This window comes from uncultured Treponema sp. (assembly GCF_945873775.1).
Classification (GTDB): domain Bacteria; phylum Spirochaetota; class Spirochaetia; order Treponematales; family Treponemataceae; genus Treponema_D.
Genome location: NZ_CAMCEC010000009.1, coordinates 1 through 109,974, shown reverse-complemented (window position 1 = coordinate 109,974; position 109,974 = coordinate 1). Strand labels below are relative to the sequence as shown.

The 109,974-nt window shown below is 38.2% G+C and carries 90 protein-coding genes, 2 tRNA genes and 1 pseudogene; 44 read left to right on the top strand and 49 right to left on the bottom strand.

Features of this window, described 5'->3' with window-relative positions; genetic code table 11:
• From Q0N70_RS06530 to Q0N70_RS06520, 3 genes are all read left to right on the top strand, one after another.
• Positions 1-776 (top strand): hypothetical protein (locus Q0N70_RS06530; protein WP_294015120.1); only part of this gene is annotated, 776 nt, incomplete at its 5' end.
• A 16-nt stretch (positions 777-792) separates the two neighbouring features.
• Entirely contained in the window at positions 793-1,317 is a 525-nt protein-coding gene (locus Q0N70_RS06525; RefSeq protein WP_294015118.1) for a hypothetical protein, read from the top strand.
• On the top strand, positions 1,302-1,559 hold the full coding sequence (locus Q0N70_RS06520; protein WP_294015116.1) for a hypothetical protein: 258 nt from the start codon (positions 1,302-1,304) through the stop codon (positions 1,557-1,559). The genes Q0N70_RS06525 and Q0N70_RS06520 overlap by 16 nt, the downstream gene beginning before the upstream one ends.
• A 113-nt stretch (positions 1,560-1,672) precedes the next feature.
• On the opposite strand, the gene flgG is transcribed toward Q0N70_RS06520, so the two are convergent.
• Both flgG and flgF read right to left on the bottom strand, forming a co-directional pair.
• On the bottom strand, positions 1,673-2,467 hold the full coding sequence (gene flgG / locus Q0N70_RS06515; protein ID WP_273353661.1) for a flagellar basal-body rod protein FlgG: 795 nt from the start codon (positions 2,465-2,467) through the stop codon (positions 1,673-1,675).
• 16 nt (positions 2,468-2,483) lie between these two features.
• A complete protein-coding gene (flgF, locus tag Q0N70_RS06510) occupies positions 2,484-3,284 on the bottom strand; it encodes a flagellar basal-body rod protein FlgF (protein ID WP_294015114.1) in 801 nt (266 codons plus the stop codon).
• Between the two features lie 160 nt (positions 3,285-3,444).
• Here flgF and Q0N70_RS06505 point away from each other — a divergent pair, with 160 nt between their 5' ends.
• Both Q0N70_RS06505 and Q0N70_RS06500 read left to right on the top strand, forming a co-directional pair.
• Positions 3,445-4,857 carry a bifunctional diguanylate cyclase/phosphodiesterase gene (locus Q0N70_RS06505; protein WP_294015112.1) on the top strand — a complete coding sequence of 471 codons (1,413 nt, stop codon included), beginning with the start codon at positions 3,445-3,447 and terminating at the stop codon, positions 4,855-4,857.
• A 165-nt stretch (positions 4,858-5,022) separates the two neighbouring features.
• Positions 5,023-6,315, top strand: coding sequence for a glucose-1-phosphate adenylyltransferase (locus Q0N70_RS06500; RefSeq protein WP_294015111.1), 1,293 nt, complete (start codon positions 5,023-5,025; stop codon positions 6,313-6,315).
• A 227-nt stretch (positions 6,316-6,542) separates the two neighbouring features.
• On the opposite strand, the gene rho is transcribed toward Q0N70_RS06500, so the two are convergent.
• The 9 genes from rho to Q0N70_RS06455 form a co-directional block, all read right to left on the bottom strand.
• Positions 6,543-8,318 carry a transcription termination factor Rho gene (rho, locus tag Q0N70_RS06495; RefSeq protein WP_294015109.1) on the bottom strand — a complete coding sequence of 592 codons (1,776 nt, stop codon included), beginning with the start codon at positions 8,316-8,318 and terminating at the stop codon, positions 6,543-6,545.
• 253 nt (positions 8,319-8,571) lie between these two features.
• On the bottom strand, positions 8,572-8,988 hold the full coding sequence (locus tag Q0N70_RS06490) for a polymer-forming cytoskeletal protein (RefSeq protein ID WP_294015106.1): 417 nt from the start codon (positions 8,986-8,988) through the stop codon (positions 8,572-8,574).
• Positions 8,989-9,024: 36 nt separating this feature from the next.
• Positions 9,025-9,351: an HU family DNA-binding protein gene (locus Q0N70_RS06485; protein WP_013701596.1), complete on the bottom strand. Its 327-nt coding sequence runs from the start codon at positions 9,349-9,351 to the stop codon at positions 9,025-9,027.
• Between the two features lie 50 nt (positions 9,352-9,401).
• Positions 9,402-9,680: a 30S ribosomal protein S20 gene (gene rpsT, locus Q0N70_RS06480; protein ID WP_294015103.1), complete on the bottom strand. Its 279-nt coding sequence runs from the start codon at positions 9,678-9,680 to the stop codon at positions 9,402-9,404.
• Between the two features lie 51 nt (positions 9,681-9,731).
• Entirely contained in the window at positions 9,732-9,905 is a 174-nt protein-coding gene (locus Q0N70_RS06475) for a hypothetical protein (protein ID WP_013701598.1), read from the bottom strand.
• Positions 9,906-10,143: 238 nt separating this feature from the next.
• Positions 10,144-10,908 (bottom strand): lysophospholipid acyltransferase family protein, encoded by a 765-nt coding sequence (locus Q0N70_RS06470; protein WP_294015100.1) that lies wholly within the window; start codon positions 10,906-10,908, stop codon positions 10,144-10,146.
• Between the two features lie 27 nt (positions 10,909-10,935).
• A complete protein-coding gene (locus Q0N70_RS06465) occupies positions 10,936-12,948 on the bottom strand; it encodes a glycosyl hydrolase 53 family protein (protein ID WP_294015098.1) in 2,013 nt (670 codons plus the stop codon).
• Positions 12,949-13,098: 150 nt separating this feature from the next.
• Positions 13,099-14,763, bottom strand: a complete 1,665-nt coding sequence (locus Q0N70_RS06460; protein ID WP_294015096.1) for an SPOR domain-containing protein — start codon at positions 14,761-14,763, stop codon at positions 13,099-13,101.
• A gap of 7 nt (positions 14,764-14,770) precedes the next feature.
• Positions 14,771-15,274: a hypothetical protein gene (locus tag Q0N70_RS06455; RefSeq protein WP_294015094.1), complete on the bottom strand. Its 504-nt coding sequence runs from the start codon at positions 15,272-15,274 to the stop codon at positions 14,771-14,773.
• A 233-nt stretch (positions 15,275-15,507) separates the two neighbouring features.
• On the opposite strand from Q0N70_RS06455, the gene Q0N70_RS06450 reads away from it, so the two are divergent.
• Entirely contained in the window at positions 15,508-15,738 is a 231-nt protein-coding gene (locus Q0N70_RS06450) for a hypothetical protein (RefSeq protein ID WP_294015092.1), read from the top strand.
• Positions 15,739-15,831: 93 nt separating this feature from the next.
• On the opposite strand, the gene Q0N70_RS06445 is transcribed toward Q0N70_RS06450, so the two are convergent.
• Positions 15,832-17,160, bottom strand: coding sequence for an MATE family efflux transporter (locus tag Q0N70_RS06445; RefSeq protein ID WP_294015090.1), 1,329 nt, complete (start codon positions 17,158-17,160; stop codon positions 15,832-15,834).
• 215 nt (positions 17,161-17,375) lie between these two features.
• Here Q0N70_RS06445 and Q0N70_RS06440 point away from each other — a divergent pair.
• The 10 genes from Q0N70_RS06440 to Q0N70_RS06395 all read left to right on the top strand — a co-directional run bounded on the left by Q0N70_RS06440 (position 17,376) and on the right by Q0N70_RS06395 (position 29,036).
• Positions 17,376-17,448: transfer RNA gene (locus tag Q0N70_RS06440), tRNA-Met, on the top strand.
• A gap of 201 nt (positions 17,449-17,649) precedes the next feature.
• Positions 17,650-18,600: an ornithine carbamoyltransferase gene (gene argF, locus Q0N70_RS06435; RefSeq protein ID WP_294015088.1), complete on the top strand. Its 951-nt coding sequence runs from the start codon at positions 17,650-17,652 to the stop codon at positions 18,598-18,600.
• A 25-nt stretch (positions 18,601-18,625) separates the two neighbouring features.
• On the top strand, positions 18,626-19,069 hold the full coding sequence (locus Q0N70_RS06430; RefSeq protein WP_294015086.1) for a hypothetical protein: 444 nt from the start codon (positions 18,626-18,628) through the stop codon (positions 19,067-19,069).
• Between the two features lie 94 nt (positions 19,070-19,163).
• Entirely contained in the window at positions 19,164-20,147 is a 984-nt protein-coding gene (locus Q0N70_RS06425; RefSeq protein WP_294015084.1) for a bifunctional oligoribonuclease/PAP phosphatase NrnA, read from the top strand.
• 420 nt (positions 20,148-20,567) lie between these two features.
• Positions 20,568-21,482, top strand: coding sequence for a hypothetical protein (locus Q0N70_RS06420; RefSeq protein WP_294015082.1), 915 nt, complete (start codon positions 20,568-20,570; stop codon positions 21,480-21,482).
• Positions 21,483-21,532: 50 nt separating this feature from the next.
• A complete protein-coding gene (gene rdgB, locus Q0N70_RS06415; protein WP_294015080.1) occupies positions 21,533-22,189 on the top strand; it encodes an RdgB/HAM1 family non-canonical purine NTP pyrophosphatase in 657 nt (218 codons plus the stop codon).
• Positions 22,182-24,866 (top strand): membrane protein insertase YidC, encoded by a 2,685-nt coding sequence (yidC, locus tag Q0N70_RS06410; RefSeq protein WP_294015078.1) that lies wholly within the window; start codon positions 22,182-22,184, stop codon positions 24,864-24,866. Before rdgB ends, yidC begins: the two co-directional genes overlap by 8 nt.
• A gap of 16 nt (positions 24,867-24,882) precedes the next feature.
• Complete coding sequence (locus tag Q0N70_RS06405; protein WP_294015077.1) at positions 24,883-25,914, top strand: glycosyltransferase family 1 protein; 1,032 nt, start codon at positions 24,883-24,885, stop codon at positions 25,912-25,914.
• Between the two features lie 59 nt (positions 25,915-25,973).
• A complete protein-coding gene (gene wbaP / locus Q0N70_RS06400) occupies positions 25,974-27,413 on the top strand; it encodes an undecaprenyl-phosphate galactose phosphotransferase WbaP (protein WP_294015075.1) in 1,440 nt (479 codons plus the stop codon).
• A gap of 3 nt (positions 27,414-27,416) precedes the next feature.
• Positions 27,417-29,036 carry a hypothetical protein gene (locus tag Q0N70_RS06395; RefSeq protein WP_294015072.1) on the top strand — a complete coding sequence of 540 codons (1,620 nt, stop codon included), beginning with the start codon at positions 27,417-27,419 and terminating at the stop codon, positions 29,034-29,036.
• 1 nt (position 29,037) lies between these two features.
• Here Q0N70_RS06395 and Q0N70_RS06390 read toward each other — a convergent pair whose 3' ends face one another.
• The 18 genes and pseudogenes from Q0N70_RS06390 to Q0N70_RS06305 all read right to left on the bottom strand — a co-directional run bounded on the left by Q0N70_RS06390 (position 29,038) and on the right by Q0N70_RS06305 (position 50,470).
• Positions 29,038-30,153, bottom strand: a complete 1,116-nt coding sequence (locus Q0N70_RS06390) for a hypothetical protein (RefSeq protein WP_294015070.1) — start codon at positions 30,151-30,153, stop codon at positions 29,038-29,040.
• Between the two features lie 4 nt (positions 30,154-30,157).
• Positions 30,158-31,255, bottom strand: coding sequence for a flavodoxin-dependent (E)-4-hydroxy-3-methylbut-2-enyl-diphosphate synthase (gene ispG, locus Q0N70_RS06385; protein WP_294015068.1), 1,098 nt, complete (start codon positions 31,253-31,255; stop codon positions 30,158-30,160).
• Positions 31,256-31,365: 110 nt separating this feature from the next.
• A complete protein-coding gene (locus tag Q0N70_RS06380) occupies positions 31,366-31,788 on the bottom strand; it encodes a V-type ATP synthase subunit K (RefSeq protein ID WP_294015066.1) in 423 nt (140 codons plus the stop codon).
• A 72-nt stretch (positions 31,789-31,860) separates the two neighbouring features.
• Positions 31,861-33,792, bottom strand: coding sequence for an ATPase (locus Q0N70_RS06375; RefSeq protein WP_294015064.1), 1,932 nt, complete (start codon positions 33,790-33,792; stop codon positions 31,861-31,863).
• Positions 33,792-34,403: a V-type ATP synthase subunit D gene (locus Q0N70_RS06370; protein WP_273466703.1), complete on the bottom strand. Its 612-nt coding sequence runs from the start codon at positions 34,401-34,403 to the stop codon at positions 33,792-33,794. The genes Q0N70_RS06375 and Q0N70_RS06370 overlap by 1 nt, the downstream gene beginning before the upstream one ends.
• A 24-nt stretch (positions 34,404-34,427) precedes the next feature.
• Positions 34,428-35,723, bottom strand: a complete 1,296-nt coding sequence (locus Q0N70_RS06365; protein WP_294015060.1) for a V-type ATP synthase subunit B — start codon at positions 35,721-35,723, stop codon at positions 34,428-34,430.
• Positions 35,723-37,492, bottom strand: coding sequence for a V-type ATP synthase subunit A (locus Q0N70_RS06360; RefSeq protein WP_294015057.1), 1,770 nt, complete (start codon positions 37,490-37,492; stop codon positions 35,723-35,725). The genes Q0N70_RS06365 and Q0N70_RS06360 overlap by 1 nt, the downstream gene beginning before the upstream one ends.
• The gene (locus tag Q0N70_RS06355; RefSeq protein WP_294015055.1) at positions 37,489-38,037 is read right to left on the bottom strand and encodes a DUF2764 family protein; all 549 of its coding nucleotides are present in this window, start codon (positions 38,035-38,037) and stop codon (positions 37,489-37,491) included. The genes Q0N70_RS06360 and Q0N70_RS06355 overlap by 4 nt, the downstream gene beginning before the upstream one ends.
• A gap of 122 nt (positions 38,038-38,159) precedes the next feature.
• Positions 38,160-38,774, bottom strand: a pseudogene (locus Q0N70_RS06350) (V-type ATP synthase subunit E); the annotation flags it as partial.
• A gap of 35 nt (positions 38,775-38,809) precedes the next feature.
• Positions 38,810-39,850 carry an aldose epimerase family protein gene (locus tag Q0N70_RS06345; RefSeq protein WP_294015053.1) on the bottom strand — a complete coding sequence of 347 codons (1,041 nt, stop codon included), beginning with the start codon at positions 39,848-39,850 and terminating at the stop codon, positions 38,810-38,812.
• 96 nt (positions 39,851-39,946) lie between these two features.
• Positions 39,947-40,474: a hypothetical protein gene (locus tag Q0N70_RS06340; RefSeq protein WP_294015051.1), complete on the bottom strand. Its 528-nt coding sequence runs from the start codon at positions 40,472-40,474 to the stop codon at positions 39,947-39,949.
• A 57-nt stretch (positions 40,475-40,531) separates the two neighbouring features.
• A complete protein-coding gene (locus tag Q0N70_RS06335) occupies positions 40,532-40,870 on the bottom strand; it encodes a hypothetical protein (protein ID WP_294015049.1) in 339 nt (112 codons plus the stop codon).
• A 119-nt stretch (positions 40,871-40,989) separates the two neighbouring features.
• Complete coding sequence (locus Q0N70_RS06330) at positions 40,990-42,285, bottom strand: hypothetical protein (RefSeq protein ID WP_294015047.1); 1,296 nt, start codon at positions 42,283-42,285, stop codon at positions 40,990-40,992.
• A 1-nt stretch (position 42,286) separates the two neighbouring features.
• Positions 42,287-43,075 (bottom strand): outer membrane lipoprotein-sorting protein, encoded by a 789-nt coding sequence (locus Q0N70_RS06325; RefSeq protein WP_294015045.1) that lies wholly within the window; start codon positions 43,073-43,075, stop codon positions 42,287-42,289.
• A gap of 49 nt (positions 43,076-43,124) precedes the next feature.
• Complete coding sequence (locus tag Q0N70_RS06320) at positions 43,125-44,411, bottom strand: FtsX-like permease family protein (RefSeq protein WP_294015043.1); 1,287 nt, start codon at positions 44,409-44,411, stop codon at positions 43,125-43,127.
• Positions 44,411-45,832 (bottom strand): FtsX-like permease family protein, encoded by a 1,422-nt coding sequence (locus Q0N70_RS06315; protein WP_294015041.1) that lies wholly within the window; start codon positions 45,830-45,832, stop codon positions 44,411-44,413. The genes Q0N70_RS06320 and Q0N70_RS06315 overlap by 1 nt, the downstream gene beginning before the upstream one ends.
• Before the next feature lie 333 nt (positions 45,833-46,165).
• Positions 46,166-47,848, bottom strand: a complete 1,683-nt coding sequence (locus tag Q0N70_RS06310; protein ID WP_294015039.1) for a 2-isopropylmalate synthase — start codon at positions 47,846-47,848, stop codon at positions 46,166-46,168.
• 393 nt (positions 47,849-48,241) lie between these two features.
• Positions 48,242-50,470, bottom strand: a complete 2,229-nt coding sequence (locus Q0N70_RS06305; RefSeq protein ID WP_294015037.1) for a DUF4954 family protein — start codon at positions 50,468-50,470, stop codon at positions 48,242-48,244.
• A gap of 83 nt (positions 50,471-50,553) precedes the next feature.
• Here Q0N70_RS06305 and Q0N70_RS06300 point away from each other — a divergent pair, with 83 nt between their 5' ends.
• Entirely contained in the window at positions 50,554-53,319 is a 2,766-nt protein-coding gene (locus tag Q0N70_RS06300) for an insulinase family protein (RefSeq protein ID WP_294015034.1), read from the top strand.
• Here the strand turns inward: Q0N70_RS06300 and Q0N70_RS06295 are convergent.
• Complete coding sequence (locus Q0N70_RS06295; RefSeq protein ID WP_294015032.1) at positions 53,295-53,918, bottom strand: 5-formyltetrahydrofolate cyclo-ligase; 624 nt, start codon at positions 53,916-53,918, stop codon at positions 53,295-53,297. The genes Q0N70_RS06300 and Q0N70_RS06295 overlap by 25 nt on opposite strands.
• Positions 53,919-53,995: 77 nt before the next feature.
• Between Q0N70_RS06295 and Q0N70_RS06290 the strand changes: the two genes are divergently transcribed.
• From Q0N70_RS06290 to Q0N70_RS06270, 5 genes are all read left to right on the top strand, one after another.
• Positions 53,996-55,279 (top strand): HD domain-containing protein, encoded by a 1,284-nt coding sequence (locus Q0N70_RS06290; RefSeq protein WP_294015030.1) that lies wholly within the window; start codon positions 53,996-53,998, stop codon positions 55,277-55,279.
• 14 nt (positions 55,280-55,293) lie between these two features.
• A complete protein-coding gene (locus Q0N70_RS06285) occupies positions 55,294-55,734 on the top strand; it encodes a YkgJ family cysteine cluster protein (protein WP_294015029.1) in 441 nt (146 codons plus the stop codon).
• 216 nt (positions 55,735-55,950) lie between these two features.
• Positions 55,951-56,451 (top strand): carbohydrate binding domain-containing protein, encoded by a 501-nt coding sequence (locus Q0N70_RS06280; protein ID WP_294015027.1) that lies wholly within the window; start codon positions 55,951-55,953, stop codon positions 56,449-56,451.
• A gap of 74 nt (positions 56,452-56,525) precedes the next feature.
• Positions 56,526-57,296 carry a hypothetical protein gene (locus Q0N70_RS06275; protein WP_294015025.1) on the top strand — a complete coding sequence of 257 codons (771 nt, stop codon included), beginning with the start codon at positions 56,526-56,528 and terminating at the stop codon, positions 57,294-57,296.
• A gap of 127 nt (positions 57,297-57,423) precedes the next feature.
• Positions 57,424-58,659, top strand: coding sequence for a glycosyl hydrolase 53 family protein (locus tag Q0N70_RS06270; protein WP_294015023.1), 1,236 nt, complete (start codon positions 57,424-57,426; stop codon positions 58,657-58,659).
• A 46-nt stretch (positions 58,660-58,705) separates the two neighbouring features.
• Here the strand turns inward: Q0N70_RS06270 and Q0N70_RS06265 are convergent, their stop codons facing one another.
• The 6 genes from Q0N70_RS06265 to Q0N70_RS06240 all read right to left on the bottom strand — a co-directional run bounded on the left by Q0N70_RS06265 (position 58,706) and on the right by Q0N70_RS06240 (position 67,804).
• Positions 58,706-59,572 (bottom strand): caspase family protein, encoded by an 867-nt coding sequence (locus tag Q0N70_RS06265; RefSeq protein ID WP_294015021.1) that lies wholly within the window; start codon positions 59,570-59,572, stop codon positions 58,706-58,708.
• Positions 59,573-59,596: 24 nt separating this feature from the next.
• Complete coding sequence (locus Q0N70_RS06260) at positions 59,597-61,741, bottom strand: hypothetical protein (protein ID WP_294015019.1); 2,145 nt, start codon at positions 61,739-61,741, stop codon at positions 59,597-59,599.
• Positions 61,742-61,825: 84 nt separating this feature from the next.
• Positions 61,826-63,808: a caspase family protein gene (locus Q0N70_RS06255; protein ID WP_294015017.1), complete on the bottom strand. Its 1,983-nt coding sequence runs from the start codon at positions 63,806-63,808 to the stop codon at positions 61,826-61,828.
• 4 nt (positions 63,809-63,812) lie between these two features.
• Positions 63,813-64,853: a DUF4384 domain-containing protein gene (locus Q0N70_RS06250; protein ID WP_294015015.1), complete on the bottom strand. Its 1,041-nt coding sequence runs from the start codon at positions 64,851-64,853 to the stop codon at positions 63,813-63,815.
• Positions 64,854-64,865: 12 nt separating this feature from the next.
• The gene (locus Q0N70_RS06245; protein WP_294015013.1) at positions 64,866-66,659 is read right to left on the bottom strand and encodes a hypothetical protein; all 1,794 of its coding nucleotides are present in this window, start codon (positions 66,657-66,659) and stop codon (positions 64,866-64,868) included.
• A gap of 62 nt (positions 66,660-66,721) precedes the next feature.
• Positions 66,722-67,804: a hypothetical protein gene (locus Q0N70_RS06240; protein WP_294015011.1), complete on the bottom strand. Its 1,083-nt coding sequence runs from the start codon at positions 67,802-67,804 to the stop codon at positions 66,722-66,724.
• Between the two features lie 115 nt (positions 67,805-67,919).
• Between Q0N70_RS06240 and Q0N70_RS06235 the strand changes: the two genes are divergently transcribed.
• Positions 67,920-68,237, top strand: coding sequence for a helix-turn-helix transcriptional regulator (locus Q0N70_RS06235; protein WP_294015009.1), 318 nt, complete (start codon positions 67,920-67,922; stop codon positions 68,235-68,237).
• A 716-nt stretch (positions 68,238-68,953) separates the two neighbouring features.
• Positions 68,954-69,712 (top strand): DUF4469 domain-containing protein, encoded by a 759-nt coding sequence (locus Q0N70_RS06230; protein ID WP_294015006.1) that lies wholly within the window; start codon positions 68,954-68,956, stop codon positions 69,710-69,712.
• Positions 69,713-69,793: 81 nt separating this feature from the next.
• Here the strand turns inward: Q0N70_RS06230 and tkt are convergent, their stop codons facing one another.
• The 3 genes from tkt to Q0N70_RS06215 form a co-directional block, all read right to left on the bottom strand.
• Positions 69,794-71,764 carry a transketolase gene (gene tkt, locus Q0N70_RS06225; protein ID WP_294015003.1) on the bottom strand — a complete coding sequence of 657 codons (1,971 nt, stop codon included), beginning with the start codon at positions 71,762-71,764 and terminating at the stop codon, positions 69,794-69,796.
• A gap of 101 nt (positions 71,765-71,865) precedes the next feature.
• Positions 71,866-72,342 (bottom strand): PTS sugar transporter subunit IIA, encoded by a 477-nt coding sequence (locus Q0N70_RS06220; protein WP_294015002.1) that lies wholly within the window; start codon positions 72,340-72,342, stop codon positions 71,866-71,868.
• A gap of 26 nt (positions 72,343-72,368) precedes the next feature.
• Positions 72,369-73,889: a hypothetical protein gene (locus Q0N70_RS06215; protein WP_294015000.1), complete on the bottom strand. Its 1,521-nt coding sequence runs from the start codon at positions 73,887-73,889 to the stop codon at positions 72,369-72,371.
• Between the two features lie 115 nt (positions 73,890-74,004).
• Here Q0N70_RS06215 and Q0N70_RS06210 point away from each other — a divergent pair, with 115 nt between their 5' ends.
• Complete coding sequence (locus Q0N70_RS06210; RefSeq protein WP_294014998.1) at positions 74,005-74,520, top strand: nitroreductase family protein; 516 nt, start codon at positions 74,005-74,007, stop codon at positions 74,518-74,520.
• Positions 74,521-74,613: 93 nt separating this feature from the next.
• Here the strand turns inward: Q0N70_RS06210 and ilvB are convergent, their stop codons facing one another.
• Positions 74,614-76,350 carry a biosynthetic-type acetolactate synthase large subunit gene (gene ilvB, locus Q0N70_RS06205; RefSeq protein ID WP_294014996.1) on the bottom strand — a complete coding sequence of 579 codons (1,737 nt, stop codon included), beginning with the start codon at positions 76,348-76,350 and terminating at the stop codon, positions 74,614-74,616.
• Between the two features lie 155 nt (positions 76,351-76,505).
• Here ilvB and Q0N70_RS06200 point away from each other — a divergent pair, with 155 nt between their 5' ends.
• From Q0N70_RS06200 to Q0N70_RS06180, 5 genes are all read left to right on the top strand, one after another.
• On the top strand, positions 76,506-77,138 hold the full coding sequence (locus Q0N70_RS06200; protein ID WP_294014994.1) for a DUF4912 domain-containing protein: 633 nt from the start codon (positions 76,506-76,508) through the stop codon (positions 77,136-77,138).
• Positions 77,139-77,149: 11 nt separating this feature from the next.
• Positions 77,150-78,742: a 1,4-alpha-glucan branching protein domain-containing protein gene (locus Q0N70_RS06195; RefSeq protein WP_294014992.1), complete on the top strand. Its 1,593-nt coding sequence runs from the start codon at positions 77,150-77,152 to the stop codon at positions 78,740-78,742.
• A gap of 87 nt (positions 78,743-78,829) precedes the next feature.
• Complete coding sequence (locus tag Q0N70_RS06190; RefSeq protein WP_294014990.1) at positions 78,830-81,547, top strand: YidC/Oxa1 family membrane protein insertase; 2,718 nt, start codon at positions 78,830-78,832, stop codon at positions 81,545-81,547.
• Positions 81,544-82,785 (top strand): CDP-glycerol glycerophosphotransferase family protein, encoded by a 1,242-nt coding sequence (locus Q0N70_RS06185; RefSeq protein WP_294014988.1) that lies wholly within the window; start codon positions 81,544-81,546, stop codon positions 82,783-82,785. Before Q0N70_RS06190 ends, Q0N70_RS06185 begins: the two co-directional genes overlap by 4 nt.
• 30 nt (positions 82,786-82,815) lie before the next feature.
• Positions 82,816-84,786, top strand: a complete 1,971-nt coding sequence (locus tag Q0N70_RS06180) for an aminotransferase class I/II-fold pyridoxal phosphate-dependent enzyme (protein ID WP_294014986.1) — start codon at positions 82,816-82,818, stop codon at positions 84,784-84,786.
• A 58-nt stretch (positions 84,787-84,844) separates the two neighbouring features.
• Here Q0N70_RS06180 and Q0N70_RS06175 read toward each other — a convergent pair whose 3' ends face one another.
• The 3 genes from Q0N70_RS06175 to Q0N70_RS06165 are packed head-to-tail and all read right to left on the bottom strand — an operon-like array spanning position 84,845 to position 87,688.
• Complete coding sequence (locus Q0N70_RS06175) at positions 84,845-86,200, bottom strand: CotH kinase family protein (RefSeq protein WP_294014983.1); 1,356 nt, start codon at positions 86,198-86,200, stop codon at positions 84,845-84,847.
• A 48-nt stretch (positions 86,201-86,248) separates the two neighbouring features.
• Positions 86,249-86,923: a DUF4956 domain-containing protein gene (locus Q0N70_RS06170; protein WP_273467023.1), complete on the bottom strand. Its 675-nt coding sequence runs from the start codon at positions 86,921-86,923 to the stop codon at positions 86,249-86,251.
• Between the two features lie 51 nt (positions 86,924-86,974).
• Positions 86,975-87,688: a polyphosphate polymerase domain-containing protein gene (locus Q0N70_RS06165; RefSeq protein ID WP_294014979.1), complete on the bottom strand. Its 714-nt coding sequence runs from the start codon at positions 87,686-87,688 to the stop codon at positions 86,975-86,977.
• A gap of 209 nt (positions 87,689-87,897) precedes the next feature.
• On the opposite strand from Q0N70_RS06165, the gene Q0N70_RS06160 reads away from it, so the two are divergent.
• From Q0N70_RS06160 to Q0N70_RS06150, 3 genes are all read left to right on the top strand, one after another.
• The gene (locus tag Q0N70_RS06160) at positions 87,898-89,067 is read left to right on the top strand and encodes a CotH kinase family protein (protein WP_294014977.1); all 1,170 of its coding nucleotides are present in this window, start codon (positions 87,898-87,900) and stop codon (positions 89,065-89,067) included.
• Positions 89,068-89,163: 96 nt separating this feature from the next.
• Entirely contained in the window at positions 89,164-89,865 is a 702-nt protein-coding gene (locus Q0N70_RS06155; RefSeq protein ID WP_013701663.1) for an iron-sulfur cluster assembly scaffold protein, read from the top strand.
• Between the two features lie 11 nt (positions 89,866-89,876).
• A complete protein-coding gene (locus tag Q0N70_RS06150; RefSeq protein WP_294014971.1) occupies positions 89,877-90,923 on the top strand; it encodes a GGGtGRT protein in 1,047 nt (348 codons plus the stop codon).
• Positions 90,924-91,190: 267 nt separating this feature from the next.
• On the opposite strand, the gene Q0N70_RS06145 is transcribed toward Q0N70_RS06150, so the two are convergent.
• Genes Q0N70_RS06145 through ade form a run of 3 tightly spaced genes read right to left on the bottom strand, consistent with a single transcriptional unit; the run spans position 91,191 to position 96,104 of the window.
• Entirely contained in the window at positions 91,191-91,913 is a 723-nt protein-coding gene (locus tag Q0N70_RS06145; protein WP_294014969.1) for a DUF6675 family protein, read from the bottom strand.
• A 3-nt stretch (positions 91,914-91,916) separates the two neighbouring features.
• On the bottom strand, positions 91,917-94,322 hold the full coding sequence (gene lon / locus Q0N70_RS06140) for an endopeptidase La (RefSeq protein ID WP_294014967.1): 2,406 nt from the start codon (positions 94,320-94,322) through the stop codon (positions 91,917-91,919).
• A 51-nt stretch (positions 94,323-94,373) separates the two neighbouring features.
• Positions 94,374-96,104, bottom strand: a complete 1,731-nt coding sequence (ade, locus tag Q0N70_RS06135; RefSeq protein ID WP_294014965.1) for an adenine deaminase — start codon at positions 96,102-96,104, stop codon at positions 94,374-94,376.
• A 116-nt stretch (positions 96,105-96,220) separates the two neighbouring features.
• On the opposite strand from ade, the gene Q0N70_RS06130 reads away from it, so the two are divergent.
• Positions 96,221-96,829: a hypothetical protein gene (locus Q0N70_RS06130; protein ID WP_294014963.1), complete on the top strand. Its 609-nt coding sequence runs from the start codon at positions 96,221-96,223 to the stop codon at positions 96,827-96,829.
• 240 nt (positions 96,830-97,069) lie between these two features.
• Here Q0N70_RS06130 and Q0N70_RS06125 read toward each other — a convergent pair.
• Positions 97,070-97,151, bottom strand: a tRNA-Leu gene (locus Q0N70_RS06125).
• 133 nt (positions 97,152-97,284) lie between these two features.
• Here Q0N70_RS06125 and Q0N70_RS06120 point away from each other — a divergent pair.
• The 3 genes from Q0N70_RS06120 to Q0N70_RS06110 are packed head-to-tail and all read left to right on the top strand — an operon-like array spanning position 97,285 to position 101,762.
• On the top strand, positions 97,285-98,982 hold the full coding sequence (locus tag Q0N70_RS06120) for a capsule assembly Wzi family protein (RefSeq protein ID WP_294014961.1): 1,698 nt from the start codon (positions 97,285-97,287) through the stop codon (positions 98,980-98,982).
• 11 nt (positions 98,983-98,993) lie between these two features.
• The gene (locus Q0N70_RS06115; RefSeq protein WP_294014959.1) at positions 98,994-100,556 is read left to right on the top strand and encodes a polysaccharide biosynthesis protein; all 1,563 of its coding nucleotides are present in this window, start codon (positions 98,994-98,996) and stop codon (positions 100,554-100,556) included.
• Between the two features lie 3 nt (positions 100,557-100,559).
• Positions 100,560-101,762, top strand: a complete 1,203-nt coding sequence (locus tag Q0N70_RS06110) for a glycosyltransferase (protein WP_294014957.1) — start codon at positions 100,560-100,562, stop codon at positions 101,760-101,762.
• 10 nt (positions 101,763-101,772) lie between these two features.
• Here the strand turns inward: Q0N70_RS06110 and Q0N70_RS06105 are convergent, their stop codons facing one another.
• Positions 101,773-102,786, bottom strand: a complete 1,014-nt coding sequence (locus Q0N70_RS06105; protein WP_273464524.1) for a hypothetical protein — start codon at positions 102,784-102,786, stop codon at positions 101,773-101,775.
• Between the two features lie 78 nt (positions 102,787-102,864).
• Here Q0N70_RS06105 and Q0N70_RS06100 point away from each other — a divergent pair, with 78 nt between their 5' ends.
• From Q0N70_RS06100 to Q0N70_RS06070, 7 genes are all read left to right on the top strand, one after another.
• A complete protein-coding gene (locus tag Q0N70_RS06100; protein WP_294014954.1) occupies positions 102,865-103,923 on the top strand; it encodes an acyltransferase family protein in 1,059 nt (352 codons plus the stop codon).
• Positions 103,924-104,071: 148 nt separating this feature from the next.
• Positions 104,072-104,497, top strand: a complete 426-nt coding sequence (locus Q0N70_RS06095; RefSeq protein ID WP_294014952.1) for a hypothetical protein — start codon at positions 104,072-104,074, stop codon at positions 104,495-104,497.
• 146 nt (positions 104,498-104,643) lie between these two features.
• Positions 104,644-105,606, top strand: a complete 963-nt coding sequence (locus Q0N70_RS06090) for a hypothetical protein (protein WP_294014950.1) — start codon at positions 104,644-104,646, stop codon at positions 105,604-105,606.
• A gap of 169 nt (positions 105,607-105,775) precedes the next feature.
• Entirely contained in the window at positions 105,776-106,726 is a 951-nt protein-coding gene (locus Q0N70_RS06085; protein WP_294014948.1) for a TAXI family TRAP transporter solute-binding subunit, read from the top strand.
• Positions 106,727-106,740: 14 nt separating this feature from the next.
• The gene (locus Q0N70_RS06080; protein ID WP_294014946.1) at positions 106,741-107,256 is read left to right on the top strand and encodes a DUF1850 domain-containing protein; all 516 of its coding nucleotides are present in this window, start codon (positions 106,741-106,743) and stop codon (positions 107,254-107,256) included.
• Between the two features lie 16 nt (positions 107,257-107,272).
• Positions 107,273-109,327 (top strand): TRAP transporter permease, encoded by a 2,055-nt coding sequence (locus Q0N70_RS06075; RefSeq protein WP_294014944.1) that lies wholly within the window; start codon positions 107,273-107,275, stop codon positions 109,325-109,327.
• Positions 109,328-109,503: 176 nt separating this feature from the next.
• Positions 109,504-109,926: a DUF6078 family protein gene (locus Q0N70_RS06070; RefSeq protein ID WP_294014942.1), complete on the top strand. Its 423-nt coding sequence runs from the start codon at positions 109,504-109,506 to the stop codon at positions 109,924-109,926.
• The last annotated feature ends 48 nt before the right edge of the window (positions 109,927-109,974 follow it).

The window sequence follows — 109,974 nt, the reverse complement described above, 5'->3', positions numbered from 1 at the left end:
TTGTGAAAATATTCCGCTTCGCTTCATATTTTCACGGGCTCACGAGCCCGATAAATGAATTCGACGCCCTGCTCCTCAGGAGCGCGGAAGACCCGTTCTGCGACACGCCGGACGCGGACTCCCTAAGCCTTGAGCGCACAGTATATCTTTCCTGGAATGAAGACTGCGCGGCGGACACATTCCGCCTGATGAGAAGCCCGGACCAGGAGCAGCTGTACTTCTCCTGCATATACGAGGGAAAGGAAACAAGCTACACGGACACAGACCTCGCGGAAGGCGGAAAGTACATCTACAGGCTGGACAAGACAAGGGGGCGGAAGCTGTTCGAGGGAAAGGAGGCAGCCTTCGGATGGTCGTCCGGATGCAGGAGCGACGGGTGCGAGCCGAACAACACGGAGGAGACCGCAACATTCCTTGAATACGACAGGATATGCAGCCTGCCGTGCGTAGGATTCATAACAGGCGGCGCAGAAATAATCGACGAGGACTGGTTCTATGCGGTCATTCCTCCAATGCGCCAGGCGGACATCGTGATAGGACAGCGCAACCTTGAGAATTCCGCCGCGGGAGCAGAGACAAACCTGAGGATACAGCTTCCGGGACTTGAAAGCCAGCCTGTAAAGCATCTAAATGCGTACTCCATAAAGAACCCGGGCTACAGGACAAGAAGGTTCTATTTCAAGATATTTCCGGAAAGGACATCGCTGGCAAAAGGGGGCAGCTTCCTCGCCACGATAGAATACACGGTCTCTTTAAACCAGATTATAAAGTACTAGCTATAAGGAGAGGAACATGATAACTGTAAAACTGCTGGCCTGCATTCCGGCTTTCGCCCTGCTCGCATCCTGCGGACTTGCGCCGCTTGAGGAGGCATCCGCCCCTGAAACCATGGAGCAGACAAGCGTGAAGGAAGAAAGCACGCTTTTCACGGCGGACGCGCAGAGCAGGATTTTCACATTCGAGACGAACGACAAAAAATACCTTGGAGAAAGAGGATTCACGCTCTGGACAGCCCAGGGCACAAACGAGAGCGGCAGCTTTGAGCCTATTGAAGCGCGACTCTGCAAGGAAAGCGGAAAGGCCGAGGCGGGGTTCGGACTTGTCTTCTGCGCCCAGGAAGCCGGCGGCAGGCCATTCATGCTCGCAGTCCTAATAAACGCCAACGGATACTACACAGCGGGCAAGGTGGCAGGCTACGAGAACGACTGTCTTGGCAGCGCAAGCGGAAACCACACAACAAAGCAGGCATACACTTATGACAGCCTGTACCAGCTGTTTGGGATCAAAATTTCACCGAAGATATGCAGTATTTTGTAATCAAGATTCCAGAAGAACCTGGACTTTATTGCTTTGGAATGTACACTGGCCGAGAAATTATGTACAACGCTCAAAATGGAAAAACAACCCAGATATTCGACCAAAACAATCTTACTGAAAAATGGGGAAAGAACTATAATCAGCTTATTGTTTCAGGATTACAGCAAGTCAGCAAGGCTTATAAAGGCACTGAATGGGAAGAAGCTTGTCTAAAAGATATTGAAAAATTTTCTAAAAAGTAACGAAAATTATTATTTCAGACTGATTGTTTCTAAACAGTAGAAAATTTTAAAAAGCCCCTGTCATGAAATTTGTATAAATGACAAGGGCTTTCTATTATCTAGCTATTCAATTTTTAGCGTTTAAGTCCGGCGGCAGTCTGAAGCATATTGTCGCTAGTCTGAATTGCCTTTGAGTTGAACTCATAAGCGCGCTGGGCAACAATCATCTGAACCATTTCATTTACAACAGAAACGTTGCTCATTTCAAGGAACTTATGCTTTGTAATTCCCATTCCGTCAATTCCAGGACGCCCTGCGATTGGCTCTCCAGAAGCGTTTGTAACTTTATAAAGATTGTCGCCTGTATTTTCAAGTCCGACTGCATTTGGAAATCTGTAAAGCTCAAGCTGGCCGACTTCAACAGGCTCAAGCTCGCCGTTTACTTTTACGTTTACCCTTCCGCCGTCAGAAATAGAAAGAGTTTCAAGCTGAAATCCTTCCGGCATGATTATTTCTGGCATTACGCGAAGTCCGTTTGCCGTTACAAGCTGACCGGTTGAATCAACTTTGAATGAACCGTCTCTTGTGTATGCCCAGCTTCCATCGTACTGCTGAACTCTAAAAAATCCGTCGCCTACAACTGCAACATCTGTATCAACTCCAGTAGCCTGCAAAGAGCCTTGTGTCATAATGCGCTGAGTTGCTCCAACTTTTACACCGCTTCCCATCTGATGTCCAACAGGAGTTACAGTATCTTCTGTAGCCGGAGTTCCTGCAAGCTTTACATTCTGATAAAGAAGGTCTTCAAATTCAGCACGGTGCTGTTTGAATCCGGTTGTATTTACGTTAGAAAGGTTGTTTGAGATTGTGTCTATATTCATCTGCTGGCCGTTCATTCCTGTAGCGGCGTTCCATAAACTTCTTACCATTTTCTATTCCCTCTTATTAGCGGTTTACAGTAACAACTTTAGACCAAAGCGTGTCCATCATGCTGTCTTCTGTCTGAACTGATTTCTGGTTCGCCTCGTAAGCCCGGTTTACTTCTATCATCTGAACCATTTCGTTTACAACATTCACATTGCTTGCTTCTGTATATCCTTGCAAAAGCCGCGGACGCTCATCTCCTTCCGCAATGTACGCATCTCCTGAAATTTCATTTGAATTCCAAAGCGAAGAGCCTTGTTTTTTTAAGAAACGCTCATTTTCAAAGCGTACAACTTTTATTCTGTCAACAAGTTCGTTGTCTTCATTTGTATAAATCATTCCGTCCTGATTCACAAAAAATTTGTCATTAGGAACATGAATCGCTCCGTTTTCTCCAAGAACAGGATAACCTTCCTTTGTCAAAAGAATTCCTTCTTTTCCAAGGTGAAAATTTCCGTTGCGTGTATAACGTTCGCCTGCCGGAGTCTGGACTGCAAAAAACCCTTCTCCGCCCAAAGCCATGTCTGTTTTAGTATCTGTTGATTTAAAAGAGCCTTGAGTAAAATCTGTGTAAAGCTCGTTTGTTTCAACGCCAAGCCCGATTGACCCGATTACAGGAGCCGCATCCGCAGAACCGAACGGAGTTTTGTACACGCCGTCTGCCGCAGTTCTTCTAAGCAAAAGCTCGCTGAATTCTTTGTTTACAGGAATTTCTTTTTTAAAGCCTGTCGTGTCTACATTCGCAAGATTGTTCGAAATTGTGTCCAGCCTGTTCTGCTGAGCGTTCATTCCGCTTGCTCCGATATACCAGCCTCTAATCATAACATAACCTCAATTAGTTTATCGGAATCCGAATAAAAAAGTTAAGGAAAATCAACTTGTCAAAAACATCATTCATTTTAAACAAAATTTTTCTTGTTTTTTGAAGAATTGCAGTTTATACTTTATTCATTCTACTTAAACTTTTTACGAGATTATAAAAATGTACAGTCCACGTTTTGCCGCAATGATTTTAATTTTTTTTGCTACGCTGATTTGCTTCGTAATAGCTCTTCTTCTGCTGATTCTGCATAAAAAAAGCTACATGATTGAACACGACAACATAACAGGGCTTCCCGCATACAGCCAGTTTGAATTCGATGCAAAAAAACTTCTTAAAAACGCGCTTCCAAATGAATATATGATTCTTTCGCTAAATGCAGACAACTTTAGAATCATAAACGACACTTACGGAATTCTCTGCGGAAATGAAATTTTAAAGCTTCTTGGAAAGCACTTTGCCTCACAATGCGGAAAAAACGAATTTGTGTGCAGATTTTATGCAGACAATTTTGTTTTCCTTATAAAAAACATGGAATTTTTCTGGGATATAGAAGAGCGTGTCTACAATATGACAAACGTAGACAATATCGTAAAAAAATATCTTCCTCCAAAATACCAGTTTACATTCAGCGCAAGCATTTACCGCATAGAAAATCCGCTGGACGACATAGAATCCATGATAGACAAGGCGAACCTGGCGCAAAAGCTCTACAAAAATCATTTTGCAACGCACAGAGTTATTGAATACACAAGCGAGCTTAAAGATTCCCACAACTGGAACAGAGAAATTACGCTTTCTATGGAAGAAGCTTTTGAAAACAAGGAATTTGAAGTCTTTTACCAGCCAAAGTTCAAGTTTGAGGATGAAACTGTAATCGGCGCTGAAGCTCTTATAAGATGGAACAATCCGCGCAAAGGTTTTCTTTCGCCTGCAAAATTCATCCCGCTTTTTGAAGACAATGGTTTTATAGAAAAAATCGACAAATTTGTGCTGAACAAAGTCTGCCTTTTCCTTGAAGAATGGAACAAAACTCCAGAAAGCAAAATGCAGCCGCTTACGATTTCATTCAATTTAAGCCGCTACAATCTTTACAACCCGAATTTAATAAGCGAGCTAAAGCAAATTTCCCGCGGCTACGACATTGGCGACAACAAAATAGAAGTCGAGCTCACAGAAAGGATTATGATAGACAATCCGAACCGCCTTATAAAAGTTATGAACGAAATAAAAAAAGCGGGCTTTTCTGTTTCCGTAGACGATTTTGGCGCAGGATATTCTTCGCTGAACCTTTTAAAGAATATGCCGGCTGACGTGATAAAGCTGGACAAGGAATTTCTTTCGTCCCAAGAAGAAAGCAAAAATCAAAAGGAAAGAATTATCATAACTTCTGTAATTGAAATGGCAAAAAAACTCAACATAACAACGGTTGCCGAAGGAGTTGAAACTAAAGACCAGTGCGAAATGCTAAAGACAAGCGGCTGCGACATTGCCCAGGGATTCTACTACGCCAAGCCAATGCAGGAAAAACTTTTCAAGGAATTTCTAGGGATGAAAGAAAAGCAAACTGTTTAGATTTTTTCAGAAAACAGCTAAAAAAATGATTTTTTTGGAAGTTTCGTATAATAAAACTAAGATATTTTGTTGCAAAATTCAGAAAGTGTTTTATAATATTGAAAGAATATTTCAAAAAATTTGGGTGCAAATCTCAAGTTTTACCAAGCGGAGGAATTTAATAATATGGCATCGAAAAACACAGAAGAACCAAGAGTTCTTGCAATCATCTTGGGCGGAGGAAAAGGAACAAGACTCTACCCTCTTACAAAAGAAAGATCAAAACCAGCAGTTCCTTTCGGCGGAAAATATAGAATTGTTGACATTCCTATTTCAAACTGCATCAACTCTGGCTACAAAAAGATTTACCTTTTGACACAGTTCAACTCTGCGTCTCTTCACCTTCACATAAACAATTCCTATAATTTCGACCGCTTTTCAGACGGATTTGTAGAAATTCTTGCTGCGGAACAGACTCTTGAGCATTCAGGCTGGTATGAAGGAACAGCAGATGCAGTACGCAAAAACTTCGGACACTTTAGAGTTCAGCGTCCAACACATTACATAATTCTTTCCGGCGACCAGCTTTACAAGATGAATCTCAAGGATTTTATGAACAAGCACATTGAAAGCGGCGCAGAAATTACAATCGCAGCAAAAGCCGTAAACCGCCGCGATGCTTCTGGATTCGGAATCATGCAGGTTGATGACACAAACCGCATTACAGCTTTCATGGAAAAACCTGCCGCGGACATGAACATTGACACTTGGAAAATTCCAGAAAAATCAAGAGGAGATCTTCCTGCAAGCCTTGAATATCTTGCTTCAATGGGAATTTATATTTTCAACGCTTCAACAATGGAAGAACTTTTAAGCAATGACAAGACAGACTTTGGAAAAGAAATTATTCCAATGGCAATAAAGTCAAAGCAGGTCAACAGCTACATTTTCAATGACTACTGGGAAGACATCGGAACAATCCGCTCATTCTATGAAGCCACATTGGATCTTACAAATCCTGTTCCAAACTTCAACCTTTACGAAGAAGACAAGCCTATTTACACACAGATGCGCAATCTTCCGCCAAGCAAAATCAACAACGCAAACATGACTGCGACACTTGCAAGCGAAGGATGTGTAATTGAATATTCACGCGTGCAAAAATCTGTAATAGGTATCCGCTCAATAATCAACGAAGGCTGCGACTTGAACGGCGTTGTAATGATGGGTGCTGACTTCTACGAAAGCGAAGAAGACAAAGCAGAAAATAAAAAGAAGAAAATTCCAGATCTTGGAATCGGAAAGAACTGCAAAATAAACAAAGCAATCATTGATAAGAACGCCCACATTGGAAACAACTGCTGCATAAACATCAATGGAAAAACTTATGAAGACGGAGATCACGGCTTGTTCTATAGTTCAGACGGAATCATCGTTATCAGAAAAGGCGCGGTTATTCCAGATGGAACAGTGATTTAAAAAAAGAGACTGTTCAACAAGCTAAAACTGTCATTATCGTACTTGATACTGCGATGTTTCTGAAATAAACTCGGTTAACAGTCTCTAAATACAGATATTTAGATTTTCGGGTCAAGCCCGAAAATGACAGAAAAAAACTTTTGGAACAGCCCAATTTTATATTGCACGGGATTTTATAAAGGAAGTGCCAAAATGCACATAAATATCTTTATAAAACCGTGCTTTTTTTATTCTTCAGACAAACCGCCAGGATTCATCGATGCAAGGAAAGCTTCGTTGTCCTTTGTCTTCCGCATTTTATCACGGATAAGCTCAAGCATATCGGCATCATCCATAGGATTAAGAACTTTGCGAAGAATCCACATACGCTGAAGTTCAGCTTCAGAAAGCAAAAGCTCCTCTTTTCTTGTGCCGGATTTTTTAATATTGATTGCCGGGAACAACCTGCGCTCTGCAAGTTTTCTGTCAAGATCAATTTCGCTGTTGCCCGTTCCCTTGAATTCTTCAAAAATAACTTCATCCATGCGGCTTCCTGTTTCAATAAGAGAAGTTGAAATTATTGTAAGAGAACCGCCCTCTTCTACATTTCTAGCCGCGCCAAAAAATCTCTTTGGCTTATGAAGGGCATTTGAATCAACACCGCCGGAAAGAACTTTTCCAGAAGTCGGAACTGTCTGGTTGTATGCGCGCGCAAGACGAGTTATAGAATCAAGGAAAATAACGACATCACGCTTATGCTCAACAAGACGCTTTGCTTTTTCCAAAACCATTTCCGCAACCTGAACATGGCGAGTCGCCTGCTCATCAAAAGTTGAAGAAATAACTTCCGCATGAATAGAACGCTCCATTTCTGTAACTTCTTCCGGACGCTCATCAATAAGAAGCACAATCAAGTAAACTTCCGGATTATTTACAGTTATAGCATTTGCAATTTTTTGCATCAATGTTGTTTTTCCTGCCTTTGGAGGAGCAACAATCAAAAGACGCTGGCCTTTTCCAATCGGAACAAAAAGATCTACAATGCGGGTGCTAAGTTCTGTTGAAACTGTTTCAAGCCGAAGTTTTTCATTAGGATAAAGCGGCGTAAGGTTTTCAAACGGAACACGAGTCTGCGCAACGTAAGGATCTTCAAAATTCACAGTTTCAATGCGCAAAAGTGCAAAGAATTTTTCGCCTTCCTTTGGACTTCTTGTCTGACCGTAAATCGTGTCGCCAGTTTTTAAGTTGAACAAGCGGATTTGACTTGGAGAAATATAAATATCATCAGGTCCAGGAAGATAAGAGTTCTGCGGACTTCTAAGAAAGCCATAGCCGTCAGGAAGAATTTCCAAAGCGCCGGAAGCAAAAATAATTCCGCCATGTTCCGTATGCGCGCGTAAAATTGAAAAAATCAAATCCTGTTTTTTCATAGGAGCCATTTCATCAGCAGAAATTCCGTACTGAACACCAAGCTCTCTAAGTTCCGGCATACTTTTTTTTGTAAGGTCATTAATTAAAAGCCGCGGTTTTGACTCGTATTCTTCTGGATTTTCAATTTTCTGGGCAGCCTGAACAGCCTCTAGCCTAGCCTGAAGATTTTTTTCATAGTTGGTGTTGTTGTAACGGTTATTGTTGTAGCGGCGGTTTCCATAACGGTTGTTGTTATTCCACCTTCTATTATTATCATAACGCTGACGAGGCACATAATGCTCTTCATGTGCTGAATCAGAATTTGCCTCTGAAGATTCATGGTGAGATTGCATTTGCTGAGGCTCAGAAGAAGATTCACAAGCCACAGAATCATTTTCCTGCGGTTCGGAAGAAGCCTGCTCTGTATTTTCAGTTTCTTCTTTTTCTGATTCAGCTGATTTTTTTACAATTCGCCGTCGTCTTACTTTAGGAGGATTTTTTGCCTCGTCTGATTCTGTAGATTCAGGATTTTCATTTCCTTCCAACTGGATTGCGGTTTCTTCTGTCTGAGTTTCCGCTGCATCATCTGAATTACGGCGTTTTATAATTGCCATAGATTACTCCAAAATAGGCATCCCAAAAGGCGGGGTATGCCGTTTTTATATGCAAGAACTGCAATAATTTTTATGATTTTTAATTTCAAAAAAGCCAGAAAAAAAACTCCAGCATATTCTATAAAAAACCCGGAACAAGGGCATTTTTGATAATTTTTCGGAAAAATAAAAGAAATAAAATTACTAATAAAACAGTTTTATTTTAATCTTACTACTGCATTTTTGTCAATAAAAATTAACTTTGACTTTGAAATTATCTAGCTTCATTTGACTGCATAATAAGAGAATTTTTATATTCTTCCGAAGCAACAGAAAAAATATCAGAAGCAGGAATTTCATCAATCATGGAAATTTTTCCTTCAAATTCCACTTCGTCAGAAATACGAAGCCTTGCCGCTTTTAAATCTCCATGGACTTTGCTTCCATCGCAAAGCTCTATACGGTCTTTTGCCTCTATATCTCCTGTTATTTTTCCTGAAACAACAATTGAATTCGCGCTCATTTTGTCAACATCGCAAACCGCAGTTTTTTCAATTTCAAGATTGCCAGAAGCGTTTATTGTTCCATGAAATTTGCCAGTAATAACAAGATTGTCAGAAAATTCCAGCACACCGTCAAATTCAGTTTCCTGTCCGAATACTGTTAAATTTCCAGCGGAAAATCCTGACATCAGCACACCTCTTGAATCTTAAAAATGGAAAAGATTTTAATTCTGCTCATTGGAAACTTCGCTAACGGGCAAATCCCATAAAGCCTTTTTTAATTCCTGACCAGAACGGAAAGCGACAACATAATGAGGAGCAACAGAAAGCTGCTGTCCTGTTTTTGGATTGCGGGCATTTTGCCTTCCTTTGCGAAGCCGCGCCTCAAATGTTCCAAAGCCACGCAATTCAATTGTGTTACCATCTTTTAGAACTTCTTTCATTTGATCAAAAAGATTTTCCATGATGGTCTGAACTGCAAGCTTTTCGTATTTTGTATTTTGATAAACAGCTTCCAGCAAATCGTTTTTTGTAACTTTTTTTGAAGACATTCCAATACCACAAACAAAAGGATGCTGTTTTTAACAACATCCTTTAAAGTTTATTTTGCAGCTGCAAAAGTTACATTGTAAAGAACAGCCATGCGGCTCTTTTTGCGTGCGCAAGCATTGAGCTTTATAACACCCTTGCGGTATGCATTGTCAAGCTCTGAATGAACAACCTTGAGTTTTTCCTGAGCAAGAGGCTGATCCTTTTTAAGGATAGCTTCCATGTATTTCTTCAAGCTTGTATGTACTCTAGACTTAACTGCCTTGTTGCGCATTCTGCGAACTTCGCTCTGTGCGTGTCTTTTTTCTGCAGATGTTTTCTTTACTGACACAGGATACCTCCGAATAAATTCCTATGAAAATACCGTTTACGGCTTTGATTTTTATTTAAAATCTTTAGGTCTGCGCTCAATGCGTTTGCATTTCTGGCATTCTGCAAGATTCTTGAGTTTTCCGTTCTCAAAAAAAGTCTTCATTACAATTTCACCGCCGCAATCTGGGCAAATAAATTTCTGTGTTGCAACAGTTGTACGAGAGTTCTTACTGGCTCCGGCCATCGTCTTCCTCCATAGTAGATTTGCAGCTTTCCATAAAAATCGAAAGCTTATTTTTATTTGAAAGAAACAGCGGCGATTCAGAATGGACGAACCTCAGAAGCAACCACAGATTTCTTTATATGTTCTAGAAATATACACAATTTAGCATTTGTATGTCAAGAACAGAACAGCAATTCTAAGCAAAATAAAACTACAAATATCCAAATTTTCAGCATAAAATCACTGAAAAAACTCAAAATTACACAACTGAAGATGCAACTGGAAGCTTTCTCCACTCTTCAAGCTGATTTTTTATAAGTTCCCGGGATTCTTCAAGAATCAGCTTTTCTTCTTCCTTTGTTTCAGGGAAAGGATAAACTTTTAAAACTTTTACGCGGTACGAGCCTTTATGAAGATTCCTAAAAAGAGAATTAAGCCTTGAAATCTGCCAGCCGCCGTCAAGAGCGCAAACAGCAACAGGAAGCTTTGTGCTTTCAACAAGCCGCCTGAATCCAGCCGCATAAAACTGCCCTACATTTCCGTCGCGGGTTCTTGTTCCTTCCGGGAAAATTACAGGAATTTGTTTTTTTTGCAGCACACGGGAAGCAAAGCTATCTATAGAAGACATTGCAACAGAAGGACTTCCGTGGCGCGGAATCATGCAGTGTCCCTGAGTTTTCAGCATTTTTCCAACCATAGGAACAGAACCAAGAGTGTCTTTTGCGACAAAGCGCGCTTTTTTTCCGCCGAAGTATTTTAAATAAACAACAATGTCAAAAAGGCTTTGGTGGTTGGAAATCACGACAAACTGCTCTGGAAGCAGCTTTAAATTTTCCTTGTCGCCAAGAAACTGAAATTTTCTATACAATTTTAAAATTGCAAAAACAACTCTTGCGCACCGGCAAGTTATGTAATCAGACCAAAAGAGGGCTGCTTTCCTGCTGAAAGGATAAACAAGGCAGAGCATGAATGTAGGAAAAACAACCTCTCCAAGGCAAATCAAAAGTGTAATAAATCCAAGCATGGTCTGATTATAGCAAGGCTTTTTTTATTATTCAACAAGGAGCAAGTTAACGTCGTCCATTACAAGCCAAGCTCCGTTTGCACCTGACGCAGCGTCAAATTCTGCTTTTATAAGCGCGCCGACAGTTATAGATTCGGTTGAATCGTCAAGTTCAATTACAGGAAGCTCTGCTTTGTAGAATTTTTTCCAAGTGTTTGGAATTGTAACATCGCAAGTGAATTCAGTTTTGCTTCCGTCTTTTTTCTGAACAACAGCCTTGAAAACTGTTCCGCTAGGATTTTTTATTCCAGTTCCTTCAAAATGCGCAAAGCACTTGTATTTTCCGGCAGAAAATTCTTTTACAGTCTGAGAAACTGTGAATTCAAAATTGTCTTTTTCCCATGCGGTAAAGTAGCAGACGCCTTCTTTTGCATTCTGGTTGTTCTTGTCAATTTTTGGAGTTCCTTTTCCAAGAGGATTTTCAACAGTCCAGCCAGTAAGATCGCCACTTTCAAAGCTTCCGTTTACAAGGAAATTGCTTGCCGTAACATTTACAGTGCATTCAGCCTTTCCACCTTTTTTGAGTTTTCCAGGAATTTTATATTCGCCAAAGTCAGGCTTTTCTGTTACAGCTTTTGAGGCAGCCGCGTCCCATTCGACAGGCTCGTCTTTTACAGAACCGTCATTGTAAACGACTTTTACAGTTTTTGGCAACGATTCCTGTTTTCCGTAGGCAAATTCAACACGAGGATTTTCCACGCGGATTACATTCAGCTTGCCTTTTGAGCCTGTACGCGCATATTTAAATACATTGATTGAATCAAGGCATTTTCCGTCAAAGTCAAAGAAAGCCTGATTGTCCCAAGTGCCGCCGTTTCTTGCAGAACGAACTTCCTTGTCATATTCAGCAGCATAAGAAGAAGCCCAGCCGCAGCCGTATTTTTCCCATGCCTGGAAATTTCCTTCAAGAACAGACTGAGCATCAGGAGCTTCAGGCTTATAGTGGCGGACAGGAATCCAAGCCGGCTCCCAATAGAACACGCCAACGCCCTTTTTTACAGAAGCGACAGCCGCAATTACGTCCCGAACCGCAACAGCCTGACCTTCAACAGAGAACGGATAGTCAAATTCCTGCTCCGAAGACATTCCAGACACAACGTTTCCGAATCCATCGCCGTCATCATTTGTAAACGGATATGAAGTTTCTGCGACCATGACTTTTTTATTGTAAATATTTGAAAGTTTTTTCAGTGTAACAGCAAGTTTTCCAGCTTCGCCGTGCCAGAAAGGATAATATGAAGTTGCAAAAATATCGTAGTCAACATTGAATTTTTCAAGCAGCCCTGCCCTTTTTTCCAAATATCCTTCAGAAAGCGGATCTGTGTAATGAACAACAATCTGAATGTTTTTGTCGAAATTTCTTACAGCCTTGCAGCCTTCTCCTACCAAAGCCAAAACTTTGTCATCGTACATTTCGCCGCACATTCCATTGTTTATTTCGTTTCCAACCTGAACCATTGTAACTTTTACGCCGGCAGATTTAAGTTTTTCAAGGCTTTCAGTTGTATATTTTGACAATGCAGCTTCTTTTTCATCGAATGTCATGTTTTTCCAGGCTTTTGGAACTGACTGCTTGTTCGGGTCGGCCCAGAAATCCGAGTAATGGAAATCAATTAAAACGCCAAGCCCTGCATCTGTGGCTCTTTTTCCGATTTTTGCAGCAGTTTCAATGTCATTGTTTCCGCCGCCGTAGCCGTTTCCGTTTGCGTCAAAAGGATTGTTCCACACACGGATTCTAACACAGTTTGCGCCGCCAATTTTTAGAAGCTCAAGCAAATCCGCTTTTTTTCCGTTCGCATCATAAAAAACGCCGCCAGCATCTTCCACGGAAATCATGGATGAAACATCAACTCCCATTACAAAATCATCAGCAAGATTTTCAACAGGAAGAACTGTTATATTCGCTGAACCACGGGCTTTTGTAGAAAGTCCGCACGCCGCAAACGAAAGAACTGAAACGCAAGCAACAGCCGTTCCAATGCATTTTCTAAAAAGTTTCATAAAACCTCCAATTTTTATACAAGTTATCAACACGAGTTGACTTTATTATATATCACCTTTTTATATAAAGCAAATTTTTTTTCATTTAAAACAAAAAAAAGCGGAAAATCCGCGAACGGGACTTCCGCCTTTATTTATTTGCAAAATAAATTATCTTTTTCTGACAAACGCGTCTTTGAATCCTGCATCCTTGAACTTTGCAAGAACCGCGCCGTATTCGTCCACAGAAAGAGGTCCGACAAGAACACGGTAATTTTTTCCAGCAGGAATAAGCAAAACTGGATATTTTGAATATTTAACAAGAAGATTCTCAATATTCTTAATGTTTCCCATCGTTGCAATCTGAATATAGTAGCAGTTGCTTGCAAGAGCGCTTTCAGAAGAAACCACGTGATCCTGAATATTTACAGGATATTCGGAGCGCAAAGGCTCTGACTCTGCTGTTTTTTCCTCTGGAACAGACTCAACTAGAACAATTTCAATCGGCTCATCTTCCGAAGAAGCAGGCTCAGAAGGCTCTGGAGATTCAGGCTCGGAAGGAACAAGAATAATCGGAGCATAATCGCTGCTTTCGCTTTCTTCGCTAGACTGAACTTCTGGTTCCGCTTGGGCTTCCGGCTCTACAGCAGGTTCTGCAACAACTTCCTCTGGCTCTGAAACTTCTTCCATCTGGTTTTCTTCAACAGCGGAATCTTCTTCAATCGGAGCAGGCTCTTCAACTGTTACAGCCTCTTCTTCTATTTCATCTTCAGCAGGACTTTCTGGCTCTTCTTCTGCTTGCGGTTCTTCCACAACAACTAGCTCAGCATTTTCTTCTGGCGCATCTTCTGTTTCCTCTTCGATTGGAGCAGGCTCTTCAACAGCTACAGCTTCCTCTTCGCTTTCTTCTGCAGGAGACGGCTGCTCAACTGCTTCTTTTGACTCAAGGAATCCGTCTTCCACGCTTTCGTAGTCTTCATAAGGCTCTTCTGGAATTTCATCAGCAGCAGCTTCATCCGTTTCTGGAACTTCGCATTCTTCAATTGGAGCCGGAGCTTCAACAACTACAGGCTCTGTTTCTTCTTCAACTGACTCAACAGAAGGCTCTTCATCCGCAGTAGCCTCTTCTTCAACTGGCTCAGCAGAAAGTTTTTCCTCATCTGAAAAATCAGCTTCATCTTCGGAAATATTTTCTTCTGCCGGAGTTTCAGATTCATCCGCAGGATTGTCTTCATCCGCTGGAACTTCATCTTCATTTTCTACAGCCGAAACTTGCGCATTTTCTTCTTCGCCGCTGTCATCCGTGTCCGCAATCAAAGGAACACCCGCAACCGCAACTGGAGCAGCAGTTTCCGCGGCAACAACAGCCACATTTTCGGCAGACTGAGGGGCGGATTCTGGCTCGGCTTGAACAGCAGGCTCGGACGGAGCTTCAACAGCAGGCTCTGCTTTTTCAGCTGGCAAAGTTTTTTCATCAAGAACCGCGCTTCCTGAAACTGTCTCGTCAAAATATCCTGAGCGAGGGGCAAGCTTTACCTTTACGCCTGAATTCCGCTCAATTCCAAGGCTTTTTGCAGACTCTTCCGAAATAAGAATGGCAATTCCGCCTGAAGCGTCCAAAGTGCCAAGGTTCAGAATCTGCAAAGTGATTCCAGTGTTCGGATTTGTAATTGAAACGCTGTCCCCAGGAAGATAGCCTGCAGCCTTTCCAAAATATCCGGCCGGAAGCTCATCCTTGCCAGCAACTTCAATCACGCCTTCAACCGAAGCGCTTGAGTCGGCAAAAATAAAAACGGAAATCAACAAAAATAAAATTCCAGATAAAAACTTTTTCATACGTCCCCTACCTACGGATGATTTTATATATATCGTCTGCTATTCCAAAAGCAAAATCGGAAAGTCCCTTGCGCTTGTCCTTGAACTGGCTTGAAGCAGGAGGAACTTTTTTTCCGCTCCCAAGAACCGCTCCAGAACCAACACTCAAAACTTTATACGAAAGGCTTGAAAGATTCGCAAGAAGGTCAGCGTCTGGATTTGTTGAAGATGAAGAGCTGAAATCTGCTGTAAGCTCCACAAAATAATCAACGCCGCCTTCCCAAGCCTCCTGTCTGGACTTTTCAAAAAAAGAAGCGTCATTTTCCACGCTGTCAGAAGCAATGGCGGGTGAATTTGAAATTATGATTCCCTTTCCAAAGAAAAAGTCGAACAAGCCTTCCTCAATAACGTAGGAAGAACTTCTAATTTCCGAATCCCCGTGCTGGACAATCTGAAAAGCAACAGAAACTGCATTGGCGCAGAAAACCGAGCAAGCCACGATGAACAGCAGAGCCAGCCTCTTAAATCTCATAGGAAAAACCTCTTTTTTCTAACTGAAAAGCCGCAAACGGCACTCTCAATTATTCATCGGCTTTTTTAGGCTTGAGTTTAGGTATTTTTAAGAAAGCAGCATCGCAGTTTTTTGCTAGTTGTCATTGACATGCTTTACTACCTATCATTGCCCGACTCGATTGGGCAATCTGTTGTATTTTTTTCACGGATTATTGGGTCAAGCCCGATAATGACACACTAAAATACCCAAGAATGAAAGGAAAAACGAAATTAAAAGGTGATTTTATGCAGAAAAAAAGAATTTTATGCAAGAAAATGAATAAAAACTCTGGAATATTGCATATTCGTCAAGAATATCTTTTATTCTTCAATTTTTATGCAAAAACTTCAAGAATATTGTATATTCCACAGAAAAATTCAATATTCCAGAAGAATATACAGTATTCCTCAATATTTATACATATTCCAGAAGAAAATGCATAAAATTGCAAGAATATCAAATATTCCTCAGGAATTTGCCGCATTTTTAGGGAAAATTGTCATTGCCGGGCGTATTCCGGCAATCCCATAGAAAAACTAACGCTCAAGCCGCTTTTTGCAGATAAAGTAGGCAGGAATAAGAAAACTGTCCGCAAGAATCCAGGCAGCAGGAGAAGCAAAGCAGGCGGCAGTGTATCCGAACACAGGCACAAAGACAAGCCCAAAAAGTCCGCGCCCTGCAAGCTCAAAAATCCCCGCGAAAACCGCAAGCTGGCTGAACCCCATTCCCTGAATCATAAAGCGCACAATATTCACAAGCGCAAGCGGAAAGTAAAATGCGCTGTTAATCACAAGGAATTTGTAGATGTTGCCAAGGATTTCCTCCTGCCCTGAATCAATAAACAGAAGTCCAAGAGTCCGTCCGAAAACAAGCATAATGCCCAAGGCAAAAAGCGCATAGACAAGCCCTAGGAACGAGCAGCTGAATATTCCGGGGTTAAGACGAGAAAATTTGTGCGCGCCGGTGTTCTGTCCGCCATAAGTCGCCATAGTTGTTCCCATGGCATCAAACGGACAGCAGAAGAACATTGCAATCTTGCTTGCCGCAGCAACAGAAGCGACCGCAACAGAGCCAAGGCTGTTTACGGCAGTCTGAAGAACAACGCTTCCAATCGCGGTGATAGAATACTGCAATCCCATAGGAAGCCCCATGGAAAGAAGAACATACACATGATGGCCGCTTATCTTCCAGTCTTCCTTGGAAAGATGAAGAATCGGGTAGTTTTTAAGAATATAAAACAAGCAGGCAACACTTGAAACCGCCTGGGAAATTACAGTCGCAAGCGCAGCTCCTTCCACTCCAGAATTCAGCGCAAGGATAAAAAACAAGTCCAAGGCGATATTCAGCACGGAAGAAACAACAAGGAAAATAAGAGGAGTCTTGCTGTCTCCAAGGGAACGGATTACAGCCGCAAGCAGATTGTAAGCGAGGGAAGCTGGAATTCCCGCAAGGATTATAACAAGATAGCCGTAAGAGCCGTCAAAGATGTCAGCAGGAGTTTTCATAAGAACAAGAAGAGGCTTGCAGAAAACAACTGTAACAGTCGTAACAAGAACGGCAATTGCAGCGGTCAGCTTGACTCCGCCTGCGATAAACTTGCGCATGGAATCATAGTCCTTTGCCCCGAATTTCTGCGAAACAGGAATAGCAAAGCCGTTGCAGATTCCCATGCAGCCCCCGATAATCAGAAAGCAGACCGCCCCCGTAGAGCCAACCGAAGCCAGCGCGGAAACTCCAAGGAATTTTCCTACAATCACTGTGTCCGCCAGATTGTAGAACTGCTGGAACAAATATCCAAAGAAAACTGGAACCGAAAATCCTAAAATCAGCCGCATAGGGCTTCCTGTTGTCAAATCCTTTGTCATTTGAAATAGATATATGAATTTTCAAAACTTTTGTCAAATGAAAAATGCATCATTCTGTGCAACTTGTTGAGCAAAAAAAAAGCTACCCAAATGCTTTTTCTTCTATAAATATTATAGTTTTTCTTTGCTGAAATAAAATTTTTCTTCAATTCTACAGAAATTTGAAAACTTCTATTGACACATTTTTTGTAGCGTGCTATAGTCTGCTTATTCGTGGTGGCATAGCCCAGTCGGTAGAGCAATGGACTCATATTCCATGTGTCATAGGTTCGATCCCTATTGCCACTATAGAATTAAGCACTTCAGTTTTCTGAGGTGCTTTTTTTATTTATGTTAAATATGTTGCACAAGGATAACTTGATTCAATGTATTTCAGCATAAAATAAAAAAAGATGTATAAATATACATAAAAACTGCACAATTTTGCATAAACAGTTGATTTTATACACAATTAATCTTATAATCGTAATCCACAACGGAGGAAGCAAGATGAAGGCAGAAGAATTCAAAAGCCCTTTCAAAGGAAGAAGCCTTTTAAACTGGATTGACTGGAAGCCTGAGGAAATCAGCCAGATTTTAGACTGGGCATTTCAAGTAAAAAAAGAGTCCCATGCAGGCGAACTTCACCAGAGATTTTTAGGAAAAACAATCGCGCTCATTTTTGAAAAGCGTTCCACACGCACAAGATCTTCTTTTGAAACTTCATTCGGCGAAGAAGGCGGGCATCCTGTCTTTATGTCAACTGACGATATTCAGCTCGGCGGAAAAGAAAGCGTTCAGGACACAGCAAGAGTTCTTGGAAGAATGTTCAGCGCAATAGAATTCCGCGGATTCAAGCAGTCCCATGTTGAAGACCTTGCAAAATATTCAGGAATTCCTGTTATAAACGGACTTACGGACGACTTCCACCCTACACAGGTTCTTGCGGACATTATGACACTCAAGGAAAATTTCGGGCATTTAAAAGGACTTTCGCTTTGCTTCTGCGGAGACGGAAGAAACAACATGGCACGTTCCCTTATGCTCATCTGTTCCAAGTTCGGAATCAATTTCAGCGTGTTTGCGCCAAAAGAGCTTTCGCCTGACAACGAAATAATGGAAATATGCGCGCCATTCGCAAAGGAATCCGGGGCAACCATAACTGTTTCCGATAAAATTTCAGTTGTCAAAAATGCAGATTGCCTTTATACTGATGTTTGGGTTTCCATGGGTGAAGAATCGCTTAAAGAAGAACGCGTAAAATTGCTTCAGCCATACCAAGTGAACAAGGCGCTTATGGAAGCAACTGGCAAGCCTGAAACTATATTCCTGCACTGCCTTCCTGCTGTAAAAGAACAGGAAGTTACAGAAGAAGTCTTCGAAAGCAGCGCAAGCAAAGTCTGGGATCAGGCGGAAAACAGAAAGCACACCATAAAAGCCATTATGCTCGCGCTTATATAATAATAGAATAAATTCGGAGGAATTCATGAAGAAATTTTTTGCCGTATCAGTTCTTGCACTTGCAATGATTTTGCCAGCAGTTTCACAGGAAAACAACGAGCAAGCAAAACAGCCTGTATGGAATCACGGAGACAATGTATCTACAATTTCTTACCAGAATGTAAGAATCTTCAAAATTTATGACCAGAAAGACGCTTATGTTGTGCTTTACGAAAAACAGGGCATAGACATCGGAACTGCGGTTCTTCCAAAAAAATGGTTCAAAAATGAGGACGGAGCTAGAAAACTTAACTTCAGAACTATGCCAAAAGGTCTTTCTCCATACATGACAGTAATAAGCCAGAACGGTGAATTCCTAAAAGTTTGGATTACAGCTCCTACAAACCGGTTCAATTCACTTTGGGCAATTGCTCCTAGCGGAATGCAGATTGACGGAACTGACGCAGACTCGCTTACTCTTGACTACTAGAAAAATTAATAAGTAGCAAAACACAATTTTTATTAAGGAGACTTGGTTCTGAAATTTTCAGGGTCAGGTCTTTTTTAATTTCAGGCAGGAAAATATGATTCTTATTTCAAAAGAGCAAATTTCAAAATTCAAAAGCTTTTTAGATTCACATGACAGTTTTATTATTGCAGGACACAAAGAGCCTGACGGAGACTGCATTTCAAGCTGCATAGGGCTTTCATTTATTCTGGATAAAATCAACAAACCTTACATAATGCTCAATGCAGGTCCTTTCAAAAGAAACGAAATAAAAAAATTCGCGCCAAAATTCAAAAATGCCCTGCCCTTCATGACTCAGGACGAAAGAAATTCATGCGGACTTATAATCGCGGACTGCTCGGAACTTTCAAGACTTGGCGATATTGACGGGGATTTAAAAGGATTCAGCACATTCATAATTGACCACCACAAAACAGCGGATGTAAAAAATTCAGATAATATAATAGATCCAACTTCCCCGGCGGCATCTTGTCTTGTCCAGCAGCTTTTTGAATCGCTTGTCGGAAAACCTTCAAAAGAACAGGCGGATATTTTCTTCTTTGGAATGGCAACCGACACAGGATTTTTCAAGTATCTTACAGAAGACAGTTCGGAAGTCTTCAAGGGAACTGCAAGGCTTGTGGAATCCGGCGCAAATCCAAGGAAAATTTATCAGGAAATGACAGGCGGAAAGCAGTGGAACACAAGAAAGCTTCTGGGAATTATGCTAGACCACGCGGAACGTCATTTCAACGGAAAACTTGTTGTAACTTTCGAAACAATGGACGACACAAGAAAATTCGGACAGGACGGACGAGACAGCGACGCTTTTTATGCTCTAATGCTTGAAGTTGAAAACGTTGAAGCTGTTTTATTCATTCGACAAGAAACAGAATTTTCATGCACACTTGGCTTGCGTTCAAAGGAAAAATGCGATGTTAGCGCAATCGCTTCTAAATTCGGCGGCGGCGGACACAAAAATGCTGCCGGAGCAAGCACAGAAGGCAAAATTGAAACATTGCTTCCTTTAATCTTAAAAGAATTCGCAAAAGTCCTTTAATCAATCTTCCACAAAATTATAAAGCACAAGAAAAAGCTTCCAGAAATGGAGGCTTTTTTGTTAGTTTTTCTGCAATCTTTTTTTATCAAATAACAGAAAATAACAAAAATCCTGTTATATTTTGAAAAAGCTTACAGCCGCCAGTTATTTTTTCAGCTATAAAATATCAAAAAAATCAAAGAAAACACACAAATTCCATGCAATTTCACTTGGCATAAGTCTTGCTGTTTTTATTTCACACAATCATTTTTTACAGGAGAGTGCAATAAAAACCTTGACTAAGATAGCGTCAAAGTTTTTATTCACAAGTTTGCGTCGCAAACTTCCTTATCTACTGCATATTCTCATTTCATTGCGGATATGCTTAAAAAGCCAAATCGGAAATTGAAATTTCCTCATTGACTTTTTACAGGAGAAATTATGAGTGAAAAAACTACGGCAGAAGCAAGAAAAATTTGGAAGGATTTCAGCGAGAAAAAGACAAGCGAAGAGGAAACAAAAAATTTGCTTTTGGAATTCATGTTCAGGCGAAAATTTGAGCTGGGACTTGCAAGCATGAGCGAAGATGATTTTTCGGATTTTCTTGTTTACATGGCGGAACATTTTGTCCACATATTAAAAAAGTATAATCCTGAAATAAGCGATTTTTCAACTTACATTTACGGAGTTTTGCAGGCGTCAGCTTTATGGCGGAAAAAGAAGCAGTTTTTGGCAAACGAAAGAAAATCCTGCTGCGAAACCTTAGTTGTTGAAGAATCAAGTTTAGTTCTTGAAAATGAAGAAATTTACTTTGAAAACGAAATGACAACAGAAGAACTTTTTAAAGTTGCAAAGAAAAATCTTGAATATTCGGCAGGCTCAAGACATTCCGAAAGAAAAGCAAAAATCAGCGAGAGTTTTACAAAAGAGCTTTGCCTTGTCCTCGCATTAAAATCTTGCTTCAGCATTACGGATCCGCTTGTTGAAAAAGTTTCCGCAGCAACAGGATGCAGCAAGGAAAAACTTAGAAAAATGATCATGAGCGCAAAGGAATCAATTGAAAAAAAGGAAATGCGGTTTCAGAATTTATTTAAAAAACGAAATTTTGCATACTTTTATAGAAAGAAATTTTCAATGCAAAAACAACGGGAAGCGCAAAAAGAGTCAGGCTGCACTGAACAGGAGCTGCAAAAATTCAATTCGCATGACCAAAGATGGCGCAAATCGATTGAAGAGCTTTCAAGGCAAATTCCTGTTCCCACAAACATAACGGTTGGCAAACTTCTTTCAATGAGCCCGCGCCACGTTGCTTCACTTGTTTCAAAGGCAAAGGAGATTTTTAGCGGCGATGAATAGAAATCCGTCATTCTCTCGACAACAAGCATTTAAAATGCTATTCTTTTGGAATGAAAATTTATCTTGCAACCGGAAATTTAAATAAAAAACGTGAAGTATCGGAGCTTTTTCCAGAGCATACAATTGTAATTCCAAAGGACGAGGGAATTGACTTTGATCCAGAAGAAACCGGCTCGACATTTTACGAGAACAGCCTTATAAAAGCAAAAGCATTGTGGGAAATTGTTCACTCCCCTGTTCTTGCCGATGATTCTGGAATTTGCGCAGATGCCCTGAACGGAGCTCCAGGAATTTATTCTTCGCGTTATGCAGGTCCGGATTTTATGTGCGGAAAACCTGACGGAAAAAAAATTCCGCAGGAAGAACAAAATAAATTTTTAATTCAGCAGATAACGGATTCAATTTCCTCTGGAAAATTTCAAAAGCGGACTGCGCATTACACTTGCTCAATGGTTCTTTACATGAGAAACGACAGGCTTTTTGTTGTGCAGGAAACAATGGAAGGCGAAATTGTCGGAAAAATTGAAGATGCAAGAGGAACAGGCGGATTCGGATATGACCCGATTTTCTATCTTCCTGAGCTCGGAAAAACTGCCGCGGAACTTACAGCTGAACAAAAAAATGCAATAAGCCACCGCGGAAAAGCTTCACGCCTAATAAAAAAAATAGCAGAAGAAATTCTTTGCGACGAGGGAAAAAATGCTTAACGCTCTTTTTAATATAATAATTGCTCCGATTATACAGATTCTTGAATTTTTTTTCACACTTTTCTTTGAAATAACAAATAATCACGGACTTGCAGTAATAGGACTTAGCATTGTTGTTACACTTTGCACGCTTCCGCTTTATATGGTTGCAGAGCAATGGCAGGAAAAAGAACGCGAAATTCAGGAAAAACTAAAGCCCGGCACAAAAAGAATCAAGAAATTTTTCAAAGGCGATGAGCAGTACATGATTCTTACAACTTTTTACAAGCAGAATCACTACCATCCGCTTATGGCGCTGCGCTCTTCATTCAGCCTTTTGATTCAGATTCCTTTTTTTATATCTGCTTACACATTTCTTTCTCATCTTGAAGCACTGAAAGGCGTTTCATTTTTATTTATAAAAGATTTTGGAAATCCAGACGCGACTTTTAAGATTGGTTCTTTCTATATAAATGTCCTGCCAATCGCAATGACATTAATAAATTGCATTTCCGGCGCGCTTTATTCAAAAGGCCATGGAATCAATGAAAAAATACAGATTTTTGGATGCGCGGCGGTTTTTCTTTTGCTGCTTTACAATTCTCCGGCGGGACTTGTTGTCTACTGGACAATGAATAATATTTTTTCACTCGTAAAAAATATTTTCTATAAACTTAAAAATCCTAAAAAAGTTCTTTATACAATATTGTGCATCACGGCATTTTTGCTTTTTATTTCAACTGCGACAATCTTAAGAAAAATCAAAGTTGAGTTCAGAATTCTTGTTGCTGTTTTTGCTCTTTGTCTTCCAGTTATTCCTTTTGTAGTAAAAAAAGCTTCTGACATTCTTGAAAGAAAATTTTCTATTCTTGACAAAAACAAAAAGCTAAGATTTTCACTTTTTATTTTATCAGCAATTTTGCTGGCGTTTCTTGCAGGACTTCAAATTCCTTCCACACTTATGGAAAGCGAGCCGGAACAATATTGCTATGTTGACAACTACAAATCGCCCTTTGTATTTTTGTTCAATACTTTTTTTCAGGCGGCGGGACTTTTCTTGTTTTGGCCGGCTTGTTTTTACGCGCTTTTTTCAGCAAAAATAAAAAAATCATTTGCTCTGATTTTTCCAATCATGGCATTCGTTGCACTTTTAAATACTTTTGCATTTTCAGGAAGCTACGGACCTATTCTGCCTGAATGTATTTTTATGCAGCCGCAGCTTTTTAAGCCGACTTTACTTTCGTTCCTGCTGAACATTGCGGCAATTGCAGGAATCATTGCGGCAATTTTTATAATTGTAAATAAGCAGGCTAAAATAATCAGCTATTGCGCCGCCATTGTAGTTGCTGCTCTTTTTATGAATTCATTTTCGAACTGCATAAAAATAAATAAAGAATTCAAAAAAATGCAGCCGCCGTCAATAAAAACTGAAATTGAGCCAGTCTATCATCTTTCGAAAACAGGAAAAAATGTCATTGTAATCATGCAGGACAGACTTTTCATGCCTTTCGTTGAGCCTTGTTTTGAAGAAAAGCCTATTTTCAGAGAAAAATTTGACGGATTCACTTTTTATAAAAATGCAGTTTCGTTTGGAAGATACACAATGATTGGAACTCCTGGAATTTTTGGAGGCTACAGTTTTACGCCTTACGAAATGAACCAGAGAACAAATGAATCTTTGCAGGAAAAGCACAACCAGGCGCTTTTGACGCTTCCTGTTGTTTTTCATGAAGCAGGCTTTAGCACAACAGTTTCTGGACTTCCGTACGAAAATTACCTTGAGTATCCGATTGAAAATATGTACAAGGGCTATGAATATGTAAAGCGCGCGGAAACAAGAGGCGCATACTCCGACCTTTGGTATCAGCAGCACGGAATTCAAAAAGTTCAGTTTCTTGCAAAAGACATAAAGCGGAATTTTATTTGGTTCAGCATTTTCAAAATGGTTTCGCCAGTTTTTAGACGGACTGTTTATCATAACAAATACTGGACATCTTTTGACTCTTACAACGACGGACTGCCTCGCTTTGTAGACAATTATTCAGAACTTGACTATCTTCCACAGCTTACAGACGCAACTTCAGATAAAAACAGCTTTATAATGATTGACAATGAAACTGTGCACGAATCAATTTTGCTAGACTATCCAGATTATGTTCCAACAGGAAATGAAGCCACAAAATTCGGTCCTGGAAAATATGCAAAACACGATCACTTTACAACAATGATGGCTGTTTTCAATACGTATGAAAAATTCTTTGACTATTTAAAATCCATTGGAGTTTATGACAACACAAGAATTATAATTGTTTCTGACCATGGAACAACAGCGCAAGTTCCAGAACTGCAAAATGAAAGCGGCTCAAAACTGAAGAAGCAGAACGTTGTTGCGACTTTGCTCGTAAAAGATTTTTATGCGCATGGTCCGGTAAAAGAAGACATGACTTTTATGACAAATGCCGACACGCCATATCTTGCAACAAAAGACATTGTGGGGGGGGCAAAAAATCCATTTACAGGCTTTCCGTTCCTTGTAGAAGACAAAGCTCCATTTGTAAAAATTCAAATTGCAAAGGCACAAAGCACACGCATAAGAAAACAGACTTCTTTCCCAGTTCCAAAAGACGAATGGTTCACAGTTCACGACAACATTTTTGTAAAAGAAAACTGGGCGCCATTGTTCAGCAGCGAACAGTAATTTTTGGGTGAAGCAAATGAAAATTGCAGTTGACTGCCGCATGAGCGGAAAAAGCGGAATAGGAACTTTTTTAGACGAAATTCTTCCATATTTAAAAAGCAGCGGAAATGAATTGTTTCTGTTCGGAAATCAAGAAGGAGAGCCTTGCAATGTAAAAACTTTTTCGCTGAAGGAAATGTTCTTTTTTCCGAAAGAGCTTTTAAAAAAAATAAATTCGTGCGATGTTTATTTTTCTCCATACTGCAATATTCCAGGCGGAATAAAAATTCCAGTTTTTTCAACAATCCATGACATTGTTTTTCTCGATGTAAAAGGACTCTGCGGAAAAGCCGGAATCATTGCAAGAAAATTTTTCTACAAACGCGCAATAAAAAAATCCAAAGAAATTTTTACAGTTTCAAATTTCAGCAAGGAAAGAATTGAAAAAGTTCTAAAATGCAAGAAAAAAATTGCGGTTGTCTATAACGGGCTTCCAAGTTATATGGAAAAAAAATGTCCGAACGTTCAAAAAGATAATTCTATAATTTTTATCGGAAACATAAAAAAGCACAAAGGACTTTCCGTTTTGCTTGAAGCTTTTGAAAAATTCTATCAGCTTGAAAACAATTCACAAAAGCCAAAACTTTTAATTGTAGGCTCGCAGGATAATTTCAGAACAAAAGACAATAGCATTTCAGAAAAAATAAGCGAGATAAACGCCAAATTTCCAAATTCAATTGAATTCACTGGATTTGTTGAAAATGAAAAACTGCTGCTGCTTTTAAGCCGGACAAAATTTTTGGTGCAGCCATCGCTTTATGAAGGATTTGGAATTCCGCCGTTGCAAGCCCTTTATTGCGGAACAAAAGCCGTTATTTCAGACATTCCAGTTTTCAAAGAAATTTACGAAGGATTTCCAGTTGTGTTTTTTCAAAGCGGAAACAGCAGCGATTTATGTGAAAAAATGCTAAAAACTTTTTGCGATGACAGTCCGCTTGGAGAAATACCTGAAAAATATTCCTATAAAAAAACAGCGTCTTTGATTTTAAGTGAAATAACTAGAAAATAATGCGTTTTTATGTGTAACAATAGACAATTTCGCTTTTTTCCTTTATATTGGATAGACTTATGATTTCTAGTATCAACGCAGAAGAATTAGAAAAATACTTAAAATCTCAATACAAGCATACAAGTTCATTTGTTTCCGGCATTTCACTTGCTTTTATAGATGAATTGCTATTTATGCTTTCAATTTGCATCGGATTTTTTATTGTAAATGCGGTTGATCCTGCCTGCATAAATTTCAGATCTTTTTTGAAATATTCAGTTTTTTTGCCAGCTGTTTTTATTGTTTTTTATTTGAATGGACTTTACCCTGGAATTCTTTTAGCTCCTGAAGATGAAGTAAGAAGATTTTCACTTTCATCGTTTTTCATTCTTATTGGAGAAGCGTTTGCGCTCACAACTATAAAATCCACCAAAGACCTTATTCCGATTGCAGTGGCGCTTGTGCTTTCATGGCCATTTGCGACAATTTTGCTTCCGCTTGGAAGAGAACTAAGCCGAAGATTTTTTGCAAAATTCTCATGGTGGGGAGTTCCTGCGGTTGTCTATAACAAAGATGACAGGGCAAACCTAATCGTAGATCGGCTTTTGAAAAAAAAATATCTTGGCTACAGACCGATTCTTATTGTAACGGATTCTGTCATTCATAAAGATGAATTCCTTGGAATAAAAATTGTCGAGCAGTCCGCTGAAATTTCAGCAATTTTAAAGAAAATCAACATAAAAGTTGGAATTCTATGCGGATTCAATAAAAATCTTGAAGAGCTTCAGACAAACTACAGATATTTAATCCGCGTGCCAAGAGAACAGCTGAACACGACAATGTCTTTGCACATGAAAGATTTCGGCGGAATTCTTGCGTTCTCTTCAACAAACTATCTTACAAAAAAGAGCTCGTTGTTTTTAAAAAGGGCAATCGATATTCTTGCCTGCATCTGCGTTGCGCCCATTTTGATTCCACTCACATTAATTATAGCAATTGCAATAAAAATAAGTTCGCCGGGACCAGTTTTCTATGGACACAAAAGAGTTGGAAAAAATCATTCTGTTTTAAAATGCTGGAAATTCCGATCAATGTGCATCGATGCAGACAAAAAGCTAAAAGAAATTCTTGAAAATGATCCGGTAAGAGCCGCTGAATGGGAAAAAGACAGAAAATTCACAGACGATCCGCGTGTAACAAAACTTGGAAAATTTCTTAGAAAAACCAGCCTTGATGAAATTCCGCAGCTTTGGAACATTTTCGTTGGTGAAATGTCCTTGGTCGGTCCGCGTCCAGTTACAGAGCCTGAGCTAGTAAAGTATGGAAAATATTCAGACTATGTGCTTTCTGTAAAGCCAGGATTAAGCGGAATGTGGCAGATTTCCGGACGAAGCGACACAGGCTATGAAGAAAGAATAAATTTAGACACTTATTATATTCAAAACTGGTCTGTGTGGCTTGATATTTGGATTTTGATAAAAACAGTTGGAGTTGTTATAAAAGGCAAAGGAGCCTATTGATCTATGCTGAAAAATTTAAAAAAAACACTTGTCTTAGTTGTGCTTTCTTGCGCAGCAGCAGTTTTTGCACAGGAAGAATTTTTTCAAGTTAAAAAAGTTGACTTTATTTCAAAAGGAAAAACAAAAGAGTCAGCATTAAAAAGAAACATTACAGATATAAACTATAAAAAAATTTTCACTTCGCAGGAAGAGCTTGAAAAATATCTTCATGACATATATCAGGATATAGAAAACACAAGGCTTCTTACAGACATCGAATATTCATACGAAATAACGGAAACTACAGAAGACGGAATAAATCTTGTTGAAGCGCAATACACTTTTAAAGATTCACATTCAATGCTGATTTTTCCAAAGCCATCTTTAGACACGAACTCAGGAATAGAAATCAAACTCAAGCTCAAAGACAACAATTTTCTAGGACTTATGAATGATTTAAATGTTGATTTGAATTTGAACTTTGGAGATGACGATGAGCCTGATAATTATTCAAAAGTAACAACAGGATTCGGTTTTAGCTACGACTACCCTTTTGACATCGGAATTACAGAAAATACTTGGAGCAATTCTTTTGATTTCAACTGGGTAATAGGCGAAGAAGCTCCAGAATACGACTTCACAACAGGAATTGCAGTTGTTGTTCCAATTGGCATGCATAAAATCAAATTTGAGTTTTCACAATCAATAATAAAAAATCTTGACTATGAAAAATACGATGATGACCTTTACTTTGTAGAAGACGCGACAATTTCTGTTCCTTTTTCAATTGGCTATATAGGGAACACAACAGAAGTTACTTACACGCCTTCTATAAACTTTACACACAACTGGGACAGAAACGGAATCAGCAAAAGCAACGATGATTTGTACCAAACTCCAATGATAAAGCCGGGACAGACAATAAGTTTCAGCAATATAAACTGGGTAGGCGTAAACAACTTTAGAACTGGATATTCATTTTCTGCGTCTCAATACATGGGCTGGGACATAACGGCAGATACAATCGATGAAAAGGTAGTTCCATCAGTTGAAGCAAATTTACAATTGTTTAAAAGCTTCAAATATATTGGTTTTGCAATCAACGCAAACGGATTTGCAGGATACAACACAAAATTTTCAATCGGCGAATATTTAAGAGGCGCACCAGATAAACAGGAATTCGATGACTACGAAGTTGATGCGGACAACTACGCGCTAAAAACTCCAGCTGCGATAGTTTTCAACTTTGATATGCCAATACACATTGTTACCGTCCGCTGGCTTGACTGGAGCTATGCATTGTTCGGAAGCTATGACACAAAGCCAAAAGTCGTAAAAGCAATTGCATTTTTGCCACATAAAATTTTCAAGTACCTGAACTTTGAGTTTCAGCTAAGTCCGTTCTTTGATGCGGCATTGATAAAAAACAGAGGCACTGGCTCGAACTTGAACTACAAAGAAGGAATTTACACAGGCGGGCTTGAAGCTCTTGTTTACCCTGAAAAATGGAAAAGCTTTGTCGTTCGCGCAAGCCTTGGTGTAGACCTTTCTAAAAAGATTCTCAACGGCCACATGGACTTTGACAGCTCATGGAGAAAGGGAAAAGCTTGGGAAGCATACTTTGGCTTAGGACTTCAATTCTAATTCAATTTTCAGTTTTTACAATTTTTTCTGAAGCATAAGACTTCCAGTATTCAACTGGCGTTGCTTCTGAAAGAGACACAAAAAGGGAACGTGAAAAAATTATTCTTCCAGAATTAGCGGCGGATTCAGCAAGGTCGCAGAACAGTTCCCACACGCCGTTTTTTATACCCCACTCCACAATGTCGCTGTAGCTGGAAGATTCCGCAAGAAGCGTCTTAAAGTTTGAATATTTAAAACCGTTTATTCTCTGCATTAAAACAGATTCAATTTTTGTTACAGCCAGAATTCCGGCAAACGCATTAAATTTCAACGCTTTATCATTTTCAGCTTCTGACATATAAAGTTTTCCAAGATTAACAAATGCTTTTAACCCACTTGCATCTTCCGCACGGTACAAAAGAAAAAATTTTTCAAGGCTGTCAGAAGAATCAGAATTAATAATATGAAGAAGCGCATCCATATAGCCGGAATTTGTAAAAACAGAATCATCGCTTGCAATTGCAAGAAGATATTTTTCATAGTCGTCTTTGTTTTCCAAGTCATAAGAAAGCTCGGCAAGTTCATAAAGCAAATCGTACTTTTCCATTGGAATGTCAAGATTCACAGAATAATCATAAGCTTCTTTCATATAATTCAAGGCAACAGAATACTCACCTTCAAGCTTATAAATTTTTCCAATAAGAAAATCAGCCTCTGGATAATGCGAATAGACTGAAAGAAACTCGATTAGCTTTGAATAGCTTCCGTTGAAAAAATCCGCGCCATGCTTTTCAATATGCATTGAAACAATTTTTAAAGCTTCTGTAAATTTCAACTCATTTAAAACCTGAGAAACACGTTCAAGAGAATCTCCTGCTCGACGAACTCTTGAGTTTTTCAGAGTTTCATCAAGAATATAAGTTTGCCATTGAGCATTTTGAGAACGGACAACTTTTGCCTGATCTGCAAATTTTACAGCAGTACCAAAATCATTTTTTTCAAAAGAATCTTTTGCCTTTTGCAAAGCCCTCCATTCTTCCTGCCCTTTTTGAGGTTTTCTAGGCGCGGCAAAAACATCAAAGCAAAAAAACAATATAAACGAAAAAACGGCAAAAAATTTTATAGCAAACTTTCTCATTGAATTAAAGATTCTCCAAGACCTTTTTAAATTCTATATCGGCATCTTTTTCATCAATTGTTTGCACTATTTTTCCTTTTTTGAAAATTATGCATTTTCCGCCGCCGCCAGCAATTCCCAAATCTGCGTGCTTGCCTTCACCGGGACCATTCACAATGCAGCCCATTACAGCAACTGTAATATTTTTATCAAGAGAAAGCAACTTGTTCTGCCAGCGTTCCATAAAGCCATGAACATCAAAACCCAGACGACCGCATCTAGGACAACTTATAAGGGTAACGCCGCCAGTTCTAAGTCCGCATTCATGCAGAATTTCCCTTCCTGCAATAACTTCATTTTCTGGGGAAGAAGAAAGGCTTACGCGGATTGTAGAGCCAATGCCTTCATTCAAAAGGCGGGAAAAAGCCAGCGTAGATTTTACAACGCCAGTAATTAAAGGCCCCGCTTCTGTTACGCCGATGTGCAAAGGAATATCTGACTGACGCGCAAAAGCCTCATTCGCCTCGATTGTTTCCTGAACGCTCGAAGCCTTCATGCTGACTGCAAAATTTTCAAATTTAAGCGAGTCAAAAACTTCAGTTTCTCTTAATGCAGTTTCAGCCAAAGCCTGCGCCCTTGTAATTTCGGAATTCTCAACTTTTTTTTCCAAATCTTTTGGCAAAGAACCAGTGTTTACGCCAATTCTTATAGCCGCGCCTTTTTCTTTGCAAGCCTCTACAACAGCTTTTGTTCTTTCAAAATTTCCTATATTTCCAGGATTGATTCTAATTACAGAAACATTGCCTTTCAAGCACTCCAATGCAAGCCTATAGTCAAAGTGAATATCAGCAACAAGCGGAACATCTGTGTTCTCGGCAATTTTGCACAAAGAATGCGCGCTTTCTATATCGGGAACAGCAAAACGAACAATGTCGCACCCAAGAGATTTCAAACTGTTAATACGCTCTATAATTGAATTAAGACGTGTGTTGTCAATTTCAGTTATCGACTCTTTCCACATTGTCTGGACTGTAACAGGATTTTTTCCGCCGATATATATTTTTTTGATTCCATTATTTCCACCGATTTGAATTACACGCGGAGTTTTAAATTTTTCTTTCATGGAATATATTATATCATATTGAAGAATTGTATAAAAGCATTTTATTTTTACAAAAAAAAACCCGGAAGCAAAAAAGCCCCGGGCATTTTAATTTTACAGAATGAAAAATTCTAGCAAACAATCATTCCGAATACCATAGAGAACAAAGCGATTGTTTCGCAAAGACCTACAACCATAATGTACTGCGCAAATCCTTTTCCAGTTTCCGCCAAAGCATCAGAACCAGCAGCACCGGCTTTTCCCTGAGCAACAGCAGACATACACATTGAAAGACCGCAAGCAATTCCAAGTCCAAGAAGAAACAACGGATCTGCAGCAGAAGTTCTCATTGTGTTCATAAGAAGGAAGCCGTAAATTGTCTGTGTAAGCGGAGCACCTGCAAAAACAACCAAAAGGAAAGGAGCAGGCTTGTTATTCAAGTAGCATCTTTTCCAAGCACCAATTGCTCCCTGACCTGCAATTCCAATACCGATTGCGCTTCCAATAGCAGCAATTCCCATTACAACACCAGCACCAATCATTCCCCAGTTCATAAATACTCCTTTACGCAAATTTGCGTTGTTAATCTAATTTTTTAGGCAGAAATTTCCGCCGTAATTCAAATTTTATTTTTCCTCACGGAACGGAGAATATTTTGTTCCGCTCCATGACATTCCAAGATGCTGACTGAATTCAAGTGTATTCAGACGCACACCATGAACAATAACAGACAAAAGGTTCAGCACAATATTCAGTCCATGTCCAAAGCACAAAAGAATAACGCCAAAACCAACCATAATCAGTTTGCCAAGCATAGGTCCAGCCATTGTATTTATTGTACTGCTTATAGCCGCGCCAGCAAGTGCAACAGCCCACAAGCGTATATAAGAAACAATGTCGCTGAAAACATTTACAATTCCTAAAAGCACGCTGATAATATTCTTTAGACTTTCAAAAATCGAATCTTTAATACTTCCGTCATAATTTGAAAATATAAAATTCAATGCAAATCCAAAGAAAAGCACACCAAGCGCAACATAAGGAATAGGAAGCCAGCCGATTCCAAAGAAGTACAAAGTCTCTTCTGTAATTCCAAGCGGATATTTTACAGCATCAACAACCATATCCATAACAACATAGTACATTCCCCAAAGCTCAAGTAAAGAGCCAAACTCGCCAAGACACTTCAAGGATTTCCTATAACGAAGAATTCCTTTTATATGGGCAATGCTAAGCTGAACAATAGCAAGGATAAAACAGAAAATCTGCTGGTTAGTGTTAGAAACATCAGCTCCAACTTTTGCAGGTGAAATCGGCGCAAAAGACAAATCCACCATCCATTTTGGAAGCCTTGCTGAATCTATTCCGAACCAAGTGCAAGTCAAAACTCCCCAGCACATTGTACTGAATCCGAGCAAAAAGACAAGCACATTTACGGAAGAAAACGCCTTTCCATTTTTTGCGCCTTTAGCCATAAGTCCAAGAGCCAGCACGCAGATTAATGCTCCATATCCTGCATCCCCAAAAATCATTGCAAAGAAAATGCATAAGAAAAGCAAGAACCAGCCTGAAATATCATACTCATGGTAGCCCGGCGTAACGTCAAGAAAGTTAGTAAGCGGATAAATAAGTTCCACAAGCTTATTGTTCTTTAACTTTGTCGGAACCGGATCATCATCCGCAGGATCTGAAGCCACAAATGCCCAGCCGTTTTCTGCGCATACAGCTTTGAAGCCTTTCATTGAGTCAACTGGAACATATCCTGTAAGCCAAGCAAGTTTCGTTTCCTCGCCATCAGAATTTTCATTTGAAGATTCTGATTCCATGCCGCTGTATAAATTTTCAAATTCAATATCAGAGGCAAGCTGCTTTTTATAATCAATCAAAGCAGTGCGGAATTTTTTCTCTGCAAAAATCTTCTTATCGATGGATTCAATTTCATGCTCGTCATCAACAATGTTTTTCTTCATCTGGCGAGTAGAATATTCAGGCAGAGGAACAGCATAAGCTTCAGCCGGAAGACCTGCAGGACGCCCTTCAAGTTCTGTTTCAGATTTTAGCAAAAACCTAGAAACTTTGTTCAATGAATTAACAAGAACAGTTTCGCAATCTTCGCCAATCAACTGGTACTTTTCAGAAGGAATTTCATACATATATAGGAAAATTCCTTTTTCTGCAAAAGCCTTAAATTCCTCAGGATCTATGTCGCCCCATTTTTCAAGCCGGGCAAGTTCATTTTTATTCTGGGAAATCAAATCAAAAAGCGTTTTTTTTCTGTCGCTTAAAGATATTATTTCCTTTGCTTTTTCCCGCGCTGAATCTTTGCCAAGTTTTTCCTGAATTAAAGCAGGAGCTTTTTTTGACTCTTTTATTTCATCAAGAATAGAAATAGCCTTGTCAGTTTCCGCGGCAGATTCCCTGTAAGCAGAAAGCGCCGGACTAGAGCCTTCCACAGCTTCCAAATGCAAAACTCCAGCTTTTCTGAGCTGCTTTAAAGAAGCCTTTCTTGTTGAATCAAGAATAACCAAAGAGACTTTTTTCATCTGCACAATAGCCATTATTCAGCCTCCTTAGCATCAGCCTGAAGTTTTTTCTTGGAAATTTTTGAGCGTACAACCGCATTAACCTGCTCGTCCCCAAGAAAAATTCCTATGCGTTTGATATTAGCTTTTGTTTCAGGAATTTTTACTTTTTCAAACAGATTTACGCGTTGAGTTGTTGTGCGAAGTTCTTTTGCAAGAAGTCTTACCTGCTCATCCAAAACTTCCGCTTCCAAATCAAGTTCAAGTGCTTTTTCCATTCTGTCCGCAGCCATATCAATCCAAAGAGGAGTCGAATAAAGGTTATAGTCGCCACGTCCGAAATCTGCGCCTTCATAAACAGGAATCTTTACACCGGCAATGTTGCCCCAGCCTTTTTTGATATTTTTTACAGTAACCATATCAGGCTTAAAGGCATCTTTTTCACCGAAAACCGAAATCCATTTTTCAAAATCCTCTTCCAAAGCCTTTTTTTCAGCCCGGACAGATTTTGCTTTTTCGTCTATGGCGCGGATTTCTGACTGCAGCTGCTGCTTTTTGAGCGTAAGAGTCGGAAGATAACGCTGATACATTTTAAGCGCATCTTTTTGAGTCTTTTGCTCGTTTTTAGTCAGTTTTAATTTTGCCATAAAATAAATCCTTAATATTCAGGCTTAGTTTTTTGGCCAGAACTGCTCTATCAATTCAGACTTTAAGCCAGTTTCAGCCTTGTCAAAACATTCCGCAAGAATTTTCCATCCATTGTCCAAGGCTTCTTCAAGAGGAATATTTACTGTAAGATCCATCATCTCTGATTCAAAAAGCTCTCCGTACTTTAAAAGCTTTTCGTCCCAAGAACTCATAATAAATCCCATTGATTTTTTTTCAAGAGTATCTTTGTACTGGGAATAAAGACGAATCATCGCATCCATAAGAGAACGGTGATCCTTACGTGTTTTGCTGTTAACCTGCTGCTTTAAGCGGGAAAGAGAACCAAAAGGCTCAATGTGTCCGCCCTTAAGATAATACTGACCTTCTGTAATATATCCAGTGTTATCAGGAACTGGATGAGTAACGTCATCGCCAGGCATCGTTGTAACAGCAAGAACTGTGATAGAGCCGGAATCAGCAAAGTCAACAGCTTTTTCATAGCGGCTGGCAAGCTGAGAATACAAATCTCCCGGATAACCGCGGTTAGAAGGAACTTGCTCCTGAGTAATTGCGATTTCCTTCATTGAATCAGCGAAGTTTGTCATGTCTGTAAGAAGAACAAGAACATCTTTTCCCTGAAGCGCAAACTGCTCGGCAACAGCAAGCGAAAGATCTGGAATTTTAATACATTCTACAGTCGGGTCAGCAGCGGTGTGAACAAACATTACAGTTTTGCTCAATGCGCCGCCTTCTTCCAATGTCTTTTTGAAGTAAAGATAGTCATCATACTTCAAGCCCATTCCGCCAAGAACAATAACATCTGCCTGAGCCTGCATAGCAATACGAGCCAAAAGCTGGTTGTAAGGCTCGCCGGAAATTGAGAAAATCGGAATCTTCTGGCTGACAACCAAAGTATTGAAAACATCAATCATCGGAATGTTCGTGCGCATCATTCTGTTTGGATTAATGCGTTTTGCAGGGTTTACAGAAGGACCGCCGATTGCAACAAGATTTTCAGTCAACGCAGGACCGTGGTCTCTTGGCTCTGCTGAACCGTTGAAAATACGTCCAAGCAAATTTTCGCTGAAGGAAACACGCATTTCGTGTCCCAAAAAGCGAATCTGATCATTTGTAGCAACACCGCGTCCGCCAGCAAAAACCTGCAACGAAACAGTTTCGCCGTCAATTTTGTTTACTTCAGCAAGGGACTTTCCAAATCTTGTGTTTATTTCAGCAAGCTCATTAAGTTTTACGCCTTTTGCTTTTACAGTAATAACGCTTCCGTTTATGCTTTCAATTTTGCTATATACTTTATTCATTATTCACCGTCCTTGAGAAGCTTCTTTGCCTCGTCAGATACCTGCGCATTTTTTGAAGCCAAAGTGCTTTCTATGACTTTTTCAGCCTTTGTAAAATCAGAGCTCTTGAATTCTTTATAGTTCATATCAATGAAATTTTGGCGCAAAGTGTTGAAGAAATTACGGGCATCATCTTTTTCTTCAAAGTCAAAATCCGAGCCAAGAATTTCAACAATCTTATTGAAAACATATTTCTGGCGTTCTACAGAAGACGCGCCTTCAATTTCATCAAAGCTATCCTGCTGCATATAAACGGCATCAAGGAATTCGCTCTTCAAGTAAATAACAAAGTCTGAAAGGCTTGTTCCTTCTTCACCGACAACTTTCATCATCTGATTGACTTCTGCGCCTCTTTTATAAACATTGCGCGCAAACTCAACAAGATTGTGTCCAATTGTAGACTTGTACTTTGACCAAGAATCAAGCGGATCAATAGAAGGATAACGGCGCGCATCAGAACGTTCGCGGCTAAGACCATGGAATGCGCCAACAACTTTCAAAGTTGCCTGAGTTACAGGCTCTTCAAAGTTTCCGCCGGCAGGAGAAACCGTTCCGCCGATTGTAACAGAACCAATGTTTCCATCGCGGAGCTTTACAATTCCTGCGCGTTCATAGAAAGAAGCAATTGTTGATTCCAAATATGCAGGGAACGCTTCTTCACCAGGAATTTCCTCCAAGCGGCCGGACATTTCACGCATAGCCTGCGCCCATCTTGAAGTAGAATCAGCAAGAAGAAGAACATTAAGTCCCATCTGACGGTAATATTCTGCAAGAGTAACGCCTGTGTAGCACGAAGCTTCGCGCGAAGCAACCGGCATAGAAGATGTATTGCAGATTATGATTGTGCGCTCCATAAGAGAACGGCCTGTGCGAGGGTCTTTAAGTTCTGGGAATTCTGTAAGAGTTTCTACAACTTCACCAGCGCGTTCTCCACAAGCTGCGATAATTACAATGTCAACATCGGCATTGCGGCTTGTTGTATGCTGAAGAACAGTTTTTCCAGCTCCAAACGGACCAGGAATACAATATGTTCCGCCTTTTGCAACAGGGAAAAATGTATCAATCAGGCGGACTTTAGTAACCATCGGCTCATCAGGGCTAAGACGCTCTGCATAGCAATTTACAGCGCGTTTTACAGGCCATTTAAAGCTCATGCTGATATTTACAGATTTTCCTTTTTCATCAGCGAGAGTTGCAATAGTATCGTGAATTTTATATTCGCCTGCTTTTGCAATTTTTTTGATTGTGTAAGTTCCAAGGAATCCAAAAGGAACAAGGATTTTGTGGGTAAAAGGTCCTTCTGGAACAGTTCCAATGCTGTCTCCTGAAAAAACCTTGTCGCCTTCTTTTGCAGTAGGAGTGAATTCCCACTTTTTATTTTCATCAAGAGCAGGAAGATAAACGCCGCGCTCAAGAAAGTATCCAGATTTTTCAGCAAGAAGAGGAAGCGGATTCTGCAATCCATCATAAACCTGACCTAAAAGACCAGGACCAACTTCAACGCTAAGCAAATCTCCAGTAAATTCTACAGAACAATCTGTTGAAATACCATTTGTCATTTCATAAATCTGCATCTGCGCTGTATTTCCGCGGATACGGATTACCTCTCCCTTCAGGCTCTTTCCGCCAACTTTAACGTAGCCTACTTCGTTGAGAGATACCTTTCCATCGAATTCAACAGAAACCATGTTTCCGTTGACAGCAACAACTTTGCCTTTTGTATCAGTCATTTCTTTTCTCCAAGAATTTCATCATAAATTTTGTGGTAAGAAGCCAAGCCTTCATCCTTGTTAAACTTCTTCATCCGCTCGGCAAGCATCAGCTTCAGTCCATAGCTATAAACCGCATCAGCTGAAAAATTGTCCATGGGCGCAATCCGATCCAAAATTCCAAGACGGTACTGATTAAGATACTGTTCCGCCGCCAAAGGGCTGTCCATTCCAGTAGCAGTCCGCGCAGCCTGAATAGATTCGCCATCAATTGCAGAAGGAAGATCCTTTACATCTTTCTTCATTTTTAAGGCTCTGATTTGAGCCAATGCAAGGCGAAGGCATCTCTCTTTTTCATACCATTCATCAAGGAAAACTGAACCAGTCGAAACAGGCTCAACAGGAGGTTCCAGCGTAAGTTTTTCAGCAAGCTTCGCAGATTTTTCAGACATAAAACGGCTGCACAAATCCTTGAAATATCCAACTGTAAGCGGAAGTTTTTGAGAACTGTCATCATTTACAGAAATTGCCGGAAGCTGGGCAACCAAATAATAGAGATGTTCCACTATTTTGTTTCCTTTGTAGTTTTTGCACGTGATTTTGCCGCTGGCTTTGCAGCAGTTTTCTTAGCTTTTGAAGCCGCCGATTTCTTTTCTTCTACAACAGCAGGCTTTGGCTCTTCCTCTGCAATTCCTGCAGCCGCCTTTTTCATAATTTCTGTTGTTTTTGGATTCAAATATGCGCTGAACAAAGCCGCAACTTCTTCCGCGCTGAAATCATAAAATGCAGAGCCATTTTTTGAGCCAATTCTAAAACCTGCAGAAAGGGAAGCATCGCTTTTTATCACAAGCCCTTTTGAAATTTTTGCTTTTAATGCGGTTTTCAAGCTTGTTTCAAGAGCTTTTAAATCCTTTGCAGGCAAAAGAACTGAAACATCATCAGCATCTGGATTGGCAGACCAAGCTTTTACAGTTTCAGGAATCAATTTCTTGAGCAAATCCTTGTCCATTGCTTTTTCTGTTTCGGAATTTACAATAGCAAAAAGCTCTTTATTTATTCCATCGCGGAATGAAATTATAAGATTTCGTCCAGCCTGTGCAATAGCATCTTCGCTGGCTTTTTCCATGCGCTCAGTTTCAGCTTTTGCAGTTTTTATTATGCTGTCAGCCTTAACTTCAGCATCGCTTACAATTGAAGCGGCTTTTTTTTCCGCATCGGCAATAATCTTGCGGGCGGCAGTTTCAGCACTGGAAACACCGTCTTTTTTGATTTTTTCGATTAATTCCTGTAATTGAATGTCCATCACAACCTCTTTATATTTTTCTTAATTGCTGAAAACTAAAAACCAAATTTATAAACCGTAGTTTCGTGGTACGGTTTTTCTGGAGTTACTATGCAGCTTGGGAAATTTTCATGGTTTGGAGAATCAGGATATGACTCTGTTTCCATGCAGACAGCATCATGGGCTTTTAGAGGATAGCCATTTTTTCCAAATCCATCAATGAAATTTGCTGTATAAATCTGGCATGCAGGCAATGTCGTTGAAACTGTCATTGTGCGTCCGCTAGCAGGATCCTTTAATACTGCAAATTCAACTAAGCTTCCATTATATGAATCTATGCAATAAGCGTGATCGTATCCAGAGCCAGTTTCTTTCATGTCTTTTCCGATGAGCTTTGGAACTCTAAAATCAAATGCTTTTTTTTCATCAACAGAGCAAAGGTTTCCAGATGGAATAAGATGCTCGTCAACTTCAACAAATTTAGAGCAATCCATCTTGAGTTCCAGATCTTCAATAGAACCGCCATCATAGCCTTTTAAATTGAAATAAGCATGATTTGTAAGATTTACTGGAGTCAGAGCATCAGTCTTGGCCGAATAATCCAAAGTAAGCTCGTTGTCTTCATTCAATGTGTAGGTGACTTTTATCTTCAGATTGCCTGGCATATTTTGCTCGCCAGCAGGACTTGTTCTTGAAAATTCAATTCCAAGACCTTTGTCAGTGCGGATTTTTTTTGCAGACCACAGTTTTTTTTCGTAGCGGTCGAATCCGCCATGAAGACAGTTTTCGCCATCGTTTTTATCAAGCTGGTAAGTTTTTCCATTAAGGGAAAAAGATGCGCCTCCAATTCTATTTGCAAAGCGCCCAACTACGGTTCCAAAACAACTTCCGCTAGAAGCATAGCCTTCCAAAGTTGAGCAGCCCAAAAGGACATCAACTTTTTTTCCGTCTTTTGCAGGTAAAAGGATGCTTGTAATTGTGCATCCATAATCTATTGCAGAAAAGCTCATAGAGCCATTTGAAACCGTGTACAAATGAACTTTTCTTCCATCATACAAAGTTCCAAATTTGACCTTTTTAAATTTCAAATTACTCATAAATAAAAATATACTCTGATTTTTTTCAAAGTTCAAGAAAAAAAAGCTGTTTTGGGAAAATATTTATTAAAACAAGTCCATAAAAAGTATAAAAAACTAAGAAAATTCAATTACAAGTTTTACTTCTTGAATGCTTCTGCCTGTTTTTCTCGCAATTTCTTCAGCGGGAATTCCAAGGGCGCGGAGTTCCAAAACTTGTGTTTTAAAGTCTTTTTTGGGAACAATAGGATTTTCCGCCATAAAGAGTTCTGGCTCAACTACAGGAATTTTTCTGACTTCAACTTCCGGCTTAGGCAGATTTTTTATTCCAAGCTCATTTTTCGCTTTTTCTGTAAAAAACAAGTCGCCTTGCATAAAGGAATTTTTAGAAGCAGAGTCCAGTTTTTTCTGAAATGACTTTGATTTTTCAGCAAGAGAAAGCTCTTTTTTTAGCATTCCGATTTTGCGTTCAGCTTCTGCGGAAATAGCTTTTAACTGCTTGATTTTGTCTTCTATTAAATCAATGTTTCTTCCAGCATTGAAATTTATGCTCTTGATAATTTCTTTTGCTTTTTCATTTGTTTCTTCAATAATTTTATCTGTGGAAAAAAAAGCATTGAACTTCTTAAAAAAGAAAACCCACATGAGTATATTGAAAAATATTATAAAAACAGCAATGGTCAACGCAAACGGCATTTTTTTTCAGCTTGTAACATCAATATGCTGTCCAAGATTCGGATCTTTTATTTCGTAGACAGTAGGCTTTTTTAGTTCCGGCTCTTGCTTTGCGGATTTTCCTTCTCCCTGCAAAAGTCCTTGTCCAGCTCCCCCGCCCTGGCTCACATCCGCCTTGATTTTTGAAGAATCCTCGCTTTGGGAAGTTTCTGTAACAGTCTGGGCTTTTTGAGTCTGCTGCTGGGCTGTTTTTTCCAGATGCTGCCTGTTTGCCATGCTTGCAGTCTGGACTTGCGAAGCATTGAACTGCCCAATCTTATCCATCTGAGAATAAATGGTAGAAAGATCTATAGGCTGAACAGCCATAAACACCTCGCTTTTTTATTGTAAGAAATTTCTAAAAAGCCAGCAAAAGCAATTTTTAGAAATACTCTATAGAAATAATATTATATATATTTCCGCAGAAAATCAACATAAACAGCTGCTTAATAGTCCATTTTTACCTGAATTGAACTTCCAAGCCGAACCATATAAATTTTATTTTCATAATTCGCATCAACTTGATGATAGCGCACTTCAATTCCTGTGTTCCATTCCGCATTCGGAAAAAGCCCGGATTTTATAAAGCCAAATTTTACAAGACCGCTTTTGTCGTCTTCGGTTTCGCTTTTTATAATATGCTGCCACTGCAAGCCAAGTTTCATATCTTTGTTTTTTCCAAGACGCTTCAAGCCCATATCAAGATAAATACGACAGCTATTTTTTTCAAGTTCTTTGTTGTAAGAATCCTGAAATTCAAAATTCAAGCCGAAATTCGGATCATGACCGTCCCACAAATGATAAAATCCGCCTGTAAAAACATACTTTGAAATATCATGGTGGTCGTCCGCAAGTTTTCCAATTCCCTGAACATAAATATCTGTTCCTAAAACAGTCCGTTTTGCTTCCGCGCCGACAGTTACTGGAGTTGAACCGGTTTCTGGCTTTGGATTTTTTCTTCCAAAAATATTAAAAGTTGTATGAAAAAACGTCATTTCAAGAGAACCTGCCACAGAAATATCCTCAAATTCAGGCTCTGTTGAAGTTCCATTGTACAAAACTATTCCAGACAAAGTTCCTGTCCAAAAAGGAATGCGCAAAAGTCCAGAAACTGTATCGGAACTGTCACTTAAAATATTCGTATAAAGATAACCTTGTTTTTCGATTGTCTGGCGGATTTGCTCTTTTTCTTCTTCAGTGAGTTTGTCGTAGTCGGTATCTGTATAAAGGCTGTATGCATTTTCACCGCTGAAAAGCCTTGTGTATCCCCAGGTAGTCGCCTTTTTTCCTGCCGTAATGTAAATTCTGTCCCAAATCAGATAGTCAAAATAAAGCTCGTCAAGTTTTATTGAATCTTTTTTAGGCGGAAACTTTACGCTTGTTGTTCCGCGCACGGAAAGCGTTTTGTCAAGGCGCGCCATAAAATAAATATAATTCGACAAGTCAAAATAAAGAGAATTTTTAAATTCATCATTTTCAGAATTCTGATTGTGCTTTGTTCCGTAATATCCAAAGTCAGATTCAAAATGGCCTGTAAATTTCAGCGGAATAAAATACTCGGAAGTTCCAATCTTCACTGACTGCTTGGAGGAAACATATTCTGACGCATCGGACTGCTCAACAACAATGTCTTCTGATTCTGAGAAAAGCAAGTCTTCATCAAACGAAATATCGTCTTCCACCTGAGAAAAAACAAGCGAAATGCAAAAGAAAAACGCCGCTATAAAAAAAATCCGCTTCATTTTACTTTTCGCTCATCATTTCGAGATAAGGCTTTGTATAAACTGAATTTTCCACACGGTCAAAAGTTATATTTGTAATTGTAATCTGAGTACGCTCAAACTGAGTTTTTTCACCAATTTTCTTTCCGCGAAAATTATCCGTAATAAGCATTTTTACAGGAATATAATAATTTTGACTTGAAGCTTGAACTATCTGATATGAAGGAATTGCTGTTGTTCTAAGTTTCTGCCCGGAAAGGCTGTAATCTTCCTTTTTACGCACAAGCCCGTCATTTTTTGTAACCCAAAGATGCAATTCAGGATAATCCACATTTTGAACTTTTGCCTTTAGCACAAACATTACACATTCAAGTTTTCCAAGCATTACTTCCGAAGAACTTTCTATTGAATAATCCCTGTAATAAAACTGCGGCGCAAAGTCTGAATTGTTCGCATTCGTATTTTGAAATTTGTCCCGCGCGCTTGTAAATGTGAATCTGTGGTCGGCAGGATCATAGAACCAGATATTGCTGTCATACTGAAGATAGCCTTTTCCCTTGTCTTTTGCAGGTCCTGTAACAAGAATTGTCCATTTTGCCTCGCTGTCTCTGCGGTACATAATGGCTTCTGTAACATTTTTTCCTTCGCCCGGCTTTTCTTGAACAACTGAATAAAATCCTTTAAAGTCCGTTCCGTAAAAAGCTGTGTTTTCCTGCGCCTGCTTTAAAAGCTCGTCATGGGAAGCCGCAAAAGCAGAAATTCCTGCGGAAACAAAAAAAACAAAGCTGACAATTTTCTTAAAATTTTTCATAGTCCATCCATTATATATCTTAACTTTTAAATTATTAACAAGCATAAATTCATTCTGTTACAGTCAATGCCTGAACTGGCGTAATTCTTATAGCGGCTCTAAGCGAAAATAAAACCGCAGTAATTGTAGTAAAAATTATAACTGCAAAAATCAGCATTGCGCCGCCAAAAGAGTTCATGGGAACAATATATCCGTTTGTCAAAAACATATCAAACGCCGGAATAAAAGAAAAATTGAACTGCTTTATAATGAATTCCAAAAGCAAGCAAAATCCCCAGCCGCACACACAGCCAGAAATTAAAAGCACAAATGCTTCGCTCAACAAAAGCAAAATCACAGAGCCGCGTTCCATTCCAATCGCCTTGTAAATTCCAATTTCATTTATGCGCTTCATTACAATAACTTTATAAGTGCTGCTGATTCCAACAACAATTATTATTACAAGAGCCGCAATTACAAGCGAAGTTATTATTTTCATTGCATCGATTATAACGCCCAAATCTTCCATGTTTGCATCCAAAGCTATAAACGCATAAATCGGCTCGCTGAATTGCCCAGCCAAAAGCGGATCATAAAAATCATACTTATCATTAACCAGCCTGAACATATTAAATTCTTTTTCAAGAAGAGCCTGATATTTCAAAGTGTCTTTTGCAGAAGGAACTGAATCAGGGAAAAATATTCCGATTCTGTTTGCATAAAATTCCGGCGAGCAATAAGCTTTCCGCAGAAAATCAATGTCAACATAAGAAGTGTAAGTTCCAAATACGCTTGAATCCTTGAAAATGCCTTTTACAACAAGCTGAACCGTATTTATGTATCCAGGTCCGGTTCTAAGCATAAAGGTTATAGAATCTCCAGTTGAAACTTCCAGCATGGATGCGATTTTTTCTGAAATCAAAACACCGTTTGTTCCTGCAATTCTGTCTGCGCTTCCCTGCACGTAATTGAATTTTGAAAACAGAATTTTTTCTTTTTCAAAGTCAACGCCTTTTATTACACGCTGACAGACTTCAACTCCTTCATAATAAAAAGAAGCGGAATCCGCATCAAAATCAAACCTTGGGGAAATAACAGTTCCAGCCGGAAAAACACCAGAAAGTTTTTCAACAAATTCCCGGCAATCGTAAAATTCCAAATTATTTCTTCCGCCTAAGAACTGATAGTTTCCGCCGTAATAAATTTCAGCCTTCGTAGAAAGAGAATACAACATTCCATTTATAAGAAAAAAAGAAAAAAGTGAAACTCCGGCACCAATAGCGCAAACAAAAAAAAGAGAAATGTACTGCCGCCACCTTAAAAGCAACGAGCGGACGGAAAGCTTAGCGTAGTTCATCAGACTGCCCCCTGCATAGCCTGAACAGGATTGACTTTTAAAGCGGTTCTAACAGGATAAATCCAGCCCAAAAGCCCAAGCAAGACAGAAAGAAGCATTGACTTGCACATAATTGAAAACGATGTTGCAACTTCAAGATGGTCAGTTCCAAAAAGCTGAATCAGAAAAACATTTTTAAATTCAATGTTCATGGCAGACAATGCAGACATGCATATAGCGCCAAAAATACAGCCTAAAACTCCAGCCGTTATTGTAAGCATAAAAGTTTCTGCCATGCACTGAAGCGAAACAAAATTTCTTGAAGCTCCCTGCGCCCTTAAAGTTCCAATTTCCTGAGTTCGGTTAAGAACATTTACAACAAGCGTATTGTTTATGATTATAAATCCCGCCACAAGGATAACAATTACACCCGCATTGAAAATAACTCGCATCCAGTAAAGATACAAAGCAGTGCTTCCAGCCGCAGTTCTCCAAGCAACAGCGCGCACAGGCCAGGAATTCTTTTTAAAAATCCGATTCAAATTTCTTATTGATTTCTTTGGATTTTCACCTTGAGCAAGAGAGCAGACAATATAATTCCAGGAAGAACTGTCAAAAATTTTTGGCTCTTCCAATTCAGGCTGAATTTCTTCAAATGGATTTTCAACAATAACTGCATCCACATCTTCTGCATCGTCAAAAAGAGACTCAATATCTAAATCGCTTTCAAGCAAATCTGTTTTTTCTTCTCCAATAAAGGAAGTGTCCGCAACAGATTCAGACATATCCATAAGCGAACGGACAGTAAAAGCGTCGGCAAGAACAATTCTGTCCAGCGTGGAATTTTCAACAGGATATTCATAAATGCAGGAAAGCTTTGCTGCGCGGATTCTAAAAGTTGGACCGTCAACAACAAGAAACTGAACTGTGTCTCCAATTGAAACATTCATTTCCTGCGCATATTTTTTTGAAAGCATCACGCCTCTTTCGGAATCTGCAAAAGGCAAGCCTTCAAGAATTTTTATAGAAGACATACAGTCAAAATATTTTTCAGCAGGAACTCCAAAAATCCAGACAGGCGTTCTTTTTCCATTAAATTCCAAAGCGACAGTTCCCGTTACTTGCGGAACACTTTTTTCTATTTCAGGAATCGAATTCAGGCAGTTTGAAATTTCATTGAAAGGAACAAGCGTATTTATTTTTGTAAGAGTTCCAGTTACAGGAGTTTCGTCCCCAAAAAGGCTCAGAGGAATATCACTTTTAGGAAAAACTGCAAGGTCGCCTGTAAAACTTTTGGAAAAAACTTTTTCAATTCCATTTTCCGTGCTGTCAAAAACTGAATTTATAACAGCCATGAGCATAACGGCAAACGCAATAAAAAGAACAATAACAAACGAGCTTTTTCTTGATACGATATTCTTAAAAGCCAAATAAAAAAGCATTTTCAGTCCCGGAAAAAAAATTACAGCCGCCCCAAAATAAGAGCGGCTGCATTATAACAGATTTTTCTATGCAATTCAATGAAGAAAAATTTTTGAGTCATGGCAAACGCATTATAAATGTATTCAGCATAAAACTGGCTCCCAGACACGGTTTTCTGGTTCAAAATCGCGCAATAATGCGCTACACGCTGATTGTTGCAAAGTAACTATAGAATTGCCCGCTCACGCGGTCGCAACAATCAGAGTGTTTTTGCCCCAGGAACCGTTCCTTCGCGCAAACTTTACTTAAATTATTTATAATGCGTTTGCCCTGCTTTTTGAGTTCTATAAAATCTATTTTATCTGGTTCAATGCGCTTACAACAGCGTCAACACCGGCGCGGCCAACGTTAGTCGATTTTCCAGCTCCCCAGTACTGGTTTCCGTCTTCGCACGTAATCTGTACATAGGCAACTGCGGAAGTATCGTTTCCTGTTCCAATACTATGCTCATGGAATGCCGTTATGCTGAACTTAGGCGCAGGAATTTCAGAAAGCGCGCCTGCAAATGCGTCAAGAGGTCCGTTTCCAGTTTTTCCAATTGAATAGCGTTTTCCTTTCCATTCAACAACAGCGCGGCAAGAAGTAGACTCTGAGTTTTCCTTACCTTCAAGATGAGTTTCCGCCAAATCAACAATTGAAAGATTTCCTTTTGCTTCAAGCCAGTGCTTAACAAAAAGATTGTATATTTCAGACTTGTCAAGCTCACGCTGGGATTCATCGGCAGCTTTCTTTATCAGCTCGCCAAGAGCAGGATGCATTGCCTTTGGAAGACAAATTCCGTATTCCTGCTCAAGAATATAAGCCGCTCCGCCTTTTCCAGACTGGCTGTTGATTCTGATGATTCCTTCGTACTGTCTTCCAATGTCGTGCGGATCAATGAGAATGTAAGGAACATCCCAAAGCGCGTTTTTAGGCATTTTTGTGCGCGCAGCCATTCCTTTTCTGATTGCGTCCTGATGGCTTCCGCTGAACGCAGTAAACACAAGCTCGCCAACATAAGGAGTGCGCGGATTTATTTCCATTTCCGTAAACTTTGTATAAAGCTCGCCCACATTCTGAATGTCATGGAAATCAAGCTGAGGATCTATTCCTTGGCTGTACATATTCAATGCGACATTTACAATGTCAAGATTTCCAGTCCGCTCTCCATTTCCAAAAAGGCAGCCTTCAACTCTGTCTGCTCCGGCAAGCAAAGCAAGCTCGCAAGAAGCAACACCACTTCCACGGTCGTTGTGGCAATGCGTGCTTATAATTATATTCTCGCGGTCTGAAATATGTTCTGAAAAATATTCAATCGCATCTGCATAAACATTCGGCGTATAGCATTCAACAGTTGTCGGAAGATTCATAATAATTTTGTTGTCCGCAGAACAGCCCCATTCATTTTTTACAGCCTCGCAGACTTCAACAGCATAGTCAATTTCAGTGTGCGAAAAACTTTCAGGAGAATATTCAAGGCGGATTCTTTTTCTGTCTTCATCTGAAAGGCAGGACTTTATGCACTTTACGCCGTCAACTGCAATCTGCTTGATTTCCTCTTTGGATTTATTAAAAGTATATTTTCTTTGCGCCGGGGAAGTCGAATTGTAAATGTGGAAAATCGCCTGCTTGCAGCCTTTGAGAGATTCCATTGTTTTCTTTACAAGAGCCTCGCGCGCCTGGCACAAAACCTGAATCGTAACATCATCAGGAATATGATTTTCTTCAATAAGACGGCGGATAAATTCGTATTCGGTGTCGCTTGAAGCAGGAAATCCAACTTCAATTTCTTTAAATCCAAGTTTTACAAGCAGGTCAAAAAACGCAAGCTTTGTATCAATTCCCATTGGATTCACAAGAGCCTGATTTCCATCTCTTAAATCAACAGAACACCAAACTGGAGCCTTTGTTATTTTGTTTGAAGGCCATTTTCTGTTCGGAAGCTCAATGTCGCCAACACGCGCATATTTTCCGTTCGGATTCATACTTGCATTCATAAATACCCCTTGTTTTATAAAAATACGTTTTAATATTAGCTTGAAATTTGAATTCTATAATTTAATGTCATTATCGGGGTTGACCCGATAATCCACTGAAAGTTTACAACGGATTCCCGTGTCCGTAGCACGGGAATGACACTTAATTATGGTTATTTTTTTACCAAAATCCAATATTCAAGTTATAAAAAAAGACCTGCCGCCAAACGACAGGTCTGTAATTTACAATATAAGCAACTTACTAGCAACCGTCAGTTCGGCAAACAAAAGAGAAATCTAGTGCTAGTAGAAGAAGTGCTTTTTTCATATAGATAAACTTTACAGCAAACCGCATAATGATGTCAAGAGAATGAAAATGTTTTCAAAGATTTTCAAAAATTCCCAAAACAAAATTCAATGCATAAGCACAAAAAGCTTGTTCAGAGAATTTATAAAGTCTTCAGTTGACTCCTTTAGTTTTTTCAGGAACTCATCATCGCTCAAAGTTCCAAGCACAGCGTTTTTTTCCTCTTCATTTCTGAATGTTATAGAACGGAAATAATCTGTGAAATCTTTTTCGCGTATAGAAATTGAAGACTCAAGCATATTCATTGCAACAAAAGCAACGTCCTGCAAAATATCTTCAAAGTCGGCCGCATTAAATTCTGTGATTTTCTTGGAATAAAGAAATTCAATTATGTAAACAGAATAGCGTACCTTATAGTCTGTATAGTTTTTCTGGCAGTCATCGTAATAAGTATGAACCTGCTGCCAGTTATTTATGCAATGCGATTTTATTTTTGCAAAAAGCTCTTCAACTTTTTCTTCCGGAATCAACTGCCCGCCAACATTGAACCATTTTTTATAAAGCGGAATTTTTTCAATCTCGGAAAAATCAGATTGGCAAAGACTTTCGCGGTTGTTTTTTAGAACATATTCCATCAAACTTTCAGCCGCAAAATATTTTAAAACACGGCGATATTCCTTGTATCCTTGCGCGGGCTTATAAATAATCGCTCCGAATTTTTTCTGGCAGCGGTCATCGATAAGAAGAAACTTTGAGTCTGGATTTTGATGAAGATAATCTTTTGCAATCTGAAGAAGCGACTCGGAATCTTTTGCAGACTTTGCCAGCTCCCGGAATTTTTCAAGAAGCTCAGGATTTGAATTTTCCTTTGTCATTTTCCGGCAATCATCAGACGGAAGCTTTAAATATCTTGAAGTAAGCTCAACAATCCTATTAATAGAAAAAATAATTTCCTGCACAGTATCCGGAGCAATCGGATTCGTTTCAATATGCTGAACTTTTATAAATCTTTTGTCGCGCGCCTGAAATTTATATTTATTGCGCACAATTGCAAACATGTTATGCAAAAACCAGTAAGCAGGAATAATGTGAACTGTGCAGTCTTCATAGCTTGGAGCAACCAAAGAAAATGGGTAAGTTATATTCAGCTCATTTACGTAGCTGCCTTTTGAAGCAAGAACAAATGAAGCGAATTTTGAATCAAACTTAAAATCAGAGCAAAGCCCCGGCCAGAATCCGCGTCCAGCAATCATCTCGCAGTCAGGACTTCTTGAATTGTGGTTAGATCCGATTGTCGCAGCCGAAGCTATATTGCTCTGCCCCATCACAGTTGAAGCAATTAAGAACGAAGAATTGTGATGCTGCTCATGAAATGGAAAGATCAAGTTATTTAAAAGCTCGCAGCATGAAACCGTAGAATTATCTCCAAGCACAGAGTTTAAAAGACGCGCGCCATATTTCAAGTGGCAGTTTCTTCCAATGACAAAGCGGACTGCAATGGCCTGATAAAAAACATGGCTTCCAAAGCCCATTATTCCATTGACCATTTCAACGCCTTCTCCAATCTGGCTAGGCTCATCTTCCGAAGAAAGAATTGTAATATTTTTAAGCTTGAGAGCGCCTTTTATGTAAGCGCATGAACAGACTTTCACATCTTTTAAAAGCGTTGAATTTTTTATGACAACATCATCTTCTACAATTCCATAAGTTTCAAGCTCTTTTGATTTTCCAAATTCAGTAAGCTCAACAAAACGCTGCATAAGCTCTTTGTCTTCACGGAATCTTGACCACAAAAAAGCATCAGCCGGAATCATATCAGCAAAAGGAAGAACTGCGCGGCGGTTATTTTCGTTTCCAACGCCAATCCAAATTCTATTTGACTCTGGCTCGCCTTTCTTTAAAAGTCCCTCTCCAAACTTTGAATGTTCCGTGCAAGACATTTCCATTATATTGAAAAGAATTACACGTGAGCCTATTTTGTAATTCTCAAGATACCTTACATTTTGAATAGCGCAATTATCGCCGATGCAAACATTCTTTAAATTTGAACTGTAAATTCCTGTCCGCAACTTTAAATCATGGAAGGAAATTTCAGAATCGAAAAGTTCTCCAATAATAACAATTCCAGAAAAATCGCTCTGCCGGATTTGCGACGGATTGAATTTTCCTTCTTCAGAACTTACAAAAAAATTTTTCCATTCAGGGTCGGACGAAGAGTTTCCATTTTTTTCAAGAATTGCAATTTCTTCAGAAGTGGGATTTCGCTTTCCTTTTATAAAATCAGGATTTATTTTTTTTAAATTATTTATTTTAGAAGCCGGAGTTATTTTTAGCATAATTTCCATTATATACGACAACTTGAGAAAAGCCAAGAAATATTTCAATTGGAAAAAGCAAGCATGAATGTTATAATGAAACCATGGCAAAAAAGTTTTTTTTATGCACAGCATTTTCTTTCTGCATTGCATTCGGATTTTCTCAAGCTGAATCAGCACAAGAAAACAAGCTGGAACTCAGCATTTCAACACTTCAAAACGGACTAACAGTTTTTATACTTCCAGACGAAACAAACGCGCTTTTAAATGTTGAGCTTGTTGTAAAAGCAGGTTTTTCAAGCCAAACTTCTTCCACCGCAGGATTCTTTCCATTATATACAAGACTTTTTTCAAAATCAGGAGAAGCAAAAGAAATCTTAAAAGCATTTTCAATACACTCAGAATGCAACGCAGATTCTTCTATTTTCAAAGCAAAAGTTCCGCCTGAAAATTTAAAGCTTTATCTTGAACAAATTGCACAATGCGAATCCTCACCAAACTTCAGCGACAAAGATATTGAAGACGAACTGGCGCAAATGAAAACAGAAAGCCTTGCATATTCAAAAAGCACAACTGGATTTATAAACAGCGCAATTGATTCCCGCATTTTTTATAAAGAACCGTGGAAACATGATTCTGGAATTTACCCGGCAATTTTTTCTGGCTACAATACAAAACAAGCAAGGGCAGTTTTATACAATTTTGTTTCAAAAGAATTTTACACACCATACAACAGCGCACTTTTTATCACGGGAAATATTGCAGAAAAAAAAGCGCTGGAAATTTCTCAGGAAGCATTTAAAGACTGGAATTCAAAAACTACAGATTCTTCTTTTAAAAAATTCAAAACTGAAAATTTGCAGCAAAGCAAAGGCAAAAAATTTGTTCTTGCCGCAAAAGAATTCTCGCCCGAACTCACACAGATTGTTGTTCAATACACTTCTCTTTCTCAAAGCCAGACGGATATTTTATCATGCGTATTCAATAATGAAAAATCAAAATACAAAACAACACTTCCACAAATTCCAGAACTGAATATAAGAAGCGCAGATTTTATAACCGCAGCATCTGCAATAAAAAATGGAAACACAAGATTTATTTTGCAGGCATTAATTGAAGAGCCTCCAAAAGGAAAAAGCATTGCAGATCAAGCGCAGACTTTTTTAGCCGCAGCAACAGAATGCACAAATCTTAATGAAGATGAAATAAAATTTGCGCAAAATGAAATAGAAAAAAAATATAGAGAGCTTACAGGAAACCCAAGCAATTTAAGTTCCAAACTCGCAGAATTCTGGGCAATGAACAAATTTGAAACACCGGAAATTTTTTATAAGGAATTTGAAAAATCTATTTCTCAAGTAGAAAATGAAACATCAGAAAATATTTCAAAAGCAATTTTAAATGAAGAGCCTTATATTTTTTTGCTTGTAAACAATTCAATTTATAAGAAAAATAAAAAATCTTTTGATGAATATGGATATGAACTTATAACACAAGAAAACGCTTCTTGGTACACAAATGAGCTTCTTGCAAAAAGCGCAAAGCAAGAAATGCAAGCAGCACTTGAAAAGCCCAAACAGAGCAAAAACCCAACGATAGAAATAAGACCAGCAGATTACTTTTACTTTAACAGCATGGAATCCATAAAATATCAAGAATTGAAAAATGGAATTCCTGTTTCAGTAAAAGAAAATCCAAATTCAAAAACTGTTGCAGTCTGTATTTCAATTTCAGGAGGAAAATTTGCTTCTCCTGAATCAGAGACAAATTTAAGATCCGTTTTAATTTCAGCAGTTGCAAAAAATTCTAAAATAGAAAACATAACAAATAAAACTGATGAAACAGTTTCGTACATTTCATTTGAAGTCTTCAAAGAAGAACTGGAAAATGCGCTTAAAAAAATTTCAGACGCATTAATCTATGGAACAGTTTCTCCAGTGCAGGCAGACTTGCTTTTTAGAGAAGAAGGATATGAACAGAGGATGAAAAATGCAGACTTGGGATTTCAAATGAAATCGAGCGCACTTGCATATCTTTACCGTTCAAGTCCACTTAGTAAAATTTTTAAAGCTGAAGAAAAAGAACGCAACTCATCGTCATATCAAGCATTGCTTTTAGAATACACAAAACTTTTGGATGCTTCATTATATTCAATTGCGATTTGCGGCGACATTGAATTTGACAAAGCAATAAAATATTGCCAAGACACATTTGAAGTTTTAAAGGAGCAGTCCGCACGAAAAGAACTTGAGTTTCCAAAACCATCATTCAAAAACAAAGAAAGAAAAGTTCAGCTAAAACACATTTACACAACAAACCTTCCTGCAAAACTTGCACCCAAAGATTCGCCAAGACTTGTTCCAACAAAAAATTTTTACGACCCGGCGCAGATTTATTTTAGAGCACCAGACAGCACAGATGAAGACTTGGAAATTTTCAACTCGCTGCTTTATATTTTATGCACAGAAATTCAATCAATTCTTGGAAACGAAATTTCATGCAAGACAGAAGAAGCTTCAGTAAAAATTCCAGTTGGAATAATTCAGGCAAACGAATTAAAAAGAACTGGAATATTTTTTGATGCTTACAAAATTGCAAGAGAAAAACTTATTAAAGAACTTTTGGAAGAAGAAACCAAAAACTGGACTTGCGAAAAAATAAAAATTCAGTGGAAACAAAGAAATCTTTTTGAAACACAAAGCAACAGCGGAACAGCAAAACTCATGGCTTCATTTCAGAAAAAAGAACAGTATTTGACAAATTATCTTTACATTGAAAACTCTACACCGCAAGATTTTTTAAATGCAATAGAAAAATATTTTCCAACAGAACCATTGATGAAAGTTTATTCAGCAGACTCAAAGAAATAGTATTTTTTATCTGAAAAAACTGAATCCATAAAAATATCATTTTCATCAACAGGAATATTTTCCTTAATCTGAAAATCAAAACAAAGTCCTGCTAAAAAAAGACTGCAATTATTTTGAGCGCATTTCTTTTTCAAATCTGAAAGATAAATATCGTAAAATCCCATTCCGTGTCCAAGCCTCTGTCCTTTTCTTCCAAAAGCCACGCCAGGAACAACAACGCATATTTTCTTTTGCATGAAATTTTCAGCGTTAAACAAATTTTCTTTTTTAGCGACTGGCTCGTTAATTCCAAACGAACCGGTTTTTACCTGTTCAGAAATTTCTATTGAATTATCAAGAATATAAAAGTTCATATTTTGAGTTTTAGGCACAACTTTTGGAACTGCAACAATTTTATTTTGCATCATAAGCGCGCGATTCATTTCCAGCGGAGAAATTTCATTTTTCAAATCTATATAAGAAAGCACAATGTCAAAATCATTCTTCATGACAAATTCAAAAAACAAACTGCATGCTTTTTTTGATGCATCAACTTTTTCATCTGCGCTTACTGCGGACAATTCAGACTTTAACAATTTTCTAAGTTCATTTTTTGTCATGCGAAAATATTAAACTATTTAAATAGAAAAAGTCCAGTTTTCTTGTAAAAATCCAAAATAAAATATAAACTTTTTTTATGAAAGATTCTTTTGCTTCTGTAAAAACCGATGAAAAAAATCCAAAGTGGCAACAGTGCATTAAACGCGAAAACACTCTTTACAACCGCGGAAACGACATAAGGTCAGAATTTGAGCGCGACTACACAAGGCTTCTTCACTGCGAAGCATACCGCCGCCTAAAGCACAAGACTCAAGTTTTTTACGCTCCGCAAAACGACCACATCTGCACAAGAATTGAGCACGTAAATCACGTTGCCAGTGTAAGCGCAACAATCGCAAAATATTTAGGACTGAATCAAGAACTGACAGAAGCAATTGCAATTGGCCACGACATTGGACATGCTCCGTTTGGGCACACAGGAGAAGACATTTTAAATTCACTCATTAAAAATCAGAAGGAAGGAAAAAACGCTCCAAAGAAATTCTGGCATGAACGCAACAGCCTTTTCTTTGCAGACTTTATAGAAACACTTCAAGACCCGGACGGAATTTCAAAGAACCTTGACTTGACTTATGCAGTTCGCGACGGACTGATTTGCCACTGCGGAGAAATTGACCAGCAAGGACTCAAGCCTCGTGAAGAAGCAATTGACTTGTATTCAATAAAGCGGCCGGGAATTGTCCAGCCATTCACTTGGGAAGGATGCATTGTAAAAACAAGCGATAAAATTGCATTCCTTGGCAGAGATATAGAAGACGCAAGATCCTATCACATTTTGGACATGGCGGCATACAGACAACTGCGCGAAATTGTAGGCGCAACTCTCGGACTTGGACCAAACAAAAAATATTCCCTGCACACAACAAACGGAGCATTTAGATCCGGCAGAGCAGTAAACACAACAGTATTAATAAACGATATGATTGTAGACTTGTGCGCGCAAAGCTCTCCAGAAAAAGGAATCTGCTTCAGCGAGCCGTATTTTAAATTCATACACGAACTAAAAAGATTCAGCCTTGCAAACATTTACAACAACTGGCGGCTTTTGGAATTTCAACGTTATGCGGAAAACGTTCTTTCATGCATTTACAGAACGCTTATGAAAATTCAAGTTTACGCCCAAAACGGACGAGTTGAAAATGTCCTGCGTTATTCTCCAGAGCTTCAAAAAACTTTTTCAGACTGGCTTGTAAAATACACAAACTACAATCCGCAGAAAAAAGAAATCATGCGATATAAGACAAAAGAAGTTTTCGATGTGAACGACAACGAAAGCTGGGAAAAGTGCATTGTTGAATACATAAGCGGAATGACCGACCAGTACGCAATTAAAGTTTACGAAGAAATAATTTCATTTTAAAATTCAAAGGCAAAATGGCATACACTAAAAACTTAAAATTTAAATGCGCGCAATGCAAAAACTGCTGCTGTCTTGAAGGCGGAGTTGTCCTATTAAGCAAAACAGATCTTAAAAAACTTTGCGAATGGGCTGAACTCACAGAAGAGCAATTCACAAAAGTCTACTGCCGCAAGCTCGAAAATGCCGATGGAAAAATATATTTGTGCCTAAAAGACAAAAACCAAACCGAATGTATTTTCTGGAACAAAGAAAAAGGATGTGAAGCATACAATGCGCGTCCAGTCCAATGCAGAACCTACCCTTTTTGGACAAAAATACTAGAATCAAAATCTTCTTGGGAAACTGAAAAAACATTCTGCCCGGGAATAAATGAAGAAAATGAAATTCCACAAGAAGAAGCATGCGCCCAGTTAAAACTATACGAAGAAAATAAAAAGCAGCTGATTACAATTTAAGCAACAAGTTCTAGCCCATTTTACTGTCATTGCCGTACTTGCCCAACAATCTATAAAAAATTTGCAAAAAGCGTGAAAATTTTTCTTGACATCACAAAAAAGTGGATTTACAATTTTTTACATCAACACGTGTAAACAAACCGTGCGTAATAATTCAATCTAGCTGTTCATAGCGCACTCCACAAACTTAACTTCATTTTTTTATAGGAGGAAAAAATGAAAAAAACACTAACTGCCATTCTGACGCTCTTTTTTGCAGCGGGGCTTTCTTTTGGCCAGAATCTTTTAAACGACAGTTCCTTTGAAAGCGGAAACCTAAGCTCTTGGAACTTAACTGGAGACAGCGCAGACTGCTATGCTGAAAAAAACAAAGGCAATGCGCATTCAGGAGAATGGAGCTACCACTACTGGAAAAAAACTGCATTCACGGCTTCACTCGACAAAAAAATCACAGGACTTTCCAACGGAACTTACAAACTTTCTGTATGGTCAATGGGCGGAGGCGGCGAAAACGCAATCAAGCTTTTTGCCAAAGGATTCGACAATTCTGGAAAAGAAATTTCAGCGCAGATAAAAAACACCGGCTGGAAAAAGTGGAAGCAGTATTCAATAGAAATTCCAGTTCAAAACGGAGAAGTTGAAATTGGAATTTTCGTTGACGCAAACAAAGAAAACTGGGGAAATCTTGACGACATAGAGCTTGTAAAGCTTAACTAATTTTTTTTTAATAAGGAAACAGACTATGAAATTTATAAAGAAAAACATTTTAACTGCGGTATTCTTTTCAGCCTTTGCAATTCTTCTGGGGGGGGGCACTCATTTCTTGCAGCAACGGAAGCTCAAGCAGCGATGACGATGATGACGACTACGGAACAAAAATATACAGCGACAGCGTAACATTCTCAGAAACACCAGAACAAATAGTTTCAGCGGAAACACTTGCAGACCTGAGCATAAAATCGCTTACAATAAAAGTAATAAATGTAAACTATTCAGGAAGCGATGACTGGTGGTTCACAGCTTGTTCTGACAGCTCATGGAGCAATGAGGTAAAACTTGAATGGCAGTCAGGCGAAGGAACAAGCTCGCTTTACCTTGCAACAATCACAGATGCAACAGCAATCGCCGCATACAAAGCAAACGGAATCTACATCGCAGGTACAGATAGCGCAACAGCCAGCGTTTCAGTATTCTATATTGAAGGCGAAGCAGAAGAATCAGGTGATACTGGTGAAGAAGCCTTGATTAAATCATTCACTTCAAATACAGGAAGCGCAAGTTTTACAATTTCTAGCCAATATCAACTTTTAGTGAAATATGAAACTGTAAATTCTGCTAGTAAAGTAACAATTACAATCTCAGATGTTCAAACAGGAACTTCAAATGGAGATTGGTGGTTCGCCATAGGTACAGATTCTTCTACATGGAAAGCAAATATTGAATATGATGACACCAGCAGTGGTTATAAATTAGAAATTTCTGACATTTCTGAATATTCCAAAGGAATTTATCTGGGTGGCCTTGAAGGCTTAACAGGAACAGTAACAGTTTCCTACGAGTAAAGCCCGATAATGGCATAAAATTGTAAAACTAAAATTTCTGTCATTCCCCGGCTTGACCGGGGAATCGGAATCTATTTAAGCAACTTCAATTTGAATCTATAATCACAAATACTTTAGAGGTAAAAGAATGAAGTTCAAAAGCATTTTTTCAGTTTTCTTAGTACTGCTTTTGTTTTTATCATCAGCCTGCGCTTCCCCTTCAGAAAGTTCAGATGAAGAACTAAATTTTGGCTCAGACTTCATGCGCGGATTCGATGCGTCAATGGTTTCGCAGCTCGAAGAATACGGAAGCAGTTTCTATAATGAAAACGGAACAAAAGAGGACATATTTAAAATTCTAAAAGCACACGGAGTAAACTGGATTCGCCTTAGAATTTGGAATGCGCCACAAGCTTCAACTCCGGGTCAAAACAACTACGAGCGCACACTTGCAATGGCAAAGCGCATAAAACAAAACGGCTTAAACTTTCTCCTTGACTTTCATTATTCAGACAGCTGGGCAGATCCTGCAAAACAAAGCATCCCTGCTGAATGGGACAATGTTTCTAGCATAGAAGAACTTTGCGGCAAAGTCAGTGAATATACAAAGAAAATTCTTGTAGACTTAAAAAGTGAAGGATGCGCTCCAGACATAGTTCAGCTCGGAAACGAAATTAATTCTGGAATGTTTCTTACAAAATCAGACGGAACAACTCCTGCCAGCATTGACTGCTACTCTTGGACAGGGCATACAGGAGGAAACAAAAATCTCCTAAAAGTTTTACAGTCCGCATCTAGCGCAGTTTCTGAAATTGACTCCAGCATAAAGAAAATGATTCACCTTGCAAGCAGCAAAGGCGACAATTTTGACTGGTGGTTCAGAAATCTTCAAAATCTAAAAGGCGTAGATTACGACTACATCGGTTTAAGCTACTACCATTTTGAAGAACACGGAACATTAAAGCAGCTGCGCGAAAACATAGCATACCTAAAAAAGACTTACAAAAAGCAAGTTCTAGTTGCAGAAACTTCCTGGGCATGGTCAATGGATGCATACGGAGACAACACAAACAACATAGTTTGGTACACTCCAGCCGGAACACAAGCCGCAAAGAATCTTGTAGACAACAAAAGTACACAGCTCAAAAATTTAAAGACACAGACTTATAAAGGAAGTAAATGTGTTCAGGCTTCAGTACAAAACCAAGCAACAGTTATAAAAGCAATAATGGAAGCTACATCCAATGCAGGAGGCTGCGGAATCTTCTATTGGGGCGGAGACTGGATTCCAAATTCAAAAATTGAAGATACCTGGGAAAACCAGACACTCTTCGATCTTGAAGGAAAAGCCCTCGAAAGCCTGAATGTATTTTTGACAGAATAAATCACTTGTTATTGCCGGACTGAAATCCGGCATTTTTTTTACATCGCTACTCTGATAGTTTTTCTGCAATAGGGAAATCCTGCCTGCGCAGCTCTTTCTGTGGAACCTGCTCATATCCCCATTTTTCATAGCTTAGTTCAGGCACTTGATTTTCTACATAGCTTGAAAGTTCTGTCAAAGATACAAAGCCATCATCATTTGAATCCGCCTTTCCCGCAAGTCCGTCCAAAAGTACATAAGTAAAAATACCATGACCGTTGTAGCCTTCCATTGCAGACTGACTGTCCGAAGCCGCCGCAAGAACTGCATGACCTGTTGCCCTTGAAAGACGCTCGAATATTCCCTTATCACCCATTACACGCTTATTTGAATCCGCAAAGAACGCGCCAGAATTGCAAGTGTCAAGCATCATCAAAGTTTTTCCAGCTTTTATAAGCGAAAGGTTTTTCGTCAAATCGCTTTTTGAAATTGCCTTAAGCGGAATATCAGTCTTATTCGTGTAGCGGAAATTCACAGGAATAAAATAATAGTCGCCGTCATCGTAAGCCGTTCCATGTCCTGAAACAAAGAAAACAAAAACATCATCAGCAGTTACTATTGAAGAAAGCTCCTTAAACTTTTGCTCCAAGCCATCTTTTGTGACCTCGGAATCTTTTAGCGAATAAACGCAAACATTCTCGTAAAGTCCGTTCTGCTGTTTTTTGAATGATTCTTCAATTGAAACTGCATCCGGCACGCAATAATTAAGCCACAAATCTTTGTCGCGATACTTGTTCACGGCAACTGTAAGAACATACAGATTCGGCTTGGAAGTTTTTCCTTGCCAGTTTACATCTGCACTAGCCCTACGGCTCTCTATCATTCCAGCGGAATTCATTGCAAATGCTTCAATTTTATTCTGTCCGTTTTGCAAGGTAACTGTATGCCTGAATATTTTCTACTCGCCCTTGCTCGACGCAACGCCTTCTGAAAGCCGGATTGTTTTTCCGTTCAAGACAATGCTGACATTCCCTATTCCGCCGCCAGTATTCTGCACACACACATCAAAAGTAACATCTCGGCTGTCAGACAGTTCCGGCAGATTTTTTATAGCAACAGTAGGCGCATTTCCACTGCGCACAATCGAAGCAAGATTCACTTTCTTTGCATATTCTGAAATATCCTCGCCGCGCATTTTAGCCGCAACCAAATCCGGACGATACAACTTGTCATAAACCTGATCAATGCCAATTACATCCATGCTGTCAACAATATGCACAAGATTCTTCATAGCCCATTCCGTGCCAGTAAAGAAACCTTCGGGCGTGTATGTGAGGTAGTCGCCGTTGGAGAAAAAATTAAAATGATATAGCTCTGAAAAGAAATAAAAACTATCAGCTGGATATTTTGTATCATATTTAAAAGGATTGCGAACAGAACAACCTTGTGCAGATATAAAAATAAATTCTTGAAAATATTCAGAATTAAAATATTCCTCATAGCTAGATATAACCTTTTCCAATTTTCCAGATGCAGAAATAATTTTCAACTTTTCATCTTCAAAACGATATATTTTATTTTTATTTACCGTATATTTAACATACTTACCGTTACCTTTATATGAATAAATTTTAGCTAGATTCTCTATATTATATAGTTCAAAACTACCATTTTCTGTAAATAAAAAAATATAGTCTTCAATAATAACTTTACAGCTCTCTTTCTCTAAATTAATTACTATAGAATTTCTTCCATCAGAAAAACATTTTTCAACATAAGCAATATAGTAACTATCTTTATCCTCATCTTTATAACAAAGTAAAAAAAATATAGAATTATCAGTTTCATTAAAAATAATAACTCCATAATATTCACCTATAGATTTTTCTTTGAAACATTTTTTTAAAGTTTTATCTAAATCAAAATTCAATCGAAATTCAAATTCAATATTTATATTATCAAGATTAAAAGCTATTATTTTTTCTTGTTTATTTAAATCATCATAAGCCGAGTAGAATAATATATTCTCATATCGATTATCTTCGTATTCATCATTATAACATAAAAGCAAACGATCATCACCATCTATGTCAGATAAATACATATCGTCATAGTTCCATACGTTCTTTTCAACATCAAAGCTATACTTACAAATAATAAAACGACTATTATAAACAAAAATAACTTTATTACTTAAATCTAAATAAAATTTATACTCACAACAAAATGGAAAATCATCTGGCAATATAAAACTTTCTATTAATTTACTTGAAAAAATATCGTATACACGAAGTTGATTAGTGTAAAAAACTATCAAGTAATTGTCATCTTGATAAAAATCTTCAATATAACATTCACTACTATTTTTATACACATTCAGTTGTCTTCCTTTTAGATTAAAACGGGTTAATTCATTATTTTTTGTAGTAACAATTATAGAGTCAGGGTTTCTCATATTTTCTTTATCTTTTTTATTATTATAAATATATGCTTGTCTATAATTTGAAAAAAACTTAGTATTAAATACTAATTGTTTTTTATTTGTCAAATCAGCTCCATACAATTTTTCTTCACCAATGCCTAAATACACTTTGCTATTGCCCTTTTCTTTTATGCTATACCAGTCACTAATCCAATCTTCAATACCTAACTGCTTTTCAATACTTTTTTCATCATCATACGAAACATCTTCTATTTCCAAGAAATCATCAATAGTTATATCAGTTTTTTTCTTTGATTTTAAATCATAAACAATACAATCCTCATTTGAATAAAAAATACATAGATATTTTTCATCTTTAGAAATCTTAGCTGTTTTTTTTCCAATGCAAAAGTATTCCCCAGTTTGAAAATTGGCAATATAAAAAATTTTCCTATCAATAAGAGATTTTAAAACTACACAAGAAAAATCACTTGTAAAAGCTACTGGCTCGCAATTAATACCCAATATATTTTCAACCCAAATTTCAGGTTCATCAAAATTCTTAAAGCTCAAAGACTTTTCCGCAACAATTCCTCTCGCTGTATTTTGGGCAGAACAAACGCTTACTATTGATATAAAGGAAAACAACGACAGCAATACTTTAGAAATCTTTCTCTTCATTTTTCTACTCCAATTTGAATTCCAAACTTAGTTCTGCAAAAAAAACAACCAAGGTAGACTTACTTCATAAAAAAAAATCTAAAACTAAAGAAAACGGAAAATATTATACTGAACACCAACATTTACAGCATTTGATTTTAAACAATAATCTCCATAGAGTAAAAATTTATTATTTATTCGTAATTCCAAATTCAACGGAAAATACATTGAGCTATAATCTGTACCTGCACCAACAGAAAAAGCAATACGTTTATTATTAAACAAGTAAATTCCCAATTCCAAGAAAGGAAATTCAAACGAACTCTCTGCATTATCATTTATATAATAATTAAACATTAATTTCATTTTACCAAAATTAAACAATTCAAAATTAATACCTGCATTGAAACCTACATTATCATTATCAAGAACAGTTCTATATCCACCGAATAGTCCAAATCCTATAGAGGCGTTTGCCCAAGAATAAGAATCTACATTGAAGAATGAATCATTTTTATAATTATTTAACTTAACAGAATATGACTTTTCGCTTATATATGAATTGCTCCAGTTTCTTGTTTTTCCAGACACAACTTCTATATCATACGTTCCCTCAAAAAGAGGAGAATCAACATTAAAAGTTCTATTTTTAGTTACATAGCCATAGTAAATACCATCGATATAAAGTCTTCCATCAATAAGACTTTCAACAGCAAGTTTTGTAGTCTTAAAATTTATTTCAAATGAACTTTTACTAGCAGTAGAAATTTTCTCTTCTTTAGGTTTTTGTTTTCCAATGGCAAAGGAAAATTTATATTCACCATTAGGCAAAAGAAGAACTTTATCCTTTTTTATTTCTCCAAAATCCTTGCCATTTATAGTCAGTTTTCCAAGACTGTTTACCTGGCACATAACTTTTGTTGCCTGAATCTGTACAGAAGTTTTCTCCCCAGTTTTTACCTCTACGTTTTTTGTAAAGATAAATCCATCTGCCGATTTTATCTCTATCTTATAAATTCCACTGCCAAGTTTTAAAATTTCCAGTTCCTTTTCTGCCTCTACGTATCCAAAACGTTTTCCGTTCAAGTAAACTTCACCAGAAACATTGCTTGAAAGATTAATTCCACCCGACTTTACAAAAACATCCAAAGTCTTGTTAGCTTCAACTAAAATATTTTCAAAAAACTTTTTTTCACCAGAGCGGATTTCAAGATAATATTTTCCAGACTGCAAATCTTCTATTTTTTGAGGACCATTTTCCCTTATATGGCATTTAAAATCGCTGTCAAGGTACAAATCCCCTTCTATGTCGCTAGTAACAATTATGCTGCCTGTCTGTTTCACTAAAGAACTTGAACGCCCTGCAAGATAAACATCGCTTACAAGCTGACGGTATTCTCCGGGAAGCTGCTGACCTGCAGTAGTCCGAAGAACATCATTTCTGACTTCCTTTAAAACTTCTTCAATAGACTTGCCTTTTTCCGTAATTCTTTTTGTGAGCGCGGGAGTATAAACTCCGTCCTGTGCGGTTTCACCGGCTTCCGCGGAATAAACGATAATCGAATTTTTAGGTTTGAGGCTTACAGCTGCAAGTCCACGGGTATCTCCGCCGCGATGCTTACCATTCGGAAATGGATCATTACGGCATGAATCCAGAACAACCACATTGGCTTCCCCTGTCATACTGTCCATAACCTCGTCAAGTTCAACACATCTGTAGCGAATTTGCCCTTCATCATCGATTTTTGAATTTACAGGAATAAGATAGTTTTTTCCGTCAATCTGAACTGCATGACCGCCATAATGAAAGAACGCAATTCCACCTGCATTTTTTGTCTTGTTTTTAAATTCCAAAAGGGAATCAAACATTTCATCGCGATTTGCATTTTTCACAAACATTACGGAAAAACCGATGCTTTCAAGGGCGGATTTTAGCTCCTCGCCTTCCGGCACAGGCTGGCTCAAGGATTTTATCTCACTGTAATCACCATTTGCAATTAGCAAGGCATTTTTGGCTTCCTGAGAGAAAGCAGATGAAAGAACACCTGCAATAACAAATATGCTAAAAAGTTTTTTGATTCTTAACATGATTTTACTCCATCACAGTATACGTAATCTTAAAAACACTGGTTTCGTAGTTTTCAACGGAACTTTGTTTTACAGCCATAATTCCGCGTGTGATTTTCTGAATGTCGTTTCTTGCATATTTCCCGGTAGAAGTCTGCTCTGGAATACCTTTCTCCGAAGTTGAAGCGTAAATCAAAATCTGCTCCGCTCCGTAAACACCGTCAACAACTTTAAAAACTGTGTTTTTCAAATCAGGAAAAGTGCGGACTTCGCCTGCACGGATGAAATTGTTCTCAATAGGAAGCCAGTTCTTGTCGCCGTTAGCGTCAATACACAGAATCGCAATGTAAGAATCCTTCTCCACAGAAATCATGAACTTCACAATGTCATTCGGATAAAGCATATTCACAAGATTATCCTCGCTGTCGAGCATAGCCGCTGTAATAAGGTAATCGGGTTTGGGAATATTTAGTTTTTCAAATGAGTTCTTTTTTAAGGAAGAAACACTTACTTTTATTTCACTTGCAGAAGCAATTTTTGCCTCTTCGAAATCCTTAAGAATTTGATTTGCCTGCATGGAATTCTTTGGGAATAAAGTCAAATTCAAGGATTTTATTTCCGCCATTGGAACAAGAATCTTTTCAGAAGCAATAAGCTCACCTGTAGAATCCTTCAAATCCAAAAACAGTTCAACATTTTCTGCATTTGGAAAATAAGTTCCCGATATAATATATTTTTTCTGCTCTGAAGTCTTTTTCAACTGCCCAAAAGAAACACCGCGAGTTGCAACAATCTGCCCTTCAGAAGAAAGCGAAGATGTATCTACAATCTTTATACGCATTGTTCTTGCAGCCGCTCGTTTTATTTCATTTTTAATCCATGGAACAAAAGAGCCACAGGTTTCAGAATCAGAATAATAGATAAAACCGATTGCAGTTTCTGCACGCTGAATTTGTTTTTCAAAAAGCACATTGTCAAACCGGCGTATTCCGTCAGAAATAGAATTCTGCGCAAAAGTTGAAACTGCCAAAACCGCAACCAAAATAAGGCTAAAATATTTTTTCATAAAATCCTCCAATTATTTTTTTAGAACACTTCCGTTTAATGTCATTCTTTTTAAGGCAGACGGAGGTTTAATAACTCCATTCTCATCCGTATAACAGAAAATTCCTGCAAAGCCATATTCAGGTACTAAAGAAAAATTTGTAAGAAGCATATCTTGCTTTTTTTCATATTCAGTAAACCAAAGCTGCTCAGTAGAATTAGAATCCATACCAGCGAAAAATGAATTTCCATTATGTCCGTAAAAATCCGATGCATTTTGAACACCTGAAAATGCAATAAAATCTTCATTTTCAGAAAGGCAAACTGATGTTATAAACGATGGCAGATTTTCATTACTGTAAAAGTAAGTCCAATTTCCATTAGCCAGAACCTTTATTACAACAGCAGATGGTTTTTCAGTTCCGAAAGTTTCTGCTCCTGCAAAAATTTCTCCACTACTATTCTGAACCATGCATGACACAGACTTTATACTTCCTGCAAAATCTTCTTTTGCAACAAGCTTTCCATCATAAGAAAATTGACATAGTATAGAAGAAAGAAGTTCCCCATTTTCATTTTGTCTGTTACAGAATAAAAAGAATTTATCAGATTCAGTGCTATACAAACATAACGCATGATACACAAGATTTGATTCTGCTATAGGAAGTTCTAATGACACTAAAGAAAAAATCGGATTTTCAGTTTCAAAAGAAATCTTCAGAACAGCAAGACTACCACCACGGTCAAATCCAGCTGCTAGAATATTTGCTCCGAATGAACTTACAGAAAAAAGTCCTGAAAGTTCGGGAATCTTAAACGAATCAATATGACCATTTTTAGAATCTACAGCAAGCACAAGACCAGAATTCGATTTTTCATTCATGCTCTGCCCCACGCAGATTATCTTGTTTTCAAGCAAAATTCCGTCATAAATTCTGTTATCAGTATTTTTTTCAGAAAAACTAGACTCCCATTTTTTTGTTCCAGTATTTTCAAAGCCACAAAGATATGCGCTCCAAAACTTATTTCTATTTTTATCCTCTTCTATTTTGTTTCCAATGCAAAATATAGTATCTTCATTTTTTGAGCCAAAGGCCTTTAAAAGCGCCATATCAGAATAATCTTTATTCCACAGAGGCTCACTTATTTTTACAATCGGACGAGCGTCTTCAAAAACAATTTTATCTCCGTTAAAACTATAAGTGTAAACAAAACTCGAATCAGGTTTATAAAATGGAACGTCAAAATATTTTCCATTTTGCTCTACAAGCATTGAAATATTTTTGTTTAAATACAATTCTCTATTTAATGATGAATAAACTCCACTCTCACCAGATACTATAGACTTTGTATTTTTCTCTGTTATATATGGAGTTCTTGAACTTGAGTTCATTACGGAAATTTCTTTATTTGAATTATTCTTCGTAACAACATAATATGGAAGATTTTTAAAACTACTATCCATCAATGAAATTTCTATTCTTTGATTGAGTCCATTTTTTGTTTCTATTCTGAATCCATTGTATTGAGTTATTGGAATAACAATGTTTTCAATTGGTATCAAGAATCTTGGATAAATAAAATAGGTAATCTCGTCCAATACAAAAAGTTTTTTCTCAATAACATGCAATTCATTTTTATCTACTTTTGCTACTGAATAAATGGAATCTGGATTATTCTCAACAATTTCAACAGAGAAATCACTTTTATTAAAAATTTCTATGCGAATAGTTTTTGAAATTTCTTCTTTTCCAAATTGAAAATTTGATGATTTACATGAGATAAAAAATATGAATAAACTTATAAAAAGAATAAAATTTCTTTTCATTTTTCAATAACTCAAAAATAGGCAAAACTGGATGTTGAAAATAACATCCAGTTTTCAAAAAACTACTCAAGTTCAAGTTGAGAATTCAAGTTATACTCGACTACACGTTCAGATGAATTATCAATTATCGCTTTTACAAGACCATTTTGATTGAATACGGAAATTTCATATTCGACACCAGCTTTCAAAACGGTTGGCTCACCTTCAAAAAATTTCACATAACGTTTAGAAACATCTCCGACACGGAAATCTGCATTTATAGCACGGAAAACACGTCCTTCTTCTTTTGAATCAACTTCAAATGTAAGCGTTTCTCCAGAATTAATCATAGTATTTCCGGTTTGAGAGAAAATTTCTGTATTATCATTTCTCATTATAAAAGCACGTCCACTTTCATTTCTGACTGTAAGATATGCAACTCTTGACCCATACATTTTGCTGTTCGGCATAGGAACTATTACAGTCTGTGGAGTTTCATTTTCTCTTGCTGGTCTTGAAACTAAGCCATCTTCTTCTTTTGCAGAAATACTGCTCATTTTTCCGCTGCTTTTGTCATACATAAGATATGTAGGAAAGTAAACATATCCTCTTGAATTATAATCTACATAAACATATTTTTCTTTTGCATTAGGTGGCAGAGTTGTAAGCACAGCTCCATCAGTTCCATTAAGACGAAGTTCTACAGGATAAGGCGATGCGTTTTCAAAAAGCAACTTTGACATTCCTCCAACTTCACCTGTTATCCTAAAAGACGACTTTATATTATCGCCATAAGTAACAAGTTTTGCAAAAATTACATCTTCCTCCGATACATATCCACCTTTTGCTGCATAAACATCAGCTTTCACAGCTCTACACAAAAATGCACCAATCTTTGAAGAGACAAAAGGACTAAAATCGAAAAATCTAGTACTTCCAACTCCATCTTTGCGTATTCCTCCCAAAATATTGTTACGATGTATTGAACCTGCAAAAATAACAAGATCATAAGGTGTTTGATTTATTAACTCCAAATCGCCATTAGACTGATTCTCATATGAAAGATTTTTCATATCTTTCGTTGCTAACTTTTGTTGTGAACTCGCACATCCGACAACCATCAATCCAAGCATAGCGGCAAGTGCCACGCATCCAAGTTTTTTCATTTCTTCCTCCAACAATTGGGAAATTTCCCAATATAAAATTATATCAAAAATAATATACTACTATATCAAATTAATCAATTAAAATTATATATAAATATATCTATCTTGATATAAAATGGATTTAGAAAAGACAGTAATCGACAACATAAAAAGAATTCGCAAGGAAAAACATATCACGCAGGAACAGCTGGCAGAAGCGTGCAACACAGCGACAAGCTACATCGGGCTTATGGAAACCTACAAGAATGTGCCCAAGCTTTCCACAATTGAAAAAATCGCCGCCGCATTGAACGTTGAACCTGAAATCCTTTTCAAAAAATCAGAAGTCGAAAAAAAAGATGAGCAGAAAATCCGCATAATCACAGACAAAGTTATAGAAAGCATGAGAAAAGAGCTTTACAAGGCTATCAGGGAAAACTGGCGTGCGGAATAAAGACAAATTTTAATGTAGACTTATCGACATATTATCTTCATTGCCAATAGAGTATATGCTCCATAGCTTATAGGCATATCTTTTTCTCAACTTATAATACACACACTTATACAGCTTACCAGCATAACTCTCAACTAAGTTGTATGCAATACAGTTCATCACTCTATTCTCATAGCTCTTTGTCAGAGTATTCATGAAAAGCATTACAGCGTATTAATAAGAATGGATATAGCTTATATTCATCCTCATAGATAAGTTATCCAACAATTTATATACAGCAAGCGATAAACACTGTGGATAGACTAGCAATAAAAACGACCATAACCTAAAGCAAACTTGCTCAATAGCTTATGAATTATTTCATCTGCAAATTAGAAAAAATGGAAAATAAAAACTTATATATTTTATCTAAAAAACTGACAATTTTTTTTAATTTAAGGCAATAAAATAGTTATAGAAAAAAAATAAACACGCAGATAATATTTTCAAATTTTTATTGAAAATGTAAAAAAAGGAGGAAAAGAAAATGAAAATAAAAAACTAGACTTTTTAGCTAACATTATGCAGTAAAAAAGTCTAAAAATCAGGTTGCGGAAAACACGCTAAAAGAATTATAGGCAAAGCAAAGAACTTCCGCAGATTTTTCAAACCACAAAAAGAAAAAAGACATTGTCTAAAACTTTAGTGGTAAAAAACAATACAAAGGAGTCACTATTATGATAAATATCGACACAAAGCGAAAACCAAATTTCGCTGTAACATTAACACCTTGCTATTTAAAAGAGCACACATACATTGCACGTGTTCCAAGAAAGACAATAACAACAGATCAAATTTTGGATTTAGTAGCTACTCATAATCAGGGAATCGACCGTTATCAAGTAGGCCATGCTATGGAACTTCTAAAAAAGGAAATTCTTGAGCAGGCAGAACTTGGCTTCGCAGTAGATATTATGGAAATCTGCAAACTTTACATTGCCCCTTGCAATGGAATAAAAACACTTACACCAGAAGCAGAAATCATAACAGGCTTTGAAGCGAGGTTTTGTGCAAATGAGCAGTTAAATGAAAAACTAAAAACCATAAGTGCATCGGTAACATCTGTAACAACTCCAGTTCCTCAAATTTCGCAAATTGAAAATCCTGTAGACGGAACAAAAGACAAGACACTAAAAGCCACATTCAGTGCTCGTATTATTGGCAAAAAGCTAAAGGTCGGCGGAGCAGAAAGCGGAATATGGTTTATTCCAGAAACAGAGAATTGCGAGCCAAGCATAGATGAAAATGAATGGATAAAAGTTCCAGAAGATTTTATAACAAAGAATACATCTAAAATGCTTGAATTTCATCTTCCTCGTTTGCTTACAGCTGGAAAGAAATATTTTATCAAAATCTGTACATCAGAAAGAAATGGATATGAGCTAAAGACTCCACTAACAGGAATAAGTAAAATTCCTATTACAATAGAAGAATAAAATAAAAACTCCCGAAGCATAGCGCGGTACTGCCGCAGTATGCTCCGGGAGTTTCGTTTAACAGTTTAACCCAATAAAAAATTAGCTTTCCAAAACTTTTGCCAAGTCAGCAGAAGTAAACTTTAGATCTTCCGCTACTTTTGCAGCAGGACCAGACTCACCAAAGCGGTCAATTGTAAACAAGTCCTTTTTGCTTGAAACATATTTTTCCCAGCCAAAACTTACACCGGCTTCTGCAACAACAACACGCTTTGCATTTCCAATTATTTCTTTCTGGAAGGATTCATCCTGTTTTTCAAACAAAGTCTTGTCCATAACAGAAACAACACGGATATTTTTGCCAGAAACAAGTTTTGCAGCATTCAAAGACATTTCAACTTCAGAGCCTGTAGCAAGAATTGTAATATCAGGATTTTTTGTTCCTTCTTGAACTATATATGCGCCTTTTCTTACAGTATTCTTCCAATCTTTATCAGCTTTTTCATATACAGTGATTGCCTGTCTTGTAAATGCCATGCAAACCGGATGATCTGTGCTTTCAAGCGCCATTTCCCATGCAACAGCAGATTCTTCTGCATCACCCGGACGCAAGAACTGCACATTAGGAATACAGCGCAACGCCGCATTTGTTTCAACGGGCTGATGTGTTGGGCCATCTTCTCCTACATAAATTGAATCATGTGTAAAGATATAGATATTTGGAAGCTTGCTCAAAGCAGCGACACGCAAAGATGGACGCAGATAATCGCTGAATACAAGGAATGTAGCCCCGAAAGCTCTAAGACCTCCATGCAAATTGATTCCGCTCATAACCTGGCTCATCGCGAACTCACGGATTCCATATTCAATTGTGCGGCCTTTTCTGTTTGACTTGCTATAAACACCGTCATCGTCTGCAACTTTTGTCTTATTAGGTCCCTGCAAGTCAGCAGAACCTCCAACAAGCCATTCATAGCGTTTAGCCATGCAGTTAAGGCTTTTTCCACTGGCATCACGAGTAGCAAGCTTGTCTCCAGCCTTATAAGAAGGAGATTCACAGTCGCCTGTTGCCTTATGATTCCAGTAAGCGTCCCATTTCTTTGCAAGCTCTGGATTTTCTTTTGCCCATTCAGCAAATGTCTTATTCCAGTTTTCTTCCGCTTTTGCCCATTCAATTCTTTTTTCTTCAAAGTATTTATATGCTTCAGGAGCAACCCAGAACTGCTCATCAGTTGGAATTCCAAGAGCAGACTTTGCAGCCTTGCAGCCTTCCTCTCCAAGAGGAGCACCATGAACATCAGCAGTACCCTGCTTTGGAGCGCCTTTTCCAATTACAGATTTAAGGATAATCAAAGAAGGTTTTGAAGTATCACGTTTTGCAATCTCAACAAGATCTGCAATTTCACCAACGTTATACATAGAGCCGCGCAAAACCTGCCAGCCATAAGAAAGATAGCGTTTTTCAATGTCGTCTGTGAATGTTATATCTGTGTTTCCATCAATTGAGATTTTATTTTCATCATAGAATACAATGAGTTTTCCAAGACCAAGATTTCCAGCAAGAGAACTGGCTTCTGATGAAACACCTTCTTCAAGACAGCCTTCACCAACGAGAGTATAAGTATAATGGTCAACAATTGTGTGCTTTGGAGTGTTAAAGCGAGCAGCAAGCATATTTTCTGCAATTGCCATTCCAACTGCGGCTGCAATTCCCTGTCCAAGAGGTCCAGAGGTGCATTCAACGCCATCTGTTTCACCGTATTCAGGATGTCCCGGGCATTTTGAGCCAATCTGACGGAATGACTTTATATCGTCAAGTGAAACTTTATATCCTGAAAGGTGAAGAATTGAATAAAGCAGCATCGAGCCATGTCCGGCGGAAAGAACAAAACGGTCTCTGTCCGCCCATTTTGAATCAGCTGGATTGTGTTTTAAAAGCTCACCGTAAAGAACAGCAGCGACTTCCGCAGCGCCAAGAGGAAGTCCCGGATGACCTGAATTTGCCTTCTGGATTGCATCCATAGAAAGGCTTCTGATTGACAAAGCGACAGCTTCGATAGCTTTTGTGTCCATAGTTGTTACACTCCACTAAAATTAAGGAAAATTTTAGTGGTATTCTACAACTAAGCGCCTGTTTTTTCAATCATCTAAAAGCTTAAAAATAAAGGCTTCTTCTATAAGAGTTCTGGACGTGAAATTCTTCGCAGCAAATCCAAAAGCTCGCCTTTTGAAGGACAAGTTTGTATTCCCTTGCGGAATTTTTCATTCTTAAACAAAGTCGCCAAGGCAGAAAGAACTTTTATATGGAACTGTGCAGAATCAGAAAGAATAATAAACATTACGTAAACTTTCTTTACATCAGGAGCCTGCATATCAAGAGGCTCACGTAAATACGCAACAACAATTTTGCTTTCAGCACTGTTTTTCACAAGGGGATAACGTGGATGAGGAATTGCAATTCCATTTCCAACAGCTGTGCTAAGAACTTTTTCCCGCTCAACAAGCTCTTTTTGAAGCTGGTGCGCAGTAAGGCCAGAAGGAACAACGATTCTGTCGCATATATACTCAAAGATTTTTGCACAGGAATTTCCAGGCACATTCTCTAAAACTTCTCCACGCTCAAAAAGAAGACCAATATCAAAATCTTCCATAATAGAACACTCCTCGTAACCCGCTTTTACTTTTTCTTGAAAGAACTGATTCTGCCAGCGACGCATGAACCGCCCTTTATAACCTTAAACTGGCTTTGCTTTTCCTTTGCAAGAGAAGACTCAAGAGTTCCCTTTATATCCTCAAAGTTCCATTCCATTCCGTCCAATGAAAGAAGCAGCGCATCCGCAGTTTCTTCCGCAGTTGGATCAGAAGCTATGGTTTCAATCATACGAAGGATATGACCATGAAGCTGGGCAAGAACCACAACTTCCTGGCTAGGCAGATTCAGAATCAATTCACCAAGAAAATCGATTTTCCTTACTAGGGAAGAAACATTTCCATAAAGTTCCAGTGTTTTTTTTCTGACTGTTCCAAGGGTCTGATCCGCAAACCAGTTGTAATCTTTTTGAAGAATAGCATATCTTTCTTTAAGCGACAAGATAATTTTTTGAAGCTGAATATCATCAAGAGAAAAATCATCACGGCAGATAAAATCCAGCGCAAATTTTATATAATCTGTTTTCTTCTGGTAAAGAGCGTCTAGTATAATCTGGTCATACACAAACTCTGGAATAGAATTAAGGGTGTACTCCGCAAATGTAATGTTCTTTTTTAGCTCGTTGTTTAACACCGCAAGCGTAGAATTCCATTTTCCAAATGCTGGAACCTCCTCTCCTTTCCGCCATAGCCTTGTTTCCACTCCGTAATGTTCAAAGCTAATCTTGTTTGTATGCTTAAATAAAAGTTCTTCTGTTGAGCCGCAATAAGGAACACACAGTGTTCTTCTGTTTTCAAAAAAAACTGTAACAAGCTGCTCTTCTATAGAAGTCATCGGTCCGCGCTTTTCAAAGCAGTCAAGAAGCCTTTTTTCAAGCTCCGCAAACCACTCAATGCGCTTCTCTCCAACTTCACCCTTGTCGAATCTAGTTTCATCGCTATGCAGAATCATCATATTAAGCTTGCCGGCATTCCAGTCAGTAACACAGCACAGGATTCTATCGCCTTTTTTATATCCGTATTTTTCTGAAAGATAGTCCAAGTCAAGCCCCGTAAGCTTAACAGTGTTTGACAGCTCAAAGTCCCGTGAAACCAGATCTAAATCTTTGTTCGCAGGATCTGCCGCTATATACTGAGGAGCATATTCTTCACCATAAAGCATAAACATATCTATGGCATCATCGCTGTCAAAAACACCAACCTTTGACGGAACTTTTTTTCCCTTTACATAAAAACGAAGCGTTGAAGAAATTCTATCTGTTTCCACAAAAGGCATACACCTATCGCCAGGAACAAAAACGCCCTGCTCTGCTTCTTTGGCTGTAGGAACTATGCTGAAAATCTCACCAGTAAAAGCTCCAGCATGTGTAACAAACCTGCCGTCTTCAAGCTCAAGAACATTAGGGCTTGAACAAAGAAAATCCTCCGCATCTTCCAGCGAGGCAGAAAAGCCAAGGGTGTTCAAGACTTTTTTCATATCCTTTGCAGTAAAAGGCTTTACATAAGTCCTCAAAAATTTTTCAGCCAATTCTTCTCTTGAAAATCCCATGCTACAATACTAATACTTTTTCGCATAAATAAAAAGATTTTAGAAAAAAAATTGAAAATAATAAGCAATAAGTTTAATATATTTTATAATAGAATAGGAGGAAAAATGGATTTCATTGAGCTTTCAAAAAAAAAGGTATTCAGTAAGAAAATTTTCAAGCCAGAAGGTTGAAGATGAAAAACTTGCAAAAATTCTTGAGGCAGGACGACTAGCTCCAACAGCAAAAAACAGCCAGTCTCACAAAATATTCATCATAAAAAGCAAGAATGCGCTAGAAAAGATTTACGGAGCAACTCCAATGTCTTACCATGCGCCTGTTGTGCTTATGGTTTGCTATGACAAAAAAATAAGCTACAAAAACACTGCGGACACTCATTATCCAGATTATGACGGAGGAGAAGCTGACGCAGCCATTGTAACAACAGCAATGATGATGGAAGCTACAGAGCTTGGATTAGGAACTTTATGGGCAAGAGGATACGACAGCCAGAAAATCTATGACGCTTTTCCGCAGATAAAAGACCTTGAGCTTATATGTTTGCTAGATATTGGCTACCCAGCGGAAGACTCTTCCCCAAGCGAAAGGCACTTTATGAGAAAAGAACTTTCAGAAACGACAGCAGAACTTTAATGTGTTCTGCTCACGCAAAATATCAATTTTACATTCCTAATGCAACAAGCGCACAGCAAGGTGAACTTAGTGCATGGGGAATGTTTTAGTTTTTTAGTTCCTGATTGCATCAATATTAGCGCTTCCTGCCTTTACAAACGGAAGAACATTTTCATCTCTTTCTATCTTAAGGCGCACAAACCTAGGACCTTCTGAAAATGCTTTTTCTGCCCAGGAAGGTTCTGTATTTGCGTCAATAGATTCAATCCCAAATCCTTCTGCAATTTTCAATAAATTAGGATTCTTTATAAACTCACTTGCGCTGTAGTTTTTTTCAAAAAGATATTCTTGCTGCTGATGAACCATTCCAAGCACGCCGTTTTCAAGAACAATAACTGTAACGTTTAAATTAAGCTCGCTCAAAGTCGCAAGTTCCTGAAGGTTCATAAGAATGCTTCCGTCTCCAGATATGCACACAACCTTTTTTGAGGGATTTGCAATGGCTGCTCCAATTGCGGCAGGCAAACCAAAGCCCATGGTTCCCAAAGAGCCGCTAGTTAAGAACTGACGAGGATACTCCACAGGATAATACTGCGCCGCCCACATCTGATGCTGTCCAACATCTGTTGTAACAATTATATCTTTTGAAGAAAGGCCCGCTTTTTTTGCATTCAAAGGAATTTCATTTATAAATTTACGCGGATTTACTGAATCTGATTTCTTTCCACGACCAAGCTCAAAACTTTCTGTCTGCTCAAAAACAGAACAAAGAGATTCCAGCCAAGCCTTTCTTTGAGCGGCAAATTTCTTATCACCAGATTCTTTTATTTTTGAAACAAGAAGCGGAAGAGCTGCTTCCACATCGCAGACTAAAGAGCAACTTGAAGGAAGTATTTTGTTTATTTCAGCAGCGTCAATATCTATATGGAGAATTTTTGCTTCCGGACAGAATTTTGCAATCGCACCAGTCGCCCTGTCATCAAAGCGGACTCCCATTGCAAGAACCACATCAGCATCATGCATTGCCTTGTTCGCCGCATAAGAGCCATGCATTCCAACCATGCCAAGATTGTTTTTTAAGTTCTTCGGCAATGAGCCTATGCCCATAAGACTTGTTACAGCCACAGCGTCAAAAGACTCAAGAAGGCTTTTTATAGCAGATGAAGCCACAGGAGAATTGCAGCCGCCTCCAATATAAAGCACCGGGCGTTCACTAGACAAAAGAAACTGCGACATTTTGTCAACAACACAAGGAATTTTATCTTCCGGAGTAGAAAACTTTCTTGCAAAAACAGATTTCTTTACTTCTTCAGCGGAACGGATTTTAGGCCATTCTTCAAATTCTGCAAATCCAGTCTGAACATCGCGAGGAACATCAACAAGAACCGGTCCCGGACGGCCGCTAGAGGCAATCTCAAACGCAAGAGGAATTGCAGTCAGAAGCTCAGAAACTGACTTTACCATCATGCTGTGTTTTGTAATAGGAAAAGAAAGTCCGAATGTATCGGCTTCCTGAAAAGCATCTGTTCCAATCAAAGATGTGTTAACCTGCCCCGTAATCGCAACAATCGGAATTGAATCGCACCTTGCATCTGCAATGGCAGTAAGCAGATTCATTGCGCCAGGTCCAGAAGTCGCCATGCAAACAGCAGGAATTCCTGTTGAACGCGACATTCCCTGAGCAATAAAGCCGGCCGCCTGCTCATGGCGCACTAAAATATGCTTTATAGAAGATTTATTCAATTCATCATATAAAGGAAGAATCTGACCGCCTGGAATTCCAGCGACATACTTAACACCTTCCATTTCAAGAAGCTTTAAAATAATCTGTGAACCTGTAGCTTTTATCATTCCGTCATTCTATAAAAAAAGACATCTGTTTTCAACAACAAACTTTTATTGCCATTATCCAATGGATGAACATTGGAATCTACATTGACAAAAGTTTTTTTTTTAGCGATTATTAGCAAGTTATGAAATTTGCATCCCGACAGCAGCTAGAGGCAATGTCAACATCACAGCTTATAGCCTTTGCTGATAAATATGGAATAGATATTCCAGGCGATCTTGACCGCCGTTTTATAATTGGAGAGCTTTTAGAGGCGGAAGAAGAGTTTGAATCGGCAGAAAAAAAGCCGGAAGTTCAAATTTCAGACGATGACGAGCCAGTTCCAGACTCACTTCCCAAAACATACAACAACACTTGCATAGACGCTGTTATTAGAAACCCAGCATGGCTTTTTGTGTTCTGGGATATAAAGGAATCTGATATTTCTACGCTGTCGCAGGATTTTTCATTTGAAAGCGCATTTCTTCATATTTCATTTTTTGACTCTGCAGAATCAGAAAAATCAGATGATTCATTTGATGTAAAAATTCCGCTTGAGCCTAACGAGCAGTATATTATGATTCCTGGCGGAAAAAAATTCGCAAGAATAGACTTGGCGGCCTCTTTCAATGGAAAAAGCGCGGAAATTCTTGCGTCAACCAGAATGATTGAAATTCCAGAGGAAAGCAAAAAAATTCTTGAAATGCAGCCAGGAAAAAAACTTGAGTTTTCACCGCTAGTACAGCTTTCTGGAATAAAGAAAATTCTGCATGATAATTTCCTGAACCATAGACAGTCATTTTCAAACTAAAGGAATCAACAATGTCTGAAAAAAAACTTGTTTTAATAATAGAAGCAAACCAAGGCTACATTCCGCAGACCGAAGGCAAAGAAGGCTTTCAAGTTCAAAACAGCATTCTTTTTTCCGCTATGACAGAAACTTACATTCCGCTTTTGAATATGTTCTGCCAGCTTGAAAAAGAGAATATTCCGTTCAAGCTTGGACTTGTAATTTCACCATCAATTTGCGCGCTTCTTTCAGATTCCAGCATTCAAGACAAATATATAGAATACCTTGATGAACTGATTAAACTTGGAAATGCAGAAATTTCAAGATGCAAAAACTCAAACTGCCTTGAACAAGCAAAAAGCTGCCTTGAATCAATAGAAAGAACAAAAGCGGACTTTATAGAAACTTACGGAAAGAATCTTCTTGGAAAAATAAGATACTTTGAAAAGCTCGGCATTCTTGAACTTATTCCAACCGCCGCAACTTTTTCGTATATTCCGCACTACAGCGACTATCCAGAAGCCATTAACGCTCAAATTGAAACAGGGCTTTATTCACAGAGAAATTTTTTTGGCGACAATGGAGACGGATTCTGGCTTCCATATATGGGATGGGACAAAAACCTTGAAAAGCCGCTGCGCTCTTACGGAATAAACTATACAGTTCTTGACGCAAGGTCAATCTTGTTTTCTGAGCAATGCCCGCAAGAAGGAATATTTTCACCTGTCAGAACAAAAAGTTCACTCGTAATTTTCGGAAGCGACCCGGACACTCCGCAGGACATAGCAGGAGAAGACGGATTTTTCACAAACGAAGCCTACCGCTCTCAAATCCGAGACATAGGATTCGACCTTGAACAGGAAAGACTTGGTGATTTCTTTGGAAAAAAAACCGATGCAAGAATTCCAACTGGCTTCAAATATTGGAGCAACGAAAGCGAAGATGACGATCTTGTTCCTTATAATTCCGCAGAAGCAAAAAAGCAAATTATAAAGGATGCGCTTAACTTCTATACTTCCAAGGCTGAAAAACTTGAGCAAGCGGCAAACATAATGCAAGAAAAAGACGCAGTTTTAGTCTGTACAATTCCAGCTGAATTTCTTGGGCAGAAATGGCATGAAGGCGTTGAATGGCTTGAAAATGTAATCAGATGCAGAGCAAGCAGAAGAGGCTTTGAGTTCGAAGTTTGCAAGAATCTTTTAGACAAGCAGTTTTCTTTACCTAAAATTGAACTTTATCAATGCTCGGCAAATGGTCTTGGCTACGGGGAAGACCTTTTGGACAACTCAAACAGCTGGATGATACGCTACACAAGAAAAGCGACCCAGCGCATAATAGATCTTGCAGAAAGATTTCCTTCTGAAACTTCATTGAAAGAACGTCTTTTGAACATGGCAGCGAAACAAGTGCTTTTAGCTCAAAGCGGAGACTGGCCGGCAATGATTCACGATGGAAAAACACCAGACTATATAGAAGAGCTTTTCAAAGATGAAATTCTTTCATTCACACGTGTGTTTGACTCATTAGCAAGCAACACTGTAAGCACAGAATGGCTTACTTCATGCGAAAGAAAAAACAAAATATTTCCATGGCTAAACTACAGAATTTTCAGCAAAAAGAAATAAAGGAATTCAGGCTGCAAAAAGTAAAATTTTAGTTGCTTTATGTTATTAATTGATACATTTAGTTTTATATGGTAAAATAAAAAGGCTATGGGCACATTTTTTTTCACGGTTGTAATTTATCCACTGACCCAGATTATAGAACTGGCATTTACATTTAGCAACAAGCTCCTGAAAAATACGGGATTTTCCCTAGTAGGTGTAAGCCTTGCGGTAAGCCTTCTTACACTTCCGCTTTATGCTGTTGCAGAACACTGGCAGGAAATAGAACGCAATATTCAGACAAAAATGAAGCCTCAAGTTGACAGAATCAAAAAAGTATTCAAGGGCGACGAGCAATACATGATTCTTTCAACCTATTATAGACAGAATCACTACCACCCGATTATGTCGCTTCGTTCCGCATTCGGAATCCTTATACAAATTCCATTTTTTACAGCAGCATATACTTGCCTTTCCCACATGCCTGCGCTTCAAAACCATCATCTTTTTTTTATTGCTGATCTTGGGAAGCCAGATGCGCTTTTTTCTATAGGCTCATTTTCTGTAAATATTCTTCCTATTTTGATGACAGCGATAAACTGCATTTCAGGAGCAATATATACAAAAGGACTTCCTTTAAAAGACAAATTGCAAGTTTACCTTCTTGCGCTTTTGTTCGTTGTGCTTTTATACAACAGTCCGTCTGGGCTAGTTATATACTGGACAATGAACAACATTTTTTCACTTGTAAAGAACATATTTTATAAGCTTAAGAATCCTATAAAGTCTTTCTACATTGTCTGCGCAATAGGTTCTGCAACAGCAATAATATTCACGCTGATTACAAAAAGATTCAATCTTGAGCAAAAAGGATTTTTTATTTTTCTATGCGTGCTTATTTTGTGTTCACCTGTTATTGTAAAGGCTTTAAATCTTGCTGTTGACAAGCTTTTTGTTTCATTAAGAGACAACAAAAAACAAAGGACATTTCTATTTTTAGTAACAGCGGCAAGTCTCACAGCTCTAGTTGGTCTTGTAATACCTACACTTTTAATCGCATCTTCACCTGTAGAGTTTTCAGGAATAGACAACTACCCTAATCCAATGTTCTTTATAAGAAACACATTCTGGCAAAGCATAGGTCTGTGCCTTTTGTGGCCTTCACTGATTTTCTTCTTATTCAAAGAGCGAATCCAGACACTTCTTTCCGTGGGATTTTTATTCTTGTTTTCTGCGGCAATTGTAAACGCATTTTTGTTTCAGGAAAAATATGGATACCTTTCAAGAATGCTGCTTTTTACAGAAGTTCCAATCGTGCAGTCATCGGCAATCCACATACTTATAAACTTATCAGTTCTTGCTGCTATAGCACTCGCCTGTATTGCAGTTATAAAATTAAGGCTTGCAAGACCAGTCTGCGTAATAGGAACATTTTCACTTGTTTCCCTATTGCTTCTTTCTTTTATTCAGATTGGAAAAGTAAAAGCAGGATATAAAGAATATCTTAGAGTTTCTGCGGAAGGCGGAATTTCTGGAAGTGTAAAGCCGATTTTTCATCTTTCAAAAACTGGAAAAAATGTAATTCTGATTTTCCTTGACAGAGCGCAAAATAATTTTGTAGAGCCGATGCTTGAAGAGTCTCCAAAGCTAAAGGAACAGTTTTCCGGCTTCACTCTTTACAAAAATACAGTTTCGTTTAACTCGCATACATTGATTGGCGCGCCTCCAGTGCACGGCGGCTATGAATATACTCCTGCTGAAATAAACAAAAGAGCAGACAAGCCTCTAGTTGAAAAACACAATGAAGCAATCTTAATGCTTCCGCGGATTTTTACAGAACAAGGAGAAAATTTTTCCGCGGCCTCAAGCGATGCTTCCTGGGCAAACTACAGCTGGATTCCTGATATTTCTATTTTCAAGCCTTATCCAAAAATTGAATCATTCGTAACAGAAAATGCGTATCTTGCGCAATGGTACAAAGATCATCAGGGAGTCGGAAACTTTACAATCACAAGCGACACTCTTAAAAGAAATACGCTTTGGTACAGTTTCTTTAGAACTTCTCCGTTAATTTTGCGCCATGTTATATATGAAGGCGGAAGATACTGGTCAACAAACACGCAGAATGAAGACTTGAACAAATATCTTGGAAACTATGCTGCAATGGATTACCTGAAAGATCTTACAGACTTTTCTTCAAAGACAGAAAATTATTTTTTAAGTTTCACAAACAATGCCTGCCATACTTCATTTGCGTTGCAAGCTCCAGACTATGTTCCTTCCGCAAAAATCACAGACAGGGGAACTTCGGAATATGCAGGCGACAATTCTTACTCTTCAATGGCAGGTGTAATGCACAGGCTTGGAGAATGGCTTGAATATTTAAAGCAAAATGAAGTCTATGACAACTCAAGGATTTTGATAGTCTCTGACCACAGCTGCTCATCAAAAGAAAAGCCATATAAATGGGACGAAAAATTCAGCAAGATTTCACCAGGAAAATATCATCCTATATTTATGTTCAAGGATTTCAATGAATCTGGAGAATTAAAAACAAATAATGATTTTATGACAAACGCAGATTCTCCATCAATTCTTTTGTCTGGAATTATTGAAAATGCAGTGAATCCTTTTACAGGAAATCCTGTAAATTCCAAATTAAAGGAAGACGGCGCGCTTGTAACAATAAGCAATCTATATATGCCGCATCATTTTTCAAGCAAAAATATTTTCACTGTAAAACCTGATGATTGGTATAGAGTCAGCGATAACATATTTGAATCAAAAAACTGGAAGCAGGAAACAATGGAGGAATCTAAAAAATGACAAGCAGTTTATTGTACATAGATCCTGGCACAGGAAGCATGTTGTTTTCCATTCTCATAGGAGCAACTGCAACATTATACTTTCTGGCAAGAGCAGCAGTACTAAAGCTAAAATTTCTTTTTACTGGAAAAAAAGGGACTGTAGATGCTTCTGCGCATAAATATGTAATATATAATGAAGACAAAAGATATTGGAACGTATTTAAACCAGTTCTTGATGCATTTGAAAAACATCAGACAGAAGTAACTTATTTTACGTCCAATAAAAATGATGAAGTTTTTTCATCTGATTATAAATTTGTAAAAGCCGAATATATCGGAGAAGGAAACACAGCCTTTGCAAAGCTGAATCTTCTTTCCGCAGACATTGTTCTTATGACAACTCCTGGACTTGATGTTTACCAGATGAAACGCAGTAAAAATGTAAAGCATTATGCGCATTTGGAGCATTCAACTGGAGATGCCACAATGTACCGTCTTTTTGGAATTGATTACTTTGATTCTGTTCTTGTTACAGGAATGTACAAAGAAAAGGACGTGCGCTGGCTTGAAGAACATAGAGGCATAAAGCATAAGGAAATTGTAAGCGTAGGCTGTACATACCTTGATGTCTATAAAGAAAAAATGGAAAAAATTCCAGCTGAAGAAAACCACAAATTTACTGTTCTTCTTTCACCTTCATGGGGACCGAGCGCAATATTAAGCCGCTATGGAGAAAAACTCTTGGATCCGCTTTTGCAGACCGGCTGGAATGTCATAATCCGTCCTCATCCTCAGTCAAAGATTTCTGAAAAAGAAATGCTTGATAAACTCACAGAAAAATACAAAGATAATAAAAATCTGATTTGGGATTATAACAGCGAAAATATCTACTCAATGAAAAAAGCTGATATTATGATTTCAGACTTTTCAGGAATTATTTACGACTACACTTTCCTTTGCGACAAGCCCGTTATGTATGTAAATTCAGATATGGATTTAGGCCCTTATGACGCATACGATGTTCCGGGAAGAAGTCCGTGGCAGGTAAATGCAGTCCACAGTTTTGGAATTGAACTTAAGGAAGAGCAGTTCAAAAACATAGCCCAAGTAATCCAGAATGCAAGCGATTCCGAGGAACTGAAAAAACTCCGCGCAGAAGCAAAGGCGAAAGCTTGGGAACATCAGGGAAACGCAGGCGAAGAAGTCTACGATTTTATGGTAAAAAAAGACAAAGAACTCGAAGCGGAAAAACTCTAATATTTACAGATATTCAACAGGAGAAAAAAAATGACAGAAAAAGAATTTGACTTGCTTTATGCAGCACATAAAGGAAAAGAATTAGGACAATTTTCAAAAGACACAGTTTTTATGTGTGAAAAAAATGGATGGCTTAAATCTGGAAAAGTAACAGACTCTGGATACGAAGTGCTCTCCCCTTACAAAGTTGACAATGCAATTATAATGGCAGCCGGAAGAAGCCGCCGTTGTATGCCTCTTTCAAACTATCTTCCAAAAGGACTTTTTGAAATAAAAGGCGACACAATGGTTGAACGCCAGATAAAACAGCTGCACGATGCAGGAATAAAGCAGATTATCCTTGTTGTAGGCTATCTAAAAGAGAAATACTATGAGATGGCAAAAAAGTACAAGGATCTCATTGTTATAGACAACACTGAATGGGAAGAGAAAAACAACATTTCATCTCTTTATGCGGCAAAAGATTACTTAAAGAATTCCTATATTTGCTGCAGCGACAACTGGTTTGCGCACAACGTTTACTGCGACTATGTTTACGATTCATACTACGCCTGCAAATACACAGATGAATTCCTTGATGAATATTGTGTAAAATCCACAGACAAAGAAGGATACATGACTTCTGTAAAAAAAGGCGGAGAAAAATGCTGGTACACAATCGGAGAAGCCTTCTTCAACAAGGATTTTTCTGCAAAGTTTGTTGACTACATGGTAAAGGAATATTACGACCCGGAAGTAAAATATATGCTTTGGGACGATTTCCAGATCCGCCACATCGATGACCTTAAGCTCAAGGTAAAAGGCTATAGCGATGATGAATGCAAGGAGTTTGACACAACAGAAGATATTCTTCAGTTCTACCCGAATTTTAAAGACTTTATAGAACAGTTTTTTGCGGAAGAAGAACTTGTAAATTCCTCAACAAGACTTAACTACCTTTCAAACTACGCTGACACAAAAACATATTCAGTTGTCGCTACAGAACAGCTTACAGGCCGTCTTCATGTAAATGAAAATCTTTTCAAGCCAAGCCCAAAGGTAATGGAAGTTCTTCACAATGCGACTTATGAAGATGTATATCTTTATGACCTTACACGCGAAGATGAGCTTGCCGTTGAAATCAGCAAACGCGAGGAAATTTCAACTGACCATATTTTGATTCATTCTGGTTCTTCTGATGTTATAAAAACTGTAATGTCGCTTGTTCTTAATAAAGGCGACACAGTTCTTATTTCCGCTCCGTCTTGGAATTACTACAAATCCATTGTTGAGCTAAAAATGGCAAAGGCTGAATACTACGATGTTGTGCCTGGAAAAACTTCCTATGAATTCGATGTTTCAGGGTTGATGTCAAAAGCCCGCACTGTTTCGCCAAGAATCATCATCATTACAACTCCGCACAATCCGACTGGAGCGGTAATTTCAGCTTCTGACCTTGAAACTATAATAAAGGAAAACCCTTCTTCGCTTGTTATTGTTGATGAAGCCTATCTTGGTTTTTCTGAGCAGAAGTTTGATGTAAGACATCTTCTGGCGGCTTATTCAAATGTCGTATTCAGCAGAACTTTCAGCAAATTGTATGGACTTGCAGGAATCCGTGTTGGCTACGGACTTTGCGCACCAATGGCGAAACAGGTTTTCAGGCTTGATGTGAATCCATTTAGGGTAAACAACATAAGCCGCAAAATGGCGGTAGCAGCCTTAAGAGACGAAAAATATTATAAAGGGCTTCTAAAAGACATTACAGAAAGCCGCAATTTCTTTATAAATGAAATGAACAGCATTTCTGGTGTAAAAGCTTTTGATTCCGCCGCGAACTTTGTATTTATACATTTCTCCGAAAACACAGATGTTCAGGCATTGAAAGACTATCTTGCCCAGAAAGGCTATCTTGTAAGACTTTGGACAGAAGGAAGCAGACTCGCAATGAGAGTAACTTTGGACAGAAAGGAAACAATGGAAAAAGTTGTCGCTCTTATGAAAGAGTTTTTAGAAAAATAATTTTGAGTAAGAAGTTTAATTTTCAATAGACTGCCGTGTTTAATGGCAGTCTATTTTTTTATTCCATAAAAATCCTGTCAAGCCATTCAAATCTTTTTTCGCACCAGTCCACGAGAAAGTCAACTTCACTCTTGTAGTTTTTTCTTGAACGGTAGCCCGGCGCACGTGGCCAGTTTGCGCTTCCAATTATGTGCCAGACAGAATCGTTGAGCTTTGCAGAATCATCCAAAGTCCTGCCCTGGTTGCGAATCCATTCAATAGATTTCTTTAACGGCTCTCTTGTTTCCGCCCAGCGTTTTTTTACAAGGGTAACAAATTCATCATCACCAAACATTCTGTTGTACCAGCTGCTTTGGTTGATTAAAAATCCTTCATAGTCTTTTGCCGCAGATGAATTCTTCACTGGATCAAAAAAGTTGAACATCTGAATCCAAGCATTGTTGCTTAAGAGCGAACCATAGCTTCCTGGAGTAGTCGAACTTTTTGAAGTGTTCCCAAATCCGATGTCGTGATCCCATGCAGGTCCCATGTAAAGCTTCTCCGTCGAATAGTCATAGTTCATAAAGACAGAGTTGTAGAAATTCGCATCGTAGTTTTTGGAGAATTCCGCAAGCAAATACCAGTCAACGAACGAGTCCATGTCAAAATATTTCTTGTAGCCGTCCGCGCCATTCCATTCATCAGAATAAAGAAGTTTTTCAATCGACTCTATTTTTTCCGCCCATTTCTTGTAGTTTTCTAAAGTTGACTTTGGCGAGCGGATATTAAAGCGTAGCCTTGAATCCGTAGAAAAACTGTACGGTCGTCCATCGTGGCTGTCGATTTCAGCAAGGAAGCCTTCGCCTGCAAACTCAATGCGATTTTCCGCAACCTCAACCTTTTCTGTTATTCCATAAAGCCCACGGTATTTTCCGTTTATAAAAAGCGTTACATAGCGAGACTCAGGATTCCACCTCATTCTGTTCCAAACATTGTGTGTAAGATATTCGGCGTAGTAATTTCGGAGCATTGAGCGGTCACAGGCGTTTGCCATCAAAATCCATTTACGCGCGCCTTTCATTCCAAGAAGACTTGCGGGACTTTCAAGTTTTAAAAGGTAAGGCTTTTTCTGTGTAAAAGTTGTTTTCCAAGTGGAATTTCCGTGTCCACGGATTTTGCAACCGCCTGAAATCTTTTCATACTCAGAGGAATTTCCAAGCGTGAATGAAGCTTTTACATATTTTTCCTTGCTTTTTATTTCCTTAAGTTTGTCCGTAGAAATTTCAAGAATCGGAAGACCTAGCTTTTTGCATTCAGCAACTGTAATTTTTCTGTCAGAAGAAATAAGAAATGCAAAAAGAGCTCCAAATGCAAGCAAGAAGAGCGAAAGACCAAAAACATACGAATATCTTCTTATTCCGTGAATAATTTTCATTTCCCGCTCTTCCTTGTCAAAATGCGCAATAAAAACACAAAAGTGAATTTAGTATGTAACTTCGCCGTCGTGCGCGAGGATTGTCGAAGAGACGACATTTTCCGTGTTCGCAACTTTCTGCAAGAGCGCGGAATCGTCTTTCGAGCGGATTTCAACAACGAGATTCACTTTTCCGTTTGAAAGCGCGCGGCTTTTCACTGTGTAATACTTACAGAATTCTTTTACAATCGCCATGATTTTCTCTTCAAGCTCGTATCCGCTTCCGCTCACCATAAGGATTTTCGGAGCTTTCGCCACAGGAATCCGGTCAAACACAAAAAGAGCGACAGTCAGGATAAACGCCAGAACACAAGAAATCTGGGCAAGCCCCGCTCCGCAGATAATTCCGGTTGAAATCGCCCAGAAAAGAAAAACCAAGTCCATCGGGTCTTTAATCGCAGTCCTGAAACGCACGATAGAAAGCGCGCCGACCATACCAAGCGAAATCACAACGCTCGACTGAATCGTAAGAATAACGCCCGCCGTAATCATAACCAAAGCCGGAAGCGCAATGTTGAACGACTTTGAGTAAAAAGTCCTTCTCGTCAAAAGCCTGTAAGCAAAGAAAATGTAAAGCGCGAAAAATCCCGCAATCAAAAACACAACGATAATGTTCTCAGGCGTCGCGTCGTATCTCGTGAATCCCTGAATAAACGACTTCTTGAAAATATCCTTGAATCCCATAAAAACCTCACTTTTTGCTTTCTATAAAATAACCAAATAAATTGCTGAATCTTATGCTCTAAATCCGCAGCGAACTCCCTGAATATCAAACTTCCTGCACAGATAATATTTCGAGAACGAAGTCCACTGCAGCGCGCTTGTCTGGAGCGTCTCGTTTATAAAGTCCGGCAGAAGCTCGTCGTACTTCACCTCAATCATATTTGTCCCGAACGGAAAAATTGAGCGGAAAGCCGCATCCTCGTTGAAAAAGTCCCCGATATTGCTTGAAGAGCGCAGATTCCTGTCAAAAGTGATTCTCACGTTTCCGTCGTCATAAGTGAAAGGAACACGCTCGTAGGCGACAATCTCAACCGGGCGAAGCGCGCGGAACTGCATCTGGCAAATCAGCTTTTTCAGAAGATAAGGAGTCTCGCTCGTAAAATCCGGGATTTTCCCTGCCATAATCTCCTCGAGCGTCTCAAGCTTAACCGGGCAGGAAGTCTTTAGGCACATCCCTCTTTCCTTCCTTTTTAACTCAAGGGAAATTCTCTCTTTCGAACAGTTGTAGATTCTGATTCTGAATTTCTCGCGCGGGTCAGTGCCGTTCTCGTTTTCAAGATAGCACGTGTTGAAGATGTCGTCGAAATAGATGCTTCTGATTGCGTACTCACCTTTCTCGCCGGTGTTCCTGTCGCGCAAAAGAATCGCATCCATACGCTGCTCAATCGCAGAAAGCGTGATTTCAGGAGAAAGATATTTGAACTCGTGGCGATATTTTCCTTTCATAAAACTCCTTGTAAAACCTTTAGTTACCGAATAAACGGTAACTAAATCTGATATTACAACTATTATACTTCATTGTCAAGAGTACGGGGGGGTAAAAACCGCAAAAAAGTTGAAGAAAAATGCAAATAATGCTATAAAAAAGTATGCAATTAAAAACAAACTCTTTTTTGCACTTGGCAATTCTAGCAATTCTTTCTTTATTTTTGATTATGATGTTTTCAAATTCATCAAAAAATCAGATCTCGCCTGAAAAATGCGAAGAAATAGGACTTTCTGTCATGCACATTGACACAATGGCAGGCAAAAAAATAAATTCAAAAACAAACTATGTAACGGCAATGTACGAAGCCGAAGAGTTTTCAGGTTCATGCAAAATCCGCGGACACGGAAACACAACATGGCAGACAAGGGAACTTTACAAAAGACCGTACCTTCTAAAACTAAACAAGTCCGCTCCGCTTTTTGGAATGAAACAGTCAAAAAAATGGATTTTAATGGCGAATACTGCGGACAAAACTTCGCTCAGAAATGAATACGCTTATTTTCTTGCAAAAAATGTCTGGAACAGAATGAAATGGACTCCAGATGCAAGATTCGCCGCAGTTTTTATAAATGGAAAATTCAACGGACTTTATCAAGTTACAGAAAAAGTTGAACACGAAAAACTTTCGCTCCCGGAAGGCTCATTTCTCGCAACCGTAAATTCAAGGCTAAACAAGGAATGGAATTTCCGCACACAACGTGGAACAAAAATCAGCATACGAATGGAACAAAAATCCGAGGCAGAATACAAGAAAATGGAGCAGATAATTCAAAATGCCGAAGATGTGATTTTTTCACCTGATTTCAAATCCGCGGAAAAAGGCTGGCAAAGTGTAATTGACGAAGATTCATTTGTTGACTGGTACCTTATAAACGAATTTACCAAAAACCACGATGCAAAATTTCAAGCTTCCTGCTATTTTTATTATGACTCACAGGCAAAGAAAATTTTCATGGGACCGCTCTGGGACATGGATATTTCATGCGGAAACATAAACTACGACGGCTGTCAAGACCCAGAAGGATTTTGGGTAAACAAAGACCAATGGTACAAACGGCTTTTTGAAGATGAATATTTTGCAGAAAAAGTCGCAGAACGATGGAATGAAACAAAACAAAAGCTTATTTCCTCTTTCGACTGGCTTGAAAACGAGTCAAAAAATGTAAAGCCGTTTGTAATGCTAAATGATTCAGTATGGCACAATCTTGGAAGACGGCAATGGCCTCATGCTCCCGGATGGAAAAACCGCAAAACTTACGAAAGTGAGGTTGACTATATGACTGACTTCCTAAAAAAACGCGCGCAATGGATGAGCAATGAATATTCCGGCAATTGAATTTCCGTTTTCAAAGTGATATAATTTCCGCCAAGATTCCGGCAGGCTTACATTTTTAGCCGGATTAATATTTCTACATATCTCGAGGTAAACGGTATGAAGTACACTGCAGAAGTGGAGCACATGTGCCCGTTGGCAAAAGGTGCTTATCACGGACCTGCTCCCATCCCTGAGGAAGGCGCATGGGTTCAGGCAAAGACTCAGGAAGATATTTCCGGTTTCACACACGGAATCGGCTGGTGCGCACCTCAGCAGGGCGCCTGCAAGCTGACTCTCAACGTCAAGAACGGAGTCATCGAGGAAGCTCTTGTCGAGACAATCGGATGCTCAGGAATGACACACTCGGCAGCTATGGCTTCTGAAATTCTCATCGGAAAGACAATCATCGAAGCCCTCAACACAGACCTTGTATGCGACGCTATCAACACCGCGATGCGCGAGCTTTTCCTTCAGATTGTGTACGGACGCACACAGTCCGCATATTCAAAGGACGGTCTTAAAGTCGGAGCATCTCTTGAGGATCTCGGAAAGAACCTCCGCTCACAGGTCGGAACAATGTTCGCGACACGCAAGACAGGTCCGCGCTATCTTGAGATGACAGAAGGCTACGTCGAGAGCTGCGCGGTTGACAAGGACAACCAGATTATCGGCTACAACTGCATCAACTTCGGAAAACTCATGGACGCTCTCAAAGCCGGAACAGATCCTAAAGAAGCGATTGAAAAGGCACGCACACACTACGGACGCGTTACAGAAGATCAGGGCATGGTCAAGCTCATCGACCCTAGAAAGGAATAAGGAGGAATACAATGGCAACATTATTTGAAGATTTTGAAGGTCGCATTCCTCAGGTAAACAAGGCTCTCAAGGAATACGGATTCGCTGAAGGCGAGACCGGACTTCAGGCTGCGCGCGATCTGTGCAAGTCAAAGGGCTTTGATCCTTATGAAATCTGCCAGTCAACACAGCAGATCTGCTTTGAAGATGCAAAATGGGCTTATGTTCTCGGCTCTGCAATCGCCCTCAAGAAGGGAGAGAAGGCAGGCGGAATGACAGGAAGCGAAGCCGCCGCCGCAATCGGTGAGGGACTTCAGGCATTCTGTCTTCCGGGCTCAGTAGCTGATGACCGCAAGGTTGGTCTCGGACACGGAAACCTCGGCGCACGTCTTCTTTCCGAGGAGACACAGTGCTTCGCATTCCTCGCAGGACACGAGTCTTTCGCGGCAGCTGAAGGCGCAATCAAGATCGCCGCGAACGCGAACAAAGTCCGCAAGAACAAGCTCCGCGTTATCCTGAACGGTCTTGGAAAGGACGCTGCTCAGATTATCAGCCGCATCAACGGATTCACTTACGTTCAGACAAAATTCGACTACTTCAACGGAAACGGAACTGACAAGGCTCTTACAGTCGTAAAGGAAGTTCCTTACGGAAACAATCCTGACCGTCTCATCGTAAAATGCTACGGCGCTGACGATGTACGCGAGGGCGTCGCAATCATGTGGCACGAGAATGTCGATGTCTCAATCACAGGAAACTCAACGAACCCGACAAGATTCCAGCACCCTGTCGCAGGAACATACAAAAAGGAACGCCTCCTTGCAGGAAAGAACTACTTCTCCGTAGCTTCAGGCGGCGGAACAGGACGCACACTGCACCCAGACAACATGGCAGCAGGTCCGGCTTCCTACGGATTTACAGACACATTGGGCCGCATGCACTCAGACGCTCAGTTCGCAGGATCCTCATCAGTTCCGGCACACGTCGAGATGATGGGCTTCATGGGAATGGGCAACAACCCGATGGTCGGCTGCACAGTAGCCTGCGCCGTTGCAGTTGCTGAGGCTTTCAAGAAATAAACTGAAAGCAGTTCCGTAGAGGCAGCTGATGGCAGCCGTGCGAGTTTTTATGTTTTTTGCACAGCAAAAATGCGAGCATTGCGAGCAAATAAAAACTCGAGTTTCATCCGGAGGAAACGACGGATGAATACTTGTACAGTAGCATGTGCCGTTGCTGTAGCTGAAGCTTTCAAGAAATAACCTGAAAGTACTTTTTTTAGTGTAAAAACACAAAAGCCGTTTGGAACATTCCAAACGGCTTTTCTTATATTTCTGAACCTTATTGTTTCAATCTAAAAAAGATGTTGCAAAAGAACAAAATGCTTTTACCCGCGAAATAAAGGCAACTTCAATTCTGTGTGTCAAAAATTTTATTTTGGGAGCTTTTGCCGCTCCAATTCCATAAATAATCCAATATTCATCATGCTTAAAAGCAACCACAATCGACCTAAGATTATTTTCTTTTACACGCACAAAAGAAATGCAAGCCATGTCATTTAAATTTTTTGATTTGTAAAGCAGAAAATTTTCATAATCTGTTTTTATAGAAATATCCGCAGTGTAAACTTCAAAAGGAGGCATTTCCATATCAACAGTAAAATTGCGCATTTCATCAGCCTGCGAATCAGAAAGAATTTTGCAGTATGAATAAAGCGGAGTTGTCGTCTTGTGGCGTTCCGAATAATAAGGAATTTTTGTATAAGACTCAACATTTGAAAGAAGCTCAGAAAGTTTTTTTATAACTCCATCGCCATCACTTGCTTTTCTAATCTGAAGAACTTCCACAAAATAACGCGGATTCAGTTCTCTCAATTCATCAAGGCAGGAATTTACTTCCGCATTTTCCACGTCAAGGCAAATATTTTTGTACGAGCTGATATTTCGAATAAGAATTTCACCATTTAAAGCAGAATCAAGCTCCTGCTCCGAAAGTTTCGAATTAAACGGAAATGCAAAAGAAGCAGAAACAAGTACAAAAAATCCGGCAAAAAAAGTAAAAGCAAATTTCATACGCTAAAAGACAATATCAATCACTTCCTGAACATTTGACACTGGAATAAATTTTATTCCGCTTTTTACGTGCTCTGGAATTTCGTCAAGGTCACGGACATTTGCCTTTGGAATTATAATCGTCTTTATCTTGTTGCGTTTTGCAGCGACAGTTTTTTCTCTAAGACCACCAATTGGGAGCACCTGCCCTGTAAGGCTAAGTTCTCCAGTCATTGCAAGGTTCGGCTTTATTTTTTTTCCCTTTAAAAGCGAAGTAAAAGTTACCGCCATTGTAATTCCCGCGCTAGGTCCGTCTTTTGGAGTTGCGCCTTCCGGAATATGAAGATGAACTGTGTTTTCTTCAAACCATTTGCTGTCCTTGATTTTATTTTCTATTGCAAACTGACGGCTCCAGTTCATGGCAATCTGCGCGCTTTCCTTCATAACATCGCCCATTTGTCCTGTAAGCTGAAGTCCGCCTTTTGAAGACTTTATCGCAATTGATTCCAAAAGCAAAGTGTCGCCGCCCATGCTCGTCCAAGCAAGGCCAATCGCAGTTCCGGGCACAGAAGCTGTCTTTATCTGGCTTTCATCAAAAACTGCCTTGCCAAGATATTTTCTGACTTCTGGAATATCAATGCTGAAATTTTTCTTTGCAACAGCTTCGCCAATCTTTGCAGAATCAGTCGCTCCATTTTTTTCAAGCTGGCTTACTTCCGCAGCGACAAGTTTTCTGTTTATTTTATCAATGCACTTTTCAAAATTGCGGACTCCGGCTTCCCTTGCATATTCTGTCGCAATTAAAGATAGAGCCTGCTTTGAATATTTCACCTGATTTTTCTTGAATCCGTTTTTAACAAGATTTTTCGGAAGCAAATATTTCCGCGCAATTTCAATTTTTTCCTGATCTATGTAGCCTGAAAGCTCAATTATTTCAGCGCGGTCAAGCAAAGGCCGAGGAATTGTGTCCAAAGTGTTCGCAGTAAGAATGAAGAAAACCTTGCTCAAATCAAACGGCAAATTCAAATAGCTGTCGCGGAAAGTTGAATTCTGTTCAGGATCAAGAACTTCAAGCAATGCAGCTGAAGGATCTCCCTGCGCGCTTGCATTCATCTTGTCAACTTCATCAATCATAAAAACAGGAGCTTTTGACTTTGTAATTTTCAAGCCCTCAATAATTTGTCCTGGCATAGAGCCAATGTAAGTCCGCCTAAAACCTTTTATCTTAGACTCGTCATGCTCGCCGCCCACACTGAATCTAAAAAATTTTTTGTTCATCGCATTTGCAATTGAACGTCCAACGCTTGTTTTTCCAACTCCCGGAGGTCCAACTAAAATCAGCACAGAACCTTTTCCGTCGTTTTTAAGCATACGCACAGCAAGATATTCAATGATGCGTTTTTTTACATCTTCAAGACCGTAATGGTCATTTTCAAGAATTTTTGAGGCTTTTTCAATATTGTAGTTTTCAAGCGGCTCGTCATTCCACGGAAGAGAACAAACAGTCTCAAGATAATTGCGGCTCATGTTGTAGTCCGGGTCGTGCGGATCAAGCAAATGAAATTTTTCAAGCTCGCTGTCCAACGCTTCTTTCACTTCGCCTTTAAAATTAAATGATTCGATTTTCGATTTGAACTTTTGGTAGTCGCTTGTCTTTGAGTCTCCAGCAATTCCAAGTTCTTCCTGAATGCTTTTCATTTCCTCGCGCAAGAAATATTCACGCTGATTTTTTTCGACTTTTTCATTCAGCTCAGTCTGAATCTTTTTCTGAACACGGAAAATTTCCTGCTCTTTTTTTATAAAGACAAGAACTTGCTCCATTCTTTTGTGAACATTTGTCATTTCAAGAACTTTCTGCTGCTCTTCCTTGTCGATATTTAAAATCGAAACAATGAAGTCCGCGATTTTTCCAGGATGATCAATGTTCACCATGTTAAGACGCATTTCCTCGCTGAACATCGGATTGTTTTCGCTGATTTCCTTCATTTCACTTATAAGAGCGCGCGTAAGAGCCTTTACTTCAAAAGTGTTGTCCTCTTCATCCTCAATATATTCAACAGCCGCGGCAATAGGATTTGAACTATTCAAGACCTTGCGGATTTTAAAACGCTGCAAAGTCGAAACAAAAACATTAACGCCGCCATCCGGCAAATTTATTTTTTTTATAATGCGGGCAACAGTTCCAACTTTATGAAGATCAACAACAGTAGGATTTTCCTTGTCTTCTTTTAACATGACAATTCCAATAAAACCGTCGCCTGCCAAAGAATCTTCAATAACTTTTATGTCCTCGGAATTATTTATCATAAGCGGCGTAAAAATTCCCGGAAAAATCGGGCGGCCGCCAATAGGAAGAATATTAAGTTTTAAAGGAAGCTGAGTTTCAGCTGGAAGTCCTAAAATTTCTTTTTCGTTTGGTTGTTTTTTCATAGACTATAATATAATCAAAAATTTAGAAAAATACAAATGACAAAAAAAATATCAGTCAGCTTCAATCGGCGTGAATTTGAATTCATTGACATCAAAAAGTCCGCGCGGAGTAAGTTTTATTTCAGGAATCACAGGCAGGCTTAAAAATGAAAGTGTCATAAAAGGCTCAATTTCGCGGCTGATTCCAAGCTCATTCCAAGCAAGCTCCAAAAGATTTTTCAGAGTTTTGCTTACTTCCGCAAAATTCTTATCAGACATCAAGCCCGCAATCGGAAGAGACAAAGAGCCAATGACAGTTCCGCGCTTTACAAGAATAATCCCGCCGCCCATTTTGTTAAGTTCATTTACCGCAATAAAAATATCGCTGTCGTTGTCTCCTGCGGCAATAATATTGTGGGAATCATGGGCAATTGTAGTGGCAATCGCTCCGCCGTGAATTCCATAGTTTTCTATAAGGCCTTTTCCGATTTTTCCACTTTTCTTGTGCCGCTCCATTACAATAAGTTTTTGAATCTGCGGATTTTTTTTGCAGTCAAAAATTCCGTTTGTCAAATTCACTTTCCGAATTTCGCATTTTGTTACAAGCTCATGATTTTTTAAACTTATGACTTTTGCGTTTTCAGAATTCAATTTTATTTCTAAATCTTCTATTATAAATGGCTTTATATGAACAGAATGAGTTACAGCCTTGTCTACCCTATTGCGGATTTCAAAAACAGCCTTTCCATTTTCCGCAGCGAGTTTTCCGTCTATAAAAACTTTTTCAGCCTCAAAATCCTCAAGATTATTAAAAAGAACAATGTCCGCAGAATATCCTGGCGCAATCAGCCCGACATCATTCAAGCCGTAGCATTCCGCAGCGTTCACGGTCGCCATTGCAATTGCAGTAAAACAGTCAAGCCCGTTTTTTACAGCAAGCTTAAGGTTTGCGTTTATATGCCCGAATTCAATTATATCCTGAGGATGCTTGTCGTCAGTGCACATTGCGCATCTTCTGGAATTTTCTCTTGTTACAGAAGGAAGAATTTCCGCAAGATTTTGGGCAGCAGAACCTTGGCGCAAAAGAACATACATTCCGTTTTCAAGTCGCTCCAAAACTTCCTGTGGAGAACTGCATTCATGGTCAGTTTTTATTCCTGCCGCGGAATAAGCATTCAAAGAAAAACCATTCAAGCCAGGCGCATGTCCGTCTATAATTTTCTGAGCATTTTTTGCCGCACAAATTTTTTCCAGAACTTCAGAATCGCAGGACGAAACACCGGGAGCGTTCATCAATTCTCCAAGTCCCAAAATTTCAGGCTTTTTCAAAAGCTCTTCAACAGCCTCTGAATCAAGGGCAGCCCCGGAATCTTCAAAGCCAGTGGCAGGAACGCAAGACGGAATCATAAAATGAACTTTTAACGGAACCCGACGTGCGGAATTAATCATAAAGTGAATTCCTTCAGAACCGCTGACATTCGCAATTTCGTGAGGATCGGCAATTACTGTTGTTGTGCCTTTTGGAACTACAAGCTGAGCAAAAGATTCCGGCGTGCACATTGAAGATTCAATATGAACATGAGCGTCAATAAGCCCCGCAACCGCAAAAAGCCCATGCGCATCAATTTCAGTTTTTCCGTGGTACGAGCCAACGCCGGCAATCAATCCCTGCTCCACAGCAATGTCTGCATTTTTTACAGTCCGCGTTATTGGATTTACAACACGGCAATTTTTTATCACAAGCTCCGCCTCGCATTTTCCAGAAGCAGCGTTTATAAGGAGCGAAAGTTTCTTTGCATTCATGCTGAAATTGTAAAACCCGGCAAAAAAAATAGCAAGAAGTTTTTTAATTTTGCATTTTAACAGAAAACTAACAGATTTTTAATCGTGCCTTAAAAAAGAAAATTTAAATAACAGCCATGACAATAAAAAAACATATTTTTCTTTCCAACATTCTTATGATTATAATTCCATTTTTGGCAGGAACAGCCGCAACAGTTTTGGCAGGACTTTTATTCTGGAACATTTTTTTCAGGCAGTACATGGACGAATCTGTTGAAGACTCAAGGCTCAAACTTGCTTACGTAATGATGATTCACCAGATGAAATCCTACATAAAAAACGGAAAAACCGACAGCGAAAGTTTTCTTTCCATGCTTGATTATGCGGACACCCACGGAATTTTTCTTGAAGCAATTTCTGAAGACGGAAAAACAGCGCGTTCAGTCGGAAGCCAGACTCCAGAAGCTCAAAAATTAAAAGAATTTCTTTACGAGCTCGGCGGAAAAGGAAGCATAAATTCAGAAGGCGCGAGCATATACGGCACAAAAATAAAAATCAGCGGAAAAAATTATCAAGTCATAGTTTCTGGAAAATTCAACTGGCGGGAAAATCAAACCAACGAAAGATTCTTTTTTGCAATAGTAGCATTTATCGCAATAATCGCACTTTTGTCAATTTTTATCACAGACAAAATCTTAACAGAACTTTTACTCAAAAAAATTTCAGAAATTACAAAAGATAAATAATTGATGATTTGCAGGAAAACACATAAAGACATACTAAGTTCAATTTAGAGTTCTGATAAAAACCGCCATAAATTTACAACAGATTATCGGGTCAAGCCTGATAATGACAGTTAATCAGTTAATTTTATAAAAACTCCCAATTTAGGCATTATAGTAAATTTTGATTTTTTTATACTTACCCAAGTTTATTATAATACAATTCAACTATAAAAAAAGGACTGCAATTTAGCAGTCCTTAAGTGCGGAGAACCTGACTTGAACAGGCACAGCTTGCGCCACCAGCACCTCAAGCTGGCGTGTCTACCAATTCCACCATCCCCGCATTGCTTTTTGCAAAGTGTGATAATACTATATCAATTTGAATAAATTATGTCAATAGAAAAACTTCACTTTTTTCAATTTATAAAAGAAATTTGCAGTTGATTCTATCATGTCAAAAAAGTTATAATCTACGTATGAAAAAAATCAACTTTATAATGCCAATTGCGCTTTCTATCTTTTCAGCAGTATTTGCTCAGGAAGCCTTAAAATCAACAGAAGAAGAATACTACGACTTTTTAAGCCTTACTGGAGCGGCAGAACGCCCGACACTAAACTATCGCACGTTAAGCGACAGCGAATGGCAGATTACAGATGAAGACCACATTTGGAAAGGTAACAATCTTGGAACAAAACGCATCTTATATGAATTAGACGCAACAGAAACAAACTGGTTCACATCCGAAATCGACCGCAGTGTAAAACTCAAACTCTATGGTCCTGAATGGTTCAACAGCTACAACACAAAAGCCCCTTACGGACAAAACGACGGCGCGCTCTGGCAAGGAAAAGGCTACAACACAAGTCTGACCGCCGGCGCAAGACTAGAAGCCTACGGACTCGAACTGACATTCAAGCCGCAAATAAGCTGGAGCCAGAACAAGGAATTTGAACTTTTTGACAACAGCGCATATTATACAAACAAATACGCATATATTTGGGGATATGGAAATGACACAGGAGCAGATGCTCCGCAGCGTTTTGGAGATTCGTCTTTCTGGACATTTGACTGGGGAGACACAGAAGCAAGATACTCCTGGAAAAACCTTACAGCCGGATTTGGAACACAGGCAATTTGGCTAGGACCTGCATTCTTAAATCCAATGCTTCATTCTAATAATGCCGCTACATATCCAAAATTTGATATAGGTTTAAGAAAAACAGAAATTCACATACCTCATACAGGATGGAATATTGGCCACATCGAAGGAAGAATTTGGACAGGATATTTAACAGAATCAAAATATTTTGACAATGACTCTGGCAACGACCATAACTTAATCCATGGATTTACATTCAGTTACGCTCCATCATTTTTGCCTGGACTTACTATTGGCCTAAACAGAACTTGCCTTGTAAAATCCTCAAAGGAAAATCTAAAATATATAATACCTGTTGGCAACAATACCCATGTAGGAGAAAAAGGAGCCGGAGAAGATCAGAAATTTTCTTTTACAGCAGATTACTTGTTTCCTTCTGTAGGTTTTGAAATCTACGGAGAAATCGGAACTGACGATTATGCTCCGGGAGGCGGATTCAAAGGCTACCAGCGTTATCTTACGCATACAATGACATACACTGTGGGCGCAAAAAAATCAATTACAATTTCAGAAGAAAAAAAGATATACAGCGAACTTATATTTGAATGGAACAATACAGAAATGTCGCAGAACTACCAGCTTGTCGGTGGTTACAGTTTTGGATTTCATTATCAAATCACACAGGGATACACAAACAGAGGTCAGTGGCTAGGCTCAGGAATTGGATATGGAGGAAATTCCCAGCACCTCGAATATAGGATCTATTATCCAAAAGGTTCTACATTTTTGTGTATAGGCAGAAATAATCCAGACAATAACTATATCTATGCAAAGGCAATAAATTCAAATACAAATGAAACAGAGATAAAATATAGTCATGCATTCAAAGCAAATTACTATTTTGGAGCAACAACCACATATTTCATTACCAAAAACTTTTCTGCAACAGCTGGAGCTGCATTCGACTTAATAATAAATCCACTTTACAACATAAGAAATGAAGACAAAGAAACTGTAGGAAATGATCAGATTAACAACTGGCATTTTGAGCTTGCTTTAAAATACAGGCTATAGGAATTATTTAATTGTCAGAACAAGAAATATTAAAACCCAAAATAAAACTCTCTCGTACAAAAAATGCTGTTAGAAACATATACAGCGGAATGTTCAACAAAATTTTTACTATATTTTTTCCATTTTTAATACGAACCGTTCTTATTAAGAAAATCGGAATTGAGTATGCTGGTCTGAACAGCCTTTTTTCATCGATTCTGCAAGTGTTGAATCTTACAGAATTAGGTTTCGCAAGTGCTGTTGTCTACTCCATGTACAAACCTATTGCAGAAGATGACAAAGACACAATCTGCGCGCTTCTTAATTTTTACAAACGAGTTTATTTTATAATCGGGCTTGTCATTCTTGCACTGGGAACAGCGGTAATGCCATTCCTGCCGCATCTTATAAAGGGAAATATTCCACAGGATATAAACATATATGTACTTTACAGTATTTATTTAGTAAACACATCTTTGAGCTATCTTTTATTTGGCTATAAAAATTCACTGTTAAATGCACACCAAAGACGGGATGTAATAAGCAACATACTTACAATAACCCAGGGACTGATGAATATCTGCCAGCTGCTTATTCTCGTTACAATAAAAAATTATTATTTATATGTCTTAATGATGCCGATTTTTACAGTTCTTAACAATGTTATGGTTGGAATTGAGACAAAAAGAATGTTCCCTGAATATTCATGCAAAGGAAAACTCGATATATCAGTAAAAAAAGACATAAGAAAAAAAGTTGCAGGATTGATGATAAGTAAACTTGCACAAACTTCAAGAAACAGTTTTGACAGCATTTTTATAAGCGCTTTTCTTGGTCTTGCAATGACAACAATTTATTCAAACTATCTTCTTGTTATTTCTGCAATTACAGGAATTTTAAATATAGTTATTAATTCCCTGCAAGCAGGAGTTGGTAACACTCTTCAAACAGAAACAAAAGAAAAAAATTATGAAAATCTAAAAAAATTCAATCTGTTTTATACCTTATTTTCCGGCTGGTGTACAACATGTATGTTATGTATGTACCAGCCATTTATGCGACTTTGGTTAGGAGAAGAATTTCTTCTGCCATTTGGAGCAGTTATTCTAATATGTTCATATTTCTATATAATGAAATCTGGAGACATGAATTCTCTTTATTTTAACGCATCAGGTATGTGGTGGGATGGAAAATACAGGGCTATTGCAGAATCTTTGTTGAATATAATTGGAAATTTTATACTTGTAAAACTGATGGGAATATACGGAGTCATACTTGCCACCGTAATATCAATAACTGTTGGTCATTTTTGGAACGGGCAATTTTTATTTAAGCTTTACTATAAAAATAATAAGACTGTTAAATATTTTTTATTCGAAGGAATAATTGCAGCTACAAGCATTTTTATTTGTATAATAACATTTATAACAACAAAATTCATTCCAAAGTCTGATGCAACAAAAACTTTTATTCTCACACTAATAATAACTGGAGTTATTGCAACAACTTTGTTCAGTTTTGCATATATTTATATGTCTAAAGCGTTAAACCTTAAATTACCAATAAAAAAACAATATTCACAAAAAGGACAGTAAAAAATGAAAAATATTCTTTTTGACCTTACCAGCACACAACCTATCAGAGGCTCTAAATTTCACGGGGGGGGGGATTACGCAGAAGTTGTATTTAACAAAATTATTTATAGTTATAATAAAGATGATATAAACTTATATGCTGCATACGATTCTTCAAGATATATAAATATAGATTTAATTGAAAAAGCAAAAAGTCTTGGAGTTATACTTATTGATATAAAAGAAGTAAAACCTACTGAAATTTTACAAAAATATAAAATAGACCGTTTCTATTCACCATTAATACAGCAAAGTCTTGGATGGAAATTAGACTTTTGTGAAACAATAGTAACAATTCATGGACTAAGACAAATAGAAATGCCTGCAAATTCTATAGAACTGAAATATTGTTCAACAAATAAACAGAAATTCAACATAATAAAAAAGATTGTAAAACAATTTCTTTTCAAAGAAAAAGAAATAAAAAGAATCGTATCAAACAGCAGCATTAATAATTTAATCCGACCAAATATAAAAATTATCACAGTTTCAAATCATTCAAAATTTTCAATTCTTTCTTTTTATCCACAAATCAAGGAAGAAAATATAAAAATTTGCTATTCACCATCTTTCAATCAACTAGAAAATAATTCAATAAAATCAATTGAATTTTCAAAAATAAAAGAAAAAATCAATATTGAAGCAAAAAAGTACTTTTTACTTACAAATGCTGAACGCTGGATAAAAAATGCAATAAGGGCAATTCAAGCTTTCGACCTAATACTTGATGATAAAAAATTTTGTGATTATAAATTAGTGCTTACAGGTGTCATAAACAAGAAGATATTTAAAAAGGAAATAAAACATAAAGAAAATTTTGTATTATTAGATTATATAGAACGAGATGAATTAGAATGTCTTTTTGAGAATTCCTATGCTTTTATATATCCATCATTAAATGAAGGCTTTGGTTATCCACCACTATCTGCAATGAAGTATGGAGTTCCTGTCATAACTTCCGGGTCATCTTCCATTCCAGAAGTTTGTGGAAATGCGGCAATTTATTTCGACCCATATTCTATTTATGAAATCAAGAATAGAATACTGCAGCTTTCTGACAAAGAAATTTATAATGAATGTTCAAAAAATGGGCTAGAAAGATTTGCCTATATAAGTGAATTTCAGAAAAAAGATTTGCAAAGACTTTCACAAATAATATTGCAATAAAAATAATATTCTATTTGTCTTTTTTATACAAATATTCTCTCAAAAATGACAGCAGTTTGTCCGCGGAGTATTGATAGCTATCATAATTCCAATGCAAAGGAGTATTTGTTTTATTTAAAAATTCTATATTAAAATCATTTTCTGATGTGAAAGTTGACAGCATTTTTTTATCATAAAACGGAGCATTTATTAAATCCTGATTATTTGAGATAAGTTTTTTATTCAAAGAAATAGCTTCCAAAACTCGTGTTGTATAACCAGTATTGGAAGTTGACTGCATAACTTCAAGCAAGCAATCTGCATTTGAACATCTTCTTAAATATTCTTTATATGTAATAAAATCTATATATTGAAAATTTTCATCAAAAAATGTCCGCTCGCTTTCTTTTGCTCCTGCAATTTCGAATAAGACTTTTATTCCATTCTGTTTTAATTTTTTATATATTTCAACAAGCAAATTCAATCGTTTTTTTGCTCTTCCCATAAAATATATACTATACTTTTGCCCCCCCCGGACATTCTGAATTTCTATATTGGCAGGAAACGGCACTATATGAGGATAATAAACCAGTCCGTATTTTTGCGAATCTTCTTTATCAAATGAGAACAGCGCATCAAATTTATTTTTTGCAATATTTATGTCAAAACCTTTTTTATAAGAATCAACAATATCCGCAAACAAGAAGCATATTTTTATATTAGGATTTATTTTTTTCAGCCATTTTTCATAAGAATGACGATAAAACAAGAAAAAGGAATGCCTAAAAACCAAAACGATGCATTTTTCATCAGTTTTTATAAAGTCCTTTATTTTTTTTGTTTTATAATTCTGAATCCAAATATCTTTGAACGGAATATTGATAATTTTATTAAGTTTTTTAGATATATGAATTCCGTAAAGAAAACCAATGAGCCCTTTTTTATTCAAAGAGGTATTTACCCACAAAACATCTTTATTTTTTAATAAATCAGAATAATAAAATGTATAATTGTCATCTTTTGGAGATAAAAATAAATATTTCATATAAACCTATCTTTAGTGTTTTTATTAACCTTACTTACTATTATAATTTTATAAAACATTGTACAATTATACAACATTATGAAAATCGGAACTAATAAAAAAGAGTATAATTTTGTAGATGTATTAAAATTCTTTTTCATGCTATGTGTTATTGCTATACATTGTAATATAGAGTCTATATTTGGAAGAACTGGCTGGTATATTTTGCACTGCATATTTCGACTTGCAGTTCCTTTCTTTTTTGTTGCAAGCGGTTTTTTCTTTATGTCAAAGCTTGAAAAATCCGGGGGGGGTGGAATTGAACAGACAATAAAATCATATATACGAAGAATATTAGTTCCACTTTTATTTTATGTTACACTGAATATATTGCTTGATGTGTTTCTAAAAATCATCAACAATTATCAGTTTTCAATAAAATGGTTTGTAAGAACCATTCAGAGGATTTTATTTGATCCGCCTGGAGCAATGTGGTTTCTTTCTGCCTGCATATTTGGAATTATATTTTTATATCCATTTCTAAAAAGAAATAAAATAAATCTAGCAATTTCTATTGGAATCTTTTTATATTCGTTCGCCTTGATTTGCAACACTTACTATTACATTATCAAAGACATTCCGTTTTTTTCCAGCATGATAGAACTATATGCCAAATTTTTCAAAATTGCCCGGAATGGTCTCTTTGTGGGATTTTTTGATCTTGCAATAGGAATAAAATGCTATGAAATAAACAAAAAATGGAACAAACAATACAACAAGATAGTTTGTTGTATCTCTCCAATTTTATTTTTGTTATTATGTGCAGAGATTTACTTTGCAGAGCAAAATAAACAGTTCCTGATGGATGACCATTCATTATTTATATTTTTACCTTATTTTATCGCCTGCATTTTTCTTATAGCCTTGCATATTCCATTTCCAAAAAGACAAATGTCAATATTACGAAATTTAAGCTCAGGAATGTATTTTATGCATAGATTTATACTTGAAATAATATCAATAGGGCTAATTCATTTATATCCTGTTTTTGCAAATTCTCCAATCACAAAATTCTTGCTCACAACCTTTTTAAGTTTTTTTGTTTGTATGATAGGTTATAAAATCAACAACAAAAAAATAAACTTATTGATTAAATAGAAAAAAAATGTTTTCTTCATTGACGGCAAAATCAGCAGGAAAAATTTTTGGAGCTTGGTAGAATTCAAATACCCGACACATCAAATAAGCTTCAATACGGAAGAAGCCTTGAAATGCTTAAAATTCATAGATTCATACGAGGTTACCGATGAAGAATGATAACGCGCTGTTTTATACTTGCAGCTTAATCGAATTTATTGGCCGCAGACAAAAACAAAAGAGAGCATATATTGTAAATACATTGGGCAAGAGTGTTGTGAAAAGAATATATACCCATTCAGATGTTCTGCATTTCGAGGTGATAGACAGCGTTGCGGAAGAATTTATAAATATGTGCTCCATAAAAACAGGCGATTTTGACAATGTTGTAAAATGCAAATATGAAGTTCCTGATTACTGGACAATAGGTGAAGTGTATGAGCGCCTTATTGAGGATGTCCAGCCGAATGAAAATGTTGACATCATAATTGAAAGCCTGTTCAAAGTTTACAATTCCTGGGTCAGCGACAGCATAAGCAGATTCAACACAGACTTTTACTATCAAAACCGAGAATATATAAAGGAATGTTTTTGACCAATAAGCAGATTGCCTAGAAAATAAAAACTTATTCATCTAAGAGCCATATTATTGCATATTTTAAGCACTAAGCAATGTTGTTGCATATTTATTGAAAATACTTTTTCATTGAAAAAACATTTATTTAATAATATACTATAAAAATGAATATTGCATATATTTTAATAAGCACACCGAACGACACATTTTATGAACAGACAGCAATAAGCATTATGACATTAAGAAAAGTAATGCCAGATGCAAATGTATATATTTTAGTTGATAAAGATACAAAATCTACATTCAAAGACAAAAGAACAATTCTTGAAAAATACAGTGTAAATATTATTACAGTTGATGTTCCAGAAAAATTTAATAACAGAGACCGTTCAAGATTTATAAAAACATCAATGAATAAATATTTGCCAAGAGATTTCGTTTATATAGATTGCGACACAATTATTTATGAATCACTTGAAGACTTGCCTAAAGAACCTGCTGTTGGCATGGTTTTAAACCGCCACATGAAAATTTCGGAAAGTCCAGTAAAAGACTTCTTTGAAAAAAATGCAAAGGAATTTGGCTGGCATGACGGCTATGATGACAAGCATTTTAACGGAGGTTTTATGAGTGTTAATGGCTCAGAAAAATCCGATGCCCTTTTTACTCTTTGGCATGAACTTTGGAATGAAAGCCGGGAAAAATCAAACGGAACTGTTTTTGACCAGACTTCTTTAAACGAAGCAAATTACAGGCTTAACGGAGCAATCACAGAAATTGACGGTATCTGGAACTGTCAGATAAATAGAAACTGCCGATGTATGCCTTATATTCATGATGCAAAAGTTCTTCATCTTTTCACAAACCCAAAAATGCATATTCATGACATGGCAAAAAACGAAATAATAAAATCCATTCTTGAGCCTGAACATCCAGAACTTGATAAGATTCTTGCAAATCCAAAAGCTGCGTTCCATGATGTCTATGACTTAAACACAGATTTTTATTCAGTTGAAATGTCAAAAACTCCAGCATATATTTTTCTCCGCAGAATTTACGAGAAAAATAAAAAATTCTTTAATCTTTGCAATTCTATTGCAAAACTGTTTATGAAATTTTCAAAGTAGAATGAAAGCATAAAAACTGAAAAATCTTTAGTAAGCATTTTATTTTTTCTCTTCTTTCCAAGTTGCAAAATGACACTATTCATTTCTATATTCTACTGTCCCCCAATTGAAAAAAACGCAATTATATAGTAAAGTTTAGAGTATTTTTGTTGATTTTTTGGAGGTTTCTATGAAGAAAATTGTAAAACTTGGCGCGCTGTTGATTTGCGCGGGGCTGCTTCTTTCGGGCTGCTCAAATGCTAAAAAAGACTACATTCTTGCGACCGGCGGAACTGGCGGAACATACTATCCGTTTGGCGGAGCAATTGCAAATATTTGGAATACAAAAATTGAAAATATGAACGTTACAGCTCAGGCAACTGGAGCTTCCGCAGAGAATCTTCGTCTTATAAACAAGGGCGAAGCTGAATACGCAATTGTGCAGAACGATGTAATGGACTACGCTTACAACGGAACAGATCTTTTTGAAGGCGAAAAGCTTGAAAATATTATGACAATCGGAACTCTTTATCCTGAAGTTGTCCAGATCGCAGTTTCAAAAGACAGCGGAATAAAATCTGTTGCTGATTTCAAAGGAAAGCGCATTTCTGTAGGAGACGCAGGTTCTGGAGTTGAATTCAATGCAAAGCAAATTATGGAAGGCTACGGACTCACATTCGACGACATCAAGAAGAGCAACCTTTCATTCAAGGAATCCGCAGAAGGAATTCAGAACGGAACTTTGGACGGATGCTTTATCACGGCTGGTGTTCCAAACGCTGCATTGCAGGAACTTGCATTCACAGCAGGACTTACTCTTGTTCCAGTTGAAGGAGAAGCTGCAAAGAAAATCTGCGAAAAGTACGGATACTACACGCTTACAACAATTCCAGGCGGAACATACAAAGGAACAGATTCTGACACACAGGCTCTTGCAATCAAAGCGACACTTGCAGTAAATGCAAAGCTTGATGAAGAAATCGTATACGAAATGACAAAGGCTTTGTTTGAAAATCTTTCAGACCTTGCAACTGCCCACGCAAAAGGAAAAGAAGTTTCCGCGCAGTCAGCTGTAACAGGCGTTTCTGTTCCGCTTCATCCGGGCGCAAAAAAATATTTCAGCGAGCTTGGCTTAAACTAATCCGGCGGAAATATTTGTCTAAAAGACTTTTTTCAGTTCTTGTTTTAATTTTTTTGGCAGGGGGAATTTTTATTTTCCCTGCGCTTCCCGTTCTTTCAGTCAGCAATAGAAAAAAAACGTCGCAAAGATTTTATTCTATGAATGGCTTTAGGAACGGCTTTGCAATTTCCTATACACATTCGGTTAACAAAGGGCGCGTAAAAGATTTCTACAAATCAAAAGGACGCAAGCTTGTGTGCGGCAGAACAGTTTTTGTTTCTTACGGAGCCGGAATTCCAGAACCGCAGGAAATGCCAGGCGCAGTTTTTAAGTCAACTGACGAAGGCTACGAAATTTCAAATATAAACAGAACTGTTGACAAACTTGTAATGGCTGTAGGAATTGTGGCAAACCACGCTTTTTCCATTCAAGACAAAAATGGAAAAAGCACAGACTATTTTCTTGCTGATTTTTTTGAGCCGCAGACAAGCATAGTCTTTCAGATAAAAAATGTTTCAATTGCAGATTATATTTTTCACCATATAAAATAAATTACAGGAGGTTTGAATGGCAAACAACAAAAACAAAAGCTCTAATGACTACATCGAACAGCTTCTTCCTACTTCAAACGAAGAAGAAATGAAGAGGATGATGAAAGAGCTGGACCGCGAGCAGTCTTACCGTGAACACAAATGCTGGCGTCAGTATATTACAGTTTTTATTTCTGTTATTTTTGTGCTTTTTCAGTTGTATGCAACTTTGTCTGGAGCAATCACAGCGCAGGTTCTTCGCGCAACACATTTAGCTTTTGTGCAGCTTCTGGCATTTCTTCTTTTTCCTCCAACAAAACACAGTCCCCGGAACACGCTTCCTTGGTACGACATTGTGCTTGGACTGATTGGAGCAGCCTGCTGGCTTTACATTGTCGTGAACTTTGATTCGCTTGTAAGACGCTCTGGAAACAACACGCCGCTAGATGTTGCAATAGGAATTGTCGGAATTCTTGTTCTTTTTGAAAGCTGCCGGAGAATCGTAGGGCTTCCGATTATGATTATAGCAGGCTCTTTTATCGTGTTTGCGTTCGCGGGAAAATATCTTCCGGGATTTTTGCATCACAGAGGATATTCGCTTCAGCGTGTCGTATGCCATCTTTTTTACAACACAGAAGGAATCATGGGAACTCCAATCGGCGCATGCTCTACATTTATTTTTCTTTTTATTCTGTTTGGCGCGCTTCTTGAAAAAACAGGAATCGGGCACTTTTTTATTGACGTGTGCAATGCGCTTGCAGGAGGAGCGAGCGGCGGTCCTGCGAAGGTTGCCGTTTTGTCTTCCGCGCTTTTGGGAACTGTTTCAGGCTCGTCTGTTTCAAACACTGTAGGTTCTGGCTCGTTCACAATTCCAATGATGAAAAAGCTAGGCTACAAAGGCGAATTTGCAGGCGCAGTTGAGGCAGCAGCTTCCACAGGAGGACAGATAATGCCGCCAATCATGGGAGCCGCAGCGTTTCTTATGGCAGAAAGCCTCGGGCTTCCGTACATAACGATTGTAAAGGCAGCGATTGTTCCGGCGATTCTTTACTTTACAGGAATTTTTATAACCGTTCATCTTGAAGCAAAAAAGCTCGGACTTAAAGGACTTCCAAAGGAACAGCTTCCGCGCTTTATGCCTCTTCTTCTAAAAAAAGGCTATATGATTCTTCCGCTTGTTGTGATTATTTATTTTCTTTGCGCAGGAAAGACTGCGGTTTTTGCGGCGTTAATGGGAATCATTGCCTGTGTTCTGGTCGGATTCGGAGTTTCTGTCTCTGATTTGGCGCATGGACGCAAGCCTTCTTTCGGCGGAAAAGATATTGTTGAAATCATGTGCACTGCCGCAAGAAACATAATCAGCGTAGCGATTGCCTGTGGAATGGCGGGAATCATAATCGGAATTGTAACGCTGACAGGTTTGGGACTAAGGCTTGGAAACGGACTTGTTATGCTGGCGCACGGAAAACTCTTATTAACTTTGGTCTTTACAATGGTTGCTTCCATAATCCTCGGAATGGGCGCGCCTACAACTGCAAACTACCTTATCACTTCCACAATTACAGCAGGAGCAATCATAAGCCTTGGAATAGAACCGCTTGCAGCCCATATGTTTGCATTCTACTTTGGAATCATTGCCGATGTTACGCCTCCAGTCGCACTTGCCGCAATTGCCGGTGCCGCAATAGCAAAAGCCAAGCCAATGAAAACCGCCCTGAATGCGACAAAACTTGCCATAGGCGCATTTATAATTCCTTATATGTTTGTCTACAACAGCAAAATGCTTATGATAAATGCATCCGCTCTTTCTGTCGTTATGATAATTGTAACCGCAATTCTCGGAATGTTCGGAATCAGCGTTGCTCTTGAAGGCTACGGATTCAACAACACTGGATTTTTCTACAATTCAGGAAAACGCAAGACAACAATAATTGCATTTGACACAGCTGAAAGAATTCTCTTTGCCGTTGCCGGACTTCTCTGTGTAATTCCAGAGGCAAAAACCGACATCATAGGAGTAAGCCTGCTTGCAATCCTCATTGCATACCAGCTGATTCTAAAAAAAATACACAGCACAAAAGCAATAGCATAAAGCCATTGAAAGTTATCCGCCTCCCAGGTTTGTAAAAAAACGTGGGAGGTATTTTTTTGCTTAAATAGTCAGAATATCGAATTTTATAATTTAATGTCATTATCGGGATTGACCCGATAATCTCTAAAAAATCTCTTTAGTAAATGTGATTTTTTATTGTATAATAATTAATAGGAATGAACCTTACACCACCAGAACAATATAAATTATGCGCGAATTCAGCTTGCAAAAAGTCCGGGAATTGCCTAAGGCAAATTTGCTACAGGCAATTAACAAAAAATGATATTGGCATTTATGTTTTGAATCCGCTTCTTTTTCCAAAGAAAAATGAGGACTGTCCTTATTTTAGGACAGACAAGAAAATAAAGCTTGCCTGGGGAACAAAAAATATTCTTGACGATATTCCTAACAAAAAAGCCGCGGAAATAAAAAAGGAACTCCTTATAAAATACGGAAGAACAAAATACTATCAGTTTTACAGATGCGAGAAACCGCTTTTTCCATCCGACCAGCAGATATTCACAAAAATCTTCCAGAAACACGGAATAGAAGCAGAAGTCAAATACGAAAAATTCACAGAAGACTATGACTGGTATTAGAGTTCGCCTGAATTAACCACAGATAGTTCACCAAGAAAAACCAAATAT

Excerpts from the sequence above, each read along its gene's own strand:
- Q0N70_RS06335 (WP_294015049.1), bottom strand. The coding sequence starts at position 40,870 with ATGGCTGTTCAGCCTATAGATCTTTCTACCATTTATTCTCAGATGGAT.
- Q0N70_RS06370 (WP_273466703.1), bottom strand. The coding sequence starts at position 34,403 with ATGGCAAAATTAAAACTGACTAAAAACGAGCAAAAGACTCAAAAAGAT.
- Q0N70_RS06100 (WP_294014954.1), top strand. The coding sequence starts at position 102,865 with ATGAAAATCGGAACTAATAAAAAAGAGTATAATTTTGTAGATGTATTA.
- Q0N70_RS06460 (WP_294015096.1), bottom strand. The coding sequence starts at position 14,763 with ATGAAAAAGTTTTTATCTGGAATTTTATTTTTGTTGATTTCCGTTTTT.
- Q0N70_RS06365 (WP_294015060.1), bottom strand. The coding sequence starts at position 35,723 with ATGAATAAAGTATATAGCAAAATTGAAAGCATAAACGGAAGCGTTATT.
- flgF (WP_294015114.1), bottom strand. The coding sequence starts at position 3,284 with ATGATTAGAGGCTGGTATATCGGAGCAAGCGGAATGAACGCTCAGCAG.
- Q0N70_RS06190 (WP_294014990.1), top strand. The coding sequence starts at position 78,830 with ATGGGCACATTTTTTTTCACGGTTGTAATTTATCCACTGACCCAGATT.
- rho (WP_294015109.1), bottom strand. The coding sequence starts at position 8,318 with ATGGCAATTATAAAACGCCGTAATTCAGATGATGCAGCGGAAACTCAG.
- Q0N70_RS06185 (WP_294014988.1), top strand. The coding sequence starts at position 81,544 with ATGACAAGCAGTTTATTGTACATAGATCCTGGCACAGGAAGCATGTTG.
- Q0N70_RS06375 (WP_294015064.1), bottom strand. The coding sequence starts at position 33,792 with ATGGCTATTGTGCAGATGAAAAAAGTCTCTTTGGTTATTCTTGATTCA.
- Q0N70_RS06455 (WP_294015094.1), bottom strand. The coding sequence starts at position 15,274 with ATGAGATTTAAGAGGCTGGCTCTGCTGTTCATCGTGGCTTGCTCGGTT.
- Q0N70_RS06200 (WP_294014994.1), top strand. The coding sequence starts at position 76,506 with ATGTCAACATCACAGCTTATAGCCTTTGCTGATAAATATGGAATAGAT.
- Q0N70_RS06230 (WP_294015006.1), top strand. The coding sequence starts at position 68,954 with ATGATAAATATCGACACAAAGCGAAAACCAAATTTCGCTGTAACATTA.
- Q0N70_RS06120 (WP_294014961.1), top strand. The coding sequence starts at position 97,285 with ATGAAAAAAATCAACTTTATAATGCCAATTGCGCTTTCTATCTTTTCA.
- Q0N70_RS06360 (WP_294015057.1), bottom strand. The coding sequence starts at position 37,492 with ATGACTGATACAAAAGGCAAAGTTGTTGCTGTCAACGGAAACATGGTT.
- Q0N70_RS06305 (WP_294015037.1), bottom strand. The coding sequence starts at position 50,470 with ATGCTAAAAATAACTCCGGCTTCTAAAATAAATAATTTAAAAAAAATA.
- ispG (WP_294015068.1), bottom strand. The coding sequence starts at position 31,255 with ATGAAAGAAAAATTTAAAACTCCGCGTGTAATTCAAATCGGTGGAAAT.
- Q0N70_RS06270 (WP_294015023.1), top strand. The coding sequence starts at position 57,424 with ATGAAGTTCAAAAGCATTTTTTCAGTTTTCTTAGTACTGCTTTTGTTT.
- Q0N70_RS06490 (WP_294015106.1), bottom strand. The coding sequence starts at position 8,988 with ATGTCAGGATTTTCCGCTGGAAATTTAACAGTATTCGGACAGGAAACT.
- Q0N70_RS06505 (WP_294015112.1), top strand. The coding sequence starts at position 3,445 with ATGTACAGTCCACGTTTTGCCGCAATGATTTTAATTTTTTTTGCTACG.
- Q0N70_RS06175 (WP_294014983.1), bottom strand. The coding sequence starts at position 86,200 with ATGAAAATTATTCACGGAATAAGAAGATATTCGTATGTTTTTGGTCTT.
- Q0N70_RS06465 (WP_294015098.1), bottom strand. The coding sequence starts at position 12,948 with ATGAAACTTTTTAGAAAATGCATTGGAACGGCTGTTGCTTGCGTTTCA.
- Q0N70_RS06445 (WP_294015090.1), bottom strand. The coding sequence starts at position 17,160 with ATGACAAAGGATTTGACAACAGGAAGCCCTATGCGGCTGATTTTAGGA.
- Q0N70_RS06285 (WP_294015029.1), top strand. The coding sequence starts at position 55,294 with ATGGCATACACTAAAAACTTAAAATTTAAATGCGCGCAATGCAAAAAC.
- Q0N70_RS06095 (WP_294014952.1), top strand. The coding sequence starts at position 104,072 with ATGAAGAATGATAACGCGCTGTTTTATACTTGCAGCTTAATCGAATTT.
- Q0N70_RS06500 (WP_294015111.1), top strand. The coding sequence starts at position 5,023 with ATGGCATCGAAAAACACAGAAGAACCAAGAGTTCTTGCAATCATCTTG.
- Q0N70_RS06405 (WP_294015077.1), top strand. The coding sequence starts at position 24,883 with ATGAAAATTGCAGTTGACTGCCGCATGAGCGGAAAAAGCGGAATAGGA.
- Q0N70_RS06470 (WP_294015100.1), bottom strand. The coding sequence starts at position 10,908 with ATGCTTGGATTTATTACACTTTTGATTTGCCTTGGAGAGGTTGTTTTT.
- Q0N70_RS06280 (WP_294015027.1), top strand. The coding sequence starts at position 55,951 with ATGAAAAAAACACTAACTGCCATTCTGACGCTCTTTTTTGCAGCGGGG.
- Q0N70_RS06260 (WP_294015019.1), bottom strand. The coding sequence starts at position 61,741 with ATGAAGAGAAAGATTTCTAAAGTATTGCTGTCGTTGTTTTCCTTTATA.
- Q0N70_RS06325 (WP_294015045.1), bottom strand. The coding sequence starts at position 43,075 with ATGAAAAATTTTAAGAAAATTGTCAGCTTTGTTTTTTTTGTTTCCGCA.
- Q0N70_RS06320 (WP_294015043.1), bottom strand. The coding sequence starts at position 44,411 with ATGAACTACGCTAAGCTTTCCGTCCGCTCGTTGCTTTTAAGGTGGCGG.
- Q0N70_RS06290 (WP_294015030.1), top strand. The coding sequence starts at position 53,996 with ATGAAAGATTCTTTTGCTTCTGTAAAAACCGATGAAAAAAATCCAAAG.
- Q0N70_RS06430 (WP_294015086.1), top strand. The coding sequence starts at position 18,626 with ATGAAGAAATTTTTTGCCGTATCAGTTCTTGCACTTGCAATGATTTTG.
- Q0N70_RS06340 (WP_294015051.1), bottom strand. The coding sequence starts at position 40,474 with ATGTGGGTTTTCTTTTTTAAGAAGTTCAATGCTTTTTTTTCCACAGAT.
- rdgB (WP_294015080.1), top strand. The coding sequence starts at position 21,533 with ATGAAAATTTATCTTGCAACCGGAAATTTAAATAAAAAACGTGAAGTA.
- Q0N70_RS06255 (WP_294015017.1), bottom strand. The coding sequence starts at position 63,808 with ATGTTAAGAATCAAAAAACTTTTTAGCATATTTGTTATTGCAGGTGTT.
- flgG (WP_273353661.1), bottom strand. The coding sequence starts at position 2,467 with ATGGTAAGAAGTTTATGGAACGCCGCTACAGGAATGAACGGCCAGCAG.
- ade (WP_294014965.1), bottom strand. The coding sequence starts at position 96,104 with ATGAATGCAAAGAAACTTTCGCTCCTTATAAACGCTGCTTCTGGAAAA.
- Q0N70_RS06380 (WP_294015066.1), bottom strand. The coding sequence starts at position 31,788 with ATGAACTGGGGAATGATTGGTGCTGGTGTTGTAATGGGAATTGCTGCT.
- Q0N70_RS06160 (WP_294014977.1), top strand. The coding sequence starts at position 87,898 with ATGATGTTTTCAAATTCATCAAAAAATCAGATCTCGCCTGAAAAATGC.
- Q0N70_RS06250 (WP_294015015.1), bottom strand. The coding sequence starts at position 64,853 with ATGAAAAAATATTTTAGCCTTATTTTGGTTGCGGTTTTGGCAGTTTCA.
- wbaP (WP_294015075.1), top strand. The coding sequence starts at position 25,974 with ATGATTTCTAGTATCAACGCAGAAGAATTAGAAAAATACTTAAAATCT.
- Q0N70_RS06145 (WP_294014969.1), bottom strand. The coding sequence starts at position 91,913 with ATGAAATTTGCTTTTACTTTTTTTGCCGGATTTTTTGTACTTGTTTCT.
- Q0N70_RS06520 (WP_294015116.1), top strand. The coding sequence starts at position 1,302 with ATGCAGTATTTTGTAATCAAGATTCCAGAAGAACCTGGACTTTATTGC.
- Q0N70_RS06180 (WP_294014986.1), top strand. The coding sequence starts at position 82,816 with ATGACAGAAAAAGAATTTGACTTGCTTTATGCAGCACATAAAGGAAAA.
- Q0N70_RS06150 (WP_294014971.1), top strand. The coding sequence starts at position 89,877 with ATGGCAACATTATTTGAAGATTTTGAAGGTCGCATTCCTCAGGTAAAC.
- Q0N70_RS06345 (WP_294015053.1), bottom strand. The coding sequence starts at position 39,850 with ATGAGTAATTTGAAATTTAAAAAGGTCAAATTTGGAACTTTGTATGAT.
- Q0N70_RS06090 (WP_294014950.1), top strand. The coding sequence starts at position 104,644 with ATGAATATTGCATATATTTTAATAAGCACACCGAACGACACATTTTAT.
- Q0N70_RS06215 (WP_294015000.1), bottom strand. The coding sequence starts at position 73,889 with ATGGGATTTTCAAGAGAAGAATTGGCTGAAAAATTTTTGAGGACTTAT.
- lon (WP_294014967.1), bottom strand. The coding sequence starts at position 94,322 with ATGAAAAAACAACCAAACGAAAAAGAAATTTTAGGACTTCCAGCTGAA.
- Q0N70_RS06110 (WP_294014957.1), top strand. The coding sequence starts at position 100,560 with ATGAAAAATATTCTTTTTGACCTTACCAGCACACAACCTATCAGAGGC.
- argF (WP_294015088.1), top strand. The coding sequence starts at position 17,650 with ATGAAGGCAGAAGAATTCAAAAGCCCTTTCAAAGGAAGAAGCCTTTTA.
- Q0N70_RS06450 (WP_294015092.1), top strand. The coding sequence starts at position 15,508 with ATGAAAGGAAAAACGAAATTAAAAGGTGATTTTATGCAGAAAAAAAGA.
- Q0N70_RS06330 (WP_294015047.1), bottom strand. The coding sequence starts at position 42,285 with ATGAAGCGGATTTTTTTTATAGCGGCGTTTTTCTTTTGCATTTCGCTT.
- Q0N70_RS06525 (WP_294015118.1), top strand. The coding sequence starts at position 793 with ATGATAACTGTAAAACTGCTGGCCTGCATTCCGGCTTTCGCCCTGCTC.
- Q0N70_RS06085 (WP_294014948.1), top strand. The coding sequence starts at position 105,776 with ATGAAGAAAATTGTAAAACTTGGCGCGCTGTTGATTTGCGCGGGGCTG.
- Q0N70_RS06170 (WP_273467023.1), bottom strand. The coding sequence starts at position 86,923 with ATGGGATTCAAGGATATTTTCAAGAAGTCGTTTATTCAGGGATTCACG.
- Q0N70_RS06300 (WP_294015034.1), top strand. The coding sequence starts at position 50,554 with ATGGCAAAAAAGTTTTTTTTATGCACAGCATTTTCTTTCTGCATTGCA.
- Q0N70_RS06395 (WP_294015072.1), top strand. The coding sequence starts at position 27,417 with ATGCTGAAAAATTTAAAAAAAACACTTGTCTTAGTTGTGCTTTCTTGC.
- Q0N70_RS06295 (WP_294015032.1), bottom strand. The coding sequence starts at position 53,918 with ATGACAAAAAATGAACTTAGAAAATTGTTAAAGTCTGAATTGTCCGCA.
- Q0N70_RS06475 (WP_013701598.1), bottom strand. The coding sequence starts at position 9,905 with ATGGCCGGAGCCAGTAAGAACTCTCGTACAACTGTTGCAACACAGAAA.
- Q0N70_RS06155 (WP_013701663.1), top strand. The coding sequence starts at position 89,164 with ATGAAGTACACTGCAGAAGTGGAGCACATGTGCCCGTTGGCAAAAGGT.
- Q0N70_RS06220 (WP_294015002.1), bottom strand. The coding sequence starts at position 72,342 with ATGGAAGATTTTGATATTGGTCTTCTTTTTGAGCGTGGAGAAGTTTTA.
- Q0N70_RS06245 (WP_294015013.1), bottom strand. The coding sequence starts at position 66,659 with ATGAAAAGAAATTTTATTCTTTTTATAAGTTTATTCATATTTTTTATC.
- yidC (WP_294015078.1), top strand. The coding sequence starts at position 22,182 with ATGCTTAACGCTCTTTTTAATATAATAATTGCTCCGATTATACAGATT.
- Q0N70_RS06425 (WP_294015084.1), top strand. The coding sequence starts at position 19,164 with ATGATTCTTATTTCAAAAGAGCAAATTTCAAAATTCAAAAGCTTTTTA.
- Q0N70_RS06310 (WP_294015039.1), bottom strand. The coding sequence starts at position 47,848 with ATGAATGCAAGTATGAATCCGAACGGAAAATATGCGCGTGTTGGCGAC.
- Q0N70_RS06130 (WP_294014963.1), top strand. The coding sequence starts at position 96,221 with ATGACAATAAAAAAACATATTTTTCTTTCCAACATTCTTATGATTATA.
- Q0N70_RS06485 (WP_013701596.1), bottom strand. The coding sequence starts at position 9,351 with ATGTCTTCAAAAAAAGTTACAAAAAACGATTTGCTGGAAGCTGTTTAT.
- tkt (WP_294015003.1), bottom strand. The coding sequence starts at position 71,764 with ATGGACACAAAAGCTATCGAAGCTGTCGCTTTGTCAATCAGAAGCCTT.
- Q0N70_RS06240 (WP_294015011.1), bottom strand. The coding sequence starts at position 67,804 with ATGAAAAAACTTGGATGCGTGGCACTTGCCGCTATGCTTGGATTGATG.
- Q0N70_RS06195 (WP_294014992.1), top strand. The coding sequence starts at position 77,150 with ATGTCTGAAAAAAAACTTGTTTTAATAATAGAAGCAAACCAAGGCTAC.
- Q0N70_RS06165 (WP_294014979.1), bottom strand. The coding sequence starts at position 87,688 with ATGAAAGGAAAATATCGCCACGAGTTCAAATATCTTTCTCCTGAAATC.
- Q0N70_RS06075 (WP_294014944.1), top strand. The coding sequence starts at position 107,273 with ATGGCAAACAACAAAAACAAAAGCTCTAATGACTACATCGAACAGCTT.
- Q0N70_RS06315 (WP_294015041.1), bottom strand. The coding sequence starts at position 45,832 with ATGCTTTTTTATTTGGCTTTTAAGAATATCGTATCAAGAAAAAGCTCG.
- Q0N70_RS06390 (WP_294015070.1), bottom strand. The coding sequence starts at position 30,153 with ATGAGAAAGTTTGCTATAAAATTTTTTGCCGTTTTTTCGTTTATATTG.
- Q0N70_RS06420 (WP_294015082.1), top strand. The coding sequence starts at position 20,568 with ATGAGTGAAAAAACTACGGCAGAAGCAAGAAAAATTTGGAAGGATTTC.
- Q0N70_RS06105 (WP_273464524.1), bottom strand. The coding sequence starts at position 102,786 with ATGAAATATTTATTTTTATCTCCAAAAGATGACAATTATACATTTTAT.
- Q0N70_RS06235 (WP_294015009.1), top strand. The coding sequence starts at position 67,920 with ATGGATTTAGAAAAGACAGTAATCGACAACATAAAAAGAATTCGCAAG.
- ilvB (WP_294014996.1), bottom strand. The coding sequence starts at position 76,350 with ATGATAAAAGCTACAGGTTCACAGATTATTTTAAAGCTTCTTGAAATG.
- Q0N70_RS06070 (WP_294014942.1), top strand. The coding sequence starts at position 109,504 with ATGAACCTTACACCACCAGAACAATATAAATTATGCGCGAATTCAGCT.